Source organism: Pantoea sp. X-Soil-YNGN-785 (genome assembly GCF_059730585.1).
The window spans coordinates 403,699-519,041 of the sequence record NZ_AP035942.1 but is presented as its reverse complement, the minus strand read 5'-3'; the positions used below and the strand labels follow the sequence as shown (position 1 = coordinate 519,041).

Genomic DNA, 115,343 nt, shown 5'->3' with positions numbered 1-115,343 from the left:
GTGCAGCCGGATCAGAAGGCGGGAACGCCACTGTGAAAACGTAATTCGTTGTCGGGTTCGCTGATTAACCGCCCTTCTGTCACGCCAATCGCCTGAACCCGCGGCGCGATATCTTTACCGGCAATCTGTGCCGCCAGCATTAAATAGTCCTGATAATGCCGCGCTTCGGAGCGCAGCAGCGAAATATAGAACTTCGCCAGTTCATCATCAAGATACGGTGCCAGGCTGGCGAAACGCTCGCAGGATCGCGCCTCAATGTAAGCGCCACAAATCAGCTTATCCACCAGCGTTTCCGGCTCATGGGTGGTCACTTCGCGCAGCAGCGATTTGGCATAGCGGCTGGAAGTAATCTTATGATAGACCAGCCCACGCGACTGCATAATTTCCCACACCTGATAGAAGTGATGCAGCTCCTCTTTAATCAGCAGCACCATCTTCTCCACCAGCTCATCCGCCCACGGCAGCGCATTGCGCACAATAACGCTTTTTGTCAGGTTCTTATGGGCGTTGATAAAGTCGCTGTCGCCATCTTCGCGGAAAATAAAATCTTCATAGGGCTTCAGCCACGCCAGAATGGCGTCGCCGCTGGGTTTGTCGGCGACATATTTGCGGATCAGCCACACCGCGGTCTGGGCAGCTTTCAGCTCGCACACCAGATGGTCGGTTAACAGCAGAGTCAGGTTTTCCGGCTTGCGCGCCTCGTCAATCCAGGCCTGTGGCGTGCGGCAGTGCAGAAACTGATAGATCGGTTCAAGTAAGGGTGCGTAATTCATGATGTCAAAAGGGGTGGCAGAAGTGACAGGCGGAGAACGCTCCGCCCCGGCTACTTAGTGGCGAATACCATCATCATCTTCATCTTCGATGGCGTCGTCATCTTCGTCTTCATCTTCGGCATCAGGGTCTTCGAAATAGGTGCCCCAGCCGTCGTAGTCGACGTTGTACTTACCAATCAGGTTCACCAGCTGCTCAACCTGCACATCAATCAGTTCAGGCTTCAGCGCAGATTCGCTGATGATGTCGACGCACATCACGGTGGTGCCATCTTCCAGCTCCAGCTCTTCCGGCTCGGTCACTTCATAACCCAGCTTGAATGCATCAACCGCGGCTTTTTCCAGTGAATCAAAATTATTGCATGAGAGATGATGCTCGATGGTATAGAGCGCATCAGGATCGCTGCCATCCTCCAGCAGCTCTTCGATAATCTGCCGTGTCTCTTCCTGCTGCTCTTCCAGTAATGCTTCATATGCCATGACAATGTCCTCTCTGAGTTCGGCAATAATCAATTATTTTCCCACACTGCCTGTCGCGCCACTACACAAAACGAAAAGTTTATTAGCTCCAGACTTGAAAATGAATATTCATACGGTTAAATTGAATTTTAATTCATTTTAATGATTACCGGAGTGTTGTATGAGTCAACTGTATCAGCGCCATTTCCTCAGGCTTCTGGATTTTACCCCCGCCGAAATTGATCACCTGCTTTCCCTGTCCGCTGAGTTGAAACAGGCGAAAAAAAGCGCCAGCGAAGTGCAGTATCTGAAAGGCAAAAACATCGCGCTCATCTTCGAAAAAGACTCGACCCGTACCCGATGCTCTTTCGAAGTTGCCGCTTACGATCAGGGTGCAAACGTCACTTATCTCGGCCCGAGTGGCAGTCAGATCGGCCATAAAGAGTCAATGCGCGACACGGCGCGGGTGCTGGGCCGCATGTACGATGGCATTCAGTATCGCGGTTACGGTCAGGAGCTGGTGGAGACGCTGGCAGAACACGCCGGTGTGCCGGTGTGGAACGGTCTGACCACCGAGTTTCACCCAACCCAGTTGCTGGCCGACCTGCTGACCATGCAGGAGCATCTGCCGGGCAAAAAACTCAGCGAGATGACGCTGGTTTATGTGGGCGATGCGCGCAACAACATGGGTAACACCATGCTGGAAGCCGCCGCTCAGGTCGGTCTGGATCTGCGTCTGGTGGCACCGAAGAGCTGCTGGCCAGAGGACGAACTGGTGGCGCAGTGCCGCGACGCTGCACAGCAGACCGGTGGCAAAATTACCCTCACCGAAGATATTGCTGATGGCGTAAAAGGCGCTGACTTTATCTACACCGACGTCTGGGTGTCGATGGGCGAAGCCAAAGAAGTCTGGGCCGAGCGTATTGCCCTGCTGCGTGACTATCAGGTCAACCGGGCGATGCTCGATCTGACCGGTAATCCGCTGGTGAAATTCCTGCACTGCCTGCCCGCTTTCCACGATGACCAGACCACACTGGGCCAGCAGATGGCAGAGCAGTACGATCTGCCCAACGGCATGGAAGTGAGCAACGAGGTATTTGAGTCGCCGCATAGCATTGTGTTTGACCAGGCCGAGAACCGGATGCACACCATTAAAGCGGTGATGGTCGCCACGCTGGGCCAACGCTGATCGAAGAGGTTCAGACGGGCTGAGGACGCTGAGTCACGTCCGCTGGTGAAGAGCGCGTCACCCGTCTGACGGCCCATGCGCGCTTAGCTGCTACCGAGGCGCAAACGTTTTCCTCTTGCCGCCCCACCACGAACGGGTATAATGCGGCCCAATTTGCCGGAGGAAATATGCGACAGCACAGCGGACAATTTAACGCTCAATCACGCCTGACCGCAGGCGGCGCTGCTGTTTCTTTCGGTCATCGACCCGATCTTAAAAAAGCCCCTTAATGAGGGGCTTTTTTTTGTCCGCAATCCGGCCGCGCAGAGGAGAGAGCTATGCCTAACCCGCTATATCGCAAGCACATTATTTCAATCAACGACCTCAGTCGTGAAGAGCTGGAACTGGCGCTGCACACCGCCGCAAAGTTGAAAGCCCATCCGCAGCCGGAACTGCTGAAGCACAAGGTTATCGCCAGCTGCTTCTTTGAGGCCTCGACCCGTACCCGCCTGTCGTTTGAAACTGCGATCCATCGCCTGGGCGCGTCAGCGGTGGGCTTTGCAGATGGCAGTAATACTTCGCTGGGCAAGAAAGGCGAAACCCTGGCCGACACCATTTCCGTCATCGGCACCTACGTTGATGCGATCGTGATGCGTCATCCGCAGGAGGGCGCGGCGCGACTGGCGACCGAGTTCTCCGGCGGCATCCCGATTCTTAATGCCGGTGACGGCGCAAACCAGCATCCGACCCAGACGCTGCTCGATCTCTTCACCATTCAGGAGACGCAGAGCCGTCTTAATCAGCTGAATGTGGCGATGGTCGGCGACCTGAAGTATGGCCGTACCGTGCACTCCCTGACACAGGCGCTGGCGAAATTTGATGGCAACCGTTTCTTTTTCATCGCACCCGATGCGCTGGCGATGCCGGCCTATATCACCGACATGCTGGATGAGAAGAACATCGCCTGGTCACGGCACGACAGTTTTGAAGAGGTGATGCCGCAGCTCGATATCCTCTACATGACCCGGGTGCAGAAAGAGCGGCTCGACCCGTCCGAATATGCCAACGTTAAAGCACAGTTCATTCTGCGCGCTGCCGACCTCAGCACAGCGCGCGACAACATGAAGGTGCTGCACCCGCTGCCGCGCATCGACGAGATCACCACCGATGTCGATAAAACCCCGTATGCCTGGTATTTCCAGCAGGCGGGTAACGGCATCTATGCGCGCCAGGCTCTGCTGGCACTGGTTTTAAACAGCGAACTCGCCCTGTAAGGAGAACCCCCATGACGCAGGACAACAAATTGCAGGTCGAAGCGATCAAACGCGGCACGGTCATCGACCATATTCCGGCGCAGATCGGTTTTAAACTGCTCTCCCTGTTCCGGCTGACCGAAACCGATCAGCGCATTACCATCGGTCTGAATCTGCCGTCGGGCGAGATGGGCCGCAAAGATCTGATCAAAATTGAGAACACCTTTCTCACCGACGATCAGGTAAATCAGCTGGCGGTCTATGCGCCGCACGCCACGGTTAACCGCATCGACGACTACGAAGTGGTAGCGAAGATCGCCCCGACGCTGCCGGATCACGTTGAACGGGTGCTGACCTGCCCCAACAGCAACTGCATCAGCCGCAGCGAGCCGGTCTTCTCCAGCTTTGCCGTGAAGCAGCGTGCCGACGATGTGCATCTGAAGTGCAAATATTGCGAGAAAGAGTTCGCCCGTCATGTGGTGCTGGGTCACTGGTAATCGCCCTGCCCGACCTTATAATGGGCAACACCGGCGGCATCGCCGCCTGACGACATAATCAAAGGAGCCATGATGTCTCGTGAAATCAGTACTGAAAAAGCCCCTGCCGCTATCGGTCCCTATGTTCAGGGTGTCGATCTGGGCAGCATGATCATCACCTCAGGTCAGATCCCGGTCGATCCGGCGACTGGCCAGGTGGCAGATGACATTGCCGCACAGGCGCGTCAGTCACTGGAAAATGTGAAGGCGATTGTTGAAGCCGCGGGTCTGAAGGTGGGTGACATCGTGAAGACCACGGTGTTCGTGAAGGACCTGAATGATTTCGCCACGGTCAACGCGACCTATGAAGCGTTTTTCACCGAGCATGAAGCTAACTTCCCGGCGCGTTCCTGTGTCGAAGTGGCGCGTCTGCCAAAAGATGTGAAGATCGAAATCGAAGCGATTGCCGTCCGTCGCTAAGCCTCACGCCGCCTCTTCCCGCGTAAGCCGGAGAGAGGCGGCGAATTTGTTACCGCTTAGCCGGTCGCCACAGCCACAGCACCGTAATCGCCAGCGCAAACAGCACGCCAAAACCGACGCCCGTCGCCACCGCAGGGGCTCCCGCCTTAATCGCCAGCGTATAGAGCCCCAGCATGATCAGCATGGCGCTGTTCTCGCCCAGGTTCTGAACCGCAATCGCATTGCCTGACCCGACGCTCTCTTTGCCGCGCGCCTGCAGCAGCGCATTCAGCGGCACCACAAAGAAACCGCCCAGCGCACCAATCAGCATCAGCACCGGATAAGCATTCATCAGGGAGTGCTGCAGCGCGAAGACCACCACCATCACGCCAATCAGCACACCAGCTGGCATGCAGCGACGCACGGTCTCCAGCGTGACCAGCTTCGCCGCCGCCGCCGCGCCAATCACAATGCCGATCGCCACCATCGCATTCAGCGTGGTTGGCGTGGTGTTGTCATTGATGCCCAGCGCCACCGGCACCCACAGCACCAGCAGGAAACGCAGCGTCACGCCTGCGCCCCAGAACAGACTGGTACCGAGCAGTGAGAAGCGCGTCTCTGCGTCACGCCACAGCAGCGCAGCGGCACTGAAGAAACTGCGCGTCATCACGCCAAACTGCCAGCTCTGACCCGGCCGTGCCGCCTGAAGTTTCGGGATAAACAGGTTCGCGATCACGGCGATGCCGTAGGTCAGCGCACAGATCCCCAGTGCCGCCAGAATATGCCAGTCAGCCAGCATACCGCCTGCCACCGAGCCAAGCAGGATGGCGGCGATGGTCGACGCCTCCATCAGCCCGTTGGCTTTCACCAGCTTCTCGCCGTGGGTGATCTCACCGAGGATGCCATATTTGGCCGGCGAGTAGGCCGCTGCGCCCGCGCCCACCAGCGTGTAGCCGAGGAAGGGATTGAAGCCGAAGCAGATCACCAGCGCGCCCAGCAGCTTCAGGCTGTTGGCGAGCATCATCACCCGCCCTTTCGCCATGCTGTCCGCCACCTGCCCGACAAACGGTGCCAGCAGAATGTAGGCTGCAACAAACAGCATCTGTAATACCGGCTGGCTCCACTCGGGATAGAACTGACTTTTCAGCACCGCCAGCGTGGCAAACAGCAGCGCGTTATCGCCGAAGGCCGAAAAGAACTGGGCGATAATCACGGCAATCATGCCGCGCGACATCAGCGGCGCATTACGATCAAGGCTCATGCCTGCTCCTCTTCCGCCATTTTTTTCAGCGTGACGTAGTCGGGTTTACCGCTGCCCAGCTGCGGCAGCTGCTTCATGACACGGATATCACGCGGCAGTGCCAGTTCTGGTGCACCCAGCTCGCGGGCCGCTTTCTGCAGCCTGTCGCGCGCCAGCTCAGCATCGGTGGTGAACAGCACCAGTGCCTCACCACGCTGACCATCCGGGCGCAGTGAAGCGGCGTGCTGTTTGTCCGGTGACGCTTTAAGGGCGATCTGCTCGACGATCTCCAGTGACACCATCTCACCGGCAATCTTCGCAAAGCGTTTGGCACGGCCCTGAATCTGGCAGAAGCCGCCTTCATCGAAGCTGACGATATCGCCGGTGTCATACCAGCCCGCTTCCATATTGCCTTCACCATCGTCGGCGGCCGGTGCTTCCAGCACGCCAGGATTTTCGACCCGCAGATAGCCCTTCATCACGTTCGGCCCACGCAGTTGCAGGCGTCCGCCGTGCTCAATGCCCGGCACCGACATCAGTCTTGAATCCATGCCCGGCAGAATGCGCCCCACGGTGTGCGTCTTCGCCGCCATCGGCACGTTAATCGCCACAACCGGTGCGCACTCGGTTACGCCGTAGCCTTCGAGAATGCGAATGCCATACTTCTCGATGTAGAGCTGACGGGTGTTCTCCTGCAGCTTCTCCGCACCCGCGACCACATAGCGCAGACGGGCAAAATCATAGGGCGCGGCAAAGCGCGCGTAGTTACCCAGGAAGGTTGAGGTGCCAAACAGCACGGTGCAGTTACGGTCATAAACCAGCTCCGGCACGATGCGATAGTGCAATGGGCTAGGATAGAGGAAGACCTGTGCGCCGGTCATCAGCGGCGTAAACAGCCCGACGGTCAGACCAAACGCATGGAACAGCGGCAGCGCCGACATAAAGCGGTCGCGCGGGGTGAAGTCCGCGATGGTGCGGATCTGCTCAACGTTTGCCAGCAGGCTTTTATGCGAGTGCACCACCCCTTTAGGGTTGCCTTCCGAGCCGGAGGTAAACAGCACCATCGCGGCGTCTTCCGGCTGCTGAGGCAGCTGGGCGCGATGCGGCATCAGCAGATGCGCGAGGATCCACAGTTTGTCCTTGCCGGTGACGGCATCTTTCAGATCTTCCAGGTAGATCCACTGCACATCGTCCAGCCCCTGCGGCAGATGCCACAGGTTGCCTTTGTCCAGGAACTGCCGTGATGTGAAGACGGTTTTGATCTGCGCGGCGGTCAGTGCAGCCCGCATGCCGTTAACGCCTGCGCTGTAGTTGAGCATTGCCGGAACACGCCCGCGCAGGGTGGCCCCGAAAATCGCTGCTGCTGTCACAGTGGTATTGGGCAGCAGCAGCCCCACCACTTCTCGCGGCTGGCTGTAGCGCTCCAGAATACGGCCCACGCCCAGCGACTTCTTCAGCAGTCCGGTGTAGCTGTCGGGTTTGAAATTCACATCTTCGATGCAGCGCTTAAACGCGCCATAGCGTGTCCGCGCCGCCAGAAACGCCTCAAACAGGGTTTCACGCGGACGCACCGCCATGCGCGCTTCCATCATCACGTGATGCAGATGCTCCCCGGCCAGCACGCGCCGGTCGCGCGCCCGTTTCGCCTCCGGCATCGGAATGCGGGTCGCGGGCAGAATGGTCAGGGTGATGCGCGGGAACAGGCGACGTTTGAACACGCCCGCCAGACGACCGAACGGCGTGTATTCAGCGCCTTCGATGCGCATCGGCACCACATTCGCGCCTGAACGCGCGGCGACAAAGCCGGCCCCGCTGTAGATCTTCATCAGCGATCCGGTCACGGTTATCCGGCCTTCCGGGAAGATCACCACCGGACGGCCCGTATCAATCAGCCGTACCAGCTGCTTCAGCGCCATAGGCCGGGTCGGATCCAGCGGCACAAAGTCGATAAAGGGTTTAATCAGACGCATAAACCAACTTTCGCTGATGGTCGAGTAGACGGCGAATACCGGTTTAATCGGTAAAAAGAGCGCCAGCAGCATGCCGTCGAGAAACGACATATGGTTCGGCGTGATTAATACCTTCTGCTTATGCAGTTCGGCGACGTCGCCACGCAGTTCGACCCGCCATAACAGGCGAAATATCAGGCGTAAAAGTGTGAAAGCCATGCCGGTTCCTTAGCATCGTGAAAATTAGCCCCTCACGATGCAGGATTTGACGCGGTTCGACAACCGAATTATCGGCAGTCTGACGCGGCTTCAGGGGGCCTGCCAGCCACCGCCGAGCGCGGCAATCAGCGCCACGCTGCTGACCCACTGCGTGCTCTGCAGCGTCAGCAAACTCTGCTGCGCACTCAGGCTGCTGTTCTCAGTGGTCGCTACATCCAGGTAGTTAATCATACCCGCCTCATACTGCAGACGCGTCACCCGCGCCGAGGTCTGTGCAGCATCGGTGGCGCGCTGCTGTGCGGCGATTTCGCCCTGCAGCGTGTTCAGCTCCACCAGCTTATCTTCCACTTCCTGCATCGCGGACAGCACCGTCTGACGATAGGTCGCGACGCTGGCATCCCAGCTCGCCCGCGCCTGATCGACTTTGGCAGAGGTCGCGCCCGCGTCAAGCAGCGTGCCGCTCAGCTCCGGCCCCAGCGACCAGACGCGGTTCGGCAGTGAGAACAGCGAATGCAGCACCGAAGCGCTGACGCCACCGCTGGCGCTCAGGGTCAGGTCGGGATAGTAACCAGCCACCGCCACACCCACGGCGGCATTGGCGGCGGCCATGTTGCGTTCGGCGTATGCAATGTCGGGACGGCGCTGCAGCAGCTCGCCCGGCAGGGCCGCCGGAATCGCGGGCAGCGTGGCGGTCAGCGGCGCGGCGGCCAGGCTAAAGTCGGCGGGGGCTTTGCCGATCAGCAGCGCAATGGCGTGCTCCATCTGCGCGCGCTGCCACTGGTAATCCTGCGCCGAGGCGCTGGCATTCTCCAGTTGCAGCTGCGCCTGAGCCAGAGTCGCCCGCGACGCGGTGCCCGCCTGATACTGGCTGGTAATGACGTTCAGGTAGCGCTGATAGGCGTCAACGCTCTGCTGATAGCGCGCGATTTTCTGATCCATGATGCGCAGCTGGAAATAGTCCTGCGCCAGCTCAGACTGGGCGCTCAGGGTGATATTGGCCAGTTCCGCCGCACTGGCCGCGGCGCTGGCGCGGTCCTCCTCCAGCGTGCGCCGCAGTTTGCCCCACAGATCCAGCTCCCAGCTGGTACTCAGTTCCGCCTGATGGCTGCTGCTGGTGGTGCGAACGCTGCTGTTGGTTGCATGGCTGCCGCTGCGCGTCACGCTGCCGTCATAGCCCAGCGAAGGAAACAGCGCCGCGCGAGACTCCGCCGCCAGCGCCTGCGCCTGCCGGTACTGCGCGGCATAGGTCGCCACATTCTGATTCGACACGCTGACCTGGCTCAGCAGCCCGCCCAGCGTGGCGTCGTGATAGACCGCCCACCATTCGCCTTTGCTTTGCGCATCCAGCGGCGTCGCCTGCTGCCAGCCTTTCGCCTCTTTATAGTGAACCGGCATCGCCACCGCCGGGCGCTGATAATCGGGACCAACGCTACAGCCAGCCAGCAGCAGCACAATAAACGGGATAAGAAATTTCATGGATCAGGATTCCGCATGGCGCAGACGACGCCATTGACGTTGAGTGGCACGGCCCAGACGGTCGAGCCACAGATAAACAACCGGTGTGGTAAACAGCGTCAGCAGCTGGCTGAGCGCAAGACCGCCTGCGATGGCAATCCCCAGCGGACTGCGCAGATCGGCATCCCCGCCACTGCCCAGCGCCAGCGGCAACGCGCCGAAAAAGGCGGCCAGCGTGGTCATCATGATCGGCCGGAAGCGCATCAGACACGCCTGGGTGATCGCCTGCTGCGGCGACATGCCCTGCCGCCGTTCCGCGTCGATGGCAAAATCGATCATCATGATGGCGTTCTTTTTCACGATGCCAATCAGCAGGATGATGCCAATCAGCGCGATCACCGTGAGCTGCGTGTTGGTCAGCAGCAGCAGTAACAGCGCGCCGACGCCCGCAGACGGCAGCGTCGAAAGAATGGTCAGCGGATGGATGTAGCTCTCGTAGAGCACGCCGAGCACGATATAGACCGCTGCCAGCGCCGCCAGAATCAGCCACGGCATGGTAGCGGTCAGCTGGGAAAAGGCGGCGGCAGTACCGGCAAAACCGGCATGAATAGTCGACGGCAGGCCCAGCTTCGCCATCGCCTGTTTAATCAGACCCTGCGCCTGCTCCAGTGAAACACCATCATTGAGATTGAACGCTACCGTGCTGGTCGCTGACTGGCCCTGATGCGCCACCGACAGCGGCGCATTGCCGCCGCTGAAGCGGGCAAAGGCGGAAAGCGGCACGCGGTCACCGCTATCATTAATCACATAGAGCTGCTGCAGCGTCTCCGGATTGGCGGTGTCGCTGTCCTGCAACGACATCACCACATGATACTGATTCAGGGTGTGATAGAGCGTGGCGATCTGCCGCTGGCTGAACGCATTATTCAGCAGCGTATCGAGCATTTTCACGTTGACGCCCAGCCGGGTCGCGCGGTCGCGGTCGATGGTCAGTTCCACCTCCTGACCGCCGGTCTGCGAGTCGGAGTCTACGCTGTTGAGCTGAGGGATCGCCGCCAGCGCCGCCTGCACTTTCGGCGTCCAGATCCGCAGCAGATCAAGATCGTCTGCCTGCAGACTGTACTGATACGTGGCGTTAGCGCTGCGTCCGCCAATGTGCAGATCCTGCGCCGCCATCAGGAACATCTGCGCCCCGGCGATGTGGCTGGTTTTACGCGTCAGCCGGTTGGCCACTTCGGTGGCCGTGGCATCGCGCTGGTCAAAGTCCTTAAGCCGCACAAAGAAGTTGGCGCTGTTACGGGAGCCAAACATCCCGCTGCCCATCGACGACATTACGCTCTCGACCGCCGGGTCTTCCTGAATGATCTTCGTGAACATCAGCATTTTCGGCTTCATCGCCTGAAATGAAATATTCTGATCGGCGCGCAGCGCGCCCATCAGTAGCCCGGTGTCCTGATTCGGGAAAAAGCCCTTCTGCACTACGGTAAAGAGAAAAACATTCAGCAGCACGGTCAGCAGCAAACTGAGCAGCGTCAGTTTCTGATGGCGCATCACCCAGGCCAGCCCGCGCCCGTAGGCGGCCAGCAGGCGGTTCAGCTGATTTTCAATAAACTGATAAAGCGGATGCGGCCGCTGGCTGACGGGCGGCTTTGGTTTGAGCAGGCGTGCGCAGAGCATCGGCGTCAGGCTGAGCGAGACAAACAGCGAGATCAGCAGCGACACGGTGAGCGTCACGGCAAACTCGCGGAACAACCGTCCGACAATGCTGCCCATCAGCAGGATCGGGATGAACACCGCGATCAGCGACACGGTCATCGACAGTACGGTGAAACTCACCTCCTGCGCCCCGCGCAGCGCCGCCCGCAGCGGGCTCAGCCCGCGCTCAATGTGACGGGTGATGTTCTCCAGCACCACAATCGCATCATCCACCACGAAGCCGGTGGAGATAATCAGCGCCATCAGCGACAGGTTATCCAGGCTGTACCCCAGCAGGTACATCACCGCACAGGTGCCGATCAGCGACACCGGCAGCGCCAGTGCCGGAATGATCACCGCCTGCAGATTGCGCAGGAAAATAAACACTACCGCAATGACCAGCAGCACCGCGATCAGCAGCGTCTCTTCGGTATCATACAGCGAGGCGCGCACGCCGGGCGAGCGGTCAACCACCACTTTCAGCTGGCTGTCCGCGGGCAGGCTCTTTTCCAGCAGCGGCAGCTGCGCTTTTATCGCGTCGATGGTTTCGAGCATATTAGCGCCCGCCTGACGTTTGATGCCGATCATCACCGCAGGCGTGGCATTCAGAAATCCCGCCTGGTAGCGATCTTCCACCGAATCATAGACCGTGGCGACGTCGCGCAGCCGCACCGCCTTGCCCTGTTGATACGTGATGATCAGATCGCGATAGCTGGCGGCCTTTTCCAACTGGCCGTTGCTGTCCACCAGCCACGACTGGTCACTGCCCTGCAGGATTCCCTTGGGCAGATTGGTGGTGCTGTTGGCAACGGCGGCACGCACCGTCTCCAGCGAGATGCCGTAATGGGTCAGCTTCAGCGGCTGCAGATCAATCCGCACCGCGGGTAAGGCGCTGCCCATCAGCGACACTTCGCCCACGCCCTGCACCTGCCCCATCGCCTGTTCGATCTTGCTCTCCGCCAGATCGTAAAGCTCGCCGGGCGTGCGGGTGGCAGAGGTCAGCGCCAGCATCACAATCGGCGCATCCGACGGGTTGGCTTTGCGATAGGTCGGCAGCGAGGCCATCGCGCTCGGCAGCAGGCTGCGCGACGCGTTGATCGCCGCCTGCACGTCGCGTGCCGCGCCATTGATATCACGGTCCAGCTCAAACTGCAGGATGATGCTGCTGGAGCCCTGCGAACTGCTGGAGGTCATCTCACTGATACCCGCAATCTGCCCGAGCGAACGTTCCAGCGGAGTGGCGACCGTCGCCGCCATCGTTTCCGGGCTGGCTCCCGCCAGGCTGGCGCTGACCATGATGGTCGGAAAATCGACCTGCGGCAGCGGTGCCACCGGCAGCAGCCGGTAGCCCAGCGCGCCGAGCAGCAGGATCGCCAGCGTCAGCAGCAGCGTCGCCACCGGACGAAAGATAAATAGCCGGGTCAGGTTCATTGCCCGCTCCGCGCCTGCTGCTGACGGCGTTTCACCCAGGCGTTGCCGCGCTGCGCCAGCCCGTCAAACCAGAGGTAGATGACCGGCGTGGAGAAGAGCGTCAGCACCTGACTGACAATCAGCCCGCCGACAATCACCAGCCCCAGCGGCTGACGCAGTTCGGCACCCGAGCCGGAGGCGAGCATCAGCGGCAGCGCGCCGAGCAGCGCCGCCATCGTCGTCATCAGGATCGGGCGGAAGCGCAGCAGGCAGGCTTGATGAATCGCCTCACGCGCGCTCAGGTGCTGCTGATGTTCCGCCTCCAGTGCGAAGTCGATCATCATAATGGCGTTCTTTTTCACGATGCCGATCAGCAGGATGACGCCAATCAGCGCAATCAGGCTGAACTCCGTGCCCGCCAGCAGCAGCGTCAGCAGGGCGCCCACCGCCGCCGACGGCAGCGTAGAGAGAATCGTGACCGGATGGATAAAGCTTTCGTAGAGGATACCGAGCACCACATACATGGTGATCAGCGCCGCCAGAATCAGCCACAGCGTGTTGCCGGTGGCGCTCTGGAACGCCGAGGTTTCCCCCTGATAGCGCAGCGTGGTGCTCTCCGGCAGCTGCAGCTGCTGGCGCACCTCTGCAATTGCCCGCTGACCATCCTCCAGCGAGTAGCCTGGATTAAGGTTGAATGAGATCATCACCGCCGGGAACTGATTCAGCCGCATGTGCATCAGCGAGCCGGTGCGCTGATGAATCGTCGCGATAGAGGTGAGTTTCACCATCCCGCTGCTGGCCGTGGTGCTGTCCGAACCTGAGGTGGACGTCGACGTTGATGAAGAGGTGGACGAAGAGGCAGATGACGTCGTGCTGGTGGATGACGACGTTGAACTGCTGCTGGTGGACGGCTGCAGATAAACATCATCAAACGACGCCGGCCCCTGCTGGTAAGCCGGCGCTACTTCCAGCACCACCCGATACTGATTCGACTGGGTAAAAATGGTCGAGACCAGACGCTGACCAAACGCGTTATAGAGCGCAGTGTCCACGTCCGATGCGGTAATGCCGAAGCGCGCCGCTTTGTCGCGGTTCAGCTCCACGTAAGAGACACGCCCCTGATCCTGCAGGTTACTCACCACGCCATTAAACTCGGGCCGCTGCTGCAAGGCAGCCACCAGTTTCGGCGACGTGCGGACCAGATTTTCACTGTCGGCGTCGTCGAGGGTGAACTGATACTGACTCGGCGATACCTGATCGTTGACGGTGAGATCCTGCGCTGGCTGCAGATAGAGCCGGATACCCGGCACGCTGGCGGTCGCCTGGTTCAGCTGGCTGATGACCTGGCTGGCACTGAGATCGCGCGAGCCAAACGGCTTAAGGTTGATCTGCAACCGTCCGCTGTTGAGGCTGGTGTTGGTGCCGTCGATACCGATGGTCGATGAGACGCTCTCCACCGCCGGGTTTGTCAGGATAAGTTTAGAGAGCGCCTGCTGGCGCGAAGCCATGGCGTTAAACGAGACATCCTGAGAGGCAACGGTGACGCCCTGAATCAGCCCGGTATCCTGCGTCGGGAAGAAGCCTTTCGGCACCATCAGATAGAGCAGCGCCGTCAGCCCGAAGGTCGCCAGCGCCACCAGCAGCGTCAGTTTCTGATGATTCAGCACCATGGTCAGCAGCCGGTCATAGCCGCGCACCAGCCGGTCAAACAGCGCGCCGCCCTTGCGGGCAAAGGTTGACTGCTGCTCTGGCGGAATGTGCCGCAGCAGATACGCGCACAGCATCGGGGTCAGCGTCAGTGACACCAGCATCGACACCAGGATCGCCACCGCCAGCGTAATCGCGAACTCCCGGAACAGCCGCCCGACCACATCGCCCATAAACAGCAGCGGGATCAGCACCGCAATCAGGGAAAAGGTCAGCGAGATGATGGTGAAGCCAATCTGCTGTGAGCCTTTTAGCGCCGCCTCCATCGGTGACTCGCCCTGCTCCAGCCGCCGGGAGATGTTCTCGACCACCACGATCGCGTCATCGATGACAAAGCCGGTGGCGATGGTCAGCGCCATCAGCGACAGATTATTCAGGCTGAAGCCCGCCAGATACATCACGCCAAAGGTGCCAACCAGCGACAGCGGCACCGCCACGCTCGGGATCAGCGTGGCGGCCACGTTGCGCAGGAACAGGAAGGTCACCATCACCACCAGCGCAATCGACAGCATCAGCTCAAACTGCACGTCGCTGATTGAGGCGCGAATGGTCTGGGTGCGGTCGGAGAGAATGGTCATCTTTACCCCGTCCGGCAGCGCCGCCTGCAGTGCGGGAAGCTGCGCCTTGATGTTGTCCACCACCTGAATAACGTTTGCGCCGGGCTGGCGCTGCACGCTGATGACAATCGCGGGCTGGTTATTGGCCCATGCGGACTGGAAGCTGTTCTCCGGACCCTGCTCAATATGAGCGATATCTTTCAGGCGCAGCGCCGCGCCGTTCTCGTAAGTGAGGATCAGGTTGCCGTACTCTTCGGCGGTGCGCAGCTGATCGTTGGCGTCGATGGTGACCGAATGATATTTGCCGTCAAAGCCGCCTTTGGAGCCATTGACGTTGCTGTTGCCGATCAGCGTATTCACCGCCTCCAGCGTCAGATGATGCGCCGCCAGCGCCTGCGGGTTCATCTGCACCCGAATCGCGGGCTGATGACCGCCCGCCAGCGTCACCATGCCGACGCCGGAAATCTGCGACAGCTTCAGCGCCACCCGGGTATTCACCAGATCCTGCACCTCTGTCAGCGGCAGCGTGTCTGAACTGGCTGCCAGCGTCACCACCGCGCTGTCCGCCGGATTGACCTTTTTGTAGGTCGGCGGATTAGGCAGATCGTCAGGCAGCAGGTTATTTGCCGCATTAATGGCCGCCTGCACCTCCTGCTCGGCGACATCCAGCGACAGATCCAGGCTGAACTTCAGAGTAATGATCGACGAGCCGCTGGCGCTGGTGGAGCTCATCTGGCTCAGCCCCGCCATCTGCCCTAGCTGGCGCTCCAGCGGTGAGGTGACCGACGACGCCATGACATCCGGGCTGGCGCCAGGATAGAGCGTGGTGACCTGAATGGTCGGATAGTCGACCTGCGGCAACGCCGAGGTCGACAGGAATTTATAGGCGAAGATGCCCGCGATCAGCACGCCGACCATCAGCAGAATGGTGGCGACCGGACGCAGAATAAACAGGCGAGACGGGTTCATTTCGATACAGCACCGGCAGCGGGCGTCTCATCCGCCAGCGTGACTTTGCTGCCGCTGGTCAGACGATCGATCCCTTCCGTTACCAGCCGATCGCCCGGCGAAACGCCACTGAGGATCGCCTGCTGATCGTCGCCGAACGCCGGGCCGGTGGTGACCGCTTTGCGCGTGACGGTGTGATCTTTGTTGATCACAAAGACGAAGCTGCCATCGCTGCTGAGCTGCAGCGCCTGCGCCGGGATCACCGTCACGCCTTTCAGCACCCGGGTCTGCAGCCTGATATTCACAAACTGGTTAGCAAACAGCGCTTCATCCTGGTTGGCAAACATCGCCTTCAGCGCCACGGTGCCGGTGGCGGTATCGATCTGGTTGCTGATGAACTTCACTTCGCCGCTGGCGAGCGGATGCTGATTGTCCTGATCGAACAGCGTGGCGGGCAGGCTCTGTCCCTGATGCAGCACGCTGACCAGCGCCGGGATGTCGCTTTGTGGCACGCTGAAGGTCACGGCAGCGGGCTGCATCTGCGTAATGGTGACCAGGCCGGTACTGCTGGAGCTCTGTACCATGTTGCCGGGATCGACCTGACGCAGGCCGACACGCCCGCTGATCGGGGCGGTAATCCGGGCATACTCAATGCTCAGCTTCGCACTGGCAATCTGCGCCTGATCGGCGGCGACAGCGCCGCGATACTGCCCGACGGTGGCAATCTGACTGTCCAGATCCTGACGCGCCAGCGCATCCTGCGCCGCCAGTTTGCGGTAACGCGTCAGCGTCAGCTCGGCACTTTTCAGCAGCGCCTGGTTTTCGCTGAGTTCAGCCTGATACTGGTTCAGCGTCGCCTGATAGCTGCGCGGATCGATCTGCGCCAGCAGTTGCCCGGCGCTGACCTTCTGCCCTTCAGTGAAGAAAACCTGCTCCAGCTGACCATCAACGCGGCTGGTCACCGTCACGCTGGCGTTGGGGATCACCGTGCCGAGCGCATTCAGCCATACTGGCACATCCGCCGTGCTGGCGACGCCGCTGTGAACCAGCGTTGCACCGCCGCCCATCATGCCAGGCGCACCCGGTCTGCCCGGCGGCATTCCCTCACCCGGCCCGTGCCCCGAAGAGAGCAGACGCCAGATAACGCCCGCGACAATCACAACAACCAGCAACAGGAGCAGCCATTTAAGCCCAAAGGAACGCGCGGGGCGAGAAAGGTGAGTCATCGTCGAACTCTTCAGATAAGCAGAAAAAGAAATCCCGGAACGTGCGGAATGCGGCAGTGAAAACCGGTTGTGGCGAGCAAAAAAACGCCAGGCGTCACGGCGGCCATTATCGGTGAAAGGCGACGCGCGTTTCTACCGGCAAACTGTCAGGGTTTCGTTAAGAACGATGATGATTTAACGGCGGTTGATACAGCCGAAAAGGCAGGAGTCCGGTGCGCAGGCAAAAAAAACCCACGCATCTGCGTGGGTCGGTGTAATAACAGGGTCTCACTGCCGAAGCGGTGTTGTTTTCACACCCATCAATACCTCTGGGACTGCTATCCTCGCACTGATTGACCGCGCGGAGACAGCAGGAAAACGCAACCGAATTCGGGGAAGTGCAACGAGGTGTGACTATTCTTCACGCCTCGCTTACACTCTGATTTAACTAAGATTTATCCGAAGGGCTGGCCGCAGGCCTGGTGTAGATGGCATCCGGCGCAACGTTCATGTGTTTCAGTACCGGCCCCATGATGTTGCCGAATACCGGCGCAGCAACCGAACCACCGAAGTGATCGCCCGCCGTCGGATGGTTGATCATCACCACCAGCGCCACTTCAGGATGGCTGGCGGGCGCGATACCGGCGGTGTAGTTGACGTAGCCGCCATCATACTTGCCGCTGGTGCCCATCTTTTCCGCCGTACCGGTTTTGGTTGCCAGACGGTAGCCCGGCACCGCCGCTTTCAGTCCGGTTCCGCCTGGCAATACGTCGCTCTCCAGCATATGCACCACCTCTTTCACCGTTTCCGGGTTGGCAACCTGCCGTCCCATAACCGGTGGCGTGACGCGGGTGATCGACAGCGGACGGTAAACGCCATAAGAGCCGAGCGTGGCGTATTCGCGTGCAATCTGCAGCGGCGTGACGCGCAGGCCATAACCAAAGGAGAAGGTGGCCCGCTCAATGTCAGCCCAGCGGGCACGGTGCAGCGGGAAGTAACCGACGCTTTCGCCGGTCAGCCCTAATCCGGTCGGTTTGCCCAGGCCAAACGCATGATAGGTATTCACCAGCGCTTCCGCGGGCATCGCCAGCGCGAGGTGAGAGACCCCGATGTCGCTCGATTTTTGCAGAATGCCGGTCATGGTCAGGCGCGGCCAGTGGCCGACGTCGCGGATCAGGTGGCCGTTCACGCTGTAAGGCGTGGTGTCGATCACCGAGTCCGGGCGAACCAGATGGCGCTCCAGCGCTTCCATCACCACCAGTGGCTTCACGGTCGATCCCGGTTCGTAGCTGTCGTTGATGGCCGAGTTACGCATCTGCGCCGGGGTAGCCCCTTCATAGTTGTTGGGGTTGAACGACGGATAAGAGGCCATCGCCAGAATCTCGCCGGTGTCAATCTTCACCAGCACGGCGGCACCCGAGTCCGCCTTGTTGATCAGCACGCCGTCGCGCAGTTTGCTGTAGAGCGTGTACTGGTCATATTTGTCGATGCTGAGCTGCACCGTGGGCGGCTGCGTCGGCGGCTGGTAGTTGATCATCGCGATGATATTGCCTGCCGCATCCTGACGATAAACCTCTTTGCCTGGCTCGCCCTGCAACACCTTATCAAAGCCTTTTTCCAGCCCGTTCAGGCCGACGTTATCCGCGCCAACGATGCCGATCAGCGGCGCAGAAGCTTCACTCATCGGATAGAAACGGCTGTCGTCATAAACTTCACTGATGCCTTTCAGCTTCAGCTCTTTAATGTCTTTGGCGATACCCAGTTCGACTTTACGCCCCAGATAGAGGAAGCGACGTTTCGGGTTGGCGGTGATCTGCGCCGCCAGCTCTTCAGGACGGGTGTTCAGCGCCGCTGCAAGATAGGCCCATTTGGCACTGGTAAAATCGGGGTTGCTCTCCAGCACGCGCAGTGGATCGGCAATCACGTCGCGCGATGGCACGCTGAGCGCCAGGGCTTCGCCGTTACGATCCAGCAGGGTGCCGCGGCTGGTGGGCAGCGTGACGGTTCGCAGCGATCGCTGATCCGCTTCGTGCTCCAGCATCGGCTGATTCAGGAACTGCAGGTCCGCGACGCGCGCCAGCAGCACCACCAGGCAGGTCGTGACACCGAGGCAGATCAGCCGAAAACGAAAAGGGTTAAAGGGCGCTTTTATCTGGTCTTTTCCCAGTAGTTTTTTAATCCGGGGCATGGCATTCCGCTGCGCAAAATAAAGAGAAAGGGGCTGGTGCCAGCAGTTATAAAGAAAGCGCTGGCCGTATAACAGGAAAACTGTGTATCAGTTCGTTATCGACGGCAGATTGCGGGCAAAAAAAACCTGCGCATCTGCGCAGGTTGGTGTAATCAAGAAAATCTATTGATGTTCACCCATCAATACCTCTGGGACCCTGAATGTAGCAAAGGGGATTGATCGGCTGCCATCGCCTAAACGCAACAGTTACCCGCAAAATGTAACCAGCCATGAGATCCTTACGCTATTGTGCAATCCTGATGTTTTTTGATTTCCACCAGGCAACTCATGGCGTTTGGCCCCTGCGTCAGCGACGAGGTGCCGATGTCGAGCGTCAGCACGTTGGGGTTACCCGCGCGATCGAAAGGCTGCCACGCCCTGCCGAAGCCCGGATCAAACCAGGCACCGGTGGCGATAATCACCACGCCCTGCGTTACACCCTCAGTGATGCGCACACCCGCCAGCATCACACCACGGGCGTTGCTCACCTCAATTTCATCGCCTTCCACCAGTCCGCGCGCGGCCGCATCCACTGGATGCATGCAGAGCGTTTCATGTCCGGCCGTTTTGTTGCCCTGCACCGTGTCGGTGGCATCCAGCTGGCTGTGTAACCGGTCGGACGGCTGAATGGAGATCATGTGCAGTGGATAGTCACGGCTGATGGGCGAACCGAGCCACTCCTGCGGTTCACGCCACTCGGGATGGCCGGCGAAATCGTCCAGCTGGTAGTCTGCGATGGTCTGGCTGAACAGCTCGATTTTGCCGCTGGCGGTTTTGATCGGATTCGCCTGCGGATCGGCACGGAAATCCTCCATAAACTGATAAGGCTTGCCGCCTTCCGGAATTTCCACAAAGCCGCGCTGCCAGAATTCATCAAATTCGGGGAAATCGATGCCTTTGCGCTGATGGGCGGTCGCACACTGCTGATAGAGATGCGCGATCCACTGCATCTCGTTGCGTCCTTCGGTAAAGGTGTCGCGATAGCCGAGACGCTCTGCTAAATCGGCAAAAATATCGAAGTCGTTGCGCGCCTGATGCTGCGGCTTAATCGCCTGATGCATGGCCAGCACAAAGCGGTCACGTGACGAGCCGCCGATGTCGTTGCGCTCCAGCGTGGTGGTCGCGGGCAGAACGATGTCCGCCATCTGCGCCGCGGGCGTCCATACGATATCCTGCACCACCACCGTATCGGGCCGTTGCCAGCCCTCCACCAGCCGGTTCAGCTGCTGGTGATGGTGGAACGGATTGCCGCCCGCCCAGTGCACCATGTGGATGTCGGGATAGTGCAGCGTTTCGCCCTGGAAGCGATAGGGCTGGCCGGGATTGAGCAGCATATCGCTGATGCGCGCCACCGGAATCGACAGTCCCGAAGGATTCGGGCCGGTGCTCATCATCGGCGCCGGCCCTTCCTGACGCGGGTTGCCGACGCTGTTCATCGACCCGTGACCAAAGGAGAACCCCGCGCCCGGCAGGCCAGGCTGACCGAGCATTGAGGAGAGCGCAATCATCATCCAGTAAGGCTGCTCGCCGCGATGGGCGCGCTGCACGGAATAGGAGCAGGTAATAAAGCTGCGTTTGCCGGTCAGCTGCTGCGCCAGCTGCACGATGCGGTCAGCCGGAATGCCGGTGATACGGCTGGCCCAGCCGGCGGTTTTCGCCACGCCGTCGGTTTCGCCCAGCAGATAGGCGCGCAGCTGCGGCCAGCCGGTGCAGTGGCTGGCGAGAAACGCCTCGTCAACCGCGCCGCGCTGGGTGATCTCATGACCCAGCGCCAGCATCAGCGCCACGTCGGTGTTGGGGCGAATCGGGATCCATTCGGCGTTCACAAATTCCGGGCAGTCATCGCGCATCGGGCTGATGTTGATGACCGGCGTGCCTTTAGCCGCCAGCTGCATCAGCGCCGGTTTCAGGCTGTGCTGCCCTGCGCCTCCCGAGGCGACCTGGGCGTTTTTCAGCGCCAGCCCGCCAAAGGCGACAAATATTTCGGCGTGCTCCACCACCTGCGGCCATTCGGTGACGCGTCCGGTCAGCGGCATATAGGTGCCGATCACATAGGGCAGGAAGAACTGCGCCGCGCCCCAGCTGTAGTTACCCTGCTGATCGACGCCGCCGCCACCCTGAAAGTAGAAGCGACGCACCAGCGTGCGGGCGTGGTTAACGCGACCGGCCGATGACCAGCCGTAGGAGCCGTTGAAAATACCCGATGCACCGTAGCGATCGCGGACGCGGCGATTCTCTTCCGCCACCAGATCCAGCGCGGTTTCCCAGTCCACGGCGACAAAATCTTCCCGGCCACGCAGCGTGCGGTCGCTCTTCTCGCGTGACTTCAGCCACGAGCGGCGCACCATCGGCTGGCGAATGCGTTTGTCGGAATAGACCAGCTCGGGAATAGTGTGGATCATCGGCGACGGATCGGCATCGGCGAAGAAAGGTTCGCAGCCAGTCAGACGATCGTTTTCAGTGACGGCGGTAAACGCGCCCCAGTGCGCCAGATGTGGCACTTTGGTTTTCATCGTTGTTTTTTCACGGTAGCCAGGTGGGGAACTGAGCATAACATGGGGCGACGTCTCAGCAGAAGATGTGCCTGTGGGTCTGATTTTGCCCCTTTTTGCGACAACGCTGGCATTCTGTCGGGTTGATGTGTCCGCCCTTTTCCGTAACACTGATGCGATGTGTAAACGTTTTCCCCAAAGCAGGTCAACGCATGGCTACCATAAAGGATGTTGCGCGACTGGCTGGCGTTTCTGTCGCCACAGTCTCCCGTGTAATCAATAATTCTCCCAAAGCCAGCGACAGCTCCCGACAGGCCGTAGGCCAGGCGATGGAGCAGCTTCAGTATCATCCGAATGCCAACGCACGCGCGCTGGCGCAGCAATCGACCGAAACGCTTGGTCTGATTGTCGGTGACGTCTCCGATCCCTTTTTTGGCGCCATGGTGAAAGCCGTGGATGAGGTGGCAGGCGACACCGGTAACTTTTTGCTGATTGGTAACGGTTACCATAATGAGCAAAAAGAGCGGCAGGCGATTGAACAGCTGATGCGTCACCGCTGCGCGGCGCTGGTGGTGCACGCCAAGAAAATTCCCGACGCAGAACTGGAAGTACTGATGAAGCAGGTGCCGGGTATGGTGCTGCTGAACCGCCTGATTAAAGGCTTTGAAAAGCGCTGTATTGCACTCGACGATCGCTACGGTGCCTGGCTGGCGACCCGCCATCTGATCCAGCTCGGCCACCAGAACATCGCCTTTATCTGCTCAACCCACACCATCTCTGATGCCGAAGATCGCCTGCAGGGTTACTACGATGCGCTGAAAGAGCACGGTCTGCCGTGCAGCGATCGGCTGGTGACCTGGGGCGAACCGGACGAAGTCGGCGGTGAGCAGGCGATGACAGAACTGCTGGGACGCGGCAGAAATTTCACCGCCGTCGCCTGCTACAACGACTCCATGGCGGCGGGCGCGCTGGCGGTGCTGAGCGATAACGGCGTCCGCGTGCCGGAAGAGATGTCGCTGATCGGTTTCGATGATGTGCTGGTGTCGCGCTATGTGCGACCACGCCTCACGACAGTCCGCTATCCGATTGTCACCATGGCGCAGCAGGCCGCTCAGCTGGCCCTGGCCCTGGCCAACGATCTGCCGCTGCCGGAAGTCACTCACATGTTCAGCCCGACGCTGGTGCGCCGTCACTCGGTCAGCGGCCCGGCCTGACGCCGCGGTGGCCGGTTCATCCAGCCATCGCGTTTACTGAAAGGCACGCAGCAGCGTCTCCAGCGGCCTGACCAGCGCTATCACCGTTTCATCCTGCACCTCTGCGGCGGCATCCAGTGTCGCCTGCATCCCGGCCACTTCAGTGGCACCAGATGCCTGATTACGGACGTAAGCATTCACCAGCGCGAAGCCCATGGTGCTGAGCATTTCGGTCTGTTGCACGCTGTGTGCCAGCGGCTTCAGCGTCGCGCTGCTGGTGACGATCGGCATTACCGCCGTCGCGTTGGCCTGCCAGCGCTGCAGGAAACCTGAACCCGAACCCGATTTTTTACGTCGGTCGGAATTTTCTGCCGGGTTGAGGCTTCCTTGCTTCAGGTCAAATCAGAGCGCATTAATTCTCAGCAATCACTACATGTAGGGAATAGAATCCTCCCGAACCCCATATGTAGTTTACGGAGAGAGAAATGGCGACGGTGGTAATCAAGCGCGATGGATGCCGGACAGGCTTTGATGCGCAGCGTATCGAGCAGGCTGTCATGGCGGCGGCACGGGCAGCAGAGGTCGACGATGCGGCCTGGTGCGCGCAGGTCGCCGAGCGCGTTGCTTTGCGGCTGGCGGATCGTCCCGAAGTGGATATTAGTGAGATTCAGTGTGCGGTAGAAGAGACGCTGATGGCGGGCCCTTATCCACAACTGGCGCGCGCCTACATTGAATACCGCCACGATCGCGATGTCGCCCGAGATCGCCAGAGCCAGTTACACCACGCCATTCGCGGTCTTGTCGATCAGACCAACGCGGCGCTGCTGAACGAAAATGCTAACAAAGACAGCAAAGTGATCCCGACACAGCGCGATCTGCTGGCCGGGATCGTGGCGAAGCACTACGCGCAGCAGCAGATCCTGCCGCGGGATATCGTTCTGGCGCACGAGCGCGGCGAGATCCACTATCACGATCTCGACTATTCACCCTTCTTCCCGATGTTTAACTGCATGCTGATCGATCTGAAAGGCATGCTGACCAATGGCTTTAAAATGGGCAACGCTGAGATCGAGCCGCCTAAATCGATCGCCACCGCCACTGCTGTGACGGCGCAGATCATCGCCCAGGTCGCAAGCCACATTTACGGCGGCACCACCATTAACCGCATTGATGAAGTGCTGGCCCCGTTTGTTGAGCAGAGCTATGCCCGGCATCTGGCGATCGCTGAACAGTGGCAGATTCCGCAGGCTGAACAGTATGCACGTCAGCGTACGGACAAAGAGTGCTACGACGCCTTTCAGTCGCTGGAGTACGAGGTGAATACCCTGCACACCGCCAACGGCCAGACGCCGTTTGTCACCTTTGGTTTCGGCCTGGGAACGGACTGGGCGGCGCGGCTGATTCAGCAGTCGATTCTGCGCAACCGGCTGGCCGGATTGGGCAAAAATCGTAAAACTGCGGTATTCCCTAAACTGGTGTTCAGCATTCGTGAAGGCGTCAACCGCCGGGCGGGCGACGTTAACTACGATATCAAGCAGCTGGCGCTGGAGTGTGCCAGCAAAAGGATGTATCCCGACATCCTCAATTACGATCAGGTGGTGAAAGTCACCGGCTCGTTCAAAACGCCCATGGGCTGCCGCAGCTTCCTGGGCGTTTATGAAGAGAATGGCGAGCAGATTCATGAGGGCCGCAACAACATCGGCGTGATCAGCCTGAACCTGCCGCGCATTGCGCTTGAGGCGGCTGGGGATGAAGCCCGCTTCTGGACGTTGCTTGATGCCCGCCTGCTGCTGGCTAAGCGGGCGCTGATGACGCGTGTGGCGCGTCTGGAGAAGACCAAAGCACGCGTCGCGCCCATCCTCTACATGGAAGGGGCCTGCGGCGTCCGGCTGAATGCTGATGATGAAGTCGGCCCTATTTTCCGTAATGGCCGGGCGTCACTGTCGCTGGGCTACATCGGCCTGCACGAAACCCTGAATGCCCTCAGCGGCGGCCACCAGCACCCTTACGATGACGCGGCACTGCGCGCCAAAGGCGTAGCGATCATCGCCTATCTGCGCGCCGCCACTGACCGCTGGAAAGCGGAAACAGGCTACGGCTTCAGCCTTTATAGCACGCCGAGTGAGAATCTGTGCGACCGCTTCTGCCGACTGGATGCGGCACAGTTTGGCGTGGTACCGGGCGTTACCGACAAGGGTTATTACACCAACAGCTTCCATCTTGACGTCGAGAAGAAGGTGAATCCTTACGATAAAATCGACTTTGAAGCGCCCTATCCGCCGCTGGCGAATGGTGGATTCATCTGTTACGGCGAATACCCGAACGTACAGCACAACCTCAAAGCGCTGGAGGATGTCTGGGATTACAGCTACGACCGCGTGCCCTATTACGGTACCAATACGCCGATTGATGAGTGCTACGAGTGCGGCTTCAACGGCGAGTTCACCTGTACCAGCCGTGGATTTACCTGTCCGAACTGCGGCAATCACGATCCGGCACGCGTCTCTGTGACACGGCGGGTCTGTGGCTATCTGGGCAGCCCGGATGCGCGACCTTTTAACGCCGGTAAGCAGCAGGAAGTGCAGCGTCGCGTTAAGCATCTGGCCGAAGGGCCGCTGGGATGATGCATATTCACCGCTACTACGATGTGGATATCGTGAATGGCCCCGGCACCCGCTGCACGCTGTTTGTCGCCGGTTGCGAACATCAGTGTCGCGGCTGCTACAACCAGAGTACGTGGCGCACTGACTCCGGCGTGCCCTTTACGCTGGCGATGGAAGAGCAACTGCTGGCGGATTTGCAGGACACACGCATTCCGCGCCAGGGATTGTCGCTGAGCGGTGGCGATCCCCTTCATCCGCATAACGTGCCGCACATTCGCCGTCTGGTGAAACGGGTGCGAAAGACATGCCCCGGTAAAGATATCTGGCTCTGGACCGGCTACCGGATGCAGGAGCTGAATGCGGCACAGCGTGCCGTGCTGGACTATCTCGACGTGCTGATCGATGGCCGCTTTGTCGAAGAGGAGAAGGATGCCACGCTGCAATGGCGCGGCAGCCGAAATCAGATCGTCTGGCAGTTACGCTGAGTGACGCGGGATGTCGCCCGACTCAATGATGCTGACGCTCTCACTACCCGGCATGAATGCCTGCTGATGCAGACAGCGTGCCACGTCGCGTGCGTGAACCGCCCGCCAGTTGCCCGGCAGCAGCGAAAACAGCGGTCCCGCCAGGCTTTCGCCCTGTCGTTTCTGCGCGCGATCCCCCAGCAGCAGTGAAGGCCGCACCAGCGTCAGGCGCGGCCAGCCCTGATGGCGCAGCGCATTCTCCATTTCGCCTTTGACGCGATTGTATAAAAACGGTGAGTGACGGCTGGCACCGTGCGCGCTGACCACCAGCATCTGCTTCGCCCCCAGACGTAATCCGCATAACCCGCTGTCCACCACCAGCGTGTAATCGACGTGAATAAAGGCCTGCTTGCTGCCCGCCTGCTTACGTGTGGTGCCCAGGCAGCAGAACACCGTATCCAGCGAACTCTGCAGCGGCCCCAGCACATCGGTGAGATCGGCCTCTACCGGATTCACCACTTTGTGCATTACGGGCAGTGGCCGGCGGGTGGGCGCGATGATCTCATCAACACGCGGATCCTCAATCAGTAAGCGCAGCAGATGCGACCCGACTAAGCCGGTGGCACCGGTCAGTAATACGCGATTCATCTCAGATTCGTCCTTATTTCACTGCTGACAGCTTAAAAGATAGCTGATCTTAACGGGCTGGCTTGCGTTCTCACGCTCAGCGACCAGGCTTACAACGTTATCCGGATAGCGCGCCTCGCGCTCCACAAATTTAAGGAGGAAAAAAGATGAGCAAGAAAGTTGCGGTTTTGATTACCGATGAATTTGAAGACTCAGAATTTACCTCACCTGCGGAAGCCTACAAAGGCGCGGGTTTTGAGGTGGTGACCATTGAGAAACAGGCCGGTAATGTCGTTAAAGGCAAGAAAGGCGAAGCGGAAGTGACCATCGACCGCAGCATTGATGACGTCAGCCCGGCGGAATTTGATGCCCTGCTGCTGCCAGGCGGCCACTCGCCTGACGCGCTGCGCGGCGACGATCGTTTTGTTGCCTTTACCAAAGAGTTTGTCGCCAGCGGCAAACCGATCTTTGCCATCTGCCACGGTCCACAGCTGCTGATTAGCGCGAACGGCGTGCGCGGTCGCAAGATGACTACCGTAAAAGCCGTTGCCATTGACCTGATCAATGCCGGTGCTGACTTCCATGATAAGGAAGTGGTCGTGGATGGCGATAAGCTGGTCACCAGCCGTACGCCGGACGATTTACCGGCCTTTAACCGTGAATCCCTGCGGATCCTCGAAGCGCTGTAAATCCGCCACGCCCTTTTCTGCTGAAAGGGGCGTATCTATTTCTCCCGCTGCCAGGCAATTTTCTTGCCGAATCCCAGCGCATTATCCGTCATCTTCACCTCATCCAGCTCAATCTCCCACAGCGGGGCCGACACTTTGCGTGAGACCGGAAAACGTTTCTGGTAAGCCGCTCTGGCGATCTGCTCTGATGCTTCATCCAGCCGTGTGACCCGGCCACGATACTGCACCCCTTTAATCAGCAGGACAGTTCTGGGCTGGCCATTGACGGTGCCTGCAACCTGCGGATTCAGCACCATGAGTTCACCGTGGCGGGTATCAGGTTCGGTCATGATCCAGAAGGCCATGCGCGTCTCATCAAAGACGTAGTAGCAGTTAGCGCACCAGAGTTGATCGTCGGCGGTACAGCAGAGTGAAAGCACATGCTGCTTTCGGAGGTAGCGAACAAGATGGGCGTGATCGGACAAGATAAACTCCTGGCGGTGCACCGGAGCGTGAAGCGCGCTACACTGCCCGGCACCTTTTTTTGGGAATAGATTACGTATGGCTCAGCAGTGGCAACTCTACATCGTCCGGACGGCGAAAGGGAGCCTGTACACCGGCATTACCACGGATGTGGTGCGCCGGGTTGCTCAGCACCAGAGCGGACGCGGCGCCCGCGCGCTACGGGGCAAAGGTCCGCTGGACCTGGTGTTTCACTGTGAGGCGGGCGATCGCGCCAGCGCCTCCAGACTGGAGTATCAGGTTAAACAACTGACCCGTCAGCAGAAGTTATTGCTGGTGGCGGGTCAGCCGATCAGTCTGGAGAGCTGGCTGGTTATTACGGCTGGCGATTAAAAGGTTCGGCGTAGTCGATCTGCCCTTCCGCGCCGTCAAAAGCATTGTCCGCCAGACGGTAGACCTGGAACGTTGTCTCTGTTCCCGGCCAGCGACTGCGCAGGCCATGGCGTGCAGCCGATTCAAAACCAAACCGACTGAACAGCGCCGGATCGCCCAGCACCACGACCGCGCTGTAGCCAAATTCATTAAGCGTATCCAGCCCCTCATAAATCAGCTTGCTGGCAATGCCCTGACCGCGCAGCGTCTCATCAACGGCCAGCGGTGCCAGCGCCACCCAGCCGCGATCGTCGCCCTGAACGCTGACCGGACTGAATGCGGCATAACCCAGCACCTGTCCCTCATCATCCGTGGCGACCACGCCCAGGGTCAGCAGGCCATCTTCACGCAGCGCCTGAGTCAGTTCCGCCTCGGAGGAGGTACTGAAGCAGCGTCTGAGCAGTACGTCGATGCCTGCGGCATCAACACCAATTTCGCTACGGATCAACATGCGGCACCCGCGCGTGCCTGTGCGGCCTTCGCGTCCTGTTTCATGCCGGCGTCGACAAATGCCGCCATCTGCTCAATAGCCGTGCGTAACGCGGTGGGCATAGCCTCGGGTTCAATAGCATCCATTACGTTCTTCACCTCAAGTCCCAGTTCTGTGTCGCCTTCAATCACCAGACGGCGTTGAAAGAACAGCATGTCGGGATCTGCTTTACGTGCTGCCACCAGCAACAGATCATTGGCATTGCCCCGAAACCAGACATCCGCTTCGGACTGTTGCAATACCGCCAGTCGGCCATCCTGCAGCGTGGTTATCCATTGCAGATTGAGATCGGCAATCCCGATACCCAGCAGGCGACCGTTCAGAAAGTCTAACTCACCTTCAGCCAAAGCATGGCGAAATTGCCAGTTTAAGAGTTGTTGCAGCAGCAACTTTTTGACCGGGAATGGGGTAAGCGCTACGGGTAACCCTAAGATTTTTGGACCATTTTTCACACAATGGGCATGTATCCGCTCTAACACTTTCGTCACTCCCTTCAGAAAATTTTACGTATATTGCCATATCCTTTTCTGCGCGCCTCATCCGGGATCAATAAAAAACGCGGCTATAGAGGGAAAAAAAGCGCCGCCAGGCCGGATGAACTGGAATTTCACTGCCCCAAATCAACACGCTCGACGAACCAGATGCCTAGACTCGACGCCCATCGCATGTTGAGAGGAACACCTATGGAACTGCTCTGCCCGGCAGGAAACTTACCCGCAGTGCGCACCGCCACAGAGAATGGCGCAGATGCGGTCTATGTGGGACTGAAAGATGACACCAATGCCCGTCACTTTGCGGGCCTGAACTTCACCGATAAAAAGCTGGCTGAAGCGGCGCGCTATCTTCATCAGCATCGGCGCAAACTGCATGTGGCGATCAACACGTTTGCCCACCCGGATGGCATGGGACGCTGGCAGCGGGCGATTGATGTGGCGGCGCAAAACGGAGCCGACGCGCTGATTCTGGCCGATATTGCCACGCTGGAGTATGCCGCGAAGCATTATCCACAGGTTGAACGTCATCTCTCTGTGCAGGCTTCGGCAACCAATCTTGAGGCGATTCGCTTTTATCATCGCCACTTCAATCTGCAGCGCGTGGTGCTGCCGCGGGTGTTGTCGATTCATCAGGTTAAACAACTGGCGCGCAGCACGCCGGTGCCGCTGGAGGTGTTCGCCTTTGGCAGCCTGTGCATTATGGCGGAAGGCCGCTGCTATCTCTCCTCCTGGATGACCGGCGAATCGCCTAACAGCGCAGGTGCCTGCTCCCCGGCTAAATTTGTGCGCTGGCAGCAGACGCCGCAGGGCATGGAGTCACGCCTGAATGAGGTGCTAATCGATCGCTACGCGCCCGATGAGAGCGCCGGTTACCCGACGCTCTGCAAAGGACGCTATGAGGTTAACAATCAGCGTTATCACGTGCTGGAGGAGCCTGCCAGTCTGAACACACTGGAACTGCTGCCGGAGCTGCTGCGGGCAGGCATTGCCTCGGTGAAAATCGAAGGCCGCCAGCGCAGTCCCGCCTACGTCGCTGATGTGGCGCGCGTCTGGCGTCAGGCGATCGATCGCTGCAAGGCGCAGCCGGAACAGTTTGACGTCGCGCCACAGTGGATGCAGACGCTGGGCGATCTCTCCGAAGGCACGCAAACCACGCTGGGTGCTTATCACCGTGAATGGCAATAAGGAGTCATGATGCAATATGCCCTTGGGCCGGTGCTCTGGTACTGGCCGACCGATACGCTGGAAGATTTCTACCAGCAGGCTGCCCGCAGTAGTGCGGATATTATTTATCTCGGCGAGGCGGTGTGCAGTAAACGCCGCGCCACGCCCTATGCCCGCTGGATGGCGCTGGCGCGTGACGTGGCGTCCAGCGGCAAACAGGTCGTACTCAGCACGCTGGCGCTGCTGCAATCCCCTTCTGAGCTGAAAGAGCTGCAGCGCTATGTAGAAAACGGCGAGTTCCTGATTGAAGCCAATGATATCGGCACGGTCAATATGGCCGCTGAGCGCCATCTGCCGTTTGTCGCCGGTCCGACGCTGAATGTCTATAACGCCGACACGCTGCAGCTGCTGGTCAAAGAGGGCATGACGCGCTGGTGTATGCCGGTGGAGATGTCGCGTGACTGGCTGCTACAGCTGCTGGCGCAGTGCGAAACACGGGGTATCCGGCAGCAGTTTGAAGTAGAGGTGATGGGCTACGGTCATCTGCCGCTGGCGCTGTCAGCGCGCTGCTTCACCGCCCGCTCTGAAAACCGCGCGAAAGATGACTGTGAAACCTGCTGCATCAACTATCCGACAGGCCGCCGCGTCAACTCTCAGGAGGGACAGCAGGTGTTCGTCCTCAATGGCATTCAGACCATGAGCGGCTACTGCTATAACCTGGGTAACGATCTGGCGGGAATGCGTGGCCAGGTCGATTGCGTGAGACTCTCGCCGCAGGATACGTCGACGCTGGCGGAGATTGACCGTTTCCGCGCTAATGAAAACGGTCAGGCCCCGCTTATGGTCGCGAAAGGCTGCGATTGTAACGGTTACTGGCGCAAACTGGCAGGTATGACGCTGGCATCCTGAGTAAAAGCACATACCGGCTATATTCCTGCTGAGGTTAGCAGTTTTAATATAAGGAATGATGCGTAATACTAAATGGTGCAGGTTTTTACGCCTGCGCCATACAACGGGAGTAGTCATGTCTGATAAAAAACCTCTTCGCCTGTCCGTGCTGGATCTTGCGCCGATTCCACAGGGCGCGACCGCACGGGATGCGTTCCATAATTCACTGGCGCTGGCGCGTCAGGCTGAAAAACTGGGCTTCGAACGCTACTGGCTGGCTGAACATCACAACATGACAGGGATTGCCAGCGCTGCGACGTCGGTATTGATCGGCTATCTGGCGGCGAACACCGAGACCCTGAAGCTGGGTTCAGGCGGCATTATGCTGCCTAACCATGCGCCACTGGTCATCGCCGAGCAGTTTGGCACCCTGGCCTCTCTCTATCCTGGCCGTATCGACCTCGGCTTAGGCCGTGCGCCCGGTTCTGACCAGCGCACCATGATGGCGCTCCGCCGTCACCAGGCCAGCATGCACGCTGACACCTTTCCCGAAGATGTGGCTGAGCTGATTCACTGGTTTGATGCTGACCCGGATGCGCAGCTGCCGGTTCAGCCAGTGCCGGGTCTGGGCCTGAAGATCCCGGTCTGGCTGCTCGGTTCCAGCCTTTACAGCGCCCAGCTGTCAGCGAAAATGGGCCTGCCATTTGCCTTTGCCTCCCATTTCGCGCCTGACCAGCTGTTCCAGGCGCTGCACGTGTATCGTGAGAACTTCCAGCCTTCAGCGCGTCTCGACAAGCCGTATGCCACCGTCTGTATTAACGTGGTTGCCGCTGATAATGAACGTGATGCGCGCTTCCTGTTTACCTCGCAGCAGCAGCAGTTTATTAACCTGCGCCGCGGCAAACCTGGCCCGTTGCCGGCACCGGTTGAAAACATGGATAACCTCTGGTCGCCGTCAGAGCAGTATGGCGTGCAGCAGGCGCTGAGCATGTCGCTGGTAGGCGATACCGACAAGGTGCGTCATGGCCTGGCCTCGCTGATGCGTGAAACGCAGGCGGATGAAATTATGGTTAATGGTCAGATTTTTGACAGCGAGGCACGCCTGCGCTCCTTTGCCATTGCGATGGAAGCGGCAAACAGCCTGTAATCAGTTTTGCGGTGGGCGCAGGGTATCCGGGCTCACCGCCAGCTGACGACTGTCCCTGGCCGGAGATTGCCCATACAGGCGGCGATACTCGCGGCTGAACTGTGATGCGCTCTGGTAGCCCACCCGATAGCCTGCGGTACCGGCATCCAGCTTTTCCACCATCATCAGACGTCGCGCCTCGTTGAGCCGCAGTTGTTTCTGATATTGCATCGGCGTCATGGCCGTGACGGCTTTGAAGTGATGATGCAGCGAAGAGATACTCATGCCGACACTGCTGGCGAGCTGGTCTATCTTCAGCGGCTGATGAAAATTCTCACGCAGCCAGCGAGCTGCCTGCGCCACCCGGTTACCCGGCCGCTCAGCCAGCGCCATGTTCAGGATGCGCGATCCCTCCGGCCCGGTCAGCAGCCGGTAGAAAATTTCCTGCTCAATCAGCGGGGCCAGCGCCTCAATATCTTCCGGATGGTCAAGCAGACGCACCAGCCGGATGACCGCATCCACCAGCAAAGGTGAAACCTTATGCACGGTGACACCACGTTCATTGCCTGCGGTTGACAGCGGCAGCGCTGGCGGAAACTGTTCAAGGTAGCGCATAAGCCGGGATTCATTAATCGCGATACCTATACCGAGATTCGGCTTTTCCGGCGTGGCGACAGTGACGCAGGCGCGCACTGGCATATCCAGCGTCACCAGCAACAGATCCCCCGGTCCATAGTGCAGCACCTCATCACCCATATGCAGCGCTTTGCTGCCCTGCGCCACTAGCGCAAAACTGGCCCATTGAGCAAAGTGCATCGGCTCAGTGGGTGCTGAAACCCGGCCAAAAAACAGGCAATCGATGGCGCTGGAATGCCGGCCATCCTCCGGCGCATGACGGGCAATTAACTGTGCCAGCGCCTGCCACTTGTCACTCTCTGTCACTGTGTTCTCCCCTTCCGCTCTCTTTGCCGATATTACCTGACGTCAGGCGAAATGCCTGTCCTGCTGCCGCACTTTTGCAGGATCGTGCAAAAAGCTTGCAGGATTGCGCTACCCGCTTTTCGTCACCAGCGCGCATAGTCTTTCGACGCAATCATTACGGCGGAGAATGACATAATGAAAGCACTGCAGAACAAAATCGCACTGGTGACAGGCGCCTCAAAAGGGATTGGTGCAGCGATTGCCATCGCGTTCGCCGCAGCGGGCGCCAGGGTCGTGGTCAACTATCGTCAGGACGAGGTGGGAGCGGCAGACGTGGTGAGCGATATCGTCACGCTGGGCAGTGAAGCCGTGGCGGTACAGGCTGATATTTCTCATCTGCGGGACGTGGAACGGCTGTTTGCCACCACCGCAGAGTGTTTCGGCGCACCCGATATTGTGGTGAATAATGCGGGCAGTTTTCATCATGGCGAGTTTGCGGCGCTGACGCCAGAGGAGATGCAGCAGCAGATTAACGTTAACCTGCTCGGCACGCTGCTGGTCTGTCAGCAAGCAATTCGTCACTTTCCCGCGCACGGCGGCAGCATTATTAACCTCAGCGCCCTGAACAGTAAAAACAGTACGCCAGGTTCCGTGCTCTGGGCGGCCACCAAAGGTGCAGTGGATACGCTGACTCAGGGGCTGGCGCGCGAGCTGGGCGCAAAAAATATCCGGGTTAACGCGCTGGCACCGGGCATGATTCTGACCGAAGGATTGCTGGCCGCGAAGAGGATGAGCCCGCAGCTCAAGGCACAGCTGCTGGCGGCTACCCCGCTGGGGCGTTTTGGTCTGCCGGAGGATGTGGCGCAGGTTGCATTGTTTCTGGCGTCTGAAGAGTCCGCTTATGTCAGCGGCGAGCGCGTCATGATCAGCGGCGGTGCCTGACAGGCATAAAAAAAGGGAAGCCAGCGGCTTCCCTTTTCGTTACGACGTTAAATCGTTATGCATCACGACGACGTGGAGCGGCAGCTGCGCCTTCTTCACGACGTGGACCACGGCTACCTTCACGGTTGAAAGTGCGTCCACCGCCTTCACGACCACCTTCACGGCGCTCTGAAGAGAAGCGACGACCACCTTCACGGTTGGCTGCGCCAGGACCGCTGCGACGCTCACCGCCAGCACCGGCTGGACGACGATCGCCACGGCCTTCGTTTGGCTGTGCATCACCCAGCAGCTGCATATTCATCGGTTTGTTCAGAATACGCGTACGGGTGAAGTGCTGCAGCACATCGCCTGGCATGCCTTTCGGCAGCTCGATAGTCGAGTGGTTACCGAACAGCTTGATGTTACCGATGTAACGGCTGCTGATGTCGCCTTCGTTAGCGATAGCGCCAACGATGTGACGAACTTCAACACCATCATCACGGCCCACTTCGATGCGGTACAGCTGCATTTCGCCAACGTCACGACGTTCGCGACGTGGACGATCGCCATCACGGCTGTCACGGCTTTCACGTGGGCCACGATCGCTACGCGCTTCACGGCTGTCACGACGGCCATCACGCTCGTCACGATCGCGGTATTCGCGACGTGCAGGACGTGGTGCTTCTGGTGGCAGAATCAGAGGACGTTCGCCCTGTGCCATCTTCAGCAGTGCGGCTGCCAGAGTTTCCAGATCCAGTTCATCTTCCGGCTGCATTTTAGTCAGCAGAGCACGGTACTGATCCAGATCGCTGCTTTCCAGCTGCTGCTGAACTTTAGCGGCAAACTTGGCCAGACGACGCTCACCCAGCAGTTCTGCGTTAGGCAGCTCGACTTCAGGAATAGTCAGCTTCATGGTACGTTCGATGTTGCGCAGCAGACGACGCTCGCGGTTCTCAACGAACAGCAGCGCACGGCCAGCACGACCGGCACGACCGGTACGGCCGATACGGTGAACGTATGATTCTGCATCCATCGGGATGTCGTAGTTTACAACCAGGCTGATACGCTCAACGTCCAGGCCACGGGCCGCAACGTCGGTTGCAATCAGGATGTCCAGACGACCATCTTTCAGGCGCTCCAGCGTCTGCTCACGCAGTGCCTGGTTCATATCACCGTTCAGCGCGGCGCTGTTATAGCCACTACGCTCCAGCGCTTCTGCCACTTCCAGCGTTGCGTTTTTAGTACGCACGAAGATGATGGCAGCATCAAAGTCTTCTGCTTCCAGGAAGCGAACCAGTGCGTCTGTTTTACGACCGTAAGCGGTCCAGTAACTCTGGCTGATGTCAGGACGCGTTGTCATGCTTGACTGAATACGCACTTCCTGTGGATCTTTCATGAAGCGTTTGGTGATGCGACGAATCGCTTCCGGCATAGTTGCAGAGAACAGCGCAGTCTGATGACCGGCTGGAATCTGAGCCATGATGGTTTCAACGTCTTCGATGAAGCCCATACGCAGCATTTCATCAGCTTCATCCAGCACCAGACCGCGCAGGTTAGAGAGTTCTAACGTGCCGCGTTTCAGGTGGTCAAGCAGACGACCAGGGGTACCCACAACAACCTGTGGTCCCTGACGCAGAGCGCGCAGCTGCACGTCATAACGCTGGCCGCCGTAAAGGGCAACCACGTTCAGGCCACGCATGTGCTTAGAGAATTCAGTGATTGCTTCAGCAACCTGTACCGCCAGTTCGCGGGTCGGTGCCAGCACCAGGATCTGTGGTGCTTTAACAGTCGGGTCGATGTTGTTTAACAGCGGCAGAGAGAACGCCGCAGTTTTACCACTCCCGGTCTGCGCCATGCCTAACACGTCACGGCCCGCCAGCAGGTGAGGAATACACTCAGCCTGGATTGGGGATGGCTTTACGTAGCCCATGCCATTCAGTGATTCAAGGATGTCGGCGTTCAGGCCAAGGTCAGCAAAAGTGGTTTGAATATCAGTCATGTAGTACACGTGCCTCTTAGATTGCGGCGGCCAGTCTACATAACTCGTCGTGAAAACTTTCAGTCATTTTCATCAAAAAGTGTGAACCGGCTCAAATTAGAAGTTTTGACGAACAGAAAAGCCTTCATCCCTTAAGATGATGACTTAACAGGTTTTACAGGCAAATTAAGTTCGTCAGCTATTGCTGGTCAGATTCTGATAAATCGTCTTGTGCCTGGCCGAGTTGCGCCAGTTCCAACAATGCGTATCGGTGTTCAACAAAGTTGTTAACGTTGTTGGCCACCGCCAGTTTGAACAACGCTTTCGCGTCGTCCTTCTCCCCCAGACTTAGGTAGTACTTACCTAAATAGAAGTTGGTTTCACTGAGATGTTCAGCGAGCGAGGTGTTATCCGTTGCGTCCGCCTTGAGACTTTCCATCAACGTTTTCTCGTTGATATCTCCAAGGTAGAACTCGACAATATTCCATCCCCATTGGTCTCTGACCGCTTTGTCGTGACGCTGTTGAAGCGCGACTTTTGCCTTGTCGACATCCATCTCACGTTCAACGAGATAGAGCCACAGACTGCGGAAAGGATCGTTAGGATCGTCTTGATAAAACGCCAGCAGATCATCTTGCGCTAACTTGTATCGACCGCCGTAATAGAGGGCGATACCACGGTTTAAATGCGCATAGTTGTAAGTTGGATCAAGCTCAAGTACAGAATCGAACGCTTCATAGGCGGCATCAAAGTTGCCCGCCTGCGTTAAATATATGCCTAAGTAGTTAAACACTTCGGGCATATCTGGTCTTATAGACAGCGCTTGCGAAAAATCGTTCCGCGCTAATGCCCGCAGACCTAAACTATCATACAACACTCCGCGCTCATATAACAGCTGTGCGCGTTCATCATCGGTGAGAGCGCGACTGGCAAGAATTTGTTCCATGCGCGCCAGTATCACTTCCTGCTGCAGTGTGGGCTGTAAAGGCACTGCAAGAACTTCGTTCTTACGCCAATTGGAGTTGCTGCATCCTGCCAGCGTCAAAGCTGTCGCAACAAAACACCAGCGCAGAAAAGGCTTCATTTCCCACTCCCGAATACAAACATTGGGATAACCATCCTGTCATCCGCCTGCTGTGCACAAGGATTCCCGCCCTCGCGATGATACAAACGCCCCTCTCTGCCAGGCAAAGAGGGGCAAATCAGCAACGACTTATTCAGCGTCAGGCGTGGTCACCGCTGCAGCTTCTTCAGTCTGCGGCTTAGATTCTGTCGCTTCTTTGATGCTCAGACGTACGCGGCCCTGGCGATCCACTTCCATCACCTTAACCGGCACTTCCTGACCCATCTGCAGATAGTCAGTCACTTTCTCAACGCGCTTATCAGCGATTTGTGAAATGTGAACCAGACCTTCTTTACCGCCGCCGATAGCAACGAAGGCACCGAAGTCAACGATACGGGTCACTTTACCACTGTAAATGCGGCCCACTTCGATTTCTGCAGTGATCTCTTCGATACGACGAATCGCTTCTTTCGCTTTCAGACCATCGGTCGCAGCGATTTTCACGGTGCCGTCATCTTCGATTTCAATCGTCGTGCCGGTCTCTTCGGTCAGTGCACGAATCACTGAGCCGCCTTTACCGATCACATCTTTGATCTTGTCAGAGCTGATTTTGATGGTGTAAATGCGTGGAGCGAATTCAGAAATCTCGGTACGCGGTGTGCTGATAGCCTGTTCCATGACGCCCAGAATGTGCAGACGCGCACCCTTGGCCTGGTTCAGGGCTTCCTGCATGATTTCACGCGTGATGCCTTCGATTTTGATGTCCATCTGCAGCGCGGTGATACCTTCACGGCTACCGGCTACTTTGAAGTCCATGTCGCCCAGGTGATCTTCGTCGCCCAGAATGTCTGACAGAACGACAAACTTCTCATCTTCTTTTACCAGACCCATTGCGATACCGGCAACGGCGGCTTTGATTGGCACACCTGCATCCATCAGCGCCAGTGAGGCACCGCAGACAGAGGCCATTGAAGAGGAGCCATTAGATTCAGTGATTTCAGACACCACACGCACGGTGTAAGGGAAATCTTCCGCTTTAGGCATTACCGCTAACACACCGCGCTTCGCCAGACGACCGTGACCAATCTCACGACGCTTCGGCGAACCGACCATGCCGGTTTCACCGACAGAGTATGGAGGGAAGTTGTAATGGAACAGGAAGCTGTCGGTACGTTCGCCCATCAGCTCATCCAGGTTCTGCGCATCACGGGTAGTACCCAGCGTTGCCGTAACCAGTGCCTGTGTCTCACCACGGGTGAACAGTGATGAACCGTGAGTACGTGGCAATACGCCAGTACGCACGTCCAGACCGCGGATCATATCTTTTTCACGGCCATCGATACGTGGCTCGCCATTCAGGATGCGGGTACGAACGACGGTTTTTTCGAGGCTATGCACGATGTCGCCGATTTCTGAACCATCCAGCGTTTCATCTTCAGCCAGCAGCGCAGCAATGGTTTCGTCTTTGATGACGCCAACCTGCGCGTAACGCTCCTGCTTGTCAGTGATGCGGTAAGCATCGCTGATGCGCGCTTCTGCCAGGGCAGCAACACGAGAAATCAGCGGGGTGTTAGCCGCTTCTGGTTGCCAGTCCCAGCGTGGTTTGCCGGCTTCAGCCACCAGAGCATTGATGTTTTCGATAACGATCTGCTGCTGGTCATGGCCAAAGACCACGGCACCCAGCATCTGCTCTTCTGACAGGATCTCAGCTTCAGATTCAACCATCAGTACGGCATTCTGCGTACCGGCAACGACCAGATCCAGACGAGACTGTTTCAGCTCATCTGCGGTTGGGTTCAGAACATATTGATCGTTGATGTAACCGACACGCGCAGCACCAATCGGGCCATTAAACGGCAGACCAGAAAGCGCCAGTGCAGCAGAGGCACCAATCATTGCAACGATGTCCGGATGAACCTGTGGGTTAACAGACACCACGGTCGCAATAACCTGAACTTCGTTAACAAAGCCTTCCGGGAACAGCGGGCGAATCGGGCGGTCAATCAGACGCGAAATCAGGGTTTCGCCTTCGCTTGGACGGCCTTCACGACGGAAGAAGCTGCCTGGGATACGACCAGCAGCGTAAGTACGCTCCTGATAGTTCACGGTCAGTGGGAAGAAGTCCTGACCTGGTTTAGATTTTTTCTGACCTACGACAGTGACGAACACTGCAGTATCGTCCATGCTCACCATCACAGCGGCTGTCGCCTGGCGAGCCATCATGCCGGTTTCCAGCGTGACGGTATGTTGACCATATTGGAATTTGCGTACGATCGGATTCAGCAAAATCAAAGTCCTTAACTTCGGGGCTGGGCTATCTGTAGCCCGCCATTGATTACCAATCTTCAGCTGCATCCTCGCGACTAATGACAACCCTCGACCGCCCCTGCGGTAAAGCCTCTCATTAGCCGCGCGAAATTCTGCAAACTAAAGATCACACTAAGCAACAATACATCAGTTTGGCCCGGATTGCTGCCGATTGCTCGAAAAAAGGGGCCATAAAGGCCCCCTCTTCACGAAACTCGCACAAATCTGATCGTAAGCTGCACACAGTGCAAAAGCTCGCATAATGCCCCGACGATCAGATTCTTCAGACTTAGCGACGCAGACCGAGACTTTCGATCAGGCTGCTGTAGCGTGCAACGTCTTTACGCTTCAGGTAGTCCAGCAGCTTACGACGCTGAGATACCATGCGCAGCAGACCGCGGCGGCTGTGGTGATCTTTTTTGTGCTCAGAGAAGTGACCCTGCAGATGGGTAATCTGCGCGGTCAACAGGGCAACCTGAACTTCAGTTGAACCGCTGTCGTTAGCACCACGGCCATATTTAGCAACGATCTCTGCTTTAGCTTCTACGCTTAGAGACATAATAAACTCCAGTAATAAATGAATGTATGGGTGCCGATCTCTAATTCAGCATCCCGCTTTAAAGCCGCGCTATTCTACTCTGCGCCCGATAGCAACGCAAATGCCCCATCAGCGAAAAGTGAACGCCTGGCTTAATCCTGATACTCAACCACTAAACGACGTGGCGCAAGACGGCCATCATCGGCAATTTCTGCCATACCGATAAATTTACGTGCTTCGCCTTCCGATACCCTGACCAGCCCGTGCGCAGGCGCATTGCTGGCCTGCACCGGCTGTCCCTGGCGGAAAAAATCTGCCACGGCGGGCGGGATATTTACTTCAGGGAAATCAGAAGCGGGACTGTCCATCGGCAACAACAGCGGATCGAGCTGCGTTTCCAGTGGGATGCCCGCTTCTGTGGCTTCCGCCAGCAGGGTATTGAGCTGTTCCAGCGTCACCATCCGTTCATACGGATAACGGGCAACCTGTACACGACGCAGCATGATGACATGCGCACCGCATCCCAGCTTTTCGCCCAGATCATCGATGATGGTACGGATATAGGTGCCTTTGGAGCAGTGAATTTCCAGCTCCAGCTCATTATCCTGCCAGCGAATAAACTGCAGCTCATAGACCGTGATCGGGCGCGGTTCACGCTCAATCACAATGCCCTGACGCGCATATTCATACAGCGGACGACCCTGATGCTTCAGCGCTGAAAACATTGATGGCACCTGCAGCGTGTCGCCGCGGAAGCTCTCAAGGGCGCTATCCAGATCGGCCTGATTGAAGCTGACCGGACGCGTCTGCACGATGTTGCCATCGGCGTCTGACGTGTCAGTGCGTTCGCCCAGTCGGGCAATCACACGGTAGCGTTTGTCGGAATCGAGCAGATACTGCGAAAACTTGGTCGCTTCACCCAGGCAGATTGGCAACATGCCGGTGGCCAGTGGATCAAGCGCGCCGGTATGGCCTGCGCGATTGGCGTTGAAGATACGCTTCACTTTCTGCAGGACATCATTCGACGAAACGCCTTGTGGCTTATCCAGCAACAACACGCCATGGACGTCGCGACCGCGACGACGCGGACGACTCATTACGCCTCCTCGTCATCGCCGGTGGCATCCGGACCACGGCGCTCTGTATCGTTTTTCACGACGCTGGTGACGAGGTTAGACATGCGCATCCCTTCGACTAACGAGTTGTCGTAGAAGAACGTCAGCTCAGGCACGATACGCAGGCGCATCGCTTTGCCAAGCAGAATGCGAATGTAGCCTGAGGCTTCTTTCAGCGCTTTCAGGCCATGCTTAATCGCATCTTCATCTTTGTCGTTGAGGAACGTCACGAACACTTTTGCGTAAGCAAGATCGCGTGACACTTCAACGCCGGATACGGTGACCATCATGCCAAGGCGTGGATCTTTAATCTCACGCTGCAGGATCATCGCAATCTCTTTTTGCAGCTCTTGTGACACGCGCTGCGGGCGACCAAATTCTTTCGCCATCATTATTTCTCCCAAATAATTCGGGAGGCCAGAGGCCTCCCAAATTGCAACACATCAGCAGTCTATTACTCGATGGTGCGTTTAATTTCGATGATTTCAAACACTTCGATCATATCGCCAACGCGAACGTCGTTGTAGTTCTTCACGCCGATACCGCACTCCATGCCATTACGCACTTCGTTGACGTCATCTTTAAAGCGACGCAGAGATTCCAGCTCGCCTTCGTAAATCACCACGTTGTCACGCAGGACACGGATTGGATTGTGACGTTTGATGTTACCTTCCGTCACCATACAACCGGCAATCGCGCCAAACTTCGGTGATTTGAACACGTCGCGCACTGCAGCCAGACCAATGATCTGCTGTTTGTACTCTGGTGCCAGCATGCCGCTCATCGCCGCTTTAACTTCGTCAATCAGGTTATAGATGACAGAGTAGTAGCGCAGATCCAGGCTTTCTGCGTCAATGACGCGACGCGCAGAGGCATCGGCACGAACGTTGAAGCCAAGGAGGATGGCGTTAGAAGCAGCCGCCAGGGTTGCATCGGTTTCGGTAATCCCGCCTACGCCTGAACCCACAATCTTCACCTTCACTTCGTCGGTGGAGAGTTTCTGCAGGGAATCAGAGATGGCTTCCACAGAACCCTGAACGTCAGCTTTCAGAACGATGTTCAGTTCAGACACTTCGCCTTCGGTCATGTTAGCAAACATGTTCTCGAGCTTAGATTTCTGCTGGCGAGCCAGTTTAACTTCGCGGAATTTGCCCTGACGATAGAGCGCAACTTCACGTGCTTTCTTCTCGTCACGTACCACGGTCGCTTCATCACCTGCAGCCGGCACGCCGGACAGACCCAGAATCTCAACCGGGATAGAAGGACCTGCTTCCAGAACTTCGCGACCCAGTTCGTCACGCATTGCACGAACACGGCCATATTCGAAACCACAAAGAACGATGTCGCCTTTGTTGAGCGTACCTTCACGAACCAGCACGGTAGCAACCGGACCACGACCTTTGTCGAGGAACGATTCAATCACTACGCCGCTCGCCATACCTTCACGGATAGCCGTCAGTTCCAGCACTTCCGCCTGCAGCAGGATAGCGTTTAACAGGTCATCAATGCCGGTACCCGCTTTCGCAGAGACATTCACGAACATGTTTTCGCCGCCCCACTCTTCCGGAATAATTCCGTACTGAGTCAGTTCGTTTTTAACACGATCCGGATCCGCTTCTGGCTTATCGCACTTGTTCACGGCAACCACAACCGGCACTTTAGCAGCTTTGGCGTGCTGAATAGCTTCGACAGTCTGTGGCATCACGCCATCGTCTGCGGCAACGACCAGGATAACGATATCGGTCGCCTGTGCACCACGTGCACGCATCGCGGTAAACGCGGCGTGGCCCGGGGTATCCAGGAAGGTGACCATACCGTTGTCGGTTTCAACGTGGTAAGCACCGATGTGCTGTGTAATACCGCCCGCTTCGCCAGAGGCGATTTTAGTGGAGCGGATATAGTCCAGCAGAGAGGTTTTACCGTGGTCGACGTGGCCCATGATGGTCACAACCGGCGCACGAGATTCCTGTGCCGCATCGGTATCACGATCGTCCATTACCGCTTCTTCCAGCTCGTTCTCACGACGCAGGGTCACTTTGTGGCCCATCTCTTCGGCTACGAGCTGTGCAGTTTCCTGATCGATGACCTGGTTGATAGTCGCCATGGCGCCCATCTTCATCATCGCTTTAATGACCAGAGAACCTTTCACCGCCATTTTGTTCGCCAGTTCGGCTACGGTGATGGTTTCGCCAATCACAACATCGCGGTTAACGGCCTGCGCTGGCTTGTTGAAGCCCTGCTGCAGTGCGCTAGGTTTGCGATGCTTACCGCCTTTACCGCCACGAACCTGCGCACGCGCTTCTTCACGGTCAGTTTTGGCTTCGGAATGTTTGTTGCCTTTTTTCGCCGGACGCGCAGCTTTAGCAGTCGTACGCGCACGCGCACGGCCTGCTTCAACCTGACGGTCGTTTTCGTCTTCTGCCTGACGGGCGTGGGTCGAAGTGGTGACGTGATAGTCGCCTTTATCCTCTTCTTCCGGTTTTTCCCATTCAGCTGATTTCTCTTCAGCCAGACGGCGGGCTTCTTCGGCTACGAGGCGGGCAGCCTCTTCAAGCTTACGGCGGGCTTCTTCTTCAGCTTTACGCTTCAGTTCAGCAGCTTCAGCTTCGCGACGGGCTTTGTCTGATTGCGCAGCCCTGGTCACTTCATCGGTAGGTTGATTTGTCACTTTGTCATTTTCCGCTGCTGCACGTTTGGCCTTATCAGCGGCTTCGCGCCTTGCTTTATCTTCGGCTTCACGTTGCGCTTTTTGTTCAGCTTCGCGACGGGCTTTTTCTTCAGCCTCGCGTTGCGCCTGCTCTTCCGCTTCACGCTGCGCCTGGGCTTCAGCTTCTGCCTGAGCTTGCTCAGACTCTGCATCACCTTTCACATAGGTACGCTTTTTGCGGACTTCAATTTGCACCGACTTACTTTTACCCCCGGTGCCTGGAATATTCAAGGTGCTGCGCGTTTTACGCTGCAGCGTCAGCTTAGCTGAACCGACCTGACCGTGTTCACGGTTCAGATGAGATAGTAAGGTTTCTTTCTCTTGCTGGGTCACCGCGTCATTTTCAGACTTAGGGATCCCCGCATCAGCAAATTGCTGTACCAGGCGATCGACCGGAGTCTGAATTTCTGCGGCCAGCGATTTTACGGTTACATCTGTCATGCTGTTCCTTCCTGTTATTACGCGTCATCGCCGAACCAGCAGATATTACGTGCGGCCATAATCAGCGCGCCGGCTTGTTCATCAGACATGCCTTCAATATCCGTCAGATCGTCAACACCTTGCTCAGCGAGATCTTCCAGCGTGCAAACGCCTTTTGACGCCAGGCGGAACGCCAGCGCACGATCGAGGCCTTCAAGATTCAGAAGGTCCTCAGCGGGCTCCTGATTTCCAAGACTCTCTTCTTTCGCCAGTGCCAGGGTGGTTAACGCATTTTTTGCTCGTTCACGCAGGGCTTCAATGGTCTCTTCATCGAGGCCGTCGACTTCCAGCAGCTCGTTGATTGGCACGTATGCCAGCTCTTCCAGCGAGGAGAAGCCCTCTTCCACCAGTACGGTGGCGAACTCTTCGTCGATGTCGAGATGTTTAGTGAACATATCGATCGCTGCATGCGCTTCAGCCTGATGCTTAGCCTGCAGATCATCGACGGTCATCACGTTCAGCTCCCAGCCACTCAGCTGCGAAGCGAGACGCACGTTTTGGCCGTTACGGCCGATCGCCTGAGCCAGATTGCCAGCTTCTACGGCGATATCCATGGTGTGATTATCTTCATCAACCACGATTGACGCCACATCGGCCGGAGCCATGGCGTTAATAACAAACTGCGCCGGGTTATCGTCCCACAGCACGATATCGATACGCTCGCCGCCCAGTTCACTGGAAACAGCCTGAACGCGCGCGCCGCGCATGCCCACACAGGCACCCACCGGATCGATACGTTTGTCGTTAGTTTTGACTGCAATTTTAGCGCGCGAACCCGGATCACGGGCAGCAGCTTTAATTTCAATCAGTTCTTCGCCAATTTCTGGCACCTCAATGCGGAACAGTTCAATCAGCATTTCCGGTTTGGAACGCGTCACGAACAGCTGCGCGCCACGCGCTTCCGGACGTACAGAGTAGAGTACGCCACGAATACGGTCGCCTGGACGGAAGTTTTCACGCGGCAGCATATCTTCGCGCAGAATGACCGCTTCGGCATTGCTGCCAAGGTCGAGGGAAATGTTGTCGCGGTTAACTTTTTTCACCACACCGGTGATGATTTCGCCTTCCTGCTCACGGAACTGATCAACCACCATCGCGCGCTCAGCTTCGCGCACTTTTTGCACGATAACCTGCTTAGCGGTCTGGGTAGTGATACGGTCAAAGGTGACCGATTCAATCTGATCTTCGACATATTCGCCCAGATTGAATGCTTCATCTTCGAAGCGGGCCGCATCCAGCGTGATCTCGCGCGTCGGCTGTGTCACCTCTTCTACGATTTCCCAGCGGCGGAAAGTATCGAAATCGCCACTGCGGCGATCAATGCTGACGCGTACTTCAATTTCCTGCTCGTACTTTTTCTTGGTCGCAGTCGCCAGCGCGCTCTCCAGCGCTTCGAAGATTTTCTCACGCGGCAGGGCTTTTTCGTTAGAAACGGCTTCTACAACAGCTAAGATCTCTTTGTTCATCCTGGTTAGCCTCAATCCGGACTTTTAAAAGTGGGGGACCAGGTTCGCTTTCTGAATATTACTCAGCGCGAACACTTCATCGCTACCCTCAACGTGCACCGTGATCATCTCGCCATCAACTGACTTGATGGTTCCCTGCCATTTACGGCGGTTCTGAACGGCCATACGCAACACCAGACTCACTTCTTCACCCATAAAACGGGTGTAGTGTTCTGCGGTGAACAGAGGACGATCGAGTCCCGGTGAAGAGACTTCAAGGTTGTAAGGTACCGTAATCGGATCTTCAACATCCATTACCGCACTTACCTGGTGGCTGACATCGGCGCAATCATCGACATTGATGCCATCTTCACTATCAATATAGATGCGCAGGATAGATGTGCGACTACGAACGAATTCAATTCCAACCAGTTCGTAACCCAGCGCTTCTACGGGAGCCGATACCAACTCTGTCAATTTTTGCTCTAATGTGGACAAGCCCACCCCCAAGACATAAAAAAAGGGCCTATAGCCCAGTATTACGATTCGCTAATAACAAAAAACCCCGAATATTCGGGGCTTTTAGTCACTGGACCCTGTATGCCGCAATGCGGCCCGGACTCCATCCAAAGAATTTTCTTTCAAAAAATAGCCGTGAATGCGTCCGTCGATGCATACAGTATATTTGAAAAAGAACTCAAAGGGAAAATTGGTTGCGGGGGCCGGATTTGAACCGACGACCTTCGGGTTATGAGCCCGACGAGCTACCAGGCTGCTCCACCCCGCGTCCGAAAACGTGGCGAATAATACGCCAGACCTGCATAAAATGCAAGAGATAATGCTATTTGGTACCGAGGACGGGACTTGAACCCGTAAGCCCAATCGGGCACTACCACCTCAAGGTAGCGTGTCTACCAATTCCACCACCACGGCACTGCACTGACCACAACGATTCGTTGTGCTGACGACCTTACTTAGGAATATCGCTGCCCGGTGTAACCGGTTGAGCTGGCTTTTCAGTCTGTTGAGAAGACTGCGCCGGCGCAGAAAGATTTTCCCACTCGCTTCCTTTCGAGGCTTTATTGCTGTTCAGATTACCCAGAACCAGGCTGATGATGAAGAACAGTGCCGCTAAGATGCCAGTGGTACGGGTCATGAAATTACCTGAACCCGAAGAACCAAACACCGTACCGGATGCGCCTGCACCGAATGAGGCTCCCATATCAGCGCCTTTGCCTTGCTGCAGCATGATCATACCCACGAGGGCGATAGCCACAATAAGGAAAACAACTAAAAGAGCTTCGTACATATTCAACCTGTTCCTTGCACGATAATCGTACAGTTAAAGCTTCAACCAGTATTGATGGGGCGTCTCGTCATCACCCATCAGAAGCGGGTGTGAATACTAACCAAAGGCGCATATCTCTGCAAGTGCAATTTCTCTTACGCAAACTGATTGCAGAAAAAAGCGCCATCCCGGTGATTTTACAGGCGGATCCGCATTCTGATAACCGCCTTTAAGAGGTTTAAACCGCTTTGACCTGATCGGCAATACGATTAGCCAGTTCGGTGACCTGCGCCTCATTTTCGCCTTCGACCATCACACGAATCAGCGGCTCAGTGCCTGACTTACGCAACAGAACGCGTCCGCGACCCGCCAGCGCTTTTTCAACATCGGCGGTGACCGTTTTGACGGCGTCGCTTTGCAGCGGGTCATGCTCGCCCGCGAAGCGTACGTTGACCAGCACCTGCGGCAGCATCTTCATACCACTGCAGAGATCGTGCAGGCTCATGTGGTTACGCACCATCGCAGTGAGCACTTGCAAACTTGCCACGATACCGTCGCCTGTGGTGGTTTTATCCAGCAGGATCACATGACCGGAGTTCTCCGCGCCGAGACGCCAGCCCTTCTCCTGCATCTTCTCCAGCACATAACGGTCACCGACTTTGGCACGGGTAAACGGAATGCCGAGCTGTTTCAGCGCTAATTCCAGGCCCATGTTGCTCATCAGCGTACCCACTACACCGCCACGTAACTGCCCCTGACGCAGCGCTTCACGTGCAATGATGTAAAGGATCTGGTCACCGTCAACTTTGTCACCCAGATGGTCAATCATCATGATGCGGTCGCCGTCGCCGTCATAGGCCAGGCCAATATCCGCCTTCTCTGCCAGTACGCGTTGCTGCAGCAGTTTAAGATCGGTCGCACCGCACTCTTTGTTGATGTTCATGCCGTCTGGCTGCACACCGATTGCGATGACGGTTGCGCCCAGCTCGCGCAGGACATTCGGCGCAATGTGGTAAGTCGCACCATTGGCACAGTCGACCACAATTTTCAGGCCATTCAGATTGAGCTCGCTGGGGAAAGTCCCCTTACAGAACTCAATGTAACGCCCTGCTGCATCGACGATGCGGCTGGCGCGCCCTAACTGCGCGGACTCCACGCAGGTAATCGGCTTTTCCATCTCCAGCTCAATCGCTTCTTCCACGTCATCAGGCAATTTGGTGCCTTCGGACGAGAAGAATTTAATGCCGTTATCGTCAAATGGATTGTGCGACGCTGAAATAACGATGCCCGCCTCAGCGCGGAAGGTTCGGGTCAGATAGGCGATGGCGGGGGTCGGCATCGGACCGGTAAACGCAGCGGTCAGGCCCGCGGCGGCGAGACCCGCTTCCAGCGCAGACTCCAGCATATAGCCAGAGATACGGGTATCTTTGCCGATGATGATCTTTTTGGAACCGTGGCGCGCCAGTACTTTACCCGCGGCCCAGCCCAGCTTCAGGACGAAATCTGGCGTGATAGGTGTTTCACCGACTTTGCCGCGAATGCCGTCTGTACCGAAATATTTACGATTACTCATGATGTTCCTTTTGCTCTTCGGGTCGCTTCGACCACGCGCATCGCTTCGGCCGTCTCTTTTACGTCATGGGCGCGAATAATCTGCGCGCCCTGCATGGCAGCAATCACCGCGCAGCTCAGGCTGCCGGTTAAACGCTGTGACGGGCCGACATTTAACAACTGGCCAATCATCGATTTACGCGACATCCCCACCAGCAGTGGCAGACCAAAGTGGTGAAAATCGCTGAGATGAGCCAGCAGTTCATAATTGTGGCTGAGATTTTTACCGAAACCGAAGCCCGGGTCGAGTATCAGCTGCTCTTTTTTCATTCCCGCCGCTTCGCAACGCGCAATCTGCTGAGCGAAGTAAGTGTCCACTTCGCTTAAGATGTTTTCGTAAACCGGTGCCTGCTGCATGGTGCGCGGTTCGCCCTGCATATGCATTAAACAGACAGGCAGTCCGGTTGCGGCGGCGGCTTCCAGCGCCCCCGGTTCGGAGAGTGAGCGGACATCGTTAATGATGTGAGCACCCACTCGCGCGGCTTCCCGGATCACGTCCGCTTTAGAGGTGTCTACTGAAATCCAGACTTCGAAACGCTGGGCGATGGCATCGATCACCGGAATGACCCGCTCCAGCTCCTCCTCCACACTGACCTCATCAGCGCCAGGACGGGTTGATTCGCCGCCTACATCGATAATGGTTGCGCCGGCGTTGACCATTTCATTGGTATGCGTCAGCGCATCGACCAGCGCGTTATGTTTACCACCATCTGAAAAGGAGTCCGGCGTGACATTCAGAATGCCCATCACATGAGGAAACGATAAATCGAGATGGGAATCACGGGCAAACAACTTCATGGTGAAAACTCCTTGCTGATCAATATCTGGATGTAAAAAACCCCGGACCAGCCGGGGTTTTGTCTGACGATGATGCGTCTTATTTGTTGTACTGCTCTGACATGGTATTGCCTGGGTTCGGCGTACGCGGTTCATCAACCGGACGTGGCGCTTTTGGCGTACCGTTGCTGTCTGAGTTGCTGCCTGGATCTTCCCAGCCCGCTGGCGGACGCACTTCGCGGCGTGCCATCAGGTCGTCGATCTGTGGTGCATCAATGGTTTCATACTTCATCAGCGCGTCTTTCATCGCGTGAAGAATGTCCATGTTCTCACCCAGAATGCGGCGAGCACGCTGGTAGTTGCTGTCGATCAGGTGTTTAACTTCCTGGTCGATGATGCGGGCTGTTTCATCAGACATGTGTTTCGCTTTCGCGACAGAACGTCCAAGGAACACTTCACCCTCTTCTTCTGCATAGAGCAACGGACCCAGTTTTTCAGAGAAGCCCCATTGCGTCACCATGTTACGTGCCAGATTCGTCGCGACTTTAATGTCGTTGGACGCGCCGGTAGAAACATGTTCAACACCATAGATGATCTCTTCTGCCAGGCGACCGCCATACAGCGTTGAGATCTGACTTTCCAGTTTCTGACGGCTGGCGCTAATCGCGTCGCCTTCAGGCAGGAAGAAGGTCACACCCAGCGCACGGCCGCGCGGGATAATCGTGACTTTATGCACCGGATCATGCTCTGGCACCAGGCGGCCAATAATGGCGTGGCCCGCTTCGTGATAGGCAGTGGATTCTTTCTGCGATTCCGTCATCACCATGGAGCGACGTTCCGCACCCATCATGATTTTGTCTTTCGCTTTCTCGAACTCAACCATCGACACCACACGCTTGTTTGAACGAGCGGCGAACAGCGCTGCTTCGTTCACCAGGTTAGCCAGATCGGCACCTGAGAAGCCTGGCGTACCACGTGCAATGATTGCGGCGTCAATGTCGGTTGCCAGTGGCACACGACGCATATGCACTTTCAGGATCTGCTCACGACCACGTACGTCTGGCAGACCGACCACAACCTGACGGTCAAAGCGGCCTGGACGCAGCAGCGCAGGGTCCAGTACGTCAGGACGGTTAGTCGCGGCGATAACGATAATTCCTTCGTTACCTTCGAAACCATCCATCTCAACCAGCATCTGGTTCAGCGTCTGCTCACGTTCATCATGACCACCGCCTAAACCGGCGCCACGCTGACGACCGACGGCATCGATCTCATCGATGAAGATGATGCACGGTGCGGCTTTCTTGGCCTGTTCGAACATGTCGCGCACACGTGATGCACCGACACCGACAAACATTTCCACAAAGTCAGAACCAGAAATAGTGAAGAAAGGCACTTTGGCTTCACCGGCAATCGCTTTTGCCAGCAGGGTTTTACCGGTACCCGGCGGCCCCACCATCAGAACGCCTTTTGGAATTTTACCGCCCAGCTTCTGGAAACGGCTCGGCTCACGCAGATATTCCACCAGCTCAGCCACTTCATCTTTCGCTTCGTCACAACCCGCAACGTCGGCGAAAGTGGTTTTAATCTGGTCTTCTGTCAACATGCGGGCTTTGCTTTTGCCGAAGGACATCGCGCCCTTACCGCCGCCGCCCTGCATCTGACGCATAAAGAAGATCCACACACCGATCAGCAGCAGCATCGGGAACCACGAAATGAAGATGGAAGCCAGCAGGCTCGGTTCTTCCGGCGGTTCGCCAACCACTTTGACGTTTTTGGTCAAGAGGTTATCGAGCAACTTAGGATCATTGACAGGAATGTAGGTGGTATATTTATTGCTGTCTTTTTTGACAACGTTAATTTCACGCCCGTTAATACGTGCCTCGCGGACCTGATCCTGGTTCACTTCCGACAGGAAGGTTGAATAATCAACCCGACGGCCATTCGACTCGCTGGGCCCAAAGCTCTGGAATACTGACATCAGCACGACCGCGATGACTAACCAGAGAATCAGGTTTTTCGCCATGTCACTCAAGGGATTAACCTCATATTACATCGGTGTTAACAGATAGCGTAGGGTACTATAGTTCCTGCATACATGGAATCGCAGCAAAGCTGCGGACATCTCCAGCAATTTGGTTATAGTTTGCGCCCAGTCGCCACAATGTACACTTCACGTGAACGAGACCGTGAAGCGTCCGGCTTACGAATTTTTACTTTCGTAAACAGGGAGCGAATTTCCCGCAGGTATTCATCGAAGCCATCTCCCTGAAACACTTTCACTACAAAACTGCCGCCAGGTGCCAGGATATCCCGACACATCTCCAGCGCCAGTTCCACTAAATACATCGACCGGGGAATATCTACGGCAGGTGTACCACTCATATTCGGCGCCATATCGGACATGACAACCTGAACTTTCTGATCGCCAACGCGCTCAAGCAGCGCATTGATTACCGATTCTTCACGAAAATCGCCCTGAAGGAAATCGACACCGACTATCGGATCCATTGGCAGGATATCACAGGCAATGATGCGGCCTTTATTCCCGATTTGCTGAACCACATACTGCGACCAGCCACCAGGTGCAGCACCCAGATCTACCACGGTCATGCCGGGTTTGAAAAGCTTGTCACCCTGTTGTATTTCATCAAGTTTAAACCAGGCGCGCGAGCGCAACCCTTTTTTCTGCGCCTGAAGCACATATTTATCGCTAAAGTGTTCCTGAAGCCAGCGGCTGGAGCTGGCCGAACGCTTTTTACCCGTCATAATAATTCCAGTTAAATCGTCATCGTAGCGATAAACCTGCACGCAATGGGTTGCGTCGATTTGGTGATATACCCGAGATGGCGGTAGAATGAACCGTTTTCAATCCCTGAGTAAGTAAAAAACTACGATGAATCTAAGTACCAAACAAAAACAGCACCTCAAGGGCCTCGCCCATCCGCTCAAGCCAGTAGTTATGCTGGGTGGCAATGGCCTGACTGAAGGCGTGCTGGCCGAAATCGAGCAGGCTCTGTCGCATCACGAACTGATTAAGGTAAAAATCGCCTCTGAAGATCGTGAAACGAAACAGCTGATCGTCGAGGCTATCGTGCGTGAGACCGGTGCCAGCAACGTACAGGTGATCGGCAAAACGCTGGTGCTGTATCGCCCCTCTAAAGAGAGCAAAATTTCTCTGCCACGCTAAGTGGGCAAAGAAAGTGACATGCTCTTACCTCAGATAAAAGGCCGCAATGCGGCCTTTTTCCTTTCTTTACATTGTGCTTAAACGCTTTTCAAAGCGTAGCAACATCTTAAAGGTATTCCACCTTCAGGATCTCATACTCAACGTCGCCGCCCGGGGTTTTTACGATAGCCACATCATCGGCCTCTTTACCCACCAGGCCACGCGCCATTGGCGAATTGACCGAAATCAGATTTTGCTTAAAGTCCGCTTCGTCATCGCCCACGATGCGATACGTGGCTTCTTCGTCGGTCTCGACGTTCAGCACGGTCACCGTGGCACCGAAGATCACGCGGCCGGTTTTCGGCATCTGCGTGACATCGATAACCTGCGCATTGGAGAGTTTGGCTTCAATCTCCTGAATACGGCCTTCACAAAAGCCCTGCTCTTCACGCGCAGCGTGATATTCCGCGTTCTCTTTTAAATCGCCATGTTCGCGTGCATCAGCGATAGAGGCGATAATGCGCGGGCGCTTCACGGTTTTCAGCTCGTTCAGCTCTTCGCGCAATCTTTCAGCGCCTCTTAACGTCATCGGAATCTGATTCATTTAAGCTCCTCGCCCTCTTTCCTGTTTAACGATGTCATCCTGACCGGTGACCGCAGAAAAAAGCGCTCTGCGGCGCATTAGCCCGTTTTTGCAAATAAAAGAATCCTGACCCGGAGATGCCTCCAGGCCAGAAAAGAGTTTTGCAATTTGATACGTATTTTACCCCAGAGTTCCCTGCGGGTCATCGTTTACTTTGCACCGCCCAGCGACGTAGTATTGACGCCCTCACCTGCCAGTTACCGCGAGATTATGCGATTTTCACGACTTGTTACCGGATTAAGCTGCGCATTTATGCTGCAGGCACACGCAGCGCCAGTTGATGAATACATGCAGTACCTGCCAGATGGCGCCAATCTGGCGCTGATGGTTCAGAAAGTGGGTGCATCAACACCGATCATTGATTACCACGGCAAACAGATGGCCCTGCCCGCCAGTACCATGAAAGTGGTGACGGCGCTGGCGGCACTACTGGAACTGGGTGGCGATTTCCGTTTTCAGACCACGTTTGAGACCCGGGGTGCCATTATAGATGGCACCCTGAACGGCGATTTAGTCGCACGTTTCGGCGGTGATCCGACGTTAAGCCGTCAGGATCTGCGCAACATGGTCGCGGCGATAAAGAAGCAGGGCATTAACCATATCAAAGGCAATCTGGTTATCGACACCTCGGTTTTTGCCAGTCATGACATGGCACCGGGCTGGCCGTGGAACGATATGACCCAGTGCTTCAGCGCCCCGCCGGGTGCCGCGATTGTAGATAAAAACTGCTTCTCGGTGTCGCTCTACAGCGCTAATACGCCGGGTGAAAATGCGTTTGTGCGCATCGCTTCCTATTATCCGGCGCATATGTACAGCCAGGTCCGCACCATCGGCCGTAACAGCGGTGAAGGGCAATATTGTGAACTGGATGTGGTGCCGGGTGAGCTGAACCGCTACACCCTGACAGGCTGTATGCGCCAGCGTGCCGAACCGCTGCCGCTGGCCTTTGCGGTGCAGGATGGCGCGGCGTGGGCGGGTGAAATCCTGAAGGCAGAGCTGCGGTCATCAGAGATTGACTACAGTGGCCATCTGGTACGCCAGACGCAGGTCACGGAGCCAGGTACTGTACTGGCATCGACCCAGTCTGCGCCGCTGCATACGCTGCTGCACACCATGCTGAAGAAGTCAGACAACATGATAGCCGACACGGTCTTCCGCACCATTGGTCATCACTACTTCAACGTGCCCGGTACATTCCGCGCCGGACAGGATGCTGTCCGCCGGATCCTGAAAGCCAAAGCCAATGTGGATATGGGCAACAGCATTCAGGTCGATGGTTCCGGTCTGTCGCGCCACGATCTGATTTCGCCGCAAACCATGATGCAGGTGTTGCAGTTCATTGCGAAGAATGACAACACGCTGGATTATATTTCGATGCTGCCGCTGGCGGGTTATGACGGCACGCTACAGTATCGCGGCGGACTGCATGAAGCGGGACTGGATGGCAAGGTCTCGGCGAAAACCGGTTCACTGCAGGGCGTCTATAATCTGGCGGGCTTTATTACCACCTCCAGTGGTGCCCGTGTCGCCTTTGTTCAGTTCCTTTCCGGTTATGCAGTGCCGCCGGAAGATCAACGTACCCGCCGTATTCCACTGGTACGTTTTGAGAGCCGACTCTACCGCGATATCAATCAGAACAACTGATAAAGCAGAGATAAAAAACGCAGCGGGCGATCACCCTGCTGCGTTTTTTTATGGCTGAACCGATCAGAAGCGGGTGTTCATGCTCATATAAAATGTGCGGCCCGATTCGTTAAAGGTATTGGCTCCCGCGCCGTAGAGGTAAGCGCCGGTGGTGGCATTGCCGGTAGTCTGCGCATTGCCCTGACGGAAATGACGCTTGTCGAACAGGTTGTCGATACCGACCGTGAGGCTGGCATACTGATTAACATCATAGGTGCCGCTCATCCCCACCACCGAATAGGGGCTGACCTGATCGGTCGCGCTGCCGGTTACGGCGTTACCCTTATAGTCATACTTCTTCGGCACCTGTTTACCGTACCAGGTCAGGGTTGTCTGGAGGGAGAGATCCTGCGTCGCCTGCCAGCTCAGCGTCGAATTGAGCGTATACGCCGGAATAATTGACAGACGATCGCCAGTCTCTTTATTTTTGCTTTGCAGCATATACGTGAAGTTGTTGTTCCACGTTACGCTGTCGGAGAACGGGACGTTAACCGTACCTTCCAGCCCCTCAACCACCGCTTTTGGCACATTTTCCCATTTGTAGATGTCGGTTTTGCCGTTAGACGCGGTGCCGGTGGGAGCCGTGCCTGCCTCAATCTTGTTGCGATAGTCGTTGCGGAACCAGGTCAGACCCGCCTGATAGCCGTCGCGCTTCCATTCAAGTCCAATCTCTTTATTGATGCTGTTTTCCGCTTTCAGGTCATCATTACCCATCAGATAACAGGCACCGGCACTGGCCGCGCAGCCCTGACCATTGCTGTAAAGCAGATAGTTCGGGTTGGTCTGGTAGAGGCTCGGCGCTTTATAAGCGCGTGCAATGCCCATTTTCAGGGTGACCTCATCGCCTAATCCCTGTGAGAGGTTGAGCGACGGGCTCCAGTTATCGCCGACAATCGAATGGTGATCGAAGCGCAGGCCTGGCGTCAGCATGGTGCTGTCGGTCAGCTCAATATTGTCTTCCGCAAATAGTGAGAAGATCTCCGCCTGCGAATAGGGAGAGCGTCCGGTGGTGGCGATACCCGGAATCGAACCGTAGCTGGCGGCCTGCGTCGTTGAGGACGGATCCTTCATCCGTTGCTGATTCCATTCTGTGCCAAAGGTTGCGGTCTGATTCACAAGCCACTCAAACGGCACGCTGATCTCGCTGTGCAGCAACACATCATCCAGCTGGATGGTGTTGAAGTTGCTGTTGGAAAAGATACCTTCAGTGCCGCCCGCCAGCCCTTCATTCAGGCGCGAGTTACGGGTGTTTTCATACTGCGCATAGGTATTGGTGCTGATGCCATTACCCCAGGCGCCGGTCCACTTAACCGAAAAGTTCTGCCGATAGAGCCGGTTGGTCTCGTCACCATATTTGCTTTTCACAAGCGCGTTGGTATTGGTGTTCTGGGTGTCGCCAGCATAGAGGTTGCCCTGCCGGCTGTAACCGGCCCCCACTTCCAGCGCCTGCATTGGTGCAAACGCCCAGCGCAGCAGGCCATAAACATCTTTATTGACTGAACCTTCCCGGCCCGCCGGATAGGATCCTGCATAACTGCCGGTGCGGTCAGCGGCGTGACCTTCATTGATGTCGTAAGCGTCGGCCTGCGTTTTTGCCAGACCGCCATAGAGCCGGAAACTGACATCATCGCCCAGCGGTCCTTCAAGACTGAAGTTGGTACGCCGCGTCGCGCCCTCCTCCTTGTGTTGCGGCACGTTGTAATAGGCGCTCCACGAGCCGTGCCACTGATTATCCATCTCTTTTTTGGTGATGATATTGACCACGCCACCCGCCGCACCATTGCCGTAACGGGCCGCTGCCGGACCGCGGATGACGTCAATGCGGTCAATGATCTCTGGCGGTACCCAGTTCGTATCGCCACGTGTGTCGCGCTCACCGCGCCAGCCAAGCCGCACGGAATTACGGCTGGTTACCGGCAGGCCATCGATCAGGATCAGGGTGTTTTCCGGTCCCATGCCACGGATATCGATCTGACGGTTGTTTCCGCGCTGGCCGCTGGTGGAGTTACCGGTCAGGTTGACACCCGGCATGGTGCGGATAATTTCGGCAACGTCGCGCGCAGGGGGATGTTTTTTTATTTCGTCGGCGGTAATCGTCGATACGCCAGGTGCCTGCAGCGTCTGCTCAGCGGCGGTGACCGTCATGGTGCCGTCGTGGATCGTATCTGACGTGTTGTTGATCGCCGGGTCGCTGTGGGCTTGGGCAGCCACTGCGCCAGCAGAAATGAGAGAGGCAGTAAAACCCAGTTCAATCATAATGGCTAACGAAAGCCGGGATAACTTTTTCATTTTTCTGTTCCTGGAGTGCCAGCGAGCATGCCACTGCCGGCGTACCGGTAAAAAGGTCATAACCTTGCCTGCAACGCATTAACCCTCCCGCCACACCTGCTTCAGAACCGCGTTACGTCCGTCTGAAATCCGATGCGACAGAGAGAATGCGCGCGCTCCCTGTCGAGCGGAAACACCCTATTGCAAATGCAAATAATTATCAATACTATTATCTGTAACATGCATGACCCTAAGCAAGTGTGATTGAATCATGGCGCGAATGGCGTGGTTAAACGAAGAGACCGGCAGCGAACGCTGGTGGCATCATCAGCAGCAACAGGGCATTCCCCTGATTGAACCCGCTGAAAAGGGGACCTGTCAGGTCACTTTTTTCTGGCGTGATCCGCAGGGTGATCCGCTGCACTCTGATACCCGGCGCGTCTGGATCAACATTACCGGTGTAACCGATCATCATCACACAGCCTCACCTTCCTCCTTAACACCTGTTCCTGATACCGATGTCTGGTGGTGGCAAACCACCCTGCCCGCTGACTGGCGCGGCAGCTACTGCCTGATCCCTGACAACCAGACAGAGACGTTTACCGGGCAGGCTGATATGCAGGCGCTGCGCCAGTGGTGGAGTCAGAAATTCCGGCAGGCACAAAGCGATCTGCTCAATCCGCTGCGGAGCTGGTCGGCCGGGCGCGGCATGAGCGTCTCACCGCTGCATCTGCCGCTTGCGCCTGAGCAGCAGGTCTGGCGTGCAGTTGATGAAGGTCGCGCCGCCACTCTTCCGCTGCAGCAGCATCTGTGGCGCAGCCAGCGGCTGGGCAATCAACGTCAGGTCTGGCTTTATGTCACCGGCGAGGCAGACGCTGCCGATCGTCCGCTGGCACTGCTGCTGGATGGTCAGTTCTGGGCGCACAGCATGCCGGTTGCCGGTCCGCTTCAGGAACTCACTGAGGCAGGCGAACTGCCTCCTGCGGTCTATGTCATGATCGACATCATTGACCGCGAACACCGCACGCGTGAACTGACCTGTAATCCCGATTTCTGGCTGGCGATTCAGCATGAGCTGTTACCACAAATTCAGCAGTGGACATCGTTCCGGGCCGACAGCACGCTGGTGGCCGGACAGAGTTTTGGCGGCCTTTCTGCCGCTTACGCCACCCTGACCTGGCCGGAAACCTTTGCGGGTGCCGTCAGTCTTTCCGGTTCGTTCTGGTGGCCCGCGCGCGGCGACCCGAATGGCTGGCTGCCGCAGCAGTTACAGCAGGGTTTGCTGCAGGCGCCCTCCCGGCGCTTTTATCTGGAGGCGGGACGGCGCGAACGACTGATTCTGGCGGCAAACGAGCAGTTTCAGCGCGATCTGACTGTGGCAGGACATCAGGTCAGCTATCACCCGGTTGAAGGTGGTCACGATGCGCTGTGCTGGCGCGGCGGGCTGCTGGCGGGCCTCAAAGCTATGTGGCAATTGTCATAACCCGCTGAACTCCCGCCGCCTGTGCGCCATTAAAAGAAAGAAAAAGGATACGCAGGAGAGCGGCGTTAACGCGCCCGACGACTTCGGACAGGAGACCAACATGCAACAACGCAATCCTTTCGACGATCCCCAGCAGGATTGTCAGGTGCTGAAAAACGATCAGCAGCAATACAGTTTATGGCCCGCCTTTTGTGCGGTTCCGCCAGGATGGCGGCCTGTTTATGGGCCCGAACCACAGGTTCGCTGCCTGAGCTGGCTGAATGAAAACTGGCACGATATCCGTCCGGTTATGACGCCGGACAGTGGGAGCCACAATGTCTGAGACCACCCTGAACCCGCTGACAGAACAAAAAACATTGCCGCTGGTGGCCGCTCAGCCCGGCATCTGGATCGCTGACCAGTTATCCCCCTATTCCAATGCCTACGCCGTGGCGCATTTCGTTGAACTGCGTGGTGCGCTGAACAGCGCGCTGCTGTCTCGCGCCATCGTTGCCGGCATGCAGGAAGCGGACACGCTGAATATGGCCTTTGGCGAGCAGGAGGGTGAACCGCTGCAGTGGCCTGCCCCCCAGCATTTTCGCGAGCCTGAAATAATCGATCTACGCGATGCCGCCGATCCGGCGGCGGCCGCACGGGCGCTGATGCAGCAGGATATGTCCGGCGATCTGCGGGTGCTGAGCGGTGCGCCGCTCTATCATCACAGCCTGCTTCGGCTGGGCGAGGATCACTGGTACTGGTATCAGCGCTACCATCATCTGGTGGTCGATGGTTTCAGCTTTACCGCCCTGACCCGCCGTATCGCCCATCTCTACAGCGCCTGGCGGCACGGCGACACGCCGGAGCCGAGCCCCTTTGTCCCGTTCAGCGAGGTCGTCGACGAGTATCAGCGCTATCAGCACTCTTCGACCTGGCAGCGCGATCGTCAGTTCTGGCTGGAAAAAGGGGCGCATTTACCTGCGCCCGCCTCGTTATCCTCGCTGCCGCTGGCGGGTCAGAGTGCCAGCACCGACCTGCTGCGACACACATTTGCCGTGGAGCGACACACCTTTCAGGCGTTGCTGGCGCATACTCAGCAGCAGAATCTCAGCGCGGCGGACACCGCCTTTGCGCTGGTGGCGCTGTGGCTGGCGCGCCTCACAGGTCAGAACGACTTTGCCGCCGGTTTCATCTTTATGCGCCGCATCGGCTCGGCCGCGCTCTGCGCCACCGGTCCGGTGATCAACGTATTGCCTATGGCGATCCATTACGATCCGGCACAGCCGCTGACGGCACTGGCCGCGCGGCTGGCGGGTGAGGTCAGAAAAATGCGCCGTCATCAGCGTTACGACGCTGAGCAGGTGCAGCGCGATCTGGGGCGATTGGGTGACAGTGCTCCGCTCTATGGGCCGGTGATTAACCTGAAGATGTTCGACTATCAGCTCGATTTCGCCGGCATTGAAGGCATCACTCATCAGCTGGCGTCAGGCCCGGTTCGCGATCTGGAGATTGCTATCTACCTCAGCGAACAGGGCGACCTGACGCTGGAATTACTGGCTAATGCAGCGCGCTACAGCGAAACCGTGCTGAAGCAACATGCCAGCCGCTTTGGTCTGCTGCTTCAGCAGCTTGCCGTCCGGCCAGCGTGCGCCTGTGGCGAGCTGGATATGCTGATACCGGAAGAACATCAGCAGTTGGCAGCGATCAATCAGACCGCCGTGATGCTGCCTGCAGAGACGCTAAGCAGCCTGCTGCTGCAGCAGGCGCAGCGTACGCCGCACGCCGTGGCGCTGGCGGATGAGGCGCATCAGCTTAATTATCAGCAGATGCAGCAGCAGGTCGTCGCGCTGGGACAACAGCTGATTGCGAAGGGTGTGACGCGGGGTGACATTGTCGCCGTGGCGCTGCCGCGCTCGGTCTTTTTATCGCTGGCACTGCAGGCGATTGTCAGCACAGGCGCAACCTGGCTGCCGCTTGATACCGGCTACCCGGACGATCGGCTGAAGATGATGCTGGAAGATGCCGCGCCGAAAACGCTGATCACCTGCCGCGAACTGGCAGACCGGCTGGCGGCTCTCTCACCGGTTGCGCCGCTGTTTTACGACGCGCTGTTAACACCGGTTGATCGCGTGCTGACACAGGCTCCGCGTCCGCATGATGGCGCTTACCTCATCTATACCTCTGGTTCGACCGGTCGGCCAAAAGGCGTGCTGGTCAGTCATGAGGCAATCGTCAACCGGCTGCTGTGGATGCAGGATTGTTATCCGCTCGGCGGTGATGATGTCGTGCTGCAGAAAACGCCGAGCAGCTTTGATGTCTCGGTGTGGGAGTTCTTCTGGCCCTTGATTGCTGGCGCACAGCTGGTGATGGCACCGCCTGATGCCCACCGCGACCCGGAAGCCCTGCAGCAGCTGTTTGCCCGCTACCGGGTGACCACCACCCATTTTGTTCCCTCGATGCTGGCGGCCTTTGTTGCCTCGCTGCAGGATGACAACGCGATAGAAAGGTGCACCACCCTGCGGCAGGTGTTCTGCAGTGGCGAAGCGCTGCCCGCTGAGCTGTCGCGCCAGTGGCAGACGCTGACCCGGGTACCCTTGCATAACCTGTATGGCCCGACCGAAGCGGCAGTGGATGTCAGCTTCTACCCGGCGTTCGGACCTGCGCTGGCAGCCGTCGACGGTGCCAGCGTGCCGATTGGCTTCCCGGTCTGGAACACCGGCTTACGGATTCTGGATGCGCGTCTGCAGCCGGTGCCGCCAGGCGTGGCGGGCGATCTCTGGCTGACCGGCGTGCAGCTGGCACAGGGTTATCTGGATCGCCCCGACCTCACGGCCAGCCGGTTTGTGGCAGATCCGTGGGGTCACGGCTCCCGCATGTACCGCACCGGCGATGTGGCGCGCTGGCTGCCGGATGGTGCGGTGGAGTATCTGGGCCGCAGCGACGATCAGCTTAAAATCCGCGGACAGCGCATCGAGCTGAATGAGATCGACCATGCCATGGCTGCGCTGCCTGGCATTGTGCAGGCCGTGACGCATGCGGTGGTACTGGGCAGCAGCAGCGACCAGCAGGGTGATGCCCGCCAGCTGGTCGGCTATGTAGTGGCAGATGGCCCGATTGATGCCGTCGTCATGCGCCAGACGCTGGCGACACAGTTGCCCGCGCATATGGTGCCGGTGGCGATTGTTCAGCTGGCGGCATTACCGCTCAGCAGCAACGGCAAGCTGGATCGTAAAGCGCTGCCGCTGCCACAGACCCGGACAGCGGCTGCCGGTCGTGCGCCGCACCCTGGTCTGGAAACCACGCTGGCGCAGGCGTTCGCCACGCTGCTGGAACGTGAGTCCGTCAGCGCACAGGATGATTTTTTTGCGCTGGGTGGCCATTCGCTGCTGGCGATGCGGCTGGCGGCGCATCTGCGGCGGACGCTGAATCAGCCGGTGTCAGTGGGCCAGATTATGGTGGCAGCTACGGCAGAAAAGCTGGCCGCCCTGCTCAGTAGCGAATCCGCGGAGACAGCCCGCGCCGGATTTGAGGCGGTCTTGCCGCTGCGGCGCACTACCGGCCCGACGCTGTTCTGCTTCCATCCCGCCTCCGGTTTTGCCTGGCAGTTCAGCGTGTTGCAGCGCTATCTGGATGCCCGCTGGTCGCTGCTCGGTATTCAGTCACCCGACATTACCAGCCCGCTGAATCAGGCGCAGCACCTTGATGCGGTGTGTGACGCACATCTGGTGACGGTGCGCCAGCAACAGCCAGAGGGGCCCTACTATTTCCTTGGCTACTCACTGGGCGGCACGCTGGCACAGGGTATCGCTGCGCGGCTGGAGGCCGAAGGTGAAACGGTCGCCTTCCTCGGGCTGCTGGATACCTGGCCGCCAGAGACGCAGAACTGGGATGAACGGCGCGGCGAAAACGTGCTGGACCCGGCGGTGCTGGAAGAAGTGAATCGGGAGCGCGAGCAGTTTATCGCGGCACAGCGCGAGCAGGCCGGTGAAGGGATGGCGGCGCTGTTCACCACCATTGAAGCCAACTACGCCAGTTCGGTGCGCCTGCTGGCGACGGCACGCAGCGCCCGCTTCGGGGGACACGCCACGCTGTTCCTGGCGCAACAGACGCAGCAGCCCGGTCAGGATGTGCGTCGCGCCTGGGCGCCCTGGATTGGCGGGCTGACCGTCTGGCCGCTGGACTGTGCGCACGTCGAGATCATCTCACCACGCATGTTCGAGCAGATTGGCCCACGACTGCAGCAGTGTCTGGCGGCGCTGATTTCCTGAGCCGTCCTGACCTCGCGCTTTCTTCACCGGAGAAAGCGCGGGTCAGCCTCTGCCCAGCGGCACAATCATCGGCGTACCGGCCACGGGATCGTTAATGATGATGCAGCGCAGGCCGTAGATCGCTTCTATCAGTTCCGGCGTCACAATCTCCGCCGGTTTCCCTTCGGCAACGATTTTCCCGTCGCGCATCGCTATCAGGTGGCTGGCGTAGCGGCACGCCTGATTAAGATCGTGCAGCACCACCACCAGCGTTCGGCCATGCTGCTGATTGAGATCCTGCATTAATTCCAGCAGTTCAATCTGATGGGCGATATCCAGCCAGGTGGTCGGTTCATCCAGCAGCAATAGCGGTGTCTGCTGAGCCAGCACCATCGCAATCCACACCCGCTGCCGCTGACCGCCAGAGAGCGTATCAACCTGCTGCTGCGCTAAACCGGCCACGCCGGTGGCCTGCATGGCCTGCTGCACCGCTGCCTCATCTTCCTGTCGCCAGCGCCCGAACAGCGACTGGTGCGGATAACGCCCGCGCGCCACCAGTTCGCTGACGCTGATACCCGCAGGCGCGTTCGAGCTTTGCGGCAGCAGCCCCAGCCGGCGTGCCACCTCTTTGGTAGCGTAGTGAGCAATCGTATTGCCATCCAGCAGCACCTCGCCCTGTAGCGGCGAGACCAGGCGGCTTAAGGTACGCAGCAGCGTCGATTTTCCGCAGGCGTTGGGACCGATGATCACGGTCAGCTCACCGTCAGGGATCGCGACAGAGAGATTCTCCGCCACGATTTCTTTGTCATAGCCCAGCGTCAGCGCGTCACCCTGCAAACGTGTTGTCACTTTCATTGACGTCGTGCCTCCCGCACCAGTAGCGCAATCAGATAGAGGCCGCCCAGACTGACCGTGATCACGCCAACCGGCAGCTGATAAGGCAGGAAAAAGTGCTGCGCGGCGTAATCCGCGGCGATTAACAGCAGCGCGCCACACAAGGCAGCCAGCGGCAGCGCGCCTTTAGTACCACCACTGAGCCGCCGCGCAATCTGCGGTGCCAGCAACGCAATAAAAGAGATCGGACCGGCCAGCGCCGTCGAGGCGGCGGTGAGGATAACGCCCGTCAGCATCAGCATGATGCGGCTGCGCTCAACCGGAACGCCCAGCGCGCAGGCCGTGTCGTCACCCATCTCCAGCAGTCGCATGCGGCGGGCCAGCATGCCTGTTGCCAGCAGCGCCAGCAGCAGCACGGTGATCACCGGCATGGTTTTTGCCCAGGTAATGCCGTTAAGTGAACCGGCGCTCCAGAGCCCGGCACTCAGTGCCGCCTCCAGTGAAGCACTGATAATCAGCCAGCTGTTTAGCGCCATCAGCAGTGCCCGCACGCTGATGCCCACAATAATCAGCCGGAAGGTCTCCACGCCGTTGCGCCAGCTGAACAGCCAGACCACACCTGCAGTGAGCAGCCCGCCTGCCAGCGCCGCCAGCGTCATCCCTTCCATGTTTTGCTGGAACAGCACCAGCGCCACCAGCACACCGCTGTAAGCGCCAGTGTTGAAACCCAGAATATCGGGACTGCCCAGCGGGTTGCGCAGCAGCGACTGGAAAATCGCCCCGCTGACGCCCAGCGCCGCACCAATCAGCAGCGCCATCATGACGCGCGGCAGACGCCACTCCAGTACAATCAGCTGAACATTGCGCGCTGCCTCGCCGTTGAGAAGTGCCCATAACTGGCTGGCGGAGATCGGTAAGGTGCCGCGCGTGACGCCCAGAAAAGCCAGCGCCCCGCAGGCCATCAGCAGCAGCGCATTGATCATCGTCCGTGTCATATCTGCCCTCTTCCCAGCTTACGGCGCACCAGCACAATCAGCATCGGCGCACCGAGAATGGCCGTGACAATTGACACGCGCAGTTCACCCGGCACCAGCAGCCGTCCCAGAATATCGGCCGCCAGCAGCAGACAGGGAGTGATCACCAGGGTTCCCGGCAGCATCCAGCGATGATCGTTGCCCAGCAGCCAGCGGGCCAGATGCGGTGTCATTAACCCGACAAAGGCGATGGGGCCGACTGCCGCCGTCGCCGCACCGCTCAGCAGTGCAATCGCCAGCAATCCCACCAGTTGAGTACGCATCACACGGGTGCCCAGCGCGGTTGCCATATCTCCGCCCATACTCAGGCTGTTGAGCGAACGTGCCAGCAGCAACGCCAGCAGGCTCCCGGCTACGACCGCCGGAAAGACAGTGCGCAGAATGGCGAAATTGCGGATATCCAGCGAGCCGCTGTGCCAGAAACGCAGATGATCGTAAATATCGGGATTAAGCAGCGACAGGCCAGATGTTAAACCCTCCAGCACCGCACCCAGCGCCACGCCTGCCAGCGTCAGACGCAGCGGATTCACGCGGCCGCCGCCGATCGCACCCGTCATGGCCACCAGCAGCGACGCCAGCAGTGCACCCGTAAAAGCAAAACCCAGCCATTCCGCAGGAGAATCGGCGCCAGAGAGGGCGATGCCAAGCACCACCGCAAAACCCGCTCCGGCATTCACACCAAGAATGCCTGGATCGGCCAGGGGATTGCGCGTCAGGCTCTGCATCAGTGCGCCCGCCAGACCTAAACTGATCCCGGCCAGCAGTCCCGCAAGGGTTCGCGGCAGCCGGGCATCGCGCACGATCACGCAATCGATGCGGCTGCAGTCGGAGAGTAAGGCATGTGTGACATCATGAAAGGGTACAGGTCTGGCTCCCAGCATCAGGCTGAGCGCAATAAGCAACAATAGCAGCATCCCTGAACCGGCTATTGCACGGAGTTGACGCATAACGTTTAAACCTTCACGAATTCAACATGGCTCGCAATTGCGAGTGTTTATGATAATGATACTTGTTATCGTTATTAACTATTTTTTGTATGTTACCATGACTCTCAGATTCAATAATGAGGAAAATGGGTGCTAAAAAGCGACGCTATGAACAAACCCTCCCATTTTATCGATCTCACTCTGCTGAGAACCCATCCCGCCTTTCGCGCCCTGTTTATCGCCCGCTTTATCTCGATTGTCGCTCTCGGCATGCTGGCGGTGGCGGTCCCGGTTCAGATTCAGCAACTGACGCAATCACCATTGCTGGTAGGACTGGCGGTGACGCTGGCAGGAGCCGGTATGTTTATCGGTCTGCTGACCGGCGGCGTGCTGGCCGATCGCTATGAGCGTCGTCGCCTGATCCTGTTTGCCCGATCCACCTGTGGCCTGGGCTTTGCCGCGTTGTGCATTAATGCCCTGCTCCCTTCACCGTCGGTCATCGCCGTCTTCGTGCTGGGACTCTGGGATGGTTTTTTCGGCGCGATAGGCGTCACGGCGCTGCTGGCGGCCACGCCGGCGCTGGTCGGGCGTGAGAATCTGATGAAGGCGGGTGCCATTACTATGCTGACGGTGCGCTTTGGCGCGATTCTGTCACCCGCGATTGCGGGTATGGTGATTGCTCAGGGCGGTGTGGCGTGGAACTACGGGCTGGCCGCGTTCGGCACGCTGCTGACGGTGTTAACCCTGTTGCGATTGCCGCCGCTTGCGCCACCGCCGCAGCCGCGTGAACATCCCATAAAGGCACTAAGCAGCGGCGTCCGCTTCCTGTTCGATACGCCAATTGTAGGTATGGCGGCGCTGACTGGCGCGCTGGTAACGCTAGCCAGCGCGGTGCGTGTGCTCTATCCGGCGCTGGCCCCTCACTGGCAGGTCGGTCTGACGGCGCTGGGACTGATGTACGCCGCCGTGCCGTTGGGTGCTGCGACAGGCGCGCTGACCAGCGGACGGCTGGCACAGTCGCCACAGCCGGGCCGCCTGATTCTGGTCAGTGCCATCGCGGCATTCGTCGCACTGGCTCTGTTCAGCCTGATGCCGTGGTTCAGCCTGAGTCTGATCTGCCTCGTAGCCTTTGGTTATTTCAGTGCCATCAGCAGCCTGGTGCAGTACGCGATGATTCAGACGCTGACGCCCGATGCGCTGCTTGGCAGGATCAACAGCCTCTGGACAGCGCAGAATGTCACCGGCGATGCGATAGGTGCAGCAATAATTGGCGCGATGGGTTCACTGCTGTTGCCGCAGCAGGCCGCCGCCCTCTCTGGCCTGGCAGCCACCGTGCTGGGTCTCATCATGTGGCTGCTGATGGCCCGCCTGCGACGCTATCAACGGCCTGCCTCCGACGATGCCACATCATGATTTCACGAACAGCGCTTCCAGCCGCGTCAGTAAATGACTGGCGCTGTAGTAGTCGAGACGAAAGCTATCCAGCCCCAGCGCATAGACCGCTTTAGCGCGCACCGCTGGGGTCTGCGCCAGAAAAGCATTGCTCATTACCTGCGCAGCCGTGTTATCTTCGGCGGCAAACAGCAGATAAGTCTGTCCATTCAGGCCTTCCGCCAGATTTTCGCCTGACAGCTGAAGAATATCTTTACGCTGTCCCATGCTGTGAGCAGACTGAAGCGTCGCCGGTGGCGTTGCCAGCGTGAAGCCCAGCTCCTGCAGTAACTTCCCCTGTGCCGATGCCTCCGTCCAGAGATTCACAGCCCGGCCATCTCCGTTCCACACCATTGCAGAAACCGGCTGCGGAGGCAGGGTCAGCTTTGCCTTCAGCGCCTTTTCACGCGCGTCGAACTCGCTTATCCGGGCAGCGGCATCCGCCTCATGCCCGGTCGCCTCACCCAGCAGCGTCACCAGCTGCTGCCAGCTTTTATCGTCATAGTTAACGACCAGTACCGGTGCAATCGCCGAGAGCTGATCGGCCAGTTTGATCGCTGAATCATTACCGGTGGCGCTGACCACAATCAGGTCTGGCGCTTCCGCAGCGATCGCTTCCGCATTGGGTTCACCAATATAGAGCCGCTTTACGCCACGCTGTTTCGCCACACGCCCCCACTGCCGGAAGAATCCCTGCTCATCAGCCAGCCGGCTGCCGGGTGCGGTTGCACCACTGGCAACTACTGGCGCATCAATCGCCAGCAGCGAGCCAGTCAGGGTGACACTGGTCGAGACAATGCGGGTCGGTGCCTGAGCCAGGGTGACCTGACCTTTTGCCCCCGCGAAGGTGCGCGGCCAGCCGGTCTGTGCAACAGCGGTCACGCTGAACAGAGTGATACTCAGCAAAAACAGCGCTAATGCCGACGTTACTCCCTGTTTAGTCATTTGTTTTCATCCTATTTCTCTCTGGTAATCCGGGCGACAACTTGTGCTGATTTAACCAACAAAACCAGCTGAATCACCGCGTATTTATTGACACCTTCGGCTATTCGACGTAGGTTACTGCACCATAATACAAATGATAATCATTATTAGTTATCTTATCATTTATAGGTGAAATTATGGTGGAATCACTGGCATTTGAACATCCCCTGCTGCAGGATTTTCCGGCACTCTGCCGTGGCTTCCTGTTTACTTCACCCTGGCGAAGCCTGACGACTCAGGGCTGTTTTACGACACTCACTGCTCCGGTAAACCAGGGTGAGCAGCTGACCGGAGAGTTTCAGCAACAACTGCAGCATCATTTTGCCTCGGCCAGAAAACAGGGCATAGCCCATCCCATTCTGGTGGGTGCGATCCCGTTCGATGTGGATCAGCCCGCTGCACTGTTTATCCCTGAGTCGTATCAGACCTTTCAACGTGACGATCTGAAAGCCCACGCCTCATTGGCTGAAAGCAATCTGCCAAAAGTTCGTCGCCGTACGGCGCTGCCGGATCACGCCACCTTCACTGACATGGTTGCGCAGGCCGTAGCGGCCACGCAGCGCGGCGATCCGGATAAAGTGGTGCTGTCGCGGCTGATGGAGATCGTGGCGGAACAGCCGGTCGATACGGCCGCCCTGATGCAGCGCATCCTGGCGCAGAACCCTGACAGCTATCATTTTCATCTGCCGCTGCCTGATGGCGGCGCGCTGGTGGGTGCCAGCCCTGAACTGATGATCCGTAAGCAGGGCCGTCAGTTCAGCTCCTGTCCGCTGGCCGGTTCAGCGCCGCGCAACAGCGATCCACAGCGTGACCAGGCCTCAGGTGACAGCCTGATGCGGTCAGCTAAAGACCGGCATGAACATAAACTGGTGACGGACGCGATGCGCATGACGCTGCAGCCGCGCAGTCGCCTGCTGTCAGTCCCGGAAATCCCTTCCCTGCTGACCACCCCGACACTGTGGCACCTCGCTACGCAGATTCGGGGCGAAGTGCTGGACGACCGCGAAAATGCGCTGTCACTGGCCTGCCTGCTGCATCCGACACCGGCGCTCAGCGGCTTTCCGCATCAGCGTGCTCAGGCGCTGATTCAGCAACTTGAACCGTTTGAGCGTCAGCTGTTTGGCGGCATCGTCGGCTGGTGTGACGATCAGGGCAACGGCGAATGGGTCGTAACCATCCGCTGCGGCACGGTGAATGGTCCGCGGGTCCGGCTGTTTGCTGGTGCGGGCATCGTGGCGGACTCACAACCTGAATCCGAGTGGCGCGAAACCGGCGTCAAACTCGACACCATGCTTCGCGCTTTTGGATTGCACTAAAGGAACCTGTATGACGATTTCTTACAGCCGCTGGCCGGACGATCTGGCTGCACGTTACCGTGAAAAAGGGTACTGGCTGGATCTGCCGATGACCGACATCCTGGAACGTCACCGCGACAGCGAATGCGTGGCGGTGATTGATGGCGACCGGCAATTTACCTATCGCCAGATGGCCTCACTGAGTGACAATCTGGCAGCGGCCCTGCAGCATCGTGGCCTGAAACCCGGTGATACGGCGCTGGTGCAGCTTGGCAACGTGGCGGAATTTTATCTGACGCTGTTTGCGCTGTTCAAAATCGGCGTCGCCCCGGTTAACGCTCTTTTCAGCCATCAACGTACCGAACTGGTCGCCTATGCCAGTCAGATCGCGCCGTGCCTGTTGATTGCCGATCGCAGCCATCCCCTGTTCACCGATGACGCCTTTATCACGCAGCTTCGCCGGGAACAGCATTCACTGCAGCAGGTGATCCTGCGTAATGACGCTCATGCGGAAAACAGTCTCGACGCCCTGCTGGCAGAACCCGCAGGTGACTTCAGGGCAACCCCGACCGCAGGCGATGACGTCGCTTTTTTCCAGCTGTCGGGCGGCAGTACCGGCACTCCGAAGCTGATCCCGCGTACCCACAATGATTACTACTACAGCATCCGGGAAAGTGACGTGATCTGCGGGGTCAACGCAGATACCCGTTACCTGATTGCTCTGCCCGCTGCACATAATTTCCCGATGAGTTCTCCGGGCGCGCTGGGCGTCTTTTACGCGGGCGGCCAGGTGATCTTAGCGGCCGATCCCAGCGCGACCCTCTGTTTCCCGCTGATTGAAAAACATCAGGTTACTGATACCGGCCTGGTTCCACCCGCGGCCAGTCTCTGGCTGCAGGCGATTCAGGAATGGGGCAGCAATGCCGCGCTGGCCTCACTGCAACGTATTCAGGTCGGTGGCGCAAAGCTGGGTGAAACGCTGGCTGCGCGCATCCAGAACGAGATGGGCTGTACCCTTCAGCAGGTGTTTGGGATGGCGGAGGGTCTGGTGAACTACACCCGGCTGGATGACGATGAACAGACCATTCTCACCACGCAGGGCCGTCCGATCTCACCGGATGACGAGGTGTGGGTCGCAGACGAACAGGGGCATCCGCTGCCGGTCGGTGCCATTGGGCGCCTGATGACACGCGGTCCTTATACGTTCCGTGGCTACTACAACAGCCCGGAACATAACGCCGCCAGCTTTGATGACCAGGGCTTTTACTGCTCTGGCGATCTGGTTGAGATCACCCCCGCTGGCAACATCATTGTGCAGGGTCGTGAGAAAGATCAGATCAACCGGGGCGGCGAAAAGATCGCAGCTGAAGAGATTGAAAACCTGCTGCAGCGCCATGCGGATGTGATCCACGCGGCGCTGGTCTCTATGAGCGACGAACTGATGGGTGAAAAGAGCTGTGCGTTTATTGTCACCCGTCAGCCGGTGAAACCGGTGGCGCTGCGTCGTCACCTGCGTGAACTGGGCGTCGCCGAATTTAAGCTGCCCGACCGTATTACCTGCGTAGATGCCCTGCCGCTGACCGCGGTCGGCAAGGTAGACAAAAAACGTCTGCGCCAACAACTTGCCGATCAGCGTGCGCAAGCCTGATCTGTCCGGAGAATCTTAATGGCTATTCCACAACTGACCTCTTATCCGCTACCTGACGCCACTGAGTTGCCGAACAACAAGGTGAAATGGACGCTGGAGCCGGGCCGTGCTGCCCTGCTGATCCACGATATGCAGCGCTATTTCCTTAACTTCTGGGGCGATAACAGCCCGCTGGTTGAGCAGGTCGTTGACAATATTGTCCGCCTGCGACGCTACTGCAAAGCGCAGGGCATTCCGGTGTTTTACACCGCTCAGCCTAACGCGCAGAGCGATGAAGATCGTGCGCTGCTCAATGATATGTGGGGACCCGGCCTGAATAAACATCCCGATCAGCAGAAGATCGTGGAGGCGCTGGCACCGGATGAGCACGATCAGGTCCTGACCAAGTGGCGCTACAGTGCGTTTCACCGATCGCCGCTGGAGGCGATCCTGCAGGAGATGGGCCGCGATCAGCTGATTATTACCGGCGTCTATGCCCATATCGGCTGCCTGACCACCGCCACGGATGCGTTTATGCGTAATATCCAGCCGTTTATGGTGGCCGATGCGCTGGCTGACTTCAGCCGTGAGGAACATATGATGGCGCTGACCTACACCGCGGGTCGCAGCGGAAAAGTGGTGATGACCGCCGATCTGATGCCTGTACCGCTCAGCAAAGACGAACTGCGCATGCTGATCCTGCCGCTGCTGGAAGATGATGAGGTGCCGGACGATGATGAAAACCTGATCGACTACGGGCTGGATTCGGTACGTGTGATGGCGCTGGCGGCACGCTGGCGTCAGGTACATCGTGACATTGATTTTGTCAGCCTGGCCAGAAATCCTAGCATCGACGGCTGGTGGGCGCTGCTGTCGCGGGAGCCTGCTGAATGAGCCATCTATCCGATTTCAGCGGTAAAATCGTCTGGGTGACCGGTGCCGGTCAGGGCATTGGCTACCACACAGCGCTGGCCTTTCACCAGACGGGCGCGCAGGTAGAGGCCTTTGATCTGCGGTTCCAGGGTCATGACTATCCGTTTTCCTGTCACATTATGGATGTAGCCGATCCGGCGCAGGTAAAATCCGTGTGTCAGCGGGTGCTGGCCGCCCAGCCGCGCATCGATGTGCTGGTCAACGCAGCCGGTATTCTGCGTACTGGTGCCACCGATGCACTCTCATTTGCTGACTGGCAGTCCTGTCTTAACGTCAATGCGGGCGGTGCGTTTAATCTGTTCCAGCAGACACTGCCGCGCTTTCGCGAACAGCGCGCCGGTGCCATCGTTACTGTCGCATCGAATTCAGCGCATGCACCGCGTATTGGCATGTCCGCTTATGGTGCGTCAAAAGCCGCGCTGCGCAGCCTCTGTATGACCGTGGGTCTGGAAATGGCGCCTTACGGTGTGCGCTGTAATATTGTTTCGCCTGGCTCCACTGACACCGATATGCAGCGCAGCCTGTGGCACACACCGACCGGCGAGCAGGAGATGATTGCGGGCTTCCCGGATCAGTTTAAGCTGGGTATTCCGCTGGGCAAGATCGCGCAGCCGCAGGAAATTGCGGCCACCGTTCTGTTTCTCGCGTCGGATCTTGCCAGCCATGTGACGCTGCAGGATATTGTGGTCGATGGCGGCGCAACCCTGGGAGCCTGATGATGACTGCGATCTGGAAACGATCCCTTGATCTTCCTGCACTGAACGCGCTGGGTGAGCACTCACTGGTGGCGCATCTGGGGATCGTTTTTACCGCGATAGGTGATGATTATCTGGAAGCGACGATGCCGGTCGATGCCCGGACGCAGCAGCCGTTCGGGTTGCTGCATGGTGGCGCCTCCGTGGTACTGGCGGAGTCGATGGGCTCAATTGCCGGGTATATGGCGGTTGAAGAAGGCAGCAGCGTGGTCGGTGTTGAAGTTAACGCCAGCCATCATCGCGCGGTGTCAGCGGGACGGGTACGGGGGACCTGCCGTCCATTGCATCTGGGTAAACGCAGTCAGAGCTGGCAGATTGAGATTCGGAACAGTCGGGATCAGCTGTGCTGCAGTGCGCGACTGAGCGTAGCGGTCATGAGCTAGCGGCAGAAAGAACGATGCCCTCTTTCATACTGAAAGAGGGCATCACATATTACGCTGTAGCAGGCGTTCTGTTAACGCTGATAGATAATTTCAACGCCTTCGTCGTCTTCATCATCCCAGTCGTCATCCCACTCTTCATCTTCCACTTCGACCGTGTTTTCAATGGTTTCTTTGTGGTAATCATCCCACATGAATTCCACTTTCTCCGGCTGCTTCTCTTCAAGCTCCGCTTCTTTCGGGTTAGCGTTGATGAAGCTCATCACGTCCCAGCAGAGTTCTTTGACGCCGGTCTGGCTTGCGGCAGAGATCAGGTAATACTTATCTTTCCAGCCCAGCGCTTCAGCAACCGCTTTCGCCCGTGACTGCGCTTCTTCTTCACTGATCAGATCAATTTTGTTGAAGACCAGCCAGCGTGGTTTGTTGAACAGCTTCTCGCTGTATTTTTCCAGCTCGCCGAGGATGATACGGGCATTTTCAACCGGATCGCTTTCATCAATGGGGTCGATGTCGATCAGGTGAAGCAATACGCGGCAGCGTTCCAGATGCTTCAGGAAGCGAATGCCGAGGCCTGCGCCCTCTGCTGCGCCTTCAATCAGACCCGGAATATCGGCCACGACGAAGCTCTGCTCGCTGTCCATACGCACCACGCCCAGGCTTGGCACCAGGGTGGTAAACGGATAGTCCGCTACTTTAGGTTTGGCTGCCGAGACGGCACGAATAAAGGTCGATTTACCGGCATTCGGTAAGCCCAGCATCCCGACGTCCGCCAGCAGCATCAGCTCCAGCTGCAGGTCACGCTTTTCACCTGGGGTACCCATGGTTTTCTGGCGAGGACTGCGGTTCACTGACGATTTGAAACGGGTGTTGCCCAGGCCATGCCAGCCGCCTTTACCGACCATCAATTTCTGACCGTGGCGCGTCATGTCGCCGAGTGTCTCACCGGTACCCTGGTCGATAACCCGGGTGCCGACCGGCACTTTAACTTCGATATCCTTACCGCGTTTACCGGTACAGTCGCGGCTCTGGCCGTTCTGCCCACGTTCGGCGCGGAACGATTTTTCGAAACGATAATCGATAAGGGTATTAAGGTTTTCATCAGCGATCAGATAAACGTCACCGCCGTCACCACCATCACCCCCATCAGGGCCGCCTCTCGGGATATATTTTTCGCGGCGGAAGCTGACGCAACCATTACCGCCATCACCGGCGACGACCAGAATTGTCGCTTCATCAACAAACTTCATTTTTAAATCTCCGTCACACAATCGCCTGCAGCACTCTGCAGACGGGTCCGCCAGGGTCTTCTGCGCTGACCAGCGGCGGATAAATCAGGATTGGCTTTCGCCAGTGCGTACACAAAGTGTACAGCAAACTTTTGTGATGCGTCGCTTTTACCGCGACAGACCGCAGAATGTAAAAAGCCCCGCAGGAGCTGCGGGGCCTTCAATTCGTGCGTTCAGACGTCAGACGTCTGCGTCACGACAACCTTACTCAGCAACGATGCTGATGTATTTACGGTTGTTCGGACCTTTAACTTCGAACTGTACTTTACCGTCTGCGGTAGCAAACAGGGTGTGGTCACGACCACAACCTACATTGGTACCGGCGTGGAATTTGGTGCCACGCTGACGAACGATGATGCTACCTGCCAGAACAGATTCGCCACCGAAACGTTTTACACCCAGACGTTTTGCATTGGAGTCACGACCATTTCGAGTCGAACCACCAGCCTTTTTATGTGCCATTTGTCAGATCTCCTCTTACGCCGTGATACCAGTGATTTTCACATCAGTGAACCACTGGCGATGGCCTGCTTGCTTACGGTAGTGCTTACGACGACGAAACTTAACAATCTTAATTTTCTCGCCACGACCGTGAGCAACAACTTCTGCCTTGATCATTCCGCCTGAAACCAGTGGCGCGCCGATTTTCACGTCTTCGCCATTAGCAATCATCAGAACCTGGTCAAACTCAATCGTTTCACCGGTTGCGATGTCCAGCTTTTCCAGGCGAACGGTCTGACCTTCGCTTACTCGGTGTTGTTTACCACCACTTTGGAAAACCGCGTACATATAAAACTCCGCTTCTGCGCTTGCCTTTTAGTTCATCAGGCGGCGCGCTAAATATTCACAATAGGGCGCGAATTCTACGCAAAACTCCAGAAGAAGACAAGAGCACTTTGCACACTCTTGCAGAAAAAAAACACAGGCTGAATGCAACCGTTTCTCAGGCACAAAATTCAAGTACAATCAGTAACAGATTACCTGAACGCTGGCTGGGTAAACCACTTACCATGGCAGAGATAACGAGTCATAGCTGAAAAGACGAATGAACTTAGAACAGATTAATGAATTAACCGCACAGGATATGGCTGCCGTTAACCAGACCATCCTCGACCAGCTGAATTCGGATGTCTCGCTCATCAACCAGTTGGGCTACTACATCATCAGTGGCGGGGGCAAGCGTATCCGTCCCATGATTGCCGTGCTATCTGCACGTGCCATGGGCTACAAGGGCGACCTGCACGTGACCAATGCGGCGCTGATCGAATTTATCCACACCGCCACGCTGCTGCATGACGATGTCGTGGATGAATCCGATATGCGTCGTGGCAAAGCGACCGCGAACGCGGCGTTTGGCAATGCGGCAAGCGTGCTGGTCGGTGATTTTATTTACACCCGCGCCTTCCAGATGATGACCAGCATGGGGTCGCTGCGTATCCTGGCGCTGATGTCAGAGGCGGTAAACGTGATTGCTGAAGGCGAAGTCCTGCAGCTAATGAACGTCAACGACCCGGACATCACCGAAGAGAGCTACATGCGTGTGATTTACAGTAAGACCGCGCGCCTGTTTGAAGCGGCCTCACAGGCCTCGGCGATACTGGCTGAAGCGACGCCTGAAGAGGAAAAAGCGCTGCAGGATTATGGGCGCTATCTGGGTACCGCTTTCCAGTTAATTGACGATTTGCTGGATTACAGTGCTGACGGCGAGACGCTGGGTAAAAATACCGGCGATGACCTGAGCGAAGGCAAACCGACGCTGCCGCTGCTGCATGCCATGCAGCACGGCTCGCCTGAACAGGCGAAGATGATCCGTGAAGCCATTGAGCAGGGAAATGGCCGCCATCTGCTGGAGCCAGTGCTGGAAGCGATGAATCAGTGTGGTTCGCTGGAATGGACGCGCAGTCGCGCGGAACAGGAAGCGGATAAAGCGATTGAAGCCTTGCGGATCCTGCCTGAATCCCCCTGGCGCAGCGCGCTGGAGTCGCTGGCACACATGTCTGTTCAGCGCGACTTCTGATCCCTCACGGAGCCTGCCGGGCTCCGTTTTTACGACCCTGCTCTCACTTCTTTTTGTTCCCTCTTAGCTATTGCACTCCTGTTGCGTGCCACCACACAGACCAGACGCGGGATCCAAATATTACTGGAAATTAACAGGAAACATTTGCTATAAAATTCTGACTATTTCCAGATAATGGTAAAAGGAAAGCCAGCGTCTCGCTGGATGATGCAATGACAAGGAAAAGGAGAACAGGTTATGCAAAAAATAAAGGAAGACTGGCACCCGGCTGACATTATCGCGGCACTGCATAAGCGTGGTATGACGCTGGCAGCGCTGTCACGCGCAGCAGGCCTGAGTTCATCCACGCTGGCGAATGCACTGACGCGTCCATGGCCCAAAGGTGAATGGCTGATCGCCGACGCGATCAAAGTTCATCCCAGTGAGATCTGGCCCAGCCGCTATTACGATCCCGATACAAACTGCCTGCTGGATCGCAGAAAACGTATCCGGCCGCCTGCCGGCCAGACGGATAACACCTGAGATATCTGGCGATCCTCAGGCGAAAAAAAACCAGCCCCCGCGGGGGCTGGCTATTTCAGCGCATCTGCAGGATTACTCTTCGCTGACGCGCTCGATGTTCGCGCCCATCGCTTTCAGCTTATCTTCGATGTGCTCATAGCCACGATCGATGTGATAAATGCGATCAACGAACGTCGTTCCTTCTGCAATGCAACCTGCCAGAACCAGACTGGCAGACGCACGCAAATCGGTCGCCATCACCTGCGCACCTGACAGGGTTTCAACCCCGTGACAGATCGCCGTGTTGCTCTCAATCTCAGCATGTCCACCCATACGAATCAGTTCCGGGATATGCATGAAACGGTTTTCAAAGATGGTTTCGGTAATCACGCCCGTGCCTTCCGCAACCATGTTTAACAGAGTGAACTGCGCCTGCATATCGGTCGGGAACCCCGGATGCGGTGCGGTGCGCACGTTGACCGCTTTTGGTCGCTTGCCGTGCATATCCAGACTGATCCAGTCTTCACCGGTTTCGATATCGGCACCCGCATCACGCAGCTTCGCCAGCACTGCATCCAGCGTATCGGGCTGAGTTTTGTGACACATCACTTTGCCGCCCGAAATCGCGGCAGCCACCAGGAAGGTACCGGTTTCGATACGATCGGGCAGGACGGTATAAACACCGCCACCCAGGCGCTCTACGCCTTCGATGGTGATTTTATCGCTGCCTGCGCCACTAATTTTAGCGCCCAGGGTGTTAAGGAAGTTGGCGGTATCCACAATTTCCGGCTCGCGGGCCGCATTTTCAATCACGGTAGTACCGGTCGCCAGCGTCGCAGCACTCATGATGGTCACGGTTGCGCCAACGCTGATTTTGTCCATGACAATCAGCGCGCCTTTCAGACGGCCATTGACTGACGCTTTGACATAGCCCTCTTCCAGCTTGATCTCGGCACCCAACTGTTCCAGACCGGTGATGTGCAGGTCAACCGGACGCGCGCCAATCGCACAGCCACCCGGCAGGGAAACCTGACCCTGACCAAAACGTGCCACCAGCGGGCCCAGCGCCCAGATTGAGGCACGCATGGTTTTAACCAGATCGTAAGGCGCACAAAAGACATCTACCGCGCTGGCATCGACATGCACAGAACCGTTGCGTTCCACCTTCGCACCCAGCTGGCTCAGCAGCTTCATGGTGGTATCAATGTCGCGCAGCTTTGGCACATTCTGGATCTCTACCGGCTCTTCGGCCAGCAGGGCAGCAAACAGAATAGGAAGTGCGGCGTTCTTCGCCCCGGAAATGGTGACTTCACCACTTAAGCGGGTGGGGCCTTGCACACGAAATTTTTCCATTAACACGGCTCTCAATTAACTAGCTAAAGATTGGACTCGCCCACGGCGAGTTCACTACGCTGCGGGATCAGAAACCGTTGAGTTTACGGTCACGCGCCCATTCAGCGGGAGTATAGGTTTTAATAGAGACAGCATGCATGCGGTTATCCGCGATGAATTCCATCAGCGGCGCATAGACAGCCTGCTGCTTTTTCACGCGGCTCAGTTCGCCAAACAGTTCGCCTACGGCGATCACCTGAAAATGGCTGCCATCGTTGCTCATCACATGAACTTCGTCTAAAGGCAATGCGGCCATCAGCACGGCCTGAATTTCACTGTTTTCCATTGGGCTTAACTTCACTTAATAATAATAAGGCTGACATAGTAGAGGAAAGCGGCTGACTCTTAAATACGCAAAAGCCCCTGTTGAAAACAGGGGCTTAGGATAACAACCGGAAATCAGGCGCTTTTATCCGCAGAAACAATAATCTGTTGCAGATTGTAAAGCGTAATCAGCGAGTGCAGTTTGTCGCTGATACCCGTAAAGCGTGGCGTAATGCCCTGTGCCCGGGCGATTTCCCGCAGGTGCACCAGCAGGGCGAGACCGGAAGAGTCAACACGCTCCAGCGCTGCAACGTCGATGGTATCGACATCTTTAATCAGCGTTTCACGTTGCTGCCACAGGCTCATTAACGTGTCGCGATCCAGTTCGCCTTTCAGCAATAGCGTGCTGGCTTCCCGCTCCCAGTGTAACGATTCGTGCATTATTTTTGTTTATCCAGCGTAATTGGCTGTGCCGCAGAGGATTTCAGTTGCGCTGTCAGACCGTCGATACCTTTAGTACGTAACAGATCGCTCCACTCATTTTGTTTGGTGGTGATCATGCTGACGCCTTCGGCGATCATGTCATAAGCCTGCCAGTTACCGGTCTGGCTGTTTTTACGCCACTGGAAGTCGAGACGAACTGGTGGGCGGCCATTAGGATCGATGATGGAGACCCGAATAGCGACAATCTGGGCATCGCCCAACGGCTGCTCAGGCTGAATCTGGTAGCTCTGACCGTTATAGAGTGCCAGTGCCTGACCATAGGCCTGTGCCAGATAGTCACCAAAGGCGCTGAAGTAGGCTTCACGCTGCGCCGGGGTCGAATCACGATAGTAGCGGCCCAGCACTAACGCGCCCGCGTATTTGATCTGTACATAGGGCAGCAGCTCCTGACGCACAATCTGACGCAGGTAGTTTGGGTCCTGCTTGATTTTCGGCTGCTCATTTTTAAGACGGGTAAACGTCTTTTCCGCCGCTTCGTTCATCAGCTTGTAGGGATTGCTCTGATCGGCTGCTGTCGCCGTCAGTGGTACGGCAACCACTAGCATGGCAATCATCAGTAAACGTTTAAACATGGTATACCCTCTTCTTTAAGGTTGAGCCGGTGCCGCAGGCGCAGCACTGTCGCCTTCCTGCGCATCCTTGTTGTCACTGTTTTGCTTGTTATCGCCGCTCTTATAAAGGAACTGGCCAATCAGGTCTTCGAGCACCATCGCTGACTTGGTATCGCGCAGCGTATCGCCATCTTTCAGCATCGCCGAACCGAGTTCAGGATCGTCAAAGCCTAAGTTGAGCGCCAGGAACTGCTCACCCAGCAGTCCCTGCGTGCGAATCGCCAGCGAGCTGGTGTCTGAAATTTTATTCGCATACTGATCGCTGATCTCCATCGTGACACGTGGCAGCAGCGTTTTCGGTTCAAGCTCAATGTCCGTTACCCGGCCAATCACCACACCGCCGATTTTGACCGGCGAACTGGCTTTCAGGCCGCCGATATTGTCAAACGTGGCGTAGAGTTTCCATGTTGGCTCTGTGCCCATCGACTTTAAATCGGCGACGCGCAGACAGAGAAACAATGCGGCGATCAACGCCATAATCATAAAAATGCCAACCCAGATTTCGCTTTTTTTGCTTTGCATTGCATCAATTCCCAAACATCAGTGCTGTCAGCACAAAATCCAACCCGAGCACCGCCAGTGAAGCATGTACTACGGTACGCGTTGTCGCGCGACTGATCCCTTCAGAAGTGGGAATCGCGTCATAGCCATTAAAAAGAGCAATCCAGGTAACCGTCACGGCAAAGACGGCGCTTTTGATGATGCAGTTAACAACGTCGGTGCGGAAATCGACCGCATTCTGCATGGCTGACCAGAAGAAACCAGGATCGATTCCCTTCCAGCTCACGCCAACCAGGGCACCGCCAGCAATGCCTACCGCGGTAAAGATCAGTGCGAGTAGCGGCATACTGATAAAACCGGCCCAGAAGCGCGGCGAAACGACGCGACGCAACGGATCCACCGCCATCATCTCCATACTGGAGAGCTGTTCAGTGGCTTTCATCAGACCGATTTCAGCCGTGAGGGCCGAGCCTGCCCGTCCGGCAAACAGCAGCGCGGTCACGACCGGCCCCAGCTCACGCAGCAACGACAGCGCCACCAGCATGCCCAGACTGGTTTCAGCACCGTAAGTGGTCAGTACCAGATAACCCTGCAGTCCCAGTACCATGCCGATAAACAGGCCCGACACCACAATAATCAGTAACGACAACACGCCAACACTATAGAGCTGTTTAATCAGTAGCGGCGAGTGTCTGCGGAACGCGGGTTTTCCTACCAGCGCGTGAAACAGCATTAATCCTGCGCGTCCAAAACTGGCGCACGTTTCAATTCCCTGACGACCGAATGACGCCAGCGCCTTCAAGACCATCTGTTTAGTTACTCCCTGAGCCGGTTAAATCAGCGAGATAGTCGCCGGCAGGAAAACGGAAGGGAACCGGACCATCCGCATCGCCATCAATAAACTGGCGGACGCGCGGGTCATTATTCTCTCGCAGTTCCGGCGTGGTGCCGTGTGCGATAATTTTTTGTCCGGCCACGATATAGGCATAGTCCGCAATACTCAGTACTTCCGGTACGTCGTGCGAGACCACAATACAGGTCAGGCCCAGAGCATGGTTCAGTTCATCAATGAGTTTGACCAGCACACCCATGGTGATGGGATCCTGACCGACAAAAGGCTCATCGAACATGATCAGTTCCGGCTCAAGCGCAATCGCGCGCGCCAGCGCCACACGACGCGCCATTCCGCCCGACAGCTCAGCCGGTTTCAGTTGAGCTGCGCCACGCAGCCCCACGGCTTCCAGCTTCATTAATACCGTGCTGTGCAGAATAGGTGCGGGAAGACGGGTATGTTCACGCAGTGGCCAGGCGACATTTTCATAGACCGTTAAGTCAGTAAATAGCGCGCCAGACTGGAACAGCATGCTCATCTTCTTGCGCGCTTCATACAATTTAGCGCGCGACAATGACGGAATGTTTTCGCCACGGAAAAAGATGTCACCGCGAGTCGGCTGAAGTTGCCCCCCAATCAAGCGTAGCAGAGTGGTTTTCCCTATCCCCGACGGTCCCATTATCGCCGTCACTTTGCCTTTCGGCACGGTCAGCGAAATGTCGTCGAAGATGGTGCGATCTCCGCGCGAAAAACTCACGCCACGAACCTCAACCAGATTCGTTTGCTGCTGGATCATTATTACCTCTTGTAAGGATCGGGCGTAAACATGGGGTACGATGGTAGCCTGTTCGGTCCTGATTCACGATAGCTTTACAGAAACTTACCGCTAAGATTTGGCGAAAATGGTCATTAAATTTACTTTTGCCGTTCAGACGGTCAAAATCAGCGGCTGTCTCGCCAAACAGAACCTTAAACCGGTCGGTAAAGGCATTGCCGGCCCGGGTTTTTACGCAAGGATTTTTCATGTTCGTAGCTTCTGCACTGCTGATTATCGGTTTGCTTTTACTGGCATATGGTGCCGATCGTCTGGTGTTTAGCGCCTCTATATTGTGTCGATCCTTTGGCATTCCGCCGCTGATCATTGGCATGACCGTTGTCAGCATCGGCACCTCGCTGCCAGAAATGATCCTCTCCTTTTCCGCGGCCCAGCATGGCCAGATGGATCTGGCAGTTGGCACCGCGCTCGGCTCGAATATTACCAACATTTTACTCATTTTGGGTGCCGCTGCGCTAATGCATCCACTCAGCGTCCATTCTAATCTGATACGCCGTGAACTGCCGTTGATGTTGCTGGTTACCCTGCTCAGCGGATTCATGCTGTTTGACAATCAGCTTAGTCGACTGGATGGAATTGGCCTGATTGCCATCGCCGCTATTTATCTGATGGTGGTGATTCGCATTGCGCGTAAAGCAGAACGGGACAACAACGACACCCTGACCCGCGAGCAGCTGGCCGAGCTGCCCCGTGAAGAGAGCGGAAACACGGTGGCCTTTCTCTGGCTGGCCGTCGCGCTGATAATTCTACCGATGTCCACCCGCATGGTGATCGACAATGCCACCGCCTTTGCCGACTACTTTGGCGTCAGCGAACTGGTGATGGGCCTGACGCTCATCGCCGTGGGCACCAGCCTGCCTGAGCTGGCGACGGTGATTGCCGGGGCGCTGAAAGGTGAAGATGATATCGCGATCGGCAATCTGATCGGTGCCAACATTTATAATATTGCCATCGTGCTGGGCCTGCCGGCGCTGATTCACCCCGGCAGTATCGACTATCACGCCTTTGCTCGTGATTACTGGGTGATGCTGGGCGTCAGCGTGCTGTTTGCCCTGCTCTGCCTGCTGCGTCGCCGACGCGTTGGCCGCATCGCCGGCCTGATTTTACTCTGTGGTTTCTTCGTCTGGGTGACGCTGCTGTGGATGCAGCCGGCATTCATGGACGGCTAACAAGGACAGACTCACTATGTCATATCAGCAACCAACAGCATTTGATTTTCAGCAGGCGGGGAAAACCGTCCTGCGCATCGAGCGTGAAGGACTGGAACAGCTCGATCAATATATTAATGACGATTTCGCCCGCGCCTGCGCCCTGATCTACGCCTGTCAGGGTAAAGTGGTCGTGATGGGCATGGGTAAGTCTGGTCATATCGGCAAAAAAATGGCGGCGACCTTTGCCAGTACCGGTACGCCAGCCTTTTTTGTTCATCCGGCCGAAGCCAGCCATGGCGACCTGGGCATGGTGAGCAAAAATGATGTGGTGATTGCCATCTCTAACAGCGGTGAGTCGAATGAAATCCTCGCGCTGATTCCGGTGTTAAAACGTCAGCACATTGCGCTGATCTGCATGACAGGACGGCCTGACAGCGCGATGGGCCGGGTTGCCGATGTGCATCTGTGTGTCCATGTTCCGCAGGAAGCCTGCCCGTTAGGCCTTGCGCCAACCACCAGTACCACAGCCACACTGGTGATGGGCGATGCGCTGGCGGTTTCGCTGCTGGAAGCACGTGGATTCACGGCGGAAGATTTCGCCCTCTCCCACCCTGGCGGTGCGCTGGGCCGCAAACTGCTGCTGCATGTAGCGGATATCATGCACAGCGGCGATGAGCTGCCGCACGTCACCCGTGACGCCTCACTGCGTGATGCGCTGCTGGAGATTACCCGCAAAAATCTGGGCCTGACGGTTATCGTCGACGGTCTGATGAAAATTGAAGGTATCTTTACCGATGGTGACCTGCGCCGCATCTTTGATATGGGCATCGATTTTCAGCGCGCCACCATCGGGGAAGTGATGACGCCAGGTGGCATCCGCGTCCGGCCAAATATGCTGGCGGTTGAAGCCCTGAACCTGATGCAGACCAAAAACATTACCTCGATTCTGGTGGCCGATGACGACCATCTGCTCGGTGTGGTACATATGCATGACATGCTGCGCGCTGGCGTAGTCTGAACAGGAAAAAAAAATGCAACAGGTAACGCCCACGATTGACACCTGCTATGGACCGGTCAGTGCTGACGTCATGGCGCGCGCCAGCAACATTCGTCTGCTGATCTGCGACGTCGATGGCGTCATGTCCGACGGGGTGATCTACATGGGAAACAAGGGTGAAGAGCTGAAAGCCTTCAACGTGCGGGATGGTTACGGTGTACGCTGTTTGCTGACCGCCGATGTGGAAGTGGCTATTATTACTGGCCGCAATGCCCGTCTGATGGAAGATCGCTGCAAAACGCTCGGCATCCGCCATCTTTATCAGGGACAATCGGATAAGCTTTTGGCCTATCGTGAACTTCTGGATAAACTGTCTCTCTCTGATGATCAGGTCGCCTATATCGGTGACGACCTGATCGACTGGCCGGTGATGGCGAAAGTGGGATTAAGCGTGGCGGTAGCGGATGCACATCCGATCCTGTTGCCGCGCGCGCAGTATGTTACGCGGATTGCGGGTGGACGCGGCGCGGTACGCGAAGTATGTGACCTGATCTTAATGGCGCAGAACAAATTTGAGGATGCCAAAGGGCAATCAGTATGAGTAAAAGCAGGCGTTGGATAACGCTGATTCTGACCTTGATTGCACTGGTTTTGATCGGCTGGAATCTTACCAACCAGGATGGCGATGGCACGCCAGTCGGGACGGATAGTCAGTCGCCGACCTATACCAGTGATGATTCTCACACTGTGGTGTATAACCCGCAGGGCGCGCTGTCCTATAAACTGGTCTCTGACAAAGTGACCTATTTCTCGGATGACGAGCTGAGCTGGTTCGACAATCCGGTAATGACCACCTTTGATGAGAATAAAATTCCTACCTGGACGTTACGCGCAGATAAAGCAAAGCTCACCAAAGATCGTATGCTTTATCTGTATGGCCATGTTGAGCTGAATACGCTGACGCAGGATTCCCAGCTTGAGCGGATCAAAACCGATAATGCACAGATTAACCTTGTCACTCAGGACGTTACCTCTGATGACCAGGTGACATTGTATGGCCGCAGCTTTAACTCCACCGGCATGAAAATGCGCGGCAATTTACGGACAAAAAACGCCGAGTTAATCGAGAAGGTCAAAACCTCTTATGAAATTCAAAATGAACAAAAATAGCCTGAAGATTTTACTGGCCAGCATGTTACTGGCAACCAGCGTTCCGGCGCTGGCCCTGACCGGTGACTCGGACAAACCCGTCAATATTGACTCGCAGAATCAGGCGCTGGATTTGCAGGGCAATGTCGCGACCTTTACCGGCAATGTCATCGTGACGCAGGGCTCTATCAAAATCACGGCCGATAAAGTCGTGGTGACCCGTCCGGGCGGCGACAGCAAGAAAACCATCGTTGACGCCTACGGTAATCCCGCCACTTTCTATCAGATGCAGGACAGCGGCAAGCCGGTTCAGGGCCATGCCGCTAAACTGCACTACGAACTGGCCAACGATTTCGTTGAACTGACCGGCAATGCGTTCATAGAGCAGCAGGACAGCAACATCAAAGGCGATCGTATTACCTATCTGGTGAAAGAGCAGAAAATGCAGGCTTACAGTCAGGGCCAGAACAAGCGCGTCACGACCGTACTGGTGCCGTCGCAACTTCAGGATAAAGGTTCGTCCAACAGCGGAAAGAAGAGTAACTGATAGCTATGGCCACATTAATCGCAGAAAACCTGGCGAAGGCATATAAAGGCCGTCGCGTGGTAGAAGATGTCAGCCTGCAGGTAAAATCCGGCGAGATTGTCGGCCTGCTGGGTCCGAACGGAGCCGGTAAAACCACCACCTTTTACATGGTGGTGGGCATTGTGCCGCGTGACGCTGGCCGCATTGTCATTGATGATGAAGACATCAGTATCCTGCCGCTGCATGCGCGTGCGCGTCGCGGCATCGGTTATCTGCCGCAGGAGGCATCGATCTTCCGTCGCCTCAGCGTCTACGATAACCTGATGGCGGTACTGCAGATCCGTGATGACCTCACCGAAGAGCAACGCCAGGATCGCGCCCGTGAGCTGATGGAAGAGTTCCACATCGAGCACCTGCGTGACAGCATGGGTCAGGCACTGTCGGGTGGTGAACGACGTCGTGTTGAGATTGCCCGCGCGCTGGCTGCCAATCCTAAGTTTATTCTGCTGGATGAACCTTTTGCCGGTGTTGACCCTATTTCCGTTATCGACATCAAGAAGATCATTGAGCATCTGCGTGACAGCGGCCTCGGCGTTTTGATTACCGACCATAACGTGCGCGAAACGTTAGCGGTCTGTGAGCGGGCCTATATCGTCAGCCAGGGCCACCTGATTGCGCATGGTACACCCAATGAAATTCTTGCGGATGAGCAGGTTAAGCGGGTTTATTTGGGTGAAGAGTTCAGACTCTGATAAGGTGTCGTTAATACCGATGTTTACCTGGGAACTACCATCCTGTCTATGAAGCAAGGTTTACAACTCAGGTTCAGCCAACAGCTGGCAATGACTCCACAATTGCAGCAGGCGATTCGTCTGCTGCAACTCTCCACGCTTGAACTCCAGCAGGAGTTACAGCTTGCACTGGAAAGTAATCCCCTGCTTGAGCAGACCGATCTGCATGACGAGATTGACTCCCGGGAATCGTCAGAAGCCGAAGCGCTGGATACCCGTGAAGCGCTTGAGCAGAAAGAGATGCCTGATGAGCTGCCGCTGGATGCCACCTGGGATGAAATCTACACCGCTGGCACCCCTTCCGGCACCGGTACCGATTATCAGGATGATGAGTTGCCGGTCTATCAGGGCGAAACCACGCAGTCACTGCAGGATTACCTGATGTGGCAGGTCGAATTGACGCCTTTCAGCGATACCGACCGCGCGATTGCGACCTCTATCGTCGATGCTATCGATGACACCGGATATCTCACCGTCTCGCTTGAGGAGATCCTCGACAGCATCGGCAATGATGAGCTTGAAGCGGATGAGGTTGAGGCGGTGCTGAAACGCATCCAGCGCTTTGACCCGATCGGTGTGGGCGCACGCGATTTGCGTGACTGTCTGCTGGTTCAGCTCTCCCAGTATGCGCCAGAAACGCCGATGCTGACTGAAGCACGCCTGATTGTCAGCGAACATCTCGACCTGCTGGCCAATCACGACTTCCGTAGCCTGATGCGCGTCACGCGCCTCAAAGAAGAGGTGCTGAAAGAGGCGATGCTGCTGATTCAGTCGCTGGACCCGCGGCCGGGTCAGTCCATCAACACCGGCGAGCCGGAATATGTTATCCCCGATGTGCTGGTGCGTAAGGTCGGCAACCGCTGGACGGTTGAGCTCAATGCCGACAGCGTGCCTCGTCTGAAAATCAACCAGCACTATGCGGCAATGGGCGGTGCAACGCGCAATGACAGCGACAGCCAGTTCATTCGCAGTAATCTGCAGGAAGCGCGCTGGCTGATTAAGAGTCTGGAAAGCCGCAATGACACGCTGCTTAAAGTCACGCGCTGTATTGTTGAGCAGCAGCAGGCGTTCTTTGAGCAGGGTGAAGAATTTATGCGTCCGATGGTGCTGGCCGATATCGCCCAGGCTGTTGAGATGCACGAATCGACCATTTCCCGTGTGACCACGCAGAAGTATCTGCACAGCCCGCGTGGCATTTTTGAACTGAAGTACTTTTTCTCCAGCCACGTTAATACGGAAGGTGGCGGTGAAGCCTCCTCTACCGCGATCCGTGCTCTGGTGAAGAAATTAATTTCGGCGGAAAATCCAGCCAAACCCTTGAGCGACAGTAAACTGACCTCCATGTTATCTGATCAGGGGATCATGGTGGCACGGCGTACCGTCGCCAAATATCGTGAGTCTTTATCCATCCCGCCATCGAACCAGCGTAAACAGCTGGTTTGAAAGAAATGAGAAGGAAGACCTATGCAGCTGAACCTGACCGGGCAACATGTTGAAATCACGCCACCTTTACGTGAATTCGTCAGCGGTAAATTTGCCAAACTGGAACACTATTTTGAACATATCAATCAGGTCTATATTGTCCTGAAGGTTGAGAAAGTCACGCAGGTGGCTGACGCAACACTCCACGTGAACGGTGGCGAGCTGCACGCCACGTCGGAAGCGGAAGATATGTATGCGGCAATTGACGGGCTGATCGATAAACTGGCCCGTCAGCTGACAAAACACAAAGATAAACTGAAAAAACACTAACCTTCACGCTAGCTACGCGCGCCTGCCGCGCAGAGCCGACAGGATGGGGCGGATAATCCGCCCCGTTTTGTCATCTGAGCAAGCGCCGTTTGTCGCACATATCAGCGCGCTGGTGGTGAATGGCCTGGTGAACACGCAAGTGAAACGATAATGAACAACGACCTTACACTGGAATTGAGCACAGTGCTTTCGCCAGACTGCACCCGCAGCGGCGTACACTGCCAGAGCAAAAAACGTGCGCTGGAAATCATCAGCGAACTGGCCGCTAAGCAGCTCAACCTGCCGCACCAGACGCTTTTCGAAGCGATTCTGACCCGCGAACGCATGGGCAGTACCGGTATTGGTAACGGAATAGCCATTCCTCACGGCAAGCTGGAAGAGGATACGCTGCGTGCGGTTGGGGTATTTATCAGCCTCGAGCAGCCGATTGCGTTTGATGCCGTCGACAACCAGCCGGTCGACCTACTGTTTGCATTGCTGGTTCCGGCTGACCAGTGCAAAACACACCTGCACACCCTTTCACTGGTGGCAAAACGTCTGGCAGATAAAACGGTTTGCCGTCGCCTGCGTGCTGCGCAGAGTGATGAAGAACTCTATGCCATTATTACGGAAGTCCAGACAGAGCAGTAACGCGTCTTTACCGGCCCGGTGCCGGTTTTAAAACGGGAGAGAAGGTCATGGTGCTGATGATCGTTAGCGGTCGTTCAGGCTCGGGGAAGTCAGTGGCGCTCCGTGCGCTGGAAGATATGGGATTCTACTGCGTTGATAACCTGCCGGTCGTGCTGCTGCCTGAATTGGCCAATTCGCTGGCGGAACGCAATATTTCGGCGGCGGTCAGCATCGACGTGCGTAACATGCCTGAATCCCCGGAAATTTTTGAAACCGCGCTGAATAATCTGCCTGACACATTTTCACCTCAGCTGCTGTTTCTCGACGCCGATCGCAATACCCTGATTCGTCGTTACAGCGATACGCGCCGTCTGCATCCCCTCTCCAGCAAAAATCTGTCGCTGGAGAGCGCTATCGATGAAGAGAGCGATCTGCTGGAGCCGCTGCGTTCGCGTGCCGATTTGATCATCGACACCTCAGAGATGTCGGTACATGAGCTGGCCGAGATGCTGCGTACCCGTCTGCTGGGCAAGCGTGAACGCGAACTGACCATGGTGTTTGAATCCTTTGGCTTCAAACATGGCATCCCGATTGACGCTGATTATGTCTTTGACGTGCGCTTTCTGCCTAATCCCCACTGGGATCCTAAGCTGCGCCCGATGACCGGCCTTGATCGTCCGGTGGCGGCCTTCCTTGACCGCCACACTGAAGTGCACAACTTTATCTACCAGACACGCAGCTATCTTGAACTCTGGCTGCCGATGCTGGAGACCAACAACCGTAGCTATCTTACCGTGGCGATTGGCTGTACTGGTGGCAAACACCGCTCAGTTTATATTGCAGAACAGCTGGCGGATTACTTCCGTTCGCGCGGTAAGAATGTACAGTCACGCCATCGCACGCTGGAAAAGCGCAAATCATGACCGTCAGACAAACTGTAGAAATCAAAAATAAGCTGGGCATGCATGCCCGTCCGGCAATGAAGTTGTTTGAGCTGGTGCAGAGCTTCGATGCCGAAGTGTTGCTGCGCAACGAAGCGGGCACAGAAGCCGAAGCCAGCAGCGTAATTGCGCTGCTGATGCTCGACTCGGCTAAAGGCGGACACATAGAGATTGAAGCCAGCGGTCCGGAGGAGATCCCGGCGCTGGCAGCGGTCATTGAGCTGTTTGAAGCAGGCTTTGATGAAGACTAAGTCTTAGTCGAGCTTATTACGCTGCAGGAAGCCTTCCCCGCCAAGCTGGCGCATCTGACGCATTATCCACTGCTGTCGCTCTCTGACGTAGCCTGAAGGCGCAGCCGCACGATAACGGATAGGATTAGGCAGAACGGCCGCCAGTAAGGCGGCATCGGCAGCGGTAAGCCGGCTGGCTGGCTTGTGGAAGTAGCGCTGTGAAGCTGCTTCAACGCCAAAGATACCCGGTCCAAACTCTGCAATATTAAGATAGACGGTCAGAATACGTCGTTTCGTCCAGACTGTCTCAATACCTACTGTCAGCCCCGCTTCCAGACCTTTGCGCACCCAGCTGCGGCCATCCCACAGAAACAGATTCTTTGCTGTCTGTTGTGACAGCGTGGAGGCACCACGCATCCGGCTATCGCTGTTATCCAGTACAGATTCAATCGCCGCGACATCGAAACCCCAGTGGTCCGGAAACTTTTGATCTTCTGAGGCGATAACGGCCAGCCCCATCCACGGCGAAATCTCATCATGTCCGACCCAGTCAGAATGGGCGACATAGCTAAAGTCACCGCGTAACCAGGCACCGATCTGTCGTTCAGCCATCACCGCTGAAAACGGTACCGGCAGGAACGAAAAGAGCAAAATTCCCGCCAGCCATACGCCCAGCCATACCAGCATGACACGACCAATAATACGTCTGATACGCTGTCCGACGCTTCCTTTATGCTTGTTCATGCAATCTTCCCATACCTGTTTCAGACGTTAATTAATCACTCATGTAATCACTGCCAGAAAAGCAGCTTTTTCACAAAAATCGCTGAAAACCTTGCGGCGGTTTCCAGACTTTATTCAATCATTTTGCATCAAAATGCTGCAACAGTTCGAAATAGTTCAAGGACTTCCGGTAAAAAGGAATCGGTTCCATTCATTGCCACGGCTTAGCATCTTTCCAGATAAACACTTAATAATGGGTGATAAGCGCCGGTTTAAATCATTCGATATTCTTAACTGTTATTTTTTTATGAATGATGAGCCGCCCAAAGCTTAAACAGAATCACGCTGATAACGTATAAATAAACAGCGCTTAACAGCGTTACTCAGAGTTGTTGTGGCCCTTTTTACTCTCATTAAGCGCAATGATGTCAGTGCAAGTGCAGGACAAAGTTTTAGATTCTTTTTTATCATTCCAAATCGTTTTGGATAATTCGTGTCATTTCAGGGTGGTCACTTGCAATATCAGCGCGTTAGCCTCTCTGAAGAGGCAGAGGTTAATGCCAGCTTAATTTACAGCTGCTCAGCCTTTGCTTTGCAGCTGAGCAGCGTCAAAACTATACCAAAAACCACAAATTTGATTAAAATAACAGCAATGCAGCAGAGAAAATGATTCCTTACTTGACTGTGTTGCCAAATTAATGTTTTCTGTATTTAAACGCTGCTCAATATCACAAATTTTAATGAATCTTGTCGCATGAGAAGATGAATTTGCTAAGGTGATGTCAGTGTTAACCAATACCCTGCGGCTGCATTAATTATTCAAATCATAGCGGCCGCAATGTTTTCCCTGGTGTTGGCGCAGTATTCGCGCACCCCGGCCTCGGCTGGGGTCATTTTTTTCCGGGATATGACTTATCCTGCTCTGCCACCCAGTCGCGCAATACCTGCACATCATGTCGCCACTCATGCTTCAGCTCGTCAATCCATTCAACAACGTTGTCCCACCACGCCGGTAATTCAGGACTCTGGATCTGTTTCGCCAGCATCTGCAAGCGCTGCAGCCCGACCGAACCTGCCGCCCCTTTGATCTTGTGCCCCTCTTCAGCAATGCCTTTTTGATCGCGCGCCATCAGATTCGATTCCAGCACCGCAAGATAGTCCGGCATCATCTTTTCAAACATCGTCAGGCTTTGGGTAATCAGGCCCGGGCCAACCAGCTCGATATACTGTTCGAGCATCGCGACATCCAGCAGCATCCGGGTTTTGTCATCGCTGACCTCTGCGGTTTCCTCTTCCGAATCTGCCTGATAATCCCAGTACTTTTTGATCATCGCGGTCAGCGCCGGCACTGCCAGCGGTTTGCTCAGAACATCATCCATGCCCGCGTCGAAATACTCTTTTTTGTCTTTAAGGACGTTGGCGGTCAGTGCCACCAGCGGTGGCAGATGCGTTCCCTGATACTGCTGGCGAATCGCACGCGAGACATCCAGCCCGGTCATATCGGGCAGCTGAATATCCAGCAGCACCAGATCAAACTCCAGCGGGTCGAACAGCGCCAGCGCTTCGCTGCCGGTCATGGCGACCTCGACGCTGCAGCCCAGCTTCTCAAGCACCGAGCGCGCCACAATCACATTCAGCTCAATATCTTCAACCAGCAGGACATGCAGCGCAGGCAGTGGCAGGCTGTCGTCCAGGCCTTCATCCTCCACCTCTTCAGCAATGCGCGGCGCCTTAATCTCTACGGTGAAGCATGAGCCCTGTCCTGGTGCGCTATGTACATGGATGTCACCGCCCATCGCCTGCGCCAGACGACGTGAAACCGCCAGCCCGATACCGGTGCCAGTCGCCGGTTTACCGCCATGCTGATCTTTAACCTGATAGTACATCGCAAAGATCTTATCCTGCTCCTCCTGCCGAATACCCATACCGGAGTCCTGCACCTCAAAGCGCAGCGTTTCGTCCTGCTCATAGGCTACCCGCACCACGATTTCGCCCTGCTGAGTGAACTTCACGGCGTTACCAATCAGGTTCCACAGAATCTGACGCAGACGCGTTCCGTCCGTCGAAATCATATGCGGCAGCGGCAGTTGTGGCGCAAGCACAAACTTCAGCCCTTTTGGCTGAGCCAGCAGGCCGGAAAGATTTTCTAAATCGGCGAGGAAACCGGTGAAGTCGAGCGGCTGATTGTCCAGCTGCACTTTGCGGCGCTCGATTTTGTCCACCTCAATCACATCATTGAAGATGTTGCCCAACGTGATGGCAGAGACGTGAATGGTTTTCAGGTATTTCAGCTGTTCCTGATTAAGGTCGGTATCCAGCAGAATACGACTCAGGCCGACAATGCCATTAAGCGGCGTACGAAGCTCGTGGCTGATCGTAGAGATAAAGGTGGTCTTCTCCCGGCTGGCGTTCTCTAACGCGTCCTGATAGCGCTTACGCTCCGTTATATCGCGGCCAAAGCCCATCAGCCCGCTGCGCTTACCGACGCGGTCGTAATAAGGCACTTTACGGATCTCGAAACAGGCTTTGCGCCCGTCGGGATATTGCAGCCACTGTTCATAAGTCAGCGAGACGTTATGACGGAACACCTTCTCGTCCGTTTCCAGCACCTTCGTTGCCGCTTCATCATCATAGATATCGCGTGGCGTCAGGCCAATCAGCTGTTTCTCGCTTTTGCCGGTCAGCAGTTCCATCGCCCGATTACAGCCGGAGAACTGCTTATCAATGTTGCGATAGAAAACCAGGTCAGGCGAAGCATCCAGGAATGAGCGCAGGAAGGAGGATTGCTGCTCCAGCTCAATCTGTGCCTGCTCGCGACGGGTCACCTCTTCACGCAGCTTGTCCATCACCTGCTCGCGAGCCAGCTCCGCCTTTTTACGGTCACTGATCTCCTGATTCAGCTGCGTGATGGTCTCTTTCATCTGCTGGTTCAGTTCCAGGTCGCGGGTGCGCATCTCTTCCAGCTTATCCACCAGCCGTGCCAGCCGTTGCCGCGATTCCTCCAGCTGATCGACCACCACCGACAGAAAATAGACCGCCCAGGGCGTAATCAGCAGCCCGAAGAAAACCGAACGCACCACGTCAATGCTCTCGACATGACCTCGCAGTACCATCGTAACCGCCATCTGGACGATCATCGCCAGCACCACCAGCGCAGATGCCAGCAGCAGCGAGAACCTCACCAGTCCAAGCTTGACCATTAAATCAACGTAGTACTGCGCCAACAGACGAATTTGTTTCATAACAACTCCCTGGAAGAGAAACAGCCTCATAATAGCGCAGTTAGCCTGCTGACGTCCCGGCACGTCGCGCGGAGATACAGGATCAAATGCGCTTTTATGGTGCATTCGCATAGCCGATCGGCGACGTTAAGGACAAAGCGGTTAAAACCCTTGACTGATTGTGCCAAATGAATAATCTGTAATGCCGCCAGCGAATCCGTGATTTCTCCGTATGGCCTGTTTTCAATATCCTGGCAACGTCCTGTTGCGCAGGCACACCCTGTTTATATGCATACCCATTCAACTTAAATGATATTTTAAGCAAGACAGTGTTGATTAATTTTTCTTATAACCAACCGCTGTTTCATTCAAATAGACGGACATAAGAAAAACAGATACATGCTATGCATCAACGGTTCTGAACAGCATTTAATGCTGTCTAACACCCCGTCACCAGCATGGTGCAGAGATCTGACGCCTGCACTACAGTGAGTCAGTTCACATTTATGGGCCGATCGGCAGGCAGCAGAGTGATACATTTTAAACCTTAAAAAGCAATAAATTCAATATCTTACTCAGATAAAACCCCTGTTAACCCTGTCTGACCACCCTATTTGACCTGATTACGCTTTCCCGATAAGTTGGAAATCCGCTGAAAGCTTTCCAGACGGGCCATTGTCTCGGCATATCTATGCAACAAGAAGACTCCCGCGCGGTTTAAGTCATCTCCTTTAAGAGACCGGAAATCAGAGAGCAGCTCAATTAAGGACGTTTTATCGATGTCTGGAGAGAAATGCTCAGGGCTATGACGCGCGCTCGACAGAGCATGGCGATGAAAATGATGTTGCGCCCCGTTGCGCTCAGACCCTGAAACAGTGCAGGTAATGTCAAAGCAGTTAAGGAGACCCTCAATGTCCACTAAAAAACCTCAATCCTATGGCTTGTATGATCCGACAGCAGGCAGTGACAGCTGTGGTGTAGGTTTCATTACGCGCAAGGACGGCGAGCAGACCCACGAAATTCTGCAGATGGCGCACAGCGCCCTGTGCACGGTGCCTCACCGCGGCGGTATGTCAGCGGAAGGCGTCGGCGACGGCGCGGGGGTCAACGTTGACCTTTCCCTGCATTTCTTCCGCAAGATTACCGGCCAGCCGCTGGAAGCGGGCCGCTTTGGCGTCGGCAACTTCTTTGTGCCGAAAGATGCTGCGCTGCGCGCGAATGCCGAACGTCTGGTAGATGAGACACTCAACAGCTTTGGCCTGCCGGTGATCATGAAGCGTGACATGCCGCTCGACAGCAGCGTGACGCGTCCGGCAGCCGTACAATTTCAGTTACCGATTCTGCAGTGGATTTTCACTGCGCCACAGGACGTGGTCGACCAGAACGACTTCGAACAACGCATCTACCGCGCCCTGCTGACGATTGAAGCCCGTGCCTTTACCGAAAGCGAATTTGGCGGTCTCTATCCGCTGTCGCTGTCGTCGCGCACCCAGGTGTTTAAAGCCCGCCTGAATTCCAATGAAGTGATCCCCTACTTCAAAGATCTGACCGATCCCGATCATCAGGTGCGCGGGCTGTTTTTCCATACCCGCTTCTCCACCAACACCGATCCGCATACCACGATGGCCCAGCCGTTCCGCCTGATGGCGCACAACGGTGAGCTGAATACGGACCGTAAAAACCGCATCGCTGAGTCCGCGCTGGCACTGGCCCGTGGCAAGAAAATCGTGCGGCCCAAAGGTCAGTCTGACAGCTCGCGTCTGGACCAGAGTATCCACAGCCGTCTGATGGAAGATGATCTCGACCTGATCACCGCCGTGGTTTCAATGATGCCACCCGCCTGGGAAAACGACAGTTCGCTGCCGCCAGAAGTGCGTGACATGCTGGAATATTTCTCACTGTATGAAGAGAAGAACGACGGCCCGGCAGCATTAATCTTTGGCAATGGTGAAGTGATTGGCGCCCGTCTTGACCGTCTTGGCCTGCGTCCACTGCGCTCAGTCGAAACGGCTGAGTATATCGGTGCGATGTCTGAAGCCGGTCAGATCGCCTTCCCACCCGAAAGCGTGTTGCGTCGCGGCCGTATCGAAGCGGGCGGCATGCTCTATTTCGATCACCGTGAAAAACGCAGCTACACCACGCTGCAGGCACTGGAAAAACTGGCGGCGGAGAAAGATTATTCAGCGCTGCTGCGTGAAGCGCGCGTCGGTCTTGACGATCTGCCTGAAATCCCGGCAGAGCAGCAGGGTTCACCGCTGCGTTATCGCGGCGATCTGAAAACCTATCAGCGCTTTGTGGCTTACTACTACAACCAGGAAAGCTTCAAGTTCATGATGGACCCGATGCTGAACACCGGCGCAGAGAAAATCTCCGCGATGGGTTACGGCAACGCCATTAACGGCTTATCCGATCATGAAGGCGGCATGGCGCACTACTTCTCTCAGCGCTTTGCTCAGGTCACCAACCCGCCGCTGGACTCAATCCGCGAAGTGGATGGTATGACGCTGCGTGTCGCGCTGGGTGCGAAACCGCATCTGGGCCGCAGCAAAGGTCGTCAGATTGTGGTGCCGACCCCAATCCTCAGCCACCTTGATATGCTGCGTTTGCGCGAGCAGACCATCGCACCTTATGCCCGCTTTGAGATGCTCTATGAGCCGGTAATCGGCAAAGATCTGCTGAGCACCACCGCGAACGCAAACGCGCTGGAAAAAGCGATTGATGACCTGGCGCAACAGGTCGTGGATTTTGCCCGTTCGCAGGGTGGCATCGCCGTGCTTACTGACCGTCACATCTCGTCAACGCACGCCGCAATCCCGATGCTGCTGGTGGTTTCTGCCATTAACCAGCGACTGGTGCAGGAAGGCCTGCGTCTGGATGTTTCTCTGGTCGTAGAAAGCGGCCAGAGCATATCTTCGCACCACATTGCTGCCACCCTCGGCTTCGGGGCTTCCGCTATCTATCCGCTGGGCGTACAGATGCGTGCAGAGGAAAAATTTGGTGAAGGTGAAGAAGGCAACAAAGCCTTTAAGCGCTATGCCAAAGCCGCTGAAAAAGCGCTGATGAAAACCATGGGCAAAGTGGGCCTTTGTACCGTTGAAAGTTACAGCAGCGGCGAATTCTTTGAGCCTAACTTCCTCAACACTGACGATCCGGTGCTGAAAAAGTATTTCCCGAATATCAAAACCCCGGTGGGTGGCGCGGGCTTCGCAGCCATCGCAGCGATGGCCGTTGACTGGCACCAGAGCGCGCTCAGGATTCAGGGCGAATCTGAAGTGCCGTTGCTGGGCCTGTTTAAAGAGCGTGCAGAAGGTGCAGGTCACTCCTACGGCACTATCGCCGTGCGCACCTTCATCGACATGACCGAAGAGCCGATTCGCTTTGCCGACAAGGCGCGCGAAGAGGACAACTTCATTCGTCTGATGACGCTGGCAAAACTGGATAACGCGTTTGGTATTAAGCCAGAGACCTTCAAAGACAGCAGCTTTGAGCGCATCCCGGATGACGTGATTAACAACTTTGCGATTACGGCCGATTACCGTCAGTTCTCAAGTTTGATGTATGAAGAGCGTAAACGTCGCCCGGCGGCGCTGCGTGACATTCTGACATTCCCGGCTGATCTGACCCACATTGACAGCGAAGCGGAGTTCCGTCGCAAGCTGGGACGCTACTCGCTGACCAACAACGGCTTTGCTATTCGTGGCATGGAGTGTGAAGCGGTGGATGGCAGCCTGAATCACTTTATGCTGCGTCTGACCGATGCGATTGAGGGGCTAAAGCCTGAGACCGAACGCCTGCAGAACCTCTCCCGCGCCCTGAAATCCCGTTTCGGCGATGATATTGAGAGCAGCGACGTGGTCACTGGCGCTTTGAAAGTGACCGCATACGGTAAAGCGGCAGATTATCTGTCACGTATCTTCACCACCCTGCCCTCACTGCCGCTGAGCGAAGTACAGCCAGCCTGTGAAATTACCCGTACCTTTGCTTCCGGGGCAATGAGCCACGGTGCACTGGTCGCGCCGGCTCATGAAGCGGTCGCACACGGCACCAACATGGTCGGCGGCATGAGCAACTGCGGTGAAGGCGGCGAGCATTACTCCCGTCACGGCACCATCCGTGCCTCGCGTATCAAACAGCTGGCTTCGGGTCGGTTCGGTGTCTGGGCTGCCTATCTGGCGGATCCGATGCTGGAAGAGCTGGAGATCAAAATTGGTCAGGGTGCGAAGCCTGGCGAAGGCGGTCAGTTACCGGCGGCCAAAGTGACCGTAGAGATTGCTGCGGCCCGTGGCGGTACGCCTGGCGTCGAGCTGGTCTCGCCGCCGCCGCATCATGACACCTATTCCATCGAAGATCTGGCGCAGCTGATCCACGACTGTAAAGCCGCGCGCGTGCGCGTCATTGTCAAACTGGTGTCGTCAGAAGGGATCGGCACCATCGCAGTTGGCGTGGCTAAAGCCGGTGCCGACGTGATTAACGTTGCAGGTAACACCGGCGGTACCGGCGCGGCGTCGGTGACCAGCCTGAAATATACCGGACGCGTGGCCGAAATCGGCATCGCTGAAGTCCACCAGGCGCTGTGTGCCAACGGCCTGCGTGAGAAAGTGCTGCTGCGCTGCTCTGGCGCACAGCAGACCGGCAGCGACGTGGTGAAATCTGCCCTGTTGGGCGGCGATAGCTTTGAGTTCGGTACCACCGCGCTGATGATGCTGAAATGCGTGATGGCGAAGAACTGCAACGTGAAGTGCCCGGCTGGCTTAACCACCAACGCCGAGGCCTTTGATGGCGACCCGCGTCAGCTGGCGCAGTATTTCCTCAACGTCGCGCATGAAGTACGTGAAATTCTGGCACGTATGGGCCTGCGTTCCCTGCGTGAGGCGCGTGGTCGCTCTGACCTGCTGCACCTGATGGATCATCCGCTGGAAGTCGGCAAACTCGACTTACGCGCCATGCTCACCGTGGTGCCAGAGCTGAAAATCGACAAGCCGGTTTACCTGGAAAAAGATTTTGAGCTGGATGATGGCTGGATTGAGCAGGTTAAGCAGTCACTGGTGGAGCAGGGAAATCCTGACGTCTCACTGGGCAACAGCATCGTCCTGAACAACCGCAACAAAAGCGTTGGCGGCCAGCTGGCCATCGACATTGAGCGCATGCTGAACCATCAGCTCAGCGCACAGCAGTTGCAGGCGATGCCTGCGGTAATGACCGACGATCGCGGTCGCCGCTATCTGGCCCCTGAAAGCGTAAAAATTTCTACCACCGGATCTGCCGGTCAGTCATTTGGCGCCTTCTGCAACGATGGCATGCAGCTGTCCCATTACGGCACCTGTAACGACGGTGTCGGCAAAGGACAGTGTGGTGGTGAGCTGATTGTGATGTCGCCTGGCGGCGGCGCGCAGGATGGCGATGGCAACGTGCTGATCGGTAACTTTGCCCTGTTTGGCGCGACTGGCGGACGACTGTTCGTGCAGGGCCAGGCTGGCGACCGCTTCGCAGTACGTAACTCCGGCGCAACGGCTGTGGTTGAAGGCGTGGGTGACTTCTGCTGCGAATATATGACTAACGGTGCCATTCTCAACCTCGGCACCTTTGGTAAAGGATTTGGCAACGGTATGAGCGGCGGCTTTGCTTACCAGTACGACCCGTATGGATCGCTGGCCAGCCACGCTGCAGGTGATTCAGTACGGTTCGGATCGATTGCGGATCAGGATGAGATGGCGCAGGTGCACAAGCAGGCCGTGCTGACCATGCTGAACTGGCACCTGGAGGCGACCCAGTCACCGCGTGCCGCGTGGCTGCTGGAGAACTGGGAAACAGAGTGCCACCACTTTGTTTACGTGATGCCGCGCTCACTGCTGCTCTATCAGGATGGCGGCGAGATCCTGAAAGCCAAGAGCCGCAAAGATTTGCTTGAAGAGCTGTCGACAGCGCTGGCAGGCCATCAGGTGGCGAAATTCAAAGCCGCGTGGCGTCAGGGTAAAACCATTGCCAACGGTGCCGTTCCGGCCTATGGCGCGACCGATACGCAGGAGATGTTTGTCCTGCTGAACAACTACACCGTGCTGAGCTTTGCCCAGCAGCTGGCACTGGCGAAGTTGCCGAAAGGCACGCCGGTTGAAGATGCGGCGGTGGAAAAAGCGGTCCGCAATCTGCTGATGACGGAAGACTTTTCACTGGTCAGCAAGCTGCAACGTCATGCCCGTTCTGCCATCGAGAGTTACAGCGATGATGAACTGGCCAGTCTGATTGGTACTAAACGCATGTCAGATTACAAAGCGGCACTGACGCAACGTAACATCCGCTCCATGGACAGTCTGGCGACCTACGGCTGGATCATGTATCAGGATGCCTGTAACCGGGAAGTGCTGGGCCACCTGCCTGACTTTGAAGAGCTGTTTGCACGTGCGGCATTGCCGGAAATTGCCGCTGCGGTGGGTAAACTCTCCTGACAGTGATACTGATCAGGCTGAACTGAATATTATTAATTGATCATTGCCCGGATTAATCGTTGTACCGGACAGAGGCAGAACCGCTTTCCCCTGCTGCACACACTGCGGCGCGGGGAAGCGGAACCGCTTTCAGACCGGGGAACGCCACTGATATCGGGCGAGAACGGGATTGAGTAAAAGTACCCATGAAAATTCCTTATATTCCAGAAGATGCACCTTTTAATGGCGATCAGAAGTACTGGCTGGCTGGCTTTCTCGCGGGCCTTCACTCCCGTTTGCTGGTTTTAGAAGACAAGCAGCAACCTGCTGCAGGTACGGGCGCAGCCGCGACCACGCAACTGCATATTCTGTACGGCTCACAGACCGGCAATGCCGAAGCGCTGGCGCAGACCGCTGCGAAATCTGCCCGAGCGAAAGGGCTGGTGCCAGTGGTTCAGGCGCTGGGCGATGTCGATCTCGACGTGTTTGCCACCATGCGCCATGTACTTATTGTCACCTCGACCTATGGTGAAGGTGAGATGCCGGACAATGCCCAGCTGTTCTGGGATGCGATCTCTGCCAGTACCGCACCGCGTCTGGAGCAGATGCATTTCGCCGTGCTGGCGATTGGCGATACGGGTTACGATGGCTTCTGTCAGGCGGGCAAATTCATCGATATGCGTCTTGAGCAGTTGGGTGCAAAACGCGTGGTAGATCGCATTGACTGCGATATCGACTATGAAGAGCCGTCCAGCGAGTGGCTGAACAGCTCAATGCCACAGTTTGCCGCCAGCGCAGGCAGCAGCGGCACCGTGCTGGAGAGCGCGCCTGAAGCGCCGGTCATTCCAGGCAGCAACAAATCGAATCCGTATGCCGCCGCGCTGATCACGAATAAGCGCTTGTCAGGCGAGCAGTCAGCCAAAGATATTCGTCACTTCGAATTCGACCTGTCTGACAGCGGCCTGAAGTATGAAGCGGGCGATGCGCTGGGCGTGATTCCGGTCAACGAACCTTCACTGGTCAGCCTGCTGCTGACCCAGCTTAATGCTGACTACCAGACGCCAGTACCTGGCTTCGACCGCAGCCTCGGCGACCTGCTGACCTATCAGTTTGAGATCTCTGAGCCTTCACGCAAGTTAATCGAGTGGGTTGGACAGAACACCACCAATCAGGAACTGCGTCATGTCTTACAGCATGATGATAAAGATGCGCTGGGCGTCTGGTTGTGGGGCAAAGATACCCTTGACCTGCTGCAGCTCGAACTGACGCGCACGCTGACAGTGCCGGAGTTTGTTGCCCTGTTGCGCCCGCTGCAGCATCGTGCTTACTCAATTTCATCCAGCTCTAAAGCCCATCCGAATCAGGTGCACCTGACCGTTGCCTCTGTGCGTTATCACAGTGGCGGCCGTAATCGCGGTGGCGTCTGCTCGACCTATCTGGCCGAACGCGTGCGTCGTGGTGAGAAGCCCGCCATCTTTATCTCACCCAATAAAGCGTTCCGCGTCCCTGCCAATAACAGCGCACCACTGATCATGGTGGGACCGGGCACCGGTATCGCACCGTTCCGCGCCTTCCTGCAGGAACGCCAGGCAACCGGCGCGCAGGGCAAAAACTGGCTGTTCTTCGGCGATCAGCATCAGGAACATGACTTTATCTATCAGGATGAGCTGCTGGCCTGGCGGGATAACGGCCTGCTGACCCGTCTGGATCTGGCCTTCTCACGCGATCAGGAGAAGAAGATCTACGTGCAGAGCCGGATGCTGGAACAGGGCGCTGAGCTTTACGCCTGGCTGCAGGAAGGGGCGTACTTCTACGTCTGTGGCGATGCTTCGCGTATGGCGAAAGATGTGGATAATGCGCTGTATGAAGTGGTTCGTCAGTTTGGTGGTCTCTCCACCGAGCGCGCTGCCGACTATGTCGATCAGCTGAAGAAAGAGAAACGCTACCTGCGCGACGTCTACTAATCGCGAAGGTCTGCTGAAAAATCCGGCTTGCGCAGGCAGCCGGATTTTTTTTATGGCTGACAGGCAAAAAAATACCCGCCGGATGGGCGGGTATTCGCTGTTATGTCACGGCTATTTCACGACGCGCAGTGAAGGCCGACCGCCACGTGGCGGTGGATCGTCATCAGGCGGTGTCTCGTCATCGCTGGCATCGTCAGGACGATCACCATCAATCACTGACATCATGGTCTCTTCCTGACCTTCTGACGCCTCCTGCATACCCAGCTCGTAAGCCGGTTCCGGTTCAAACATCGTGCCGGCACCGTTTTCACGTGCATAGATCGCCAGAATCGCCGCCATCGGCACGTTAACCTGGCGAGGAACGCCACCAAAGCGGGCGTTGAACGACACCTGATCATTGGCCAGGTCGAGGTTACCCACAGCGCGTGGCGCAATGTTCAGGACAATCTGACCATCACGCGCATACTCCAGCGGCACCTGCACACCCGGCAGATTAATGTCGACCACCAGATGCGGCGTCAGCTGGTTGTCGAGCAACCAGTCATAGAAGGCGCGCAGCAGATAGGGACGACGTGCAGTAAGTTGCGACATTTCCATACGTTAAGCCCGGGCTTGCAGGCGCATTTCACGTTCAGCTTCAGTTAATGAAGCAAGGAAAGAATCACGCTCAAATACGCGGTTCATGTAACCTTTCAGCTCTTTTGAACCCGAGCCGATCAGATCGATGCCCATGGAAGGCAGACGCCATAACAGCGGCGCCAGGTAGCAATCGACCAGACTGAACTCTTCGCTCATGAAGTAAGGCGTACGACCAAACAGTGGCGCGATAGCCAGCAGCTCTTCACGCAGTTGCTTGCGTGCGGCTTCGGCTTCCTGACCCGTGCTGTTCTCGACTTTCCGCATCAGGCTGTACCAGTCCTGCTCGATGCGATGCATCATCAGGCGGCTGTCACCACGGGCAACCGGATAAACCGGCATCAGTGGCGGATGCGGGAAGCGTTCATCCAGATATTCCATGATGATGCGTGATTCATACAGCGTCAGCTCACGATCTACCAGCGTTGGTACCGTGCGATACGGATTGAGGTCAATCAGATCCTGCGGCAGGTTATCCATTTCGACCTGCTCGATCTCTACGCTGACACCCTTCTCCGCCAGGACGATACGAACCTGATGGCTGAAAATGTCAGTAGGACCAGAAAACAGCGTCATTACCGAACGTTTGTTGGCAGCGACAGCCATGAAAACCTCCAAGTTTGTTCACAAAAAGATACTGCGAATAGCCAACCACACGGCGATTCACCAGCTTATCGAACTCGCACGCAACCTGGTTAGCCGCGTCACAGATACTGACGCCCCGACAGAGGGAAGGCGCATAACGCACCGGCCTGCGGGCGCAAAGTGACACAGAGTTTACCAGATTTTAGGCTGCTTGTGGGCGTGTAATGAATCTTTGCAGGTAAATTGAGCGCGATGTTACGGTTTTCGCGGGAAGTCGTGGGAAGGCAGAAAATAAAAAACCCGCCGAAGCGGGTTTTTTGAGCCAATTGCCGCAGCCGGAGCTGCAAACAATTAACGCTTGGAGAACTGAGGACGACGACGTGCTTTACGCAGGCCGACTTTCTTACGTTCAACCTGACGCGCATCACGAGTAACGAAGCCTGCTTTACGCAGTTCGCCACGCAGTGATTCGTCGTATTCCATCAGAGCGCGGGTGATACCGTGACGGATCGCACCAGCCTGACCAGAAATACCGCCACCTTTAACAGTGACATAGAGATCGAATTTACCAACCAGGTCCAGCAGCTCAAGCGGCTGACGAACTACCATGCGGGCAGTTTCGCGACCGAAGTACTGTTCCAGAGAACGTTGGTTAATTACGATGTTACCGCTACCCGGCTTAATGAATACGCGAGCGGTAGAGCTTTTGCGGCGACCAGTGCCGTAGTTTTGAGTTTCAGCCATTGCCTTTAATCCCGATTAAATGTCAAGAACTTGCGGTTGCTGTGCCGCATGGGTGTGCTCGTTGCCTGCGTAAACTTTCAGTTTACGGTACATAGCACGACCCAGCGGGCCCTTCGGCAGCATGCCTTTAACCGCGATCTCAATCACACGCTCAGGACGGCGAGCAATCATCTCTTCAAAGGTCGCCTGTTTGATACCACCGATGTGGCCGGTGTGGTGATAGTAGATCTTGTCAGTACGCTTGTTGCCGGTTACAGCAACTTTTTCTGCGTTCAGAACGATGATGTAATCACCCGTATCAACGTGCGGAGTGTATTCCGCTTTATGCTTACCACGCAGACGGCGCGCCAGTTCAGTCGCCAGGCGACCCAAAGTTTTGCCCGTTGCGTCAACTACAAACCAGTCACGTTGGACGGTTTCTGGTTTAGCTGTAAAAGTTTTCATCGAAAAGCTTACCCAAATTAAGTTACACGTTGGTGAAATCCCAAACGCTTAAGTAAACGAATGAGGCTCACACGACCATTTTGACCAGCAAGCCACCCCTTCGGATAGAGTTACTGGAACACAGAGGATTTGGGAAAAAAATCCTTTGCTGTAACGTGGGGTCGCAAGATTATAGAGAAGTCGGTTACAAAAATCGAACCCTATTTCGGTATTTATCCTGTTTATTCTCACGGCAGGTGCGGCAAACGCAGATACTCTTCGCTCTGCATCTCCTGGAGTCGGGATAAACAGCGCTGGTATTCAAACTTCAGTCGCGTGCCCTGATAAATCTCGGTCAGTGACGTTTCCGCCGCGACCACCAGCTTCACATGACGTTCATAGAACTCATCGACCAGCGCCAGGAAACGGCGCGCCTGATCTTCGGTTTTGTAGATCATCACCGGCACGTCATAGAGCAGCACGCTGTGAAAACGGCGCGAAAGCGCAATGTAGTCATGCTGACTGCGTCCCTCACCGCAGAGGGTCGTGAAATTAATGGCCAGCACGCCTTCGCTCACACCCAGCGTCGGCATCTGGCGATGATTAATTTCCAGAACCGGTGCCGCTTCAGGCTGGCTGCCTGACAATGCTTTGAACATCCGGCCCATCTCGGCATGTGTCTCTGCGTTGAGCGGGAAGTTCCACAGATGCGCGGAGGTCAGCGTGCGTAACCGGTAGTCGATACCCGCATCCACGTTCATCACATCACAGTGCCGTTTTATCTGCTCAATCGCAGGCAGGAAGCGCGCACGCTGCAGACCATTGCGATAGAGATCGTCCGGCGGAATGTTCGAGGTGGCGACCAGCGCGATGCCACGTTCAAACAGCGCTTCCATCAGCGTGCCCAGCAGCATGGCATCGGTGATATCGGAAACAAAAAACTCATCAAAACAGAGGATGTCGGTTTCGGCTTTGAATTTGTCCGCCACGATCAGTAACGGATCGCTCTGGCCCTGAAGCTGCGTAAGTTCTTCGTGTACCCGCAGCATAAAACGGTGGAAGTGCAGACGCAGTTTGCGATCGCCAGGAATAGACTGAAAAAAGAGATCCATGACCCAGGTCTTACCGCGACCGACACCGCCCCACATATAGAGCCCGCGTACCGGTTGTGCCGTCTCGTTTTTCTCTTTGCCCATCAATTTAGAGAGGCGTCCCAGCAGGCCGGATGAGGAAGGCGCGGCGGCTTGTTGCCGGGCAACCAGCGCCTGCTGCAGCGCGTCTAAACGGGTAATCGCTTCACGTTGTACGTCATCGGGCCTGAATTCGCCCTGCGACAGCGCCTGCTCATAGCGTGCAAGCGGAGTTGAGGTTTGCATTATTGTTTCAAAGTCCCTGAATGGTGTCTGATTGATACCACGGTTGCTGAAAAAAAGGCCGTTCTACACTAAGCCATGCTGCTCCGGAGTTCCACATCCATAAGATTAACGGGTATAGTGACTATTATTGAATATGGTGTAACGCCCTACGGAACAATGGAAATAACACGGGAGTCATTATGACCTGGGAATACGGGCTAATTGGTTTAGTGGTAGGTATTATTGTCGGCGCAGTCGCCATGCGTTTTGGCAACAAAAAGCTGCGTGAGCAGCGCAGCATGCAGTATGAGCTGGAAAAATCGAAAGCGGAGCTGGCTGATTATCGTGAAGAGCTGACCAACCACTTCGCGCAGAGCGCGGAGCTGCTGGACAACATGGCGCGTGACTATCGTCAGCTCTATCAGCATATGGCAAAAGGCTCGAATGACCTGCTGCCAAATCTGCCTGGCCAGAAAAATCCGTTTGCCTATCAGCTGACTGAAGCTGAAGCGGACAACGATCAGGTGCCGGTGCAGATGCCGCGCGACTACTCTGAAGGCGCATCCGGTTTACTGCGTGGCGAGCGCCCTGCCCGCGACTAATCTTTTTGGGGCGCAGCCTGTCTGCGCCCGCTGTTTTTGCGAACCCTGACCGCAAACGACTGTCACACTCATTAATTCCTCCCACCTTTTGCAGCGAGAGCGTTGTAGCAATGAAAAAAAAAGCACGCCTGTTTAGCGCATTAGCCCTGAGTATTGGGATGAGCCTTGCCGCCGCGCCAGACGCGATGGCAACGCTGCCAGCACAAATTGCGGGCCAGCCGCTGCCAAGTCTGGCACCGATGCTGGAAAAAGTGTTACCTGCCGTGGTCAGTGTTCACGTGGAAGGCACCGATTCCGGTGCGCAGGCTCAGGATATTCCTGAACCCCTGAAGCGTTTTTTCGGCCAGATGCCCGGCGGAAACAGTCAGCCACAGCCATTTGAAGGCTTAGGTTCTGGCGTCATTATTGATGCCGCTAAAGGCTACGTGCTGACCAACAATCACGTGGTCAACGGTGCGGATAAGATCAACGTACAGCTTGGCGACGGCAGTGAATATGAAGCCAAACTGATCGGCCATGATGAGCAGACCGATATCGCGCTGATTCAGATTCAGGGCGCAAAAAACCTCACGCAGGTGAAAGTCGCAGACTCCGATCAGCTGAAAGTGGGTGATTTCGCAGTGGCGATCGGTAACCCGTTTGGCCTGGGACAGACCGCCACCTCCGGGATTATCTCGGCGCTGGGCCGCAGCGGCCTGAACCTGGAAGGGCTGGAAAACTTTATTCAGACCGATGCTGCCATTAACCGCGGCAACTCAGGCGGTGCGCTGGTCAACCTTAACGGTGAGCTGATCGGTATCAACACCGCGATTCTGGCCTCCAGCGGCGGCAACATTGGCATCGGATTTGCGATTCCGAGCGATATGGCGATGAACCTCGCGCAACAGCTGATCAAATTTGGTGAAGTGAAGCGCGGTCAGCTCGGCATCAAAGGCACTGAAATGACGGCCGATATGGCTAAAGCGTTCAATGTCGATGCGCAGCGCGGCGCCTTTGTCTCAGAAGTCTTACCGCAATCTGCCGCACAGAAAGCGGGCGTGAAGTCAGGCGATATCATTACGTCGATTAACGATAAGCCGATTACCAGCTTCGCAGAGCTGCGTGTCAAAGTGGGCACCACGCCGCCAGGCGAACAGGTTAAACTTGGCCTGCTGCGCGAAGGTAAGCCGCTAACCGTTACCGTCACGCTGGAACAGAGCGCCCAGAGTACCGCCAGCGCTCAGCTGATGTCACCTGCACTTCAGGGCGCAACCCTGAGTGATGGACAGACCAAAACCGGTGATAAAGGCGTGAAGGTCGATACCATCGAAAAAGGCACGCCGGCTGAACAGGTTGGCCTGCAGAAAGATGATGTGATTATCGGCGTTAACCGCAATCGCGTTCAGACCATTGCAGAAATGCGTAAAATTCTGGAAGGAAAACCGCCGGTACTGGCACTGAATGTGGTGCGCGGCGATGAAAGTATCTATCTGTTGTTGAGATAAACCTCGCATTACGGCGGACACAAGCGCGTGTGTGTCCGCCGCTCTCATGTTATTCTCCCCTGCGATCTCCCCTGGCGTGATTTAACACCATGTTTCTTAAACTTTTGCGTGCCGTGGTGCTGGGCCTGATTGTGGCGGGTATTTTGCTCGCAGCACTGCCTGCACTGCGTATGGGCAGCGACGCCCTCTATAACCACGAAAATATTACCGACGAAACGCCCTTTAGCTTCAATCAGGGGGTGCGCCGCGCCGTGCCTGCCGTTGTGAACGTTTACAACCGCAGCGCTCATGGCAACAACAATCGTGGCATCACTACCCTGGGTTCAGGGGTGATCATGAATACGAAAGGCTACATCCTTACCAATAAGCATGTGATCAACAATGCCGATCAGATTATCGTGGCGCTGCAGGATGGCCGCTTCTTTGAAGCGACGCTGGTGGGTTCCGATGGCATGACCGATCTGGCCGTACTGAAGATTACCGCTTCAGGCCTGCCTGTTATCCCGATTAATCCCAACCGACAGCCGCATATCGGCGATGTGGTAATGGCGATCGGTAACCCCTATAACCTCGGTCAGACGGTAACGCAGGGCATTATCAGCGCCACGGGCCGCGTAGGTCTGAGTTCGTCAGGCCGACAGAACTTCCTGCAGACGGATGCCTCAATCAACCAGGGTAACTCCGGCGGTGCGCTGATTAACTCGCTTGGCGAACTGATGGGCATTAACACCCTGACGTTTGATAAGAGTAATGATGGTGAAACCCCGGAAGGCATCGGTTTCGCCATTCCAACTGTCTTAGCCTCAAAAATCATGGATAAGCTGATTCGTGATGGCCGGGTCATCCGCGGCTATATCGGCATTACCGGGCGTGAGTTGCCGCCGCTGCACGGACAGGGCAGCAATCTGGATCGGGTTCAGGGGATTATTGTCAGTGTGGTCACGCCAGATGGACCGGCAGATAAAGCCGGGATTCAGGCCAACGATGTATTGCTCAGCGTCAACGGCAAGCCCGCCATCTCCGCGCAGGAGACCATGGATCAGGTGGCCGAAATTCGTCCGGGTTCAGTAATTGATGTACAGGTGCTGCGAAACGACCAGAAGCTGACGCTGCCAGTAACCATTCAGGAGTTTCCGGATAGCAGCAGCTGATTGGCGGGGTTGTAGACTAACAGCAATGCCTTAGCCTGACGGGCAGGGGGGGGCCCATCTGAAGAGCAAAGCGTCCGAGCCAGGATGGCGAGGCCGACCTGCAGGGATGCAGGTTTCCTTTGCGATCAGATGGGCCATCCCCGCCCTTTTCACCCGGACGTTTAGCAACGATCCACCGGAAACGCGATCACTTCACTCAATGACTCCGCTTTCAACGCCAGCATGATCAGGCGATCGATACCCAGCGCGACCCCGGAACAGGCTGGCATGCCATGCGCCAGTGCATCCAGCAGATAGGTATCAATCGGATGCACAGGCAGGCCGCGCGCTGCACGGCGACGGTTATCCTGCTCAAAGCGCTGACGCTGCTCACGGCTGTCGGTCAGCTCACGGAAACCGTTCGCCAGCTCAATGCCCTTGTAATAGACCTCGAAACGCTCGGCCACACGATGATCTTCCGTACTGATCTCAGCCAGTGCCGCCTGGCTGGCCGGGAAGTGATAAACGAAGCAGGGTTTATCCTGACCAATCTTTGGTTCCACACCCAGCATAAACAGCAGCATCAGCAAGGTATCGCGATCCTCTTCTGCGCGCGCCAGCTCACCTTCACCCAGCTTCTCTGCTGCTTCACGCAACTGCGCTTTGTCCGCTGACAGCGGATCCAGATCCAGATGGCGGATAAATGCCTGCTGATACGAGAGCGACTCGGCGCTGTCACACTCCAGCACCTGCTGCATCAGATCGTCGACTTCGTTCATCAGACGGTACATGTCGTAATGCGGACGATACCACTCCAGCATGGTAAATTCGGGGTTATGGTGCCGTCCCGCCTCTTCATTGCGGAAGCTGCGCGCCATCTGGTAGATCGGGCCACTGCCCGCCGCCAGCAGGCGTTTCATATGATATTCCGGGCTGGTCATCAGCCAGAGATCGCGCCCCTGCGCCGCACCAGGCCCGACAAAACGCGTCTGGAAGGGCACCAGATGGATATCGGTAATCGTTGCCTGGCTCATCGCCGGCGTATCGACTTCCAGCACGCCGCGATCGGCAAAGAAACGACGCACTTCGGCTAAAATAGCGGCGCGTTTTAACAAATTGGCGATGGATGCGCTTGGTTGCCAGCTTGCCGTTTCGCTCATGGTGATGACTCCTGATACAAATTAGGGGGGGAAGTCTACCTGCAATGCCTGCGGCAAACAATCTCGTGCCCGCGCTGCCAAAAACAGCGTTTCGGCTTCTATACTTAAGCGGTTAAATCACAAAGGAATCCCACTATGTCTCCATGGAAAACAGTTGTTGCCAGCCTGAGTGCTTTTCTCTCAGTTGCCTGTAGCACCACGCCGCCAAAGAACGTCACGGTCATTGATAACTTTGACAGTCAGCGCTATCTCGGTCAGTGGTATGAGATTGCCCGCCTCAACCATCCCTTTGAGCGTGGCCTTGAGCAGGTGACGGCAAACTACAGCCCGCGTGAAGATGGCGGCCTGAAGGTGATTAATCGTGGCTATAACGTCAAAAAGCAGCGCTGGCAGGAGAGCGTCGGTAAAGCCTACTTTACTGGTGAACCTCAGCGTGCGTCGCTGAAAGTCTCTTTCTTTGGCCCCTTCTACGGTGGCTATAACGTTATCGCACTGGATCCCGACTATCGCTATGCGCTGGTGTGCGGCCCGAATCGCCACTATCTCTGGATACTGTCACGGACACCCCAACTGGAGCCGGGTGTAAAAGAGAAACTGGTTGAGCAGGCGCGTCGGGATGGTTTCCCGGTCGAAGAGCTAATCTGGGTAAAACAGAAATAGTGCAGATTATGACAAGCCGGTACGAAAAGCCTTTCGTACCGGTTGGAATAACAGGTTACTTCGTGCTGTTCTGAATCGCCTGGCCACCCGCCTCGACATCTTCACCGACACCGCGCGTGGTATTACACGCCGTCAGCAGAGAAGAGAGCACCAGTACAGAGAAGATTGCGGCAATACTTTTCTTTAACATAACAATGTCCTTTTTGATGGATGTAAAGTACAGCGCTTTAAGCATAGCCGGATTTCAGGCAGTTGCTGCGGGCGGGACTCTAAAAAGGACAATCAGTTAAGGTCATTTTGCCGCACGCGAAATGGCACCGCCTAAGTGGGAGACATCTTCGCCAAAACCGTGGAATGTGTTGCAGGCGCTAAGCGCAGAAGAGACCAGCAACGCGAATGCGATTAATTTTGCCAGCTTGATCATTTTTTTCTCTCAGACAAGAAAAAGGCGCACCAGAAGATGCGCCTGCGAATCTTATTTCACGCGTGACACGTATTCGCCAGAGCGGGTGTCAACTTTGACCACTTCGCCCTCTTGCACGAACAATGGCACTTTCACCACGGCGCCGGTAGACAGCTTGGCTGGCTTGCCGCCAGTACCCGCAGTATCACCTTTCAGACCTGGATCGGTTTCGATAACTTCAGCTTCGATAAAGTTCGGCGGCTGAACGGCGATTGGACGACCATTCCACAGCGTAACGATACATTCAGCGTTATCCTGCAGCCATTTCGCTGCATCGCTTACCGTCTTCTCTTCAACCTGGAACTGCTCAAAGCTTTCCGGGTGCATGAAGTGGTAGAACTCGCCGTCGTTGTACAGGTAGTTCAGGTTGGTATCTACAACGTCTGCACCTTCAGCGGAGTCGGTAGATTTAAAAGTTTTCTCAACGCGAGAACCCGTCAGCAGGCGACGCATTTTAACGCGTGCGAATGCCTGACCTTTACCCGGTTTAACGAACTCACTGGATTCGATGGCATACGGCTCGCCTTCGAACATGATTTTAAGACCGGGACGGAAATCGTTGCTAGAATAAGTCGCCATGAAGGCCCTCTACGAAAATTGACACTGGTACTAAGCCAAAAAATGGCACACATTGTAACCCTAAAAACACCTTCCAGAGAAGATTGGTTGCAGCAACTTGCGGATGTTGTCACCGAACCTGATGAATTACTGCGGATTTTAGCCCTTGATCAGCACACTGAACTGGCTGAAGGTGCGGATGCGCGGCGTCTTTTCGCCCTGCGTGTCCCGCATGCGTTCATCCGCCGGATGAAAAAAGGCGATGCGCACGACCCGCTGCTGCTTCAGGTACTGACCCGCCGCCAGGAATTCATCGATGCGCCAGGTTATAGCACCGATCCACTCGATGAACAAAGCAACGTTGTACCTGGATTGCTGCATAAATACCGAAACCGGGCGTTATTGCTGGTAAAAGGCGGCTGCGCCGTCAACTGTCGCTACTGCTTCCGTCGTCATTTCCCTTATCAGGACAATCCCGGCAACAAGCGTAGCTGGCAGGCTGCACTGGACTATATCGCCGATCATCCTGAGCTGGATGAGATCATTTTTTCCGGCGGCGATCCGTTGATGGCGAAAGATCATGAGCTCGCCTGGCTGATCGCGGCGCTGGAACAGATCCCGCACCTGAAGCGTCTGCGCATACATAGTCGTTTACCGGTAGTGATCCCGGCGCGTATCACCGATCAGCTCTGTCAGATGCTCAGCGAAACCCGCCTGCAGGTGCTGATGGTAACGCACATCAACCATGCGCAGGAGATCGATGATGAATTGCGTGAGGCGATGAGCAGCCTGAAGCGTGCCGGTGTCACCCTGCTGAATCAGAGCGTGCTGTTGCGCGGCATCAACGATAATGCCCGGACGCTGGCCACCCTGAGCAATGCGCTGTTTGATGCCGGTATTCTGCCCTACTATCTGCATGTGCTGGATAAGGTACAGGGTGCCGCGCACTTCTTTGTGTCAGATGAGGAAGCCCGTCAACTGGTGCGTGCGCTGTTGTCACAGGTCTCGGGTTATCTGGTGCCAAAGCTGGCGCGTGAAATTGGTGGAGAGCCAAGTAAAACACCACTGGATTTACAGCTGCGTCAGGAATAAAAACGGCCAGCAAAAAGCTGGCCGATTAAATAAAGCAGACGCCCGATTCACATTATGGGCACTTATAAACCTGGCCGGTCATTTTGCTGTCGAGTGGCGCGAACGCGGACAACAGATTCTGCGTCGGGCTGGTTGCACCGTAAATGACGTTGCCGCCCATCTCCGCTGCGCGATTGCGCAGATCATTCGCTGCACCGCGCAGTGCGCTGGTTTCGCCGCCTGCACCGCTCAGCCAGTTGCTCTGTGAGCCGGTGATATTGCCCAGAAGCTGGCAGTTATTGCCAGGCTGCTGATCGGTAAACGTTACACGCTGTCCTGCTGAAGAGAGTTGCGTAGAGCTGCTGCAGCCCGCCAGCAATAACGCGCCAGCCGTCAGTCCGAGCAAGAGGTTAATCCGCATTGTAATCCCCATTTATTATCATCAGAGTCGGGTGGCAGCGTAGCAGAAAAAGATCACTTTTTTCTGAACATTCATTGCCTTAATCCCGTTATATCACCTCAATATTTCATACTGAGTTCAGGCTGGCAGATTGGCGCATCCCGATAAACTTACAGCAGTAAGTCAATCCGGCAGGGCGGCAACAGTCAGCGCGCAGACAGCGGGAGATATCAAGAGGAAAGACGAACGATTGCGCCACTACTTATACTATTTTCCTGCCCAAAAGAAAAACCCCCGACCGTTTCCGATCGGGGGTTCTGAGATGACTTAAGCAGTCAACGGCAATTACATCATGCCGCCCATACCGCCCATGCCACCCATACCGCCAGCGCCGCCGCCTAAATCAGGTGCGTCGCCTTTTGGCAGGTCAGTGACCATACATTCGGTGGTGATCATCAGACCAGCAACAGAGGCCGCGTACTGCAGAGCAGAACGGGTCACTTTGGTTGGGTCCAGGATACCGAAGTCGATCATGTTGCCGTACTCTTCAGTCTGCGCGTTGTAACCGTAGTTACCGTCGCCCGCTTTCACGTTGTTAGCAACAACGGATGGCTCTTCACCGGCGTTAGAGACGATCTGACGCAGTGGAGATTCCATTGCGCGCAGCGCAACTTTGATACCGACGTTCTGATCTTCGTTCTGACCACGCAGATCGGCCAGCTGTGCGGCAACGCGAACCAGCGCCACACCACCACCTGCAACCACGCCTTCTTCGACAGCAGCACGGGTTGCGTGCAGCGCATCTTCAACGCGGGCTTTCTTCTCTTTCATTTCAACTTCAGTTGCTGCGCCTACTTTCAGAACGGCTACGCCGCCTGCCAGTTTCGCTACGCGCTCCTGCAGTTTTTCTTTGTCGTAGTCAGAGGTTGCTTCTTCAATCTGCTGACGAATCTGGGTCACACGGCCCTGGATTGTCGCCTCTTCACCCACACCGTCGATGATGGTGGTGGTGTCTTTGTTGATCACAACGCGTTTAGCCTGGCCCAGATCTTCCAGCGCCGCTTTTTCCAGTTCCATACCGATCTCTTCAGAGATCACAGTACCACCGGTCAGGATAGCGATATCCTGCAGCATAGCTTTACGACGGTCGCCGAAGCCTGGTGCTTTAACCGCAGCCACTTTCACGATGCCGCGCATGGTGTTAACCACCAGTGTTGCCAGCGCTTCGCCTTCAACATCTTCCGCGATGATCAGCAATGGTTTGCCTGCTTTCGCAACAGCTTCCAGCACTGGCAGCATTTCACGGATGTTAGAAATTTTCTTGTCAGCCAGCAGGATGAACGGAGATTCCAGTTCAATCGCGCCAGTTTCTGGCTTGTTGATGAAGTAAGGAGAGAGGTAGCCACGATCGAACTGCATACCTTCAACCACATCCAGCTCGTCCTGCAGGCCGGTGCCTTCTTCAACGGTGATCACGCCTTCTTTACCGACTTTTTCCATCGCCTGAGCAATCAGCTGGCCTACGGTTTCATCGGAGTTAGCAGAGATAGTACCAACCTGTGCAATCGCTTTAGAGTCTGAGCAAGGCACAGACAGCGCTTTCAGTTTCTCAACTGCAGCGATAACGGCCTGGTCGATACCGCGCTTCAGGTCCATCGGGTTCATACCCGCTGCGACCGCTTTCAGGCCTTCGGTGATGATTGACTGTGCCAGTACGGTTGCCGTGGTGGTACC

Annotated in this window: 104 protein-coding genes, 2 tRNA genes and 1 pseudogene (1 of these 107 running past the window's edge); 44 read left to right on the top strand and 63 right to left on the bottom strand. The window is 56.5% G+C overall.

What is annotated here, in order from left to right:
* Positions 1-11: 11 nt before the first annotated feature.
* Positions 12-773, bottom strand: coding sequence for a tRNA isopentenyl-2-thiomethyl-A-37 hydroxylase MiaE (miaE, locus tag AC6I8E_RS02295; RefSeq protein ID WP_497824371.1), 762 nt, complete (start codon positions 771-773; stop codon positions 12-14).
* A gap of 54 nt (positions 774-827) precedes the next feature.
* The gene (rraB, locus tag AC6I8E_RS02290) at positions 828-1,250 is read right to left on the bottom strand and encodes a ribonuclease E inhibitor RraB (RefSeq protein WP_013359940.1); all 423 of its coding nucleotides are present in this window, start codon (positions 1,248-1,250) and stop codon (positions 828-830) included.
* A gap of 160 nt (positions 1,251-1,410) precedes the next feature.
* Here rraB and argF point away from each other — a divergent pair, with 160 nt between their 5' ends.
* The 4 genes from argF to ridA all read left to right on the top strand — a co-directional run bounded on the left by argF (position 1,411) and on the right by ridA (position 4,606).
* On the top strand, positions 1,411-2,418 hold the full coding sequence (gene argF / locus AC6I8E_RS02285; protein ID WP_013359939.1) for an ornithine carbamoyltransferase: 1,008 nt from the start codon (positions 1,411-1,413) through the stop codon (positions 2,416-2,418).
* A gap of 317 nt (positions 2,419-2,735) precedes the next feature.
* On the top strand, positions 2,736-3,671 hold the full coding sequence (gene pyrB, locus AC6I8E_RS02280) for an aspartate carbamoyltransferase (protein WP_147789326.1): 936 nt from the start codon (positions 2,736-2,738) through the stop codon (positions 3,669-3,671).
* An 11-nt stretch (positions 3,672-3,682) separates the two neighbouring features.
* Positions 3,683-4,147 (top strand): aspartate carbamoyltransferase regulatory subunit, encoded by a 465-nt coding sequence (gene pyrI, locus AC6I8E_RS02275; RefSeq protein ID WP_010251684.1) that lies wholly within the window; start codon positions 3,683-3,685, stop codon positions 4,145-4,147.
* Between the two features lie 72 nt (positions 4,148-4,219).
* Complete coding sequence (gene ridA / locus AC6I8E_RS02270) at positions 4,220-4,606, top strand: 2-iminobutanoate/2-iminopropanoate deaminase (RefSeq protein ID WP_013359937.1); 387 nt, start codon at positions 4,220-4,222, stop codon at positions 4,604-4,606.
* 49 nt (positions 4,607-4,655) lie between these two features.
* On the opposite strand, the gene lplT is transcribed toward ridA, so the two are convergent.
* From lplT to AC6I8E_RS02230, 8 genes are all read right to left on the bottom strand, one after another.
* A complete protein-coding gene (lplT, locus tag AC6I8E_RS02265) occupies positions 4,656-5,846 on the bottom strand; it encodes a lysophospholipid transporter LplT (RefSeq protein WP_497824370.1) in 1,191 nt (396 codons plus the stop codon).
* Positions 5,843-7,993 carry a bifunctional acyl-ACP--phospholipid O-acyltransferase/long-chain-fatty-acid--ACP ligase gene (gene aas, locus AC6I8E_RS02260; RefSeq protein WP_497824369.1) on the bottom strand — a complete coding sequence of 717 codons (2,151 nt, stop codon included), beginning with the start codon at positions 7,991-7,993 and terminating at the stop codon, positions 5,843-5,845. The genes lplT and aas overlap by 4 nt, the downstream gene beginning before the upstream one ends.
* A gap of 90 nt (positions 7,994-8,083) precedes the next feature.
* Positions 8,084-9,469: an efflux transporter outer membrane subunit gene (locus AC6I8E_RS02255; RefSeq protein ID WP_497824368.1), complete on the bottom strand. Its 1,386-nt coding sequence runs from the start codon at positions 9,467-9,469 to the stop codon at positions 8,084-8,086.
* A 3-nt stretch (positions 9,470-9,472) separates the two neighbouring features.
* Positions 9,473-12,574 carry an efflux RND transporter permease subunit gene (locus tag AC6I8E_RS02250; RefSeq protein WP_377796169.1) on the bottom strand — a complete coding sequence of 1,034 codons (3,102 nt, stop codon included), beginning with the start codon at positions 12,572-12,574 and terminating at the stop codon, positions 9,473-9,475.
* Positions 12,571-15,786, bottom strand: a complete 3,216-nt coding sequence (locus AC6I8E_RS02245) for an efflux RND transporter permease subunit (RefSeq protein WP_497824367.1) — start codon at positions 15,784-15,786, stop codon at positions 12,571-12,573. The genes AC6I8E_RS02250 and AC6I8E_RS02245 overlap by 4 nt, the downstream gene beginning before the upstream one ends.
* A complete protein-coding gene (locus AC6I8E_RS02240; RefSeq protein ID WP_095706305.1) occupies positions 15,783-16,991 on the bottom strand; it encodes an efflux RND transporter periplasmic adaptor subunit in 1,209 nt (402 codons plus the stop codon). Before AC6I8E_RS02240 ends, AC6I8E_RS02245 begins: the two co-directional genes overlap by 4 nt.
* A 427-nt stretch (positions 16,992-17,418) precedes the next feature.
* Positions 17,419-19,158, bottom strand: coding sequence for a penicillin-binding transpeptidase domain-containing protein (locus AC6I8E_RS02235; RefSeq protein ID WP_013359930.1), 1,740 nt, complete (start codon positions 19,156-19,158; stop codon positions 17,419-17,421).
* Positions 19,159-19,436: 278 nt separating this feature from the next.
* Positions 19,437-21,710: a molybdopterin guanine dinucleotide-containing S/N-oxide reductase gene (locus AC6I8E_RS02230; RefSeq protein WP_497824366.1), complete on the bottom strand. Its 2,274-nt coding sequence runs from the start codon at positions 21,708-21,710 to the stop codon at positions 19,437-19,439.
* 191 nt (positions 21,711-21,901) lie between these two features.
* Between AC6I8E_RS02230 and galR the strand changes: the two genes are divergently transcribed.
* A complete protein-coding gene (galR, locus tag AC6I8E_RS02225; protein ID WP_003851033.1) occupies positions 21,902-22,903 on the top strand; it encodes an HTH-type transcriptional regulator GalR in 1,002 nt (333 codons plus the stop codon).
* A 33-nt stretch (positions 22,904-22,936) separates the two neighbouring features.
* On the opposite strand, the pseudogene AC6I8E_RS02220 reads toward galR, so the two are convergent.
* Positions 22,937-23,206: pseudogene (locus AC6I8E_RS02220) on the bottom strand (beta-N-acetylhexosaminidase); the annotation flags it as partial.
* Between the two features lie 161 nt (positions 23,207-23,367).
* On the opposite strand from AC6I8E_RS02220, the gene nrdD reads away from it, so the two are divergent.
* Together nrdD and nrdG are read left to right on the top strand one after the other, a co-directional pair.
* Complete coding sequence (nrdD, locus tag AC6I8E_RS02215; protein ID WP_497824365.1) at positions 23,368-25,506, top strand: anaerobic ribonucleoside-triphosphate reductase; 2,139 nt, start codon at positions 23,368-23,370, stop codon at positions 25,504-25,506.
* Positions 25,503-25,970 carry an anaerobic ribonucleoside-triphosphate reductase-activating protein gene (nrdG, locus tag AC6I8E_RS02210; RefSeq protein WP_013359926.1) on the top strand — a complete coding sequence of 156 codons (468 nt, stop codon included), beginning with the start codon at positions 25,503-25,505 and terminating at the stop codon, positions 25,968-25,970. Before nrdD ends, nrdG begins: the two co-directional genes overlap by 4 nt.
* Here nrdG and AC6I8E_RS02205 read toward each other — a convergent pair.
* On the bottom strand, positions 25,962-26,597 hold the full coding sequence (locus AC6I8E_RS02205) for an NAD-dependent epimerase/dehydratase family protein (protein WP_013359925.1): 636 nt from the start codon (positions 26,595-26,597) through the stop codon (positions 25,962-25,964). The two genes, nrdG and AC6I8E_RS02205, sit on opposite strands and share 9 nt — an antisense overlap.
* Before the next feature lie 146 nt (positions 26,598-26,743).
* On the opposite strand from AC6I8E_RS02205, the gene AC6I8E_RS02200 reads away from it, so the two are divergent.
* Positions 26,744-27,265, top strand: coding sequence for a type 1 glutamine amidotransferase domain-containing protein (locus AC6I8E_RS02200; RefSeq protein ID WP_033731332.1), 522 nt, complete (start codon positions 26,744-26,746; stop codon positions 27,263-27,265).
* 35 nt (positions 27,266-27,300) lie between these two features.
* On the opposite strand, the gene AC6I8E_RS02195 is transcribed toward AC6I8E_RS02200, so the two are convergent.
* A complete protein-coding gene (locus AC6I8E_RS02195) occupies positions 27,301-27,729 on the bottom strand; it encodes a YhbP family protein (RefSeq protein WP_013359922.1) in 429 nt (142 codons plus the stop codon).
* Positions 27,730-27,805: 76 nt separating this feature from the next.
* Between AC6I8E_RS02195 and AC6I8E_RS02190 the strand changes: the two genes are divergently transcribed.
* Positions 27,806-28,099 carry a GIY-YIG nuclease family protein gene (locus tag AC6I8E_RS02190; RefSeq protein WP_497824364.1) on the top strand — a complete coding sequence of 98 codons (294 nt, stop codon included), beginning with the start codon at positions 27,806-27,808 and terminating at the stop codon, positions 28,097-28,099.
* Here AC6I8E_RS02190 and AC6I8E_RS02185 read toward each other — a convergent pair.
* Both AC6I8E_RS02185 and ubiT read right to left on the bottom strand, forming a co-directional pair.
* Complete coding sequence (locus AC6I8E_RS02185) at positions 28,083-28,589, bottom strand: GNAT family N-acetyltransferase (RefSeq protein ID WP_497824363.1); 507 nt, start codon at positions 28,587-28,589, stop codon at positions 28,083-28,085. The two genes, AC6I8E_RS02190 and AC6I8E_RS02185, sit on opposite strands and share 17 nt — an antisense overlap.
* Positions 28,583-29,107: a ubiquinone anaerobic biosynthesis accessory factor UbiT gene (gene ubiT, locus AC6I8E_RS02180; protein WP_013359919.1), complete on the bottom strand. Its 525-nt coding sequence runs from the start codon at positions 29,105-29,107 to the stop codon at positions 28,583-28,585. Before ubiT ends, AC6I8E_RS02185 begins: the two co-directional genes overlap by 7 nt.
* Before the next feature lie 204 nt (positions 29,108-29,311).
* Here ubiT and ubiU point away from each other — a divergent pair, with 204 nt between their 5' ends.
* The 3 genes from ubiU (at position 29,312) to AC6I8E_RS02165 (ending at position 32,321) form a co-directional block, all read left to right on the top strand.
* Positions 29,312-30,307 (top strand): ubiquinone anaerobic biosynthesis protein UbiU, encoded by a 996-nt coding sequence (gene ubiU, locus AC6I8E_RS02175; RefSeq protein WP_013359918.1) that lies wholly within the window; start codon positions 29,312-29,314, stop codon positions 30,305-30,307.
* A 9-nt stretch (positions 30,308-30,316) separates the two neighbouring features.
* Positions 30,317-31,195 carry a U32 family peptidase gene (locus AC6I8E_RS02170; protein WP_147789427.1) on the top strand — a complete coding sequence of 293 codons (879 nt, stop codon included), beginning with the start codon at positions 30,317-30,319 and terminating at the stop codon, positions 31,193-31,195.
* Between the two features lie 115 nt (positions 31,196-31,310).
* Positions 31,311-32,321, top strand: a complete 1,011-nt coding sequence (locus AC6I8E_RS02165; protein ID WP_033781665.1) for a luciferase-like monooxygenase — start codon at positions 31,311-31,313, stop codon at positions 32,319-32,321.
* Here AC6I8E_RS02165 and AC6I8E_RS02160 read toward each other — a convergent pair whose 3' ends face one another.
* Positions 32,322-33,242 carry an AraC family transcriptional regulator gene (locus tag AC6I8E_RS02160; RefSeq protein ID WP_013359915.1) on the bottom strand — a complete coding sequence of 307 codons (921 nt, stop codon included), beginning with the start codon at positions 33,240-33,242 and terminating at the stop codon, positions 32,322-32,324.
* A gap of 174 nt (positions 33,243-33,416) precedes the next feature.
* Between AC6I8E_RS02160 and AC6I8E_RS02155 the strand changes: the two genes are divergently transcribed.
* A complete protein-coding gene (locus AC6I8E_RS02155) occupies positions 33,417-34,163 on the top strand; it encodes an SDR family NAD(P)-dependent oxidoreductase (RefSeq protein WP_033781664.1) in 747 nt (248 codons plus the stop codon).
* A 55-nt stretch (positions 34,164-34,218) separates the two neighbouring features.
* Here the strand turns inward: AC6I8E_RS02155 and AC6I8E_RS02150 are convergent, their stop codons facing one another.
* The 17 genes from AC6I8E_RS02150 to rlmE all read right to left on the bottom strand — a co-directional run bounded on the left by AC6I8E_RS02150 (position 34,219) and on the right by rlmE (position 52,220).
* On the bottom strand, positions 34,219-36,141 hold the full coding sequence (locus AC6I8E_RS02150; RefSeq protein WP_013359913.1) for a DEAD/DEAH family ATP-dependent RNA helicase: 1,923 nt from the start codon (positions 36,139-36,141) through the stop codon (positions 34,219-34,221).
* Positions 36,142-36,157: 16 nt separating this feature from the next.
* Positions 36,158-36,208 carry a protein YrbN gene (gene yrbN / locus AC6I8E_RS02145; RefSeq protein ID WP_152689941.1) on the bottom strand — a complete coding sequence of 17 codons (51 nt, stop codon included), beginning with the start codon at positions 36,206-36,208 and terminating at the stop codon, positions 36,158-36,160.
* A gap of 111 nt (positions 36,209-36,319) precedes the next feature.
* On the bottom strand, positions 36,320-37,204 hold the full coding sequence (nlpI, locus tag AC6I8E_RS02140) for a lipoprotein NlpI (protein ID WP_010251765.1): 885 nt from the start codon (positions 37,202-37,204) through the stop codon (positions 36,320-36,322).
* 129 nt (positions 37,205-37,333) lie between these two features.
* Positions 37,334-39,469, bottom strand: a complete 2,136-nt coding sequence (gene pnp, locus AC6I8E_RS02135; protein ID WP_033781662.1) for a polyribonucleotide nucleotidyltransferase — start codon at positions 39,467-39,469, stop codon at positions 37,334-37,336.
* A 310-nt stretch (positions 39,470-39,779) separates the two neighbouring features.
* Entirely contained in the window at positions 39,780-40,049 is a 270-nt protein-coding gene (rpsO, locus tag AC6I8E_RS02130) for a 30S ribosomal protein S15 (protein WP_003851063.1), read from the bottom strand.
* A 131-nt stretch (positions 40,050-40,180) separates the two neighbouring features.
* A complete protein-coding gene (gene truB, locus AC6I8E_RS02125) occupies positions 40,181-41,125 on the bottom strand; it encodes a tRNA pseudouridine(55) synthase TruB (RefSeq protein WP_497824362.1) in 945 nt (314 codons plus the stop codon).
* Positions 41,125-41,532 (bottom strand): 30S ribosome-binding factor RbfA, encoded by a 408-nt coding sequence (gene rbfA / locus AC6I8E_RS02120; protein WP_147789426.1) that lies wholly within the window; start codon positions 41,530-41,532, stop codon positions 41,125-41,127. The genes truB and rbfA overlap by 1 nt, the downstream gene beginning before the upstream one ends.
* A gap of 65 nt (positions 41,533-41,597) precedes the next feature.
* Positions 41,598-44,291: a translation initiation factor IF-2 gene (infB, locus tag AC6I8E_RS02115; RefSeq protein ID WP_013359910.1), complete on the bottom strand. Its 2,694-nt coding sequence runs from the start codon at positions 44,289-44,291 to the stop codon at positions 41,598-41,600.
* A 17-nt stretch (positions 44,292-44,308) separates the two neighbouring features.
* A complete protein-coding gene (nusA, locus tag AC6I8E_RS02110; RefSeq protein WP_010251792.1) occupies positions 44,309-45,796 on the bottom strand; it encodes a transcription termination factor NusA in 1,488 nt (495 codons plus the stop codon).
* Between the two features lie 24 nt (positions 45,797-45,820).
* Positions 45,821-46,273, bottom strand: a complete 453-nt coding sequence (gene rimP / locus AC6I8E_RS02105) for a ribosome maturation factor RimP (RefSeq protein ID WP_010251795.1) — start codon at positions 46,271-46,273, stop codon at positions 45,821-45,823.
* Between the two features lie 212 nt (positions 46,274-46,485).
* Positions 46,486-46,562: transfer RNA gene (locus AC6I8E_RS02100), tRNA-Met, on the bottom strand.
* Between the two features lie 59 nt (positions 46,563-46,621).
* Positions 46,622-46,708, bottom strand: a tRNA-Leu gene (locus AC6I8E_RS02095).
* Between the two features lie 37 nt (positions 46,709-46,745).
* Positions 46,746-47,084, bottom strand: a complete 339-nt coding sequence (gene secG, locus AC6I8E_RS02090; protein WP_003851074.1) for a preprotein translocase subunit SecG — start codon at positions 47,082-47,084, stop codon at positions 46,746-46,748.
* A 217-nt stretch (positions 47,085-47,301) separates the two neighbouring features.
* Positions 47,302-48,636, bottom strand: coding sequence for a phosphoglucosamine mutase (glmM, locus tag AC6I8E_RS02085; protein WP_013359908.1), 1,335 nt, complete (start codon positions 48,634-48,636; stop codon positions 47,302-47,304).
* Positions 48,633-49,472 carry a dihydropteroate synthase gene (gene folP, locus AC6I8E_RS02080; protein ID WP_013359907.1) on the bottom strand — a complete coding sequence of 280 codons (840 nt, stop codon included), beginning with the start codon at positions 49,470-49,472 and terminating at the stop codon, positions 48,633-48,635. The genes glmM and folP overlap by 4 nt, the downstream gene beginning before the upstream one ends.
* A 79-nt stretch (positions 49,473-49,551) precedes the next feature.
* A complete protein-coding gene (gene ftsH / locus AC6I8E_RS02075) occupies positions 49,552-51,477 on the bottom strand; it encodes an ATP-dependent zinc metalloprotease FtsH (protein ID WP_033731314.1) in 1,926 nt (641 codons plus the stop codon).
* A 113-nt stretch (positions 51,478-51,590) separates the two neighbouring features.
* On the bottom strand, positions 51,591-52,220 hold the full coding sequence (gene rlmE, locus AC6I8E_RS02070; protein WP_013359905.1) for a 23S rRNA (uridine(2552)-2'-O)-methyltransferase RlmE: 630 nt from the start codon (positions 52,218-52,220) through the stop codon (positions 51,591-51,593).
* 127 nt (positions 52,221-52,347) lie between these two features.
* Here rlmE and yhbY point away from each other — a divergent pair, with 127 nt between their 5' ends.
* Positions 52,348-52,641 carry a ribosome assembly RNA-binding protein YhbY gene (yhbY, locus tag AC6I8E_RS02065; protein ID WP_010251809.1) on the top strand — a complete coding sequence of 98 codons (294 nt, stop codon included), beginning with the start codon at positions 52,348-52,350 and terminating at the stop codon, positions 52,639-52,641.
* A gap of 106 nt (positions 52,642-52,747) precedes the next feature.
* Here the strand turns inward: yhbY and greA are convergent, their stop codons facing one another.
* Positions 52,748-53,224 carry a transcription elongation factor GreA gene (gene greA / locus AC6I8E_RS02060; protein WP_010251811.1) on the bottom strand — a complete coding sequence of 159 codons (477 nt, stop codon included), beginning with the start codon at positions 53,222-53,224 and terminating at the stop codon, positions 52,748-52,750.
* A 249-nt stretch (positions 53,225-53,473) separates the two neighbouring features.
* Between greA and dacB the strand changes: the two genes are divergently transcribed.
* Positions 53,474-54,907 (top strand): serine-type D-Ala-D-Ala carboxypeptidase, encoded by a 1,434-nt coding sequence (gene dacB, locus AC6I8E_RS02055; protein WP_010251813.1) that lies wholly within the window; start codon positions 53,474-53,476, stop codon positions 54,905-54,907.
* A gap of 63 nt (positions 54,908-54,970) precedes the next feature.
* On the opposite strand, the gene AC6I8E_RS02050 is transcribed toward dacB, so the two are convergent.
* Positions 54,971-57,235: a TonB-dependent siderophore receptor gene (locus AC6I8E_RS02050; RefSeq protein WP_497824361.1), complete on the bottom strand. Its 2,265-nt coding sequence runs from the start codon at positions 57,233-57,235 to the stop codon at positions 54,971-54,973.
* 250 nt (positions 57,236-57,485) lie between these two features.
* Between AC6I8E_RS02050 and fes the strand changes: the two genes are divergently transcribed.
* From fes to AC6I8E_RS02035, 3 genes are all read left to right on the top strand, one after another.
* Positions 57,486-58,697, top strand: coding sequence for an enterochelin esterase (gene fes, locus AC6I8E_RS02045; RefSeq protein ID WP_497824360.1), 1,212 nt, complete (start codon positions 57,486-57,488; stop codon positions 58,695-58,697).
* A gap of 100 nt (positions 58,698-58,797) precedes the next feature.
* On the top strand, positions 58,798-59,019 hold the full coding sequence (locus AC6I8E_RS02040) for an MbtH family protein (RefSeq protein ID WP_497824359.1): 222 nt from the start codon (positions 58,798-58,800) through the stop codon (positions 59,017-59,019).
* Entirely contained in the window at positions 59,012-62,941 is a 3,930-nt protein-coding gene (locus AC6I8E_RS02035) for an enterobactin synthase subunit F (protein WP_497824358.1), read from the top strand. Before AC6I8E_RS02040 ends, AC6I8E_RS02035 begins: the two co-directional genes overlap by 8 nt.
* Positions 62,942-62,983: 42 nt before the next feature.
* On the opposite strand, the gene AC6I8E_RS02030 is transcribed toward AC6I8E_RS02035, so the two are convergent.
* The 3 genes from AC6I8E_RS02030 to fepD are packed head-to-tail and all read right to left on the bottom strand — an operon-like array spanning position 62,984 to position 65,735.
* Positions 62,984-63,775: an ATP-binding cassette domain-containing protein gene (locus tag AC6I8E_RS02030; protein ID WP_370422370.1), complete on the bottom strand. Its 792-nt coding sequence runs from the start codon at positions 63,773-63,775 to the stop codon at positions 62,984-62,986.
* Positions 63,772-64,749: an iron-enterobactin ABC transporter permease gene (gene fepG, locus AC6I8E_RS02025; RefSeq protein WP_013359899.1), complete on the bottom strand. Its 978-nt coding sequence runs from the start codon at positions 64,747-64,749 to the stop codon at positions 63,772-63,774. The genes AC6I8E_RS02030 and fepG overlap by 4 nt, the downstream gene beginning before the upstream one ends.
* Positions 64,746-65,735, bottom strand: a complete 990-nt coding sequence (fepD, locus tag AC6I8E_RS02020; RefSeq protein WP_013359898.1) for a Fe(3+)-siderophore ABC transporter permease — start codon at positions 65,733-65,735, stop codon at positions 64,746-64,748. Before fepD ends, fepG begins: the two co-directional genes overlap by 4 nt.
* 147 nt (positions 65,736-65,882) lie before the next feature.
* Here fepD and entS point away from each other — a divergent pair, with 147 nt between their 5' ends.
* A complete protein-coding gene (gene entS / locus AC6I8E_RS02015) occupies positions 65,883-67,127 on the top strand; it encodes an enterobactin transporter EntS (protein ID WP_033781640.1) in 1,245 nt (414 codons plus the stop codon).
* Here the strand turns inward: entS and fepB are convergent.
* Positions 67,122-68,090: a Fe2+-enterobactin ABC transporter substrate-binding protein gene (gene fepB, locus AC6I8E_RS02010; RefSeq protein ID WP_033781638.1), complete on the bottom strand. Its 969-nt coding sequence runs from the start codon at positions 68,088-68,090 to the stop codon at positions 67,122-67,124. The two genes, entS and fepB, sit on opposite strands and share 6 nt — an antisense overlap.
* Before the next feature lie 176 nt (positions 68,091-68,266).
* Between fepB and AC6I8E_RS02005 the strand changes: the two genes are divergently transcribed.
* Genes AC6I8E_RS02005 through AC6I8E_RS01985 form a run of 5 tightly spaced genes read left to right on the top strand, consistent with a single transcriptional unit; the run spans position 68,267 to position 73,122 of the window.
* Positions 68,267-69,445, top strand: coding sequence for an isochorismate synthase (locus AC6I8E_RS02005; protein ID WP_107319265.1), 1,179 nt, complete (start codon positions 68,267-68,269; stop codon positions 69,443-69,445).
* A 10-nt stretch (positions 69,446-69,455) separates the two neighbouring features.
* Positions 69,456-71,072, top strand: a complete 1,617-nt coding sequence (locus AC6I8E_RS02000; RefSeq protein WP_497824357.1) for a (2,3-dihydroxybenzoyl)adenylate synthase — start codon at positions 69,456-69,458, stop codon at positions 71,070-71,072.
* Positions 71,073-71,090: 18 nt separating this feature from the next.
* Positions 71,091-71,945, top strand: a complete 855-nt coding sequence (locus tag AC6I8E_RS01995; RefSeq protein WP_033781634.1) for an isochorismatase family protein — start codon at positions 71,091-71,093, stop codon at positions 71,943-71,945.
* Positions 71,942-72,700 carry a 2,3-dihydro-2,3-dihydroxybenzoate dehydrogenase gene (gene dhbA, locus AC6I8E_RS01990; protein WP_195857432.1) on the top strand — a complete coding sequence of 253 codons (759 nt, stop codon included), beginning with the start codon at positions 71,942-71,944 and terminating at the stop codon, positions 72,698-72,700. The genes AC6I8E_RS01995 and dhbA overlap by 4 nt, the downstream gene beginning before the upstream one ends.
* 2 nt (positions 72,701-72,702) lie before the next feature.
* Complete coding sequence (locus tag AC6I8E_RS01985) at positions 72,703-73,122, top strand: hotdog fold thioesterase (RefSeq protein WP_033731990.1); 420 nt, start codon at positions 72,703-72,705, stop codon at positions 73,120-73,122.
* Positions 73,123-73,193: 71 nt separating this feature from the next.
* On the opposite strand, the gene cgtA is transcribed toward AC6I8E_RS01985, so the two are convergent.
* The 3 genes from cgtA to rplU form a co-directional block, all read right to left on the bottom strand.
* Positions 73,194-74,366 carry an Obg family GTPase CgtA gene (gene cgtA, locus AC6I8E_RS01980; protein ID WP_033781631.1) on the bottom strand — a complete coding sequence of 391 codons (1,173 nt, stop codon included), beginning with the start codon at positions 74,364-74,366 and terminating at the stop codon, positions 73,194-73,196.
* A 243-nt stretch (positions 74,367-74,609) separates the two neighbouring features.
* On the bottom strand, positions 74,610-74,867 hold the full coding sequence (gene rpmA, locus AC6I8E_RS01975; RefSeq protein WP_003851093.1) for a 50S ribosomal protein L27: 258 nt from the start codon (positions 74,865-74,867) through the stop codon (positions 74,610-74,612).
* A gap of 15 nt (positions 74,868-74,882) precedes the next feature.
* Entirely contained in the window at positions 74,883-75,194 is a 312-nt protein-coding gene (gene rplU / locus AC6I8E_RS01970) for a 50S ribosomal protein L21 (RefSeq protein WP_008925416.1), read from the bottom strand.
* Between the two features lie 256 nt (positions 75,195-75,450).
* Here rplU and ispB point away from each other — a divergent pair, with 256 nt between their 5' ends.
* Entirely contained in the window at positions 75,451-76,422 is a 972-nt protein-coding gene (gene ispB / locus AC6I8E_RS01965) for an octaprenyl diphosphate synthase (protein WP_008925415.1), read from the top strand.
* A gap of 237 nt (positions 76,423-76,659) precedes the next feature.
* Positions 76,660-76,944 carry a helix-turn-helix domain-containing protein gene (locus AC6I8E_RS01960; protein ID WP_013359889.1) on the top strand — a complete coding sequence of 95 codons (285 nt, stop codon included), beginning with the start codon at positions 76,660-76,662 and terminating at the stop codon, positions 76,942-76,944.
* Positions 76,945-77,016: 72 nt separating this feature from the next.
* Here AC6I8E_RS01960 and murA read toward each other — a convergent pair whose 3' ends face one another.
* The 8 genes from murA to AC6I8E_RS01920 form a co-directional block, all read right to left on the bottom strand.
* Positions 77,017-78,276 (bottom strand): UDP-N-acetylglucosamine 1-carboxyvinyltransferase, encoded by a 1,260-nt coding sequence (murA, locus tag AC6I8E_RS01955; RefSeq protein ID WP_013359888.1) that lies wholly within the window; start codon positions 78,274-78,276, stop codon positions 77,017-77,019.
* Between the two features lie 67 nt (positions 78,277-78,343).
* Positions 78,344-78,601 (bottom strand): BolA family iron metabolism protein IbaG, encoded by a 258-nt coding sequence (ibaG, locus tag AC6I8E_RS01950; RefSeq protein WP_003851098.1) that lies wholly within the window; start codon positions 78,599-78,601, stop codon positions 78,344-78,346.
* Between the two features lie 113 nt (positions 78,602-78,714).
* On the bottom strand, positions 78,715-79,020 hold the full coding sequence (gene mlaB / locus AC6I8E_RS01945) for a lipid asymmetry maintenance protein MlaB (protein ID WP_147789307.1): 306 nt from the start codon (positions 79,018-79,020) through the stop codon (positions 78,715-78,717).
* Positions 79,020-79,655: a phospholipid-binding protein MlaC gene (gene mlaC, locus AC6I8E_RS01940; protein WP_033731285.1), complete on the bottom strand. Its 636-nt coding sequence runs from the start codon at positions 79,653-79,655 to the stop codon at positions 79,020-79,022. The genes mlaB and mlaC overlap by 1 nt, the downstream gene beginning before the upstream one ends.
* 15 nt (positions 79,656-79,670) lie before the next feature.
* Positions 79,671-80,216, bottom strand: coding sequence for an outer membrane lipid asymmetry maintenance protein MlaD (mlaD, locus tag AC6I8E_RS01935; protein WP_033731989.1), 546 nt, complete (start codon positions 80,214-80,216; stop codon positions 79,671-79,673).
* Positions 80,217-80,220: 4 nt separating this feature from the next.
* Positions 80,221-81,003 (bottom strand): lipid asymmetry maintenance ABC transporter permease subunit MlaE, encoded by a 783-nt coding sequence (gene mlaE, locus AC6I8E_RS01930; RefSeq protein ID WP_033731283.1) that lies wholly within the window; start codon positions 81,001-81,003, stop codon positions 80,221-80,223.
* Positions 81,004-81,007: 4 nt separating this feature from the next.
* Positions 81,008-81,823: a phospholipid ABC transporter ATP-binding protein MlaF gene (gene mlaF, locus AC6I8E_RS01925; protein WP_095706325.1), complete on the bottom strand. Its 816-nt coding sequence runs from the start codon at positions 81,821-81,823 to the stop codon at positions 81,008-81,010.
* Positions 81,795-82,052, bottom strand: coding sequence for a hypothetical protein (locus tag AC6I8E_RS01920; protein WP_148707093.1), 258 nt, complete (start codon positions 82,050-82,052; stop codon positions 81,795-81,797). Before AC6I8E_RS01920 ends, mlaF begins: the two co-directional genes overlap by 29 nt.
* Between AC6I8E_RS01920 and AC6I8E_RS01915 the strand changes: the two genes are divergently transcribed.
* From AC6I8E_RS01915 to npr, 11 genes are all read left to right on the top strand, one after another.
* Positions 82,051-83,031: a calcium/sodium antiporter gene (locus AC6I8E_RS01915; RefSeq protein WP_033731280.1), complete on the top strand. Its 981-nt coding sequence runs from the start codon at positions 82,051-82,053 to the stop codon at positions 83,029-83,031. The two genes, AC6I8E_RS01920 and AC6I8E_RS01915, sit on opposite strands and share 2 nt — an antisense overlap.
* 16 nt (positions 83,032-83,047) lie before the next feature.
* A complete protein-coding gene (gene kdsD / locus AC6I8E_RS01910) occupies positions 83,048-84,031 on the top strand; it encodes an arabinose-5-phosphate isomerase KdsD (protein WP_013359882.1) in 984 nt (327 codons plus the stop codon).
* Between the two features lie 13 nt (positions 84,032-84,044).
* A complete protein-coding gene (gene kdsC, locus AC6I8E_RS01905) occupies positions 84,045-84,611 on the top strand; it encodes a 3-deoxy-manno-octulosonate-8-phosphatase KdsC (RefSeq protein ID WP_013359881.1) in 567 nt (188 codons plus the stop codon).
* The gene (lptC, locus tag AC6I8E_RS01900) at positions 84,608-85,180 is read left to right on the top strand and encodes an LPS export ABC transporter periplasmic protein LptC (RefSeq protein WP_013359880.1); all 573 of its coding nucleotides are present in this window, start codon (positions 84,608-84,610) and stop codon (positions 85,178-85,180) included. The genes kdsC and lptC overlap by 4 nt, the downstream gene beginning before the upstream one ends.
* On the top strand, positions 85,155-85,706 hold the full coding sequence (gene lptA, locus AC6I8E_RS01895; RefSeq protein WP_013359879.1) for a lipopolysaccharide ABC transporter substrate-binding protein LptA: 552 nt from the start codon (positions 85,155-85,157) through the stop codon (positions 85,704-85,706). Before lptC ends, lptA begins: the two co-directional genes overlap by 26 nt.
* A gap of 5 nt (positions 85,707-85,711) precedes the next feature.
* Positions 85,712-86,437 (top strand): LPS export ABC transporter ATP-binding protein, encoded by a 726-nt coding sequence (gene lptB, locus AC6I8E_RS01890; RefSeq protein ID WP_009092467.1) that lies wholly within the window; start codon positions 85,712-85,714, stop codon positions 86,435-86,437.
* A gap of 48 nt (positions 86,438-86,485) precedes the next feature.
* Complete coding sequence (rpoN, locus tag AC6I8E_RS01885) at positions 86,486-87,919, top strand: RNA polymerase factor sigma-54 (protein ID WP_033731275.1); 1,434 nt, start codon at positions 86,486-86,488, stop codon at positions 87,917-87,919.
* A gap of 21 nt (positions 87,920-87,940) precedes the next feature.
* Positions 87,941-88,228, top strand: coding sequence for a ribosome hibernation promoting factor (gene hpf, locus AC6I8E_RS01880; protein WP_013359877.1), 288 nt, complete (start codon positions 87,941-87,943; stop codon positions 88,226-88,228).
* Positions 88,229-88,378: 150 nt separating this feature from the next.
* Complete coding sequence (gene ptsN / locus AC6I8E_RS01875; protein WP_013359876.1) at positions 88,379-88,858, top strand: PTS IIA-like nitrogen regulatory protein PtsN; 480 nt, start codon at positions 88,379-88,381, stop codon at positions 88,856-88,858.
* A gap of 47 nt (positions 88,859-88,905) precedes the next feature.
* The gene (rapZ, locus tag AC6I8E_RS01870; protein ID WP_010251920.1) at positions 88,906-89,760 is read left to right on the top strand and encodes an RNase adapter RapZ; all 855 of its coding nucleotides are present in this window, start codon (positions 88,906-88,908) and stop codon (positions 89,758-89,760) included.
* Positions 89,757-90,029 (top strand): PTS phosphocarrier protein NPr, encoded by a 273-nt coding sequence (gene npr, locus AC6I8E_RS01865; protein WP_010251923.1) that lies wholly within the window; start codon positions 89,757-89,759, stop codon positions 90,027-90,029. The genes rapZ and npr overlap by 4 nt, the downstream gene beginning before the upstream one ends.
* Positions 90,030-90,032: 3 nt before the next feature.
* Here the strand turns inward: npr and mtgA are convergent, their stop codons facing one another.
* Positions 90,033-90,752: a monofunctional biosynthetic peptidoglycan transglycosylase gene (mtgA, locus tag AC6I8E_RS01860; protein WP_013359875.1), complete on the bottom strand. Its 720-nt coding sequence runs from the start codon at positions 90,750-90,752 to the stop codon at positions 90,033-90,035.
* A gap of 869 nt (positions 90,753-91,621) precedes the next feature.
* On the bottom strand, positions 91,622-93,973 hold the full coding sequence (gene arcB, locus AC6I8E_RS01855) for an aerobic respiration two-component sensor histidine kinase ArcB (protein ID WP_013359874.1): 2,352 nt from the start codon (positions 93,971-93,973) through the stop codon (positions 91,622-91,624).
* A gap of 890 nt (positions 93,974-94,863) precedes the next feature.
* Here arcB and AC6I8E_RS01850 point away from each other — a divergent pair.
* A complete protein-coding gene (locus AC6I8E_RS01850; RefSeq protein WP_013359873.1) occupies positions 94,864-100,395 on the top strand; it encodes a glutamate synthase-related protein in 5,532 nt (1,843 codons plus the stop codon).
* Positions 100,396-100,580: 185 nt separating this feature from the next.
* Positions 100,581-102,338: a sulfite reductase subunit alpha gene (locus tag AC6I8E_RS01845; RefSeq protein ID WP_013359872.1), complete on the top strand. Its 1,758-nt coding sequence runs from the start codon at positions 100,581-100,583 to the stop codon at positions 102,336-102,338.
* A gap of 111 nt (positions 102,339-102,449) precedes the next feature.
* On the opposite strand, the gene sspB is transcribed toward AC6I8E_RS01845, so the two are convergent.
* The 5 genes from sspB to zapE form a co-directional block, all read right to left on the bottom strand.
* Positions 102,450-102,935: a ClpXP protease specificity-enhancing factor gene (gene sspB / locus AC6I8E_RS01840; RefSeq protein WP_013359871.1), complete on the bottom strand. Its 486-nt coding sequence runs from the start codon at positions 102,933-102,935 to the stop codon at positions 102,450-102,452.
* A gap of 3 nt (positions 102,936-102,938) precedes the next feature.
* Positions 102,939-103,580 (bottom strand): stringent starvation protein SspA, encoded by a 642-nt coding sequence (gene sspA, locus AC6I8E_RS01835; protein ID WP_003851135.1) that lies wholly within the window; start codon positions 103,578-103,580, stop codon positions 102,939-102,941.
* 330 nt (positions 103,581-103,910) lie between these two features.
* Positions 103,911-104,303, bottom strand: a complete 393-nt coding sequence (gene rpsI, locus AC6I8E_RS01830) for a 30S ribosomal protein S9 (protein ID WP_008925401.1) — start codon at positions 104,301-104,303, stop codon at positions 103,911-103,913.
* Positions 104,304-104,318: 15 nt separating this feature from the next.
* Positions 104,319-104,747, bottom strand: a complete 429-nt coding sequence (gene rplM / locus AC6I8E_RS01825; protein WP_008925400.1) for a 50S ribosomal protein L13 — start codon at positions 104,745-104,747, stop codon at positions 104,319-104,321.
* Positions 104,748-104,974: 227 nt separating this feature from the next.
* The gene (zapE, locus tag AC6I8E_RS01820) at positions 104,975-106,102 is read right to left on the bottom strand and encodes a cell division protein ZapE (RefSeq protein ID WP_095706327.1); all 1,128 of its coding nucleotides are present in this window, start codon (positions 106,100-106,102) and stop codon (positions 104,975-104,977) included.
* Between the two features lie 179 nt (positions 106,103-106,281).
* Here zapE and zapG point away from each other — a divergent pair, with 179 nt between their 5' ends.
* The 3 genes from zapG (at position 106,282) to degS (ending at position 109,318) form a co-directional block, all read left to right on the top strand.
* Positions 106,282-106,683, top strand: a complete 402-nt coding sequence (zapG, locus tag AC6I8E_RS01815) for a Z-ring associated protein ZapG (protein ID WP_003848291.1) — start codon at positions 106,282-106,284, stop codon at positions 106,681-106,683.
* Positions 106,684-106,793: 110 nt separating this feature from the next.
* Positions 106,794-108,167 (top strand): serine endoprotease DegQ, encoded by a 1,374-nt coding sequence (gene degQ, locus AC6I8E_RS01810; RefSeq protein ID WP_147789301.1) that lies wholly within the window; start codon positions 106,794-106,796, stop codon positions 108,165-108,167.
* An 89-nt stretch (positions 108,168-108,256) separates the two neighbouring features.
* Entirely contained in the window at positions 108,257-109,318 is a 1,062-nt protein-coding gene (gene degS, locus AC6I8E_RS01805) for an outer membrane-stress sensor serine endopeptidase DegS (RefSeq protein ID WP_033781618.1), read from the top strand.
* 161 nt (positions 109,319-109,479) lie between these two features.
* On the opposite strand, the gene epmA is transcribed toward degS, so the two are convergent.
* Positions 109,480-110,457 (bottom strand): elongation factor P--(R)-beta-lysine ligase, encoded by a 978-nt coding sequence (epmA, locus tag AC6I8E_RS01800; protein WP_013359868.1) that lies wholly within the window; start codon positions 110,455-110,457, stop codon positions 109,480-109,482.
* Positions 110,458-110,592: 135 nt separating this feature from the next.
* Between epmA and AC6I8E_RS01795 the strand changes: the two genes are divergently transcribed.
* On the top strand, positions 110,593-111,117 hold the full coding sequence (locus tag AC6I8E_RS01795) for a lipocalin family protein (protein WP_033781615.1): 525 nt from the start codon (positions 110,593-110,595) through the stop codon (positions 111,115-111,117).
* A gap of 55 nt (positions 111,118-111,172) precedes the next feature.
* On the opposite strand, the gene AC6I8E_RS01790 is transcribed toward AC6I8E_RS01795, so the two are convergent.
* From AC6I8E_RS01790 to efp, 3 genes are all read right to left on the bottom strand, one after another.
* On the bottom strand, positions 111,173-111,307 hold the full coding sequence (locus tag AC6I8E_RS01790; protein WP_003848302.1) for an entericidin A/B family lipoprotein: 135 nt from the start codon (positions 111,305-111,307) through the stop codon (positions 111,173-111,175).
* Between the two features lie 102 nt (positions 111,308-111,409).
* Positions 111,410-111,541 (bottom strand): entericidin A/B family lipoprotein, encoded by a 132-nt coding sequence (locus tag AC6I8E_RS01785; RefSeq protein WP_003848306.1) that lies wholly within the window; start codon positions 111,539-111,541, stop codon positions 111,410-111,412.
* A 51-nt stretch (positions 111,542-111,592) separates the two neighbouring features.
* On the bottom strand, positions 111,593-112,159 hold the full coding sequence (gene efp, locus AC6I8E_RS01780) for an elongation factor P (RefSeq protein WP_010251979.1): 567 nt from the start codon (positions 112,157-112,159) through the stop codon (positions 111,593-111,595).
* 42 nt (positions 112,160-112,201) lie between these two features.
* Between efp and epmB the strand changes: the two genes are divergently transcribed.
* Positions 112,202-113,230 (top strand): EF-P beta-lysylation protein EpmB, encoded by a 1,029-nt coding sequence (gene epmB / locus AC6I8E_RS01775; protein ID WP_135910355.1) that lies wholly within the window; start codon positions 112,202-112,204, stop codon positions 113,228-113,230.
* A gap of 52 nt (positions 113,231-113,282) precedes the next feature.
* Here epmB and AC6I8E_RS01770 read toward each other — a convergent pair whose 3' ends face one another.
* Positions 113,283-113,630, bottom strand: coding sequence for a DUF4156 domain-containing protein (locus AC6I8E_RS01770; RefSeq protein ID WP_008925394.1), 348 nt, complete (start codon positions 113,628-113,630; stop codon positions 113,283-113,285).
* Positions 113,631-113,954: 324 nt separating this feature from the next.
* Positions 113,955-115,343, bottom strand: the 3' portion of a protein-coding gene (groL, locus tag AC6I8E_RS01765) for a chaperonin GroEL (RefSeq protein ID WP_003848314.1). The gene runs 261 nt beyond the window's last position; 1,389 of the gene's 1,650 nt are visible here — the last part of the coding sequence; its start codon lies beyond the right edge, outside the window; its stop codon occupies positions 113,955-113,957.

Coding starts and splice junctions, on each gene's coding strand:
- miaE (WP_497824371.1), bottom strand. CDS start 773: ATGAATTACGCACCCTTACTTGAACCGATCTATCAGTTTCTGCACTGC.
- rraB (WP_013359940.1), bottom strand. CDS start 1,250: ATGGCATATGAAGCATTACTGGAAGAGCAGCAGGAAGAGACACGGCAG.
- argF (WP_013359939.1), top strand. CDS start 1,411: ATGAGTCAACTGTATCAGCGCCATTTCCTCAGGCTTCTGGATTTTACC.
- pyrB (WP_147789326.1), top strand. CDS start 2,736: ATGCCTAACCCGCTATATCGCAAGCACATTATTTCAATCAACGACCTC.
- pyrI (WP_010251684.1), top strand. CDS start 3,683: ATGACGCAGGACAACAAATTGCAGGTCGAAGCGATCAAACGCGGCACG.
- ridA (WP_013359937.1), top strand. CDS start 4,220: ATGTCTCGTGAAATCAGTACTGAAAAAGCCCCTGCCGCTATCGGTCCC.
- lplT (WP_497824370.1), bottom strand. CDS start 5,846: ATGAGCCTTGATCGTAATGCGCCGCTGATGTCGCGCGGCATGATTGCC.
- aas (WP_497824369.1), bottom strand. CDS start 7,993: ATGGCTTTCACACTTTTACGCCTGATATTTCGCCTGTTATGGCGGGTC.
- AC6I8E_RS02255 (WP_497824368.1), bottom strand. CDS start 9,469: ATGAAATTTCTTATCCCGTTTATTGTGCTGCTGCTGGCTGGCTGTAGC.
- AC6I8E_RS02250 (WP_377796169.1), bottom strand. CDS start 12,574: ATGAACCTGACCCGGCTATTTATCTTTCGTCCGGTGGCGACGCTGCTG.
- AC6I8E_RS02245 (WP_497824367.1), bottom strand. CDS start 15,786: ATGAACCCGTCTCGCCTGTTTATTCTGCGTCCGGTCGCCACCATTCTG.
- AC6I8E_RS02240 (WP_095706305.1), bottom strand. CDS start 16,991: ATGACTCACCTTTCTCGCCCCGCGCGTTCCTTTGGGCTTAAATGGCTG.
- AC6I8E_RS02235 (WP_013359930.1), bottom strand. CDS start 19,158: ATGCCCCGGATTAAAAAACTACTGGGAAAAGACCAGATAAAAGCGCCC.
- AC6I8E_RS02230 (WP_497824366.1), bottom strand. CDS start 21,710: ATGAAAACCAAAGTGCCACATCTGGCGCACTGGGGCGCGTTTACCGCC.
- galR (WP_003851033.1), top strand. CDS start 21,902: ATGGCTACCATAAAGGATGTTGCGCGACTGGCTGGCGTTTCTGTCGCC.
- nrdD (WP_497824365.1), top strand. CDS start 23,368: ATGGCGACGGTGGTAATCAAGCGCGATGGATGCCGGACAGGCTTTGAT.
- nrdG (WP_013359926.1), top strand. CDS start 25,503: ATGATGCATATTCACCGCTACTACGATGTGGATATCGTGAATGGCCCC.
- AC6I8E_RS02205 (WP_013359925.1), bottom strand. CDS start 26,597: ATGAATCGCGTATTACTGACCGGTGCCACCGGCTTAGTCGGGTCGCAT.
- AC6I8E_RS02200 (WP_033731332.1), top strand. CDS start 26,744: ATGAGCAAGAAAGTTGCGGTTTTGATTACCGATGAATTTGAAGACTCA.
- AC6I8E_RS02190 (WP_497824364.1), top strand. CDS start 27,806: ATGGCTCAGCAGTGGCAACTCTACATCGTCCGGACGGCGAAAGGGAGC.
- AC6I8E_RS02185 (WP_497824363.1), bottom strand. CDS start 28,589: ATGTTGATCCGTAGCGAAATTGGTGTTGATGCCGCAGGCATCGACGTA.
- ubiU (WP_013359918.1), top strand. CDS start 29,312: ATGGAACTGCTCTGCCCGGCAGGAAACTTACCCGCAGTGCGCACCGCC.
- AC6I8E_RS02170 (WP_147789427.1), top strand. CDS start 30,317: ATGCAATATGCCCTTGGGCCGGTGCTCTGGTACTGGCCGACCGATACG.
- AC6I8E_RS02165 (WP_033781665.1), top strand. CDS start 31,311: ATGTCTGATAAAAAACCTCTTCGCCTGTCCGTGCTGGATCTTGCGCCG.
- AC6I8E_RS02155 (WP_033781664.1), top strand. CDS start 33,417: ATGAAAGCACTGCAGAACAAAATCGCACTGGTGACAGGCGCCTCAAAA.
- AC6I8E_RS02150 (WP_013359913.1), bottom strand. CDS start 36,141: ATGACTGATATTCAAACCACTTTTGCTGACCTTGGCCTGAACGCCGAC.
- nlpI (WP_010251765.1), bottom strand. CDS start 37,204: ATGAAGCCTTTTCTGCGCTGGTGTTTTGTTGCGACAGCTTTGACGCTG.
- rpsO (WP_003851063.1), bottom strand. CDS start 40,049: ATGTCTCTAAGCGTAGAAGCTAAAGCAGAGATCGTTGCTAAATATGGC.
- truB (WP_497824362.1), bottom strand. CDS start 41,125: ATGAGTCGTCCGCGTCGTCGCGGTCGCGACGTCCATGGCGTGTTGTTG.
- rbfA (WP_147789426.1), bottom strand. CDS start 41,532: ATGGCGAAAGAATTTGGTCGCCCGCAGCGCGTGTCACAAGAGCTGCAA.
- infB (WP_013359910.1), bottom strand. CDS start 44,291: ATGACAGATGTAACCGTAAAATCGCTGGCCGCAGAAATTCAGACTCCG.
- nusA (WP_010251792.1), bottom strand. CDS start 45,796: ATGAACAAAGAGATCTTAGCTGTTGTAGAAGCCGTTTCTAACGAAAAA.
- secG (WP_003851074.1), bottom strand. CDS start 47,084: ATGTACGAAGCTCTTTTAGTTGTTTTCCTTATTGTGGCTATCGCCCTC.
- glmM (WP_013359908.1), bottom strand. CDS start 48,636: ATGAGTAATCGTAAATATTTCGGTACAGACGGCATTCGCGGCAAAGTC.
- folP (WP_013359907.1), bottom strand. CDS start 49,472: ATGAAGTTGTTTGCCCGTGATTCCCATCTCGATTTATCGTTTCCTCAT.
- ftsH (WP_033731314.1), bottom strand. CDS start 51,477: ATGGCGAAAAACCTGATTCTCTGGTTAGTCATCGCGGTCGTGCTGATG.
- rlmE (WP_013359905.1), bottom strand. CDS start 52,220: ATGACGGGTAAAAAGCGTTCGGCCAGCTCCAGCCGCTGGCTTCAGGAA.
- yhbY (WP_010251809.1), top strand. CDS start 52,348: ATGAATCTAAGTACCAAACAAAAACAGCACCTCAAGGGCCTCGCCCAT.
- greA (WP_010251811.1), bottom strand. CDS start 53,224: ATGAATCAGATTCCGATGACGTTAAGAGGCGCTGAAAGATTGCGCGAA.
- dacB (WP_010251813.1), top strand. CDS start 53,474: ATGCGATTTTCACGACTTGTTACCGGATTAAGCTGCGCATTTATGCTG.
- AC6I8E_RS02050 (WP_497824361.1), bottom strand. CDS start 57,235: ATGAAAAAGTTATCCCGGCTTTCGTTAGCCATTATGATTGAACTGGGT.
- fes (WP_497824360.1), top strand. CDS start 57,486: ATGGCGCGAATGGCGTGGTTAAACGAAGAGACCGGCAGCGAACGCTGG.
- AC6I8E_RS02040 (WP_497824359.1), top strand. CDS start 58,798: ATGCAACAACGCAATCCTTTCGACGATCCCCAGCAGGATTGTCAGGTG.
- AC6I8E_RS02035 (WP_497824358.1), top strand. CDS start 59,012: ATGTCTGAGACCACCCTGAACCCGCTGACAGAACAAAAAACATTGCCG.
- AC6I8E_RS02030 (WP_370422370.1), bottom strand. CDS start 63,775: ATGAAAGTGACAACACGTTTGCAGGGTGACGCGCTGACGCTGGGCTAT.
- fepG (WP_013359899.1), bottom strand. CDS start 64,749: ATGACACGGACGATGATCAATGCGCTGCTGCTGATGGCCTGCGGGGCG.
- fepD (WP_013359898.1), bottom strand. CDS start 65,735: ATGCGTCAACTCCGTGCAATAGCCGGTTCAGGGATGCTGCTATTGTTG.
- entS (WP_033781640.1), top strand. CDS start 65,883: ATGAACAAACCCTCCCATTTTATCGATCTCACTCTGCTGAGAACCCAT.
- fepB (WP_033781638.1), bottom strand. CDS start 68,090: ATGACTAAACAGGGAGTAACGTCGGCATTAGCGCTGTTTTTGCTGAGT.
- AC6I8E_RS02005 (WP_107319265.1), top strand. CDS start 68,267: ATGGTGGAATCACTGGCATTTGAACATCCCCTGCTGCAGGATTTTCCG.
- AC6I8E_RS02000 (WP_497824357.1), top strand. CDS start 69,456: ATGACGATTTCTTACAGCCGCTGGCCGGACGATCTGGCTGCACGTTAC.
- AC6I8E_RS01995 (WP_033781634.1), top strand. CDS start 71,091: ATGGCTATTCCACAACTGACCTCTTATCCGCTACCTGACGCCACTGAG.
- dhbA (WP_195857432.1), top strand. CDS start 71,942: ATGAGCCATCTATCCGATTTCAGCGGTAAAATCGTCTGGGTGACCGGT.
- AC6I8E_RS01985 (WP_033731990.1), top strand. CDS start 72,703: ATGACTGCGATCTGGAAACGATCCCTTGATCTTCCTGCACTGAACGCG.
- cgtA (WP_033781631.1), bottom strand. CDS start 74,366: ATGAAGTTTGTTGATGAAGCGACAATTCTGGTCGTCGCCGGTGATGGC.
- rpmA (WP_003851093.1), bottom strand. CDS start 74,867: ATGGCACATAAAAAGGCTGGTGGTTCGACTCGAAATGGTCGTGACTCC.
- rplU (WP_008925416.1), bottom strand. CDS start 75,194: ATGTACGCGGTTTTCCAAAGTGGTGGTAAACAACACCGAGTAAGCGAA.
- ispB (WP_008925415.1), top strand. CDS start 75,451: ATGAACTTAGAACAGATTAATGAATTAACCGCACAGGATATGGCTGCC.
- AC6I8E_RS01960 (WP_013359889.1), top strand. CDS start 76,660: ATGCAAAAAATAAAGGAAGACTGGCACCCGGCTGACATTATCGCGGCA.
- murA (WP_013359888.1), bottom strand. CDS start 78,276: ATGGAAAAATTTCGTGTGCAAGGCCCCACCCGCTTAAGTGGTGAAGTC.
- ibaG (WP_003851098.1), bottom strand. CDS start 78,601: ATGGAAAACAGTGAAATTCAGGCCGTGCTGATGGCCGCATTGCCTTTA.
- mlaB (WP_147789307.1), bottom strand. CDS start 79,020: ATGCACGAATCGTTACACTGGGAGCGGGAAGCCAGCACGCTATTGCTG.
- mlaC (WP_033731285.1), bottom strand. CDS start 79,655: ATGTTTAAACGTTTACTGATGATTGCCATGCTAGTGGTTGCCGTACCA.
- mlaD (WP_033731989.1), bottom strand. CDS start 80,216: ATGCAAAGCAAAAAAAGCGAAATCTGGGTTGGCATTTTTATGATTATG.
- mlaE (WP_033731283.1), bottom strand. CDS start 81,003: ATGGTCTTGAAGGCGCTGGCGTCATTCGGTCGTCAGGGAATTGAAACG.
- mlaF (WP_095706325.1), bottom strand. CDS start 81,823: ATGATCCAGCAGCAAACGAATCTGGTTGAGGTTCGTGGCGTGAGTTTT.
- AC6I8E_RS01915 (WP_033731280.1), top strand. CDS start 82,051: ATGTTCGTAGCTTCTGCACTGCTGATTATCGGTTTGCTTTTACTGGCA.
- AC6I8E_RS01920 (WP_148707093.1), bottom strand. CDS start 82,052: ATGAAAAATCCTTGCGTAAAAACCCGGGCCGGCAATGCCTTTACCGAC.
- kdsD (WP_013359882.1), top strand. CDS start 83,048: ATGTCATATCAGCAACCAACAGCATTTGATTTTCAGCAGGCGGGGAAA.
- kdsC (WP_013359881.1), top strand. CDS start 84,045: ATGCAACAGGTAACGCCCACGATTGACACCTGCTATGGACCGGTCAGT.
- lptC (WP_013359880.1), top strand. CDS start 84,608: ATGAGTAAAAGCAGGCGTTGGATAACGCTGATTCTGACCTTGATTGCA.
- lptA (WP_013359879.1), top strand. CDS start 85,155: ATGAAATTCAAAATGAACAAAAATAGCCTGAAGATTTTACTGGCCAGC.
- lptB (WP_009092467.1), top strand. CDS start 85,712: ATGGCCACATTAATCGCAGAAAACCTGGCGAAGGCATATAAAGGCCGT.
- rpoN (WP_033731275.1), top strand. CDS start 86,486: ATGAAGCAAGGTTTACAACTCAGGTTCAGCCAACAGCTGGCAATGACT.
- hpf (WP_013359877.1), top strand. CDS start 87,941: ATGCAGCTGAACCTGACCGGGCAACATGTTGAAATCACGCCACCTTTA.
- ptsN (WP_013359876.1), top strand. CDS start 88,379: ATGAACAACGACCTTACACTGGAATTGAGCACAGTGCTTTCGCCAGAC.
- rapZ (WP_010251920.1), top strand. CDS start 88,906: ATGGTGCTGATGATCGTTAGCGGTCGTTCAGGCTCGGGGAAGTCAGTG.
- npr (WP_010251923.1), top strand. CDS start 89,757: ATGACCGTCAGACAAACTGTAGAAATCAAAAATAAGCTGGGCATGCAT.
- mtgA (WP_013359875.1), bottom strand. CDS start 90,752: ATGAACAAGCATAAAGGAAGCGTCGGACAGCGTATCAGACGTATTATT.
- arcB (WP_013359874.1), bottom strand. CDS start 93,973: ATGAAACAAATTCGTCTGTTGGCGCAGTACTACGTTGATTTAATGGTC.
- AC6I8E_RS01850 (WP_013359873.1), top strand. CDS start 94,864: ATGTCCACTAAAAAACCTCAATCCTATGGCTTGTATGATCCGACAGCA.
- AC6I8E_RS01845 (WP_013359872.1), top strand. CDS start 100,581: ATGAAAATTCCTTATATTCCAGAAGATGCACCTTTTAATGGCGATCAG.
- sspB (WP_013359871.1), bottom strand. CDS start 102,935: ATGGAAATGTCGCAACTTACTGCACGTCGTCCCTATCTGCTGCGCGCC.
- sspA (WP_003851135.1), bottom strand. CDS start 103,580: ATGGCTGTCGCTGCCAACAAACGTTCGGTAATGACGCTGTTTTCTGGT.
- rpsI (WP_008925401.1), bottom strand. CDS start 104,303: ATGGCTGAAACTCAAAACTACGGCACTGGTCGCCGCAAAAGCTCTACC.
- rplM (WP_008925400.1), bottom strand. CDS start 104,747: ATGAAAACTTTTACAGCTAAACCAGAAACCGTCCAACGTGACTGGTTT.
- zapE (WP_095706327.1), bottom strand. CDS start 106,102: ATGCAAACCTCAACTCCGCTTGCACGCTATGAGCAGGCGCTGTCGCAG.
- zapG (WP_003848291.1), top strand. CDS start 106,282: ATGACCTGGGAATACGGGCTAATTGGTTTAGTGGTAGGTATTATTGTC.
- degQ (WP_147789301.1), top strand. CDS start 106,794: ATGAAAAAAAAAGCACGCCTGTTTAGCGCATTAGCCCTGAGTATTGGG.
- degS (WP_033781618.1), top strand. CDS start 108,257: ATGTTTCTTAAACTTTTGCGTGCCGTGGTGCTGGGCCTGATTGTGGCG.
- epmA (WP_013359868.1), bottom strand. CDS start 110,457: ATGAGCGAAACGGCAAGCTGGCAACCAAGCGCATCCATCGCCAATTTG.
- AC6I8E_RS01795 (WP_033781615.1), top strand. CDS start 110,593: ATGTCTCCATGGAAAACAGTTGTTGCCAGCCTGAGTGCTTTTCTCTCA.
- AC6I8E_RS01790 (WP_003848302.1), bottom strand. CDS start 111,307: ATGTTAAAGAAAAGTATTGCCGCAATCTTCTCTGTACTGGTGCTCTCT.
- AC6I8E_RS01785 (WP_003848306.1), bottom strand. CDS start 111,541: ATGATCAAGCTGGCAAAATTAATCGCATTCGCGTTGCTGGTCTCTTCT.
- efp (WP_010251979.1), bottom strand. CDS start 112,159: ATGGCGACTTATTCTAGCAACGATTTCCGTCCCGGTCTTAAAATCATG.
- epmB (WP_135910355.1), top strand. CDS start 112,202: ATGGCACACATTGTAACCCTAAAAACACCTTCCAGAGAAGATTGGTTG.
- AC6I8E_RS01770 (WP_008925394.1), bottom strand. CDS start 113,630: ATGCGGATTAACCTCTTGCTCGGACTGACGGCTGGCGCGTTATTGCTG.